This window comes from Pseudoalteromonas luteoviolacea (assembly GCF_018100925.1).
Taxonomy (GTDB): domain Bacteria; phylum Pseudomonadota; class Gammaproteobacteria; order Enterobacterales; family Alteromonadaceae; genus Pseudoalteromonas; species Pseudoalteromonas obscura.
In genome coordinates this window covers 1-115343 of sequence record NZ_JAGJEH010000012.1, presented here as the reverse complement: position 1 = coordinate 115343, position 115343 = coordinate 1, and the positions used below count along the sequence as shown (strand labels likewise).

At 42.5% G+C, this 115343-nt stretch carries 118 protein-coding genes and 1 tRNA gene (1 of these 119 running past the window's edge); 42 read left to right on the top strand and 77 right to left on the bottom strand.

Annotated features, from left to right (window positions below; all coding sequences use genetic code 11):
* The 4 genes from mrcB to J8M00_RS22695 form a co-directional block, all read right to left on the bottom strand.
* On the bottom strand, positions 1-474 hold the beginning of the coding sequence (mrcB, locus tag J8M00_RS22710; RefSeq protein WP_432652289.1) for a penicillin-binding protein 1B. Its footprint begins 1773 nt before the window's first position; only the first 474 of its 2247 coding nucleotides appear in the window; the start codon lies at positions 472-474; the stop codon falls past the left edge of the window.
* 187 nt (positions 475-661) lie between these two features.
* A complete protein-coding gene (locus J8M00_RS22705; protein ID WP_211012744.1) occupies positions 662-1891 on the bottom strand; it encodes an ammonium transporter in 1230 nt (409 codons plus the stop codon).
* A gap of 10 nt (positions 1892-1901) precedes the next feature.
* On the bottom strand, positions 1902-2240 hold the full coding sequence (locus J8M00_RS22700) for a P-II family nitrogen regulator (protein ID WP_023399545.1): 339 nt from the start codon (positions 2238-2240) through the stop codon (positions 1902-1904).
* Between the two features lie 132 nt (positions 2241-2372).
* On the bottom strand, positions 2373-3641 hold the full coding sequence (locus J8M00_RS22695) for a response regulator (protein ID WP_211012743.1): 1269 nt from the start codon (positions 3639-3641) through the stop codon (positions 2373-2375).
* 247 nt (positions 3642-3888) lie between these two features.
* On the opposite strand from J8M00_RS22695, the gene J8M00_RS22690 reads away from it, so the two are divergent.
* The 5 genes from J8M00_RS22690 to serA all read left to right on the top strand — a co-directional run bounded on the left by J8M00_RS22690 (position 3889) and on the right by serA (position 8831).
* On the top strand, positions 3889-5412 hold the full coding sequence (locus J8M00_RS22690; RefSeq protein WP_211012742.1) for a S10 family peptidase: 1524 nt from the start codon (positions 3889-3891) through the stop codon (positions 5410-5412).
* Positions 5413-5663: 251 nt separating this feature from the next.
* A complete protein-coding gene (locus J8M00_RS22685) occupies positions 5664-6206 on the top strand; it encodes a hypothetical protein (protein ID WP_211012741.1) in 543 nt (180 codons plus the stop codon).
* Positions 6206-6826: a 5-formyltetrahydrofolate cyclo-ligase gene (locus tag J8M00_RS22680; protein WP_211012740.1), complete on the top strand. Its 621-nt coding sequence runs from the start codon at positions 6206-6208 to the stop codon at positions 6824-6826. Before J8M00_RS22685 ends, J8M00_RS22680 begins: the two co-directional genes overlap by 1 nt.
* Positions 6827-6935: 109 nt before the next feature.
* Positions 6936-7589 carry a ribose-5-phosphate isomerase RpiA gene (gene rpiA / locus J8M00_RS22675; protein ID WP_211012739.1) on the top strand — a complete coding sequence of 218 codons (654 nt, stop codon included), beginning with the start codon at positions 6936-6938 and terminating at the stop codon, positions 7587-7589.
* 12 nt (positions 7590-7601) lie between these two features.
* On the top strand, positions 7602-8831 hold the full coding sequence (gene serA / locus J8M00_RS22670; RefSeq protein WP_211012738.1) for a phosphoglycerate dehydrogenase: 1230 nt from the start codon (positions 7602-7604) through the stop codon (positions 8829-8831).
* A gap of 146 nt (positions 8832-8977) precedes the next feature.
* On the opposite strand, the gene mdh is transcribed toward serA, so the two are convergent.
* Positions 8978-9913, bottom strand: coding sequence for a malate dehydrogenase (gene mdh / locus J8M00_RS22665; RefSeq protein WP_211012737.1), 936 nt, complete (start codon positions 9911-9913; stop codon positions 8978-8980).
* Positions 9914-10154: 241 nt separating this feature from the next.
* On the opposite strand from mdh, the gene argR reads away from it, so the two are divergent.
* Positions 10155-10622, top strand: a complete 468-nt coding sequence (gene argR / locus J8M00_RS22660) for a transcriptional regulator ArgR (RefSeq protein ID WP_023399537.1) — start codon at positions 10155-10157, stop codon at positions 10620-10622.
* A 3-nt stretch (positions 10623-10625) separates the two neighbouring features.
* On the opposite strand, the gene J8M00_RS22655 is transcribed toward argR, so the two are convergent.
* The 5 genes from J8M00_RS22655 to J8M00_RS22635 form a co-directional block, all read right to left on the bottom strand.
* Positions 10626-11555: a Dyp-type peroxidase gene (locus tag J8M00_RS22655; protein WP_211012736.1), complete on the bottom strand. Its 930-nt coding sequence runs from the start codon at positions 11553-11555 to the stop codon at positions 10626-10628.
* Between the two features lie 24 nt (positions 11556-11579).
* Entirely contained in the window at positions 11580-12611 is a 1032-nt protein-coding gene (locus J8M00_RS22650; protein WP_211012735.1) for an ABC transporter ATP-binding protein, read from the bottom strand.
* Positions 12611-14242 (bottom strand): ABC transporter permease, encoded by a 1632-nt coding sequence (locus tag J8M00_RS22645; RefSeq protein ID WP_211012734.1) that lies wholly within the window; start codon positions 14240-14242, stop codon positions 12611-12613. The genes J8M00_RS22650 and J8M00_RS22645 overlap by 1 nt, the downstream gene beginning before the upstream one ends.
* On the bottom strand, positions 14242-15246 hold the full coding sequence (locus tag J8M00_RS22640) for a Fe(3+) ABC transporter substrate-binding protein (RefSeq protein ID WP_211012733.1): 1005 nt from the start codon (positions 15244-15246) through the stop codon (positions 14242-14244). Before J8M00_RS22640 ends, J8M00_RS22645 begins: the two co-directional genes overlap by 1 nt.
* Positions 15247-15957: 711 nt before the next feature.
* Positions 15958-16632 (bottom strand): tRNA-uridine aminocarboxypropyltransferase, encoded by a 675-nt coding sequence (locus tag J8M00_RS22635; RefSeq protein ID WP_282099839.1) that lies wholly within the window; start codon positions 16630-16632, stop codon positions 15958-15960.
* Between the two features lie 68 nt (positions 16633-16700).
* Between J8M00_RS22635 and J8M00_RS22630 the strand changes: the two genes are divergently transcribed.
* The gene (locus tag J8M00_RS22630) at positions 16701-17243 is read left to right on the top strand and encodes a GNAT family N-acetyltransferase (RefSeq protein WP_211012731.1); all 543 of its coding nucleotides are present in this window, start codon (positions 16701-16703) and stop codon (positions 17241-17243) included.
* A 33-nt stretch (positions 17244-17276) separates the two neighbouring features.
* On the opposite strand, the gene J8M00_RS22625 is transcribed toward J8M00_RS22630, so the two are convergent.
* Genes J8M00_RS22625 through folB form a run of 3 tightly spaced genes read right to left on the bottom strand, consistent with a single transcriptional unit; the run spans position 17277 to position 18917 of the window.
* The gene (locus tag J8M00_RS22625) at positions 17277-18080 is read right to left on the bottom strand and encodes an undecaprenyl-diphosphate phosphatase (protein WP_211012730.1); all 804 of its coding nucleotides are present in this window, start codon (positions 18078-18080) and stop codon (positions 17277-17279) included.
* Between the two features lie 5 nt (positions 18081-18085).
* The gene (gene folK / locus J8M00_RS22620) at positions 18086-18565 is read right to left on the bottom strand and encodes a 2-amino-4-hydroxy-6-hydroxymethyldihydropteridine diphosphokinase (protein ID WP_211012729.1); all 480 of its coding nucleotides are present in this window, start codon (positions 18563-18565) and stop codon (positions 18086-18088) included.
* Between the two features lies 1 nt (position 18566).
* Positions 18567-18917: a dihydroneopterin aldolase gene (gene folB / locus J8M00_RS22615; protein ID WP_211012728.1), complete on the bottom strand. Its 351-nt coding sequence runs from the start codon at positions 18915-18917 to the stop codon at positions 18567-18569.
* Between the two features lie 104 nt (positions 18918-19021).
* On the opposite strand from folB, the gene plsY reads away from it, so the two are divergent.
* Entirely contained in the window at positions 19022-19618 is a 597-nt protein-coding gene (gene plsY, locus J8M00_RS22610) for a glycerol-3-phosphate 1-O-acyltransferase PlsY (protein WP_211012727.1), read from the top strand.
* On the opposite strand, the gene tsaD is transcribed toward plsY, so the two are convergent.
* From tsaD to J8M00_RS22595, 3 genes are read right to left on the bottom strand one after another with little or no spacing between them, the layout of a single operon-like run.
* A complete protein-coding gene (tsaD, locus tag J8M00_RS22605; RefSeq protein ID WP_211012726.1) occupies positions 19615-20631 on the bottom strand; it encodes a tRNA (adenosine(37)-N6)-threonylcarbamoyltransferase complex transferase subunit TsaD in 1017 nt (338 codons plus the stop codon). The genes plsY and tsaD overlap by 4 nt on opposite strands.
* 24 nt (positions 20632-20655) lie before the next feature.
* The gene (locus J8M00_RS22600) at positions 20656-21255 is read right to left on the bottom strand and encodes a YjaG family protein (RefSeq protein ID WP_211012725.1); all 600 of its coding nucleotides are present in this window, start codon (positions 21253-21255) and stop codon (positions 20656-20658) included.
* On the bottom strand, positions 21239-21598 hold the full coding sequence (locus tag J8M00_RS22595) for a putative signal transducing protein (RefSeq protein WP_023399524.1): 360 nt from the start codon (positions 21596-21598) through the stop codon (positions 21239-21241). Before J8M00_RS22595 ends, J8M00_RS22600 begins: the two co-directional genes overlap by 17 nt.
* Positions 21599-21633: 35 nt before the next feature.
* On the opposite strand from J8M00_RS22595, the gene J8M00_RS22590 reads away from it, so the two are divergent.
* From J8M00_RS22590 to J8M00_RS22580, 3 genes are all read left to right on the top strand, one after another.
* Positions 21634-22032, top strand: a complete 399-nt coding sequence (locus J8M00_RS22590; RefSeq protein WP_211012724.1) for a DUF2721 domain-containing protein — start codon at positions 21634-21636, stop codon at positions 22030-22032.
* 57 nt (positions 22033-22089) lie between these two features.
* Complete coding sequence (locus tag J8M00_RS22585) at positions 22090-23616, top strand: DUF3369 domain-containing protein (protein WP_211012723.1); 1527 nt, start codon at positions 22090-22092, stop codon at positions 23614-23616.
* Between the two features lie 110 nt (positions 23617-23726).
* Positions 23727-24635: a LysR family transcriptional regulator gene (locus tag J8M00_RS22580; RefSeq protein ID WP_211012722.1), complete on the top strand. Its 909-nt coding sequence runs from the start codon at positions 23727-23729 to the stop codon at positions 24633-24635.
* 55 nt (positions 24636-24690) lie between these two features.
* Here the strand turns inward: J8M00_RS22580 and ubiA are convergent, their stop codons facing one another.
* Together ubiA and J8M00_RS22570 are read right to left on the bottom strand one after the other, a co-directional pair.
* Positions 24691-25554: a 4-hydroxybenzoate octaprenyltransferase gene (gene ubiA / locus J8M00_RS22575; protein WP_211012721.1), complete on the bottom strand. Its 864-nt coding sequence runs from the start codon at positions 25552-25554 to the stop codon at positions 24691-24693.
* The gene (locus J8M00_RS22570; protein ID WP_211012720.1) at positions 25555-26088 is read right to left on the bottom strand and encodes a chorismate--pyruvate lyase family protein; all 534 of its coding nucleotides are present in this window, start codon (positions 26086-26088) and stop codon (positions 25555-25557) included.
* A gap of 154 nt (positions 26089-26242) precedes the next feature.
* Here J8M00_RS22570 and J8M00_RS22565 point away from each other — a divergent pair, with 154 nt between their 5' ends.
* Entirely contained in the window at positions 26243-26638 is a 396-nt protein-coding gene (locus J8M00_RS22565) for a flagellar basal body-associated protein FliL (protein ID WP_211012719.1), read from the top strand.
* Here J8M00_RS22565 and glpG read toward each other — a convergent pair.
* The 6 genes from glpG to J8M00_RS22535 form a co-directional block, all read right to left on the bottom strand.
* Complete coding sequence (gene glpG, locus J8M00_RS22560) at positions 26619-27440, bottom strand: rhomboid family intramembrane serine protease GlpG (RefSeq protein WP_211012718.1); 822 nt, start codon at positions 27438-27440, stop codon at positions 26619-26621. The two genes, J8M00_RS22565 and glpG, sit on opposite strands and share 20 nt — an antisense overlap.
* A complete protein-coding gene (gene glpE, locus J8M00_RS22555) occupies positions 27437-27754 on the bottom strand; it encodes a thiosulfate sulfurtransferase GlpE (protein ID WP_211012717.1) in 318 nt (105 codons plus the stop codon). Before glpE ends, glpG begins: the two co-directional genes overlap by 4 nt.
* 91 nt (positions 27755-27845) lie before the next feature.
* The gene (gene tdh, locus J8M00_RS22550) at positions 27846-28874 is read right to left on the bottom strand and encodes an L-threonine 3-dehydrogenase (RefSeq protein ID WP_211012716.1); all 1029 of its coding nucleotides are present in this window, start codon (positions 28872-28874) and stop codon (positions 27846-27848) included.
* 42 nt (positions 28875-28916) lie between these two features.
* Positions 28917-30113 carry a glycine C-acetyltransferase gene (locus J8M00_RS22545; protein WP_023399514.1) on the bottom strand — a complete coding sequence of 399 codons (1197 nt, stop codon included), beginning with the start codon at positions 30111-30113 and terminating at the stop codon, positions 28917-28919.
* Between the two features lie 309 nt (positions 30114-30422).
* Positions 30423-30971, bottom strand: coding sequence for a D-glycero-beta-D-manno-heptose 1,7-bisphosphate 7-phosphatase (gmhB, locus tag J8M00_RS22540; RefSeq protein WP_211012715.1), 549 nt, complete (start codon positions 30969-30971; stop codon positions 30423-30425).
* Positions 30968-32011 carry a glycosyltransferase family 9 protein gene (locus tag J8M00_RS22535; RefSeq protein WP_211012714.1) on the bottom strand — a complete coding sequence of 348 codons (1044 nt, stop codon included), beginning with the start codon at positions 32009-32011 and terminating at the stop codon, positions 30968-30970. Before J8M00_RS22535 ends, gmhB begins: the two co-directional genes overlap by 4 nt.
* Positions 32012-32140: 129 nt before the next feature.
* On the opposite strand from J8M00_RS22535, the gene J8M00_RS22530 reads away from it, so the two are divergent.
* Complete coding sequence (locus tag J8M00_RS22530) at positions 32141-32866, top strand: 3-deoxy-D-manno-octulosonic acid kinase (RefSeq protein WP_211012713.1); 726 nt, start codon at positions 32141-32143, stop codon at positions 32864-32866.
* Here the strand turns inward: J8M00_RS22530 and hldE are convergent.
* The 3 genes from hldE to J8M00_RS22515 form a co-directional block, all read right to left on the bottom strand.
* Entirely contained in the window at positions 32863-34311 is a 1449-nt protein-coding gene (hldE, locus tag J8M00_RS22525; protein WP_211012712.1) for a bifunctional D-glycero-beta-D-manno-heptose-7-phosphate kinase/D-glycero-beta-D-manno-heptose 1-phosphate adenylyltransferase HldE, read from the bottom strand. The two genes, J8M00_RS22530 and hldE, sit on opposite strands and share 4 nt — an antisense overlap.
* On the bottom strand, positions 34308-34901 hold the full coding sequence (locus J8M00_RS22520; protein ID WP_211012711.1) for a D-sedoheptulose-7-phosphate isomerase: 594 nt from the start codon (positions 34899-34901) through the stop codon (positions 34308-34310). Before J8M00_RS22520 ends, hldE begins: the two co-directional genes overlap by 4 nt.
* A 62-nt stretch (positions 34902-34963) precedes the next feature.
* The gene (locus J8M00_RS22515) at positions 34964-36424 is read right to left on the bottom strand and encodes a capsule assembly Wzi family protein (RefSeq protein ID WP_211012710.1); all 1461 of its coding nucleotides are present in this window, start codon (positions 36422-36424) and stop codon (positions 34964-34966) included.
* 145 nt (positions 36425-36569) lie between these two features.
* Here J8M00_RS22515 and waaA point away from each other — a divergent pair, with 145 nt between their 5' ends.
* Together waaA and J8M00_RS22505 are read left to right on the top strand one after the other, a co-directional pair.
* Positions 36570-37832 (top strand): lipid IV(A) 3-deoxy-D-manno-octulosonic acid transferase, encoded by a 1263-nt coding sequence (gene waaA / locus J8M00_RS22510; protein WP_211012709.1) that lies wholly within the window; start codon positions 36570-36572, stop codon positions 37830-37832.
* Positions 37833-38378, top strand: a complete 546-nt coding sequence (locus J8M00_RS22505) for a DUF1415 domain-containing protein (RefSeq protein WP_211012708.1) — start codon at positions 37833-37835, stop codon at positions 38376-38378.
* A gap of 54 nt (positions 38379-38432) precedes the next feature.
* Here J8M00_RS22505 and J8M00_RS22500 read toward each other — a convergent pair whose 3' ends face one another.
* From J8M00_RS22500 to purL, 4 genes are all read right to left on the bottom strand, one after another.
* The gene (locus tag J8M00_RS22500) at positions 38433-38753 is read right to left on the bottom strand and encodes a YdbL family protein (RefSeq protein ID WP_211012707.1); all 321 of its coding nucleotides are present in this window, start codon (positions 38751-38753) and stop codon (positions 38433-38435) included.
* 11 nt (positions 38754-38764) lie between these two features.
* Positions 38765-38944 (bottom strand): YnbE family lipoprotein, encoded by a 180-nt coding sequence (locus tag J8M00_RS22495; protein ID WP_023399504.1) that lies wholly within the window; start codon positions 38942-38944, stop codon positions 38765-38767.
* 15 nt (positions 38945-38959) lie between these two features.
* Positions 38960-41521 (bottom strand): YdbH domain-containing protein, encoded by a 2562-nt coding sequence (locus tag J8M00_RS22490; RefSeq protein WP_211012706.1) that lies wholly within the window; start codon positions 41519-41521, stop codon positions 38960-38962.
* A gap of 314 nt (positions 41522-41835) precedes the next feature.
* Positions 41836-45720, bottom strand: coding sequence for a phosphoribosylformylglycinamidine synthase (purL, locus tag J8M00_RS22485; RefSeq protein WP_211012705.1), 3885 nt, complete (start codon positions 45718-45720; stop codon positions 41836-41838).
* A 244-nt stretch (positions 45721-45964) separates the two neighbouring features.
* Between purL and mltF the strand changes: the two genes are divergently transcribed.
* On the top strand, positions 45965-47347 hold the full coding sequence (gene mltF / locus J8M00_RS22480) for a membrane-bound lytic murein transglycosylase MltF (protein ID WP_211012704.1): 1383 nt from the start codon (positions 45965-45967) through the stop codon (positions 47345-47347).
* A gap of 91 nt (positions 47348-47438) precedes the next feature.
* The gene (locus tag J8M00_RS22475; protein WP_211012703.1) at positions 47439-47603 is read left to right on the top strand and encodes a hypothetical protein; all 165 of its coding nucleotides are present in this window, start codon (positions 47439-47441) and stop codon (positions 47601-47603) included.
* Here J8M00_RS22475 and tadA read toward each other — a convergent pair.
* Positions 47594-48112, bottom strand: a complete 519-nt coding sequence (gene tadA / locus J8M00_RS22470) for a tRNA adenosine(34) deaminase TadA (protein ID WP_211012702.1) — start codon at positions 48110-48112, stop codon at positions 47594-47596. The two genes, J8M00_RS22475 and tadA, sit on opposite strands and share 10 nt — an antisense overlap.
* Positions 48113-48284: 172 nt before the next feature.
* On the opposite strand from tadA, the gene J8M00_RS22465 reads away from it, so the two are divergent.
* On the top strand, positions 48285-49589 hold the full coding sequence (locus tag J8M00_RS22465) for an inosine/guanosine kinase (protein ID WP_211012701.1): 1305 nt from the start codon (positions 48285-48287) through the stop codon (positions 49587-49589).
* Positions 49590-49633: 44 nt separating this feature from the next.
* Here J8M00_RS22465 and glsB read toward each other — a convergent pair whose 3' ends face one another.
* The 8 genes from glsB to J8M00_RS22425 all read right to left on the bottom strand — a co-directional run bounded on the left by glsB (position 49634) and on the right by J8M00_RS22425 (position 58094).
* Positions 49634-50551 (bottom strand): glutaminase B, encoded by a 918-nt coding sequence (gene glsB, locus J8M00_RS22460; RefSeq protein WP_211012700.1) that lies wholly within the window; start codon positions 50549-50551, stop codon positions 49634-49636.
* Positions 50552-50663: 112 nt separating this feature from the next.
* Complete coding sequence (locus J8M00_RS22455; RefSeq protein WP_211012699.1) at positions 50664-51227, bottom strand: phosphoribosyltransferase; 564 nt, start codon at positions 51225-51227, stop codon at positions 50664-50666.
* A 224-nt stretch (positions 51228-51451) separates the two neighbouring features.
* Positions 51452-53740, bottom strand: a complete 2289-nt coding sequence (gene parC / locus J8M00_RS22450; RefSeq protein ID WP_211012698.1) for a DNA topoisomerase IV subunit A — start codon at positions 53738-53740, stop codon at positions 51452-51454.
* Between the two features lie 18 nt (positions 53741-53758).
* Positions 53759-55648: a DNA topoisomerase IV subunit B gene (gene parE, locus J8M00_RS22445; protein WP_211012697.1), complete on the bottom strand. Its 1890-nt coding sequence runs from the start codon at positions 55646-55648 to the stop codon at positions 53759-53761.
* Positions 55649-55682: 34 nt separating this feature from the next.
* The gene (locus J8M00_RS22440; RefSeq protein WP_211012696.1) at positions 55683-56240 is read right to left on the bottom strand and encodes a YqiA/YcfP family alpha/beta fold hydrolase; all 558 of its coding nucleotides are present in this window, start codon (positions 56238-56240) and stop codon (positions 55683-55685) included.
* Positions 56225-56989, bottom strand: a complete 765-nt coding sequence (locus J8M00_RS22435; RefSeq protein ID WP_211012695.1) for a metallophosphoesterase family protein — start codon at positions 56987-56989, stop codon at positions 56225-56227. The genes J8M00_RS22440 and J8M00_RS22435 overlap by 16 nt, the downstream gene beginning before the upstream one ends.
* Positions 56976-57446 carry a DUF1249 domain-containing protein gene (locus tag J8M00_RS22430; protein WP_211012793.1) on the bottom strand — a complete coding sequence of 157 codons (471 nt, stop codon included), beginning with the start codon at positions 57444-57446 and terminating at the stop codon, positions 56976-56978. Before J8M00_RS22430 ends, J8M00_RS22435 begins: the two co-directional genes overlap by 14 nt.
* Before the next feature lie 24 nt (positions 57447-57470).
* On the bottom strand, positions 57471-58094 hold the full coding sequence (locus tag J8M00_RS22425; protein WP_211012694.1) for an NUDIX domain-containing protein: 624 nt from the start codon (positions 58092-58094) through the stop codon (positions 57471-57473).
* Between the two features lie 210 nt (positions 58095-58304).
* Between J8M00_RS22425 and tolC the strand changes: the two genes are divergently transcribed.
* From tolC to J8M00_RS22410, 3 genes are all read left to right on the top strand, one after another.
* Positions 58305-59654 carry an outer membrane channel protein TolC gene (tolC, locus tag J8M00_RS22420; protein ID WP_211012693.1) on the top strand — a complete coding sequence of 450 codons (1350 nt, stop codon included), beginning with the start codon at positions 58305-58307 and terminating at the stop codon, positions 59652-59654.
* Between the two features lie 127 nt (positions 59655-59781).
* On the top strand, positions 59782-60708 hold the full coding sequence (gene lpxL, locus J8M00_RS22415; protein WP_211012692.1) for an LpxL/LpxP family Kdo(2)-lipid IV(A) lauroyl/palmitoleoyl acyltransferase: 927 nt from the start codon (positions 59782-59784) through the stop codon (positions 60706-60708).
* Positions 60709-60734: 26 nt separating this feature from the next.
* On the top strand, positions 60735-61343 hold the full coding sequence (locus J8M00_RS22410; protein ID WP_211012691.1) for a TcpQ domain-containing protein: 609 nt from the start codon (positions 60735-60737) through the stop codon (positions 61341-61343).
* A gap of 15 nt (positions 61344-61358) precedes the next feature.
* Here J8M00_RS22410 and glnE read toward each other — a convergent pair whose 3' ends face one another.
* Complete coding sequence (glnE, locus tag J8M00_RS22405; RefSeq protein WP_211012690.1) at positions 61359-64154, bottom strand: bifunctional [glutamate--ammonia ligase]-adenylyl-L-tyrosine phosphorylase/[glutamate--ammonia-ligase] adenylyltransferase; 2796 nt, start codon at positions 64152-64154, stop codon at positions 61359-61361.
* Between the two features lie 79 nt (positions 64155-64233).
* Here glnE and J8M00_RS22400 point away from each other — a divergent pair, with 79 nt between their 5' ends.
* The 6 genes from J8M00_RS22400 (at position 64234) to ruvX (ending at position 68573) form a co-directional block, all read left to right on the top strand.
* Complete coding sequence (locus J8M00_RS22400; RefSeq protein ID WP_211012792.1) at positions 64234-65127, top strand: hypothetical protein; 894 nt, start codon at positions 64234-64236, stop codon at positions 65125-65127.
* A 40-nt stretch (positions 65128-65167) separates the two neighbouring features.
* The gene (locus tag J8M00_RS22395; protein WP_211012791.1) at positions 65168-65650 is read left to right on the top strand and encodes a hypothetical protein; all 483 of its coding nucleotides are present in this window, start codon (positions 65168-65170) and stop codon (positions 65648-65650) included.
* Between the two features lie 94 nt (positions 65651-65744).
* The gene (gene rsmE, locus J8M00_RS22390; protein ID WP_211012689.1) at positions 65745-66479 is read left to right on the top strand and encodes a 16S rRNA (uracil(1498)-N(3))-methyltransferase; all 735 of its coding nucleotides are present in this window, start codon (positions 65745-65747) and stop codon (positions 66477-66479) included.
* 97 nt (positions 66480-66576) lie between these two features.
* A complete protein-coding gene (gshB, locus tag J8M00_RS22385; protein ID WP_211012688.1) occupies positions 66577-67536 on the top strand; it encodes a glutathione synthase in 960 nt (319 codons plus the stop codon).
* Between the two features lie 19 nt (positions 67537-67555).
* Positions 67556-68113 (top strand): YqgE/AlgH family protein, encoded by a 558-nt coding sequence (locus J8M00_RS22380; RefSeq protein WP_211012687.1) that lies wholly within the window; start codon positions 67556-67558, stop codon positions 68111-68113.
* A 4-nt stretch (positions 68114-68117) separates the two neighbouring features.
* Positions 68118-68573 (top strand): Holliday junction resolvase RuvX, encoded by a 456-nt coding sequence (gene ruvX, locus J8M00_RS22375; protein ID WP_211012686.1) that lies wholly within the window; start codon positions 68118-68120, stop codon positions 68571-68573.
* Between the two features lie 3 nt (positions 68574-68576).
* Here the strand turns inward: ruvX and J8M00_RS22370 are convergent, their stop codons facing one another.
* Genes J8M00_RS22370 through J8M00_RS22360 form a run of 3 tightly spaced genes read right to left on the bottom strand, consistent with a single transcriptional unit; the run spans position 68577 to position 71638 of the window.
* Positions 68577-69473, bottom strand: a complete 897-nt coding sequence (locus J8M00_RS22370; protein WP_247687519.1) for a hypothetical protein — start codon at positions 69471-69473, stop codon at positions 68577-68579.
* On the bottom strand, positions 69448-70572 hold the full coding sequence (locus J8M00_RS22365) for a PilT/PilU family type 4a pilus ATPase (RefSeq protein ID WP_211012685.1): 1125 nt from the start codon (positions 70570-70572) through the stop codon (positions 69448-69450). The genes J8M00_RS22370 and J8M00_RS22365 overlap by 26 nt, the downstream gene beginning before the upstream one ends.
* Positions 70573-70588: 16 nt before the next feature.
* Positions 70589-71638 carry a type IV pilus twitching motility protein PilT gene (locus J8M00_RS22360; RefSeq protein ID WP_023399475.1) on the bottom strand — a complete coding sequence of 350 codons (1050 nt, stop codon included), beginning with the start codon at positions 71636-71638 and terminating at the stop codon, positions 70589-70591.
* A 2-nt stretch (positions 71639-71640) separates the two neighbouring features.
* On the opposite strand from J8M00_RS22360, the gene J8M00_RS22355 reads away from it, so the two are divergent.
* The 7 genes from J8M00_RS22355 to J8M00_RS22325 all read left to right on the top strand — a co-directional run bounded on the left by J8M00_RS22355 (position 71641) and on the right by J8M00_RS22325 (position 77896).
* Positions 71641-72351, top strand: coding sequence for a YggS family pyridoxal phosphate-dependent enzyme (locus J8M00_RS22355; protein ID WP_211012684.1), 711 nt, complete (start codon positions 71641-71643; stop codon positions 72349-72351).
* A gap of 16 nt (positions 72352-72367) precedes the next feature.
* Positions 72368-73189 (top strand): pyrroline-5-carboxylate reductase, encoded by an 822-nt coding sequence (gene proC / locus J8M00_RS22350; protein WP_211012683.1) that lies wholly within the window; start codon positions 72368-72370, stop codon positions 73187-73189.
* A 9-nt stretch (positions 73190-73198) separates the two neighbouring features.
* Entirely contained in the window at positions 73199-73732 is a 534-nt protein-coding gene (locus tag J8M00_RS22345; RefSeq protein WP_211012682.1) for a YggT family protein, read from the top strand.
* 20 nt (positions 73733-73752) lie between these two features.
* Entirely contained in the window at positions 73753-74193 is a 441-nt protein-coding gene (locus J8M00_RS22340; protein ID WP_211012681.1) for a DUF4426 domain-containing protein, read from the top strand.
* Between the two features lie 4 nt (positions 74194-74197).
* On the top strand, positions 74198-74791 hold the full coding sequence (locus tag J8M00_RS22335) for an XTP/dITP diphosphatase (RefSeq protein WP_211012680.1): 594 nt from the start codon (positions 74198-74200) through the stop codon (positions 74789-74791).
* Positions 74788-75924, top strand: a complete 1137-nt coding sequence (gene hemW, locus J8M00_RS22330) for a radical SAM family heme chaperone HemW (protein ID WP_211012679.1) — start codon at positions 74788-74790, stop codon at positions 75922-75924. Before J8M00_RS22335 ends, hemW begins: the two co-directional genes overlap by 4 nt.
* Before the next feature lie 142 nt (positions 75925-76066).
* The gene (locus J8M00_RS22325) at positions 76067-77896 is read left to right on the top strand and encodes a DUF885 domain-containing protein (RefSeq protein WP_211012678.1); all 1830 of its coding nucleotides are present in this window, start codon (positions 76067-76069) and stop codon (positions 77894-77896) included.
* Here the strand turns inward: J8M00_RS22325 and J8M00_RS28645 are convergent.
* Positions 77893-79701 (bottom strand): sensor histidine kinase, encoded by a 1809-nt coding sequence (locus J8M00_RS28645; RefSeq protein ID WP_211012677.1) that lies wholly within the window; start codon positions 79699-79701, stop codon positions 77893-77895. The two genes, J8M00_RS22325 and J8M00_RS28645, sit on opposite strands and share 4 nt — an antisense overlap.
* 187 nt (positions 79702-79888) lie before the next feature.
* Here J8M00_RS28645 and J8M00_RS22315 point away from each other — a divergent pair, with 187 nt between their 5' ends.
* Positions 79889-80131, top strand: coding sequence for a hypothetical protein (locus J8M00_RS22315; RefSeq protein ID WP_211012676.1), 243 nt, complete (start codon positions 79889-79891; stop codon positions 80129-80131).
* A gap of 139 nt (positions 80132-80270) precedes the next feature.
* On the opposite strand, the gene J8M00_RS22310 is transcribed toward J8M00_RS22315, so the two are convergent.
* Positions 80271-80355, bottom strand: a tRNA-Leu gene (locus J8M00_RS22310).
* 248 nt (positions 80356-80603) lie between these two features.
* On the opposite strand from J8M00_RS22310, the gene J8M00_RS22305 reads away from it, so the two are divergent.
* Entirely contained in the window at positions 80604-81101 is a 498-nt protein-coding gene (locus J8M00_RS22305) for an RDD family protein (protein ID WP_211012675.1), read from the top strand.
* A gap of 33 nt (positions 81102-81134) precedes the next feature.
* Here J8M00_RS22305 and lptG read toward each other — a convergent pair whose 3' ends face one another.
* Both lptG and lptF read right to left on the bottom strand, forming a co-directional pair.
* Positions 81135-82202 carry an LPS export ABC transporter permease LptG gene (gene lptG / locus J8M00_RS22300; RefSeq protein WP_023399463.1) on the bottom strand — a complete coding sequence of 356 codons (1068 nt, stop codon included), beginning with the start codon at positions 82200-82202 and terminating at the stop codon, positions 81135-81137.
* Positions 82199-83311 carry an LPS export ABC transporter permease LptF gene (gene lptF, locus J8M00_RS22295; protein ID WP_211012674.1) on the bottom strand — a complete coding sequence of 371 codons (1113 nt, stop codon included), beginning with the start codon at positions 83309-83311 and terminating at the stop codon, positions 82199-82201. The genes lptG and lptF overlap by 4 nt, the downstream gene beginning before the upstream one ends.
* 195 nt (positions 83312-83506) lie before the next feature.
* On the opposite strand from lptF, the gene pepA reads away from it, so the two are divergent.
* The 3 genes from pepA to J8M00_RS22280 all read left to right on the top strand — a co-directional run bounded on the left by pepA (position 83507) and on the right by J8M00_RS22280 (position 88516).
* Complete coding sequence (pepA, locus tag J8M00_RS22290; protein WP_211012673.1) at positions 83507-85018, top strand: leucyl aminopeptidase; 1512 nt, start codon at positions 83507-83509, stop codon at positions 85016-85018.
* A 181-nt stretch (positions 85019-85199) separates the two neighbouring features.
* Entirely contained in the window at positions 85200-85646 is a 447-nt protein-coding gene (locus tag J8M00_RS22285) for a DNA polymerase III subunit chi (RefSeq protein ID WP_036976329.1), read from the top strand.
* 23 nt (positions 85647-85669) lie between these two features.
* On the top strand, positions 85670-88516 hold the full coding sequence (locus tag J8M00_RS22280; protein WP_211012672.1) for a valine--tRNA ligase: 2847 nt from the start codon (positions 85670-85672) through the stop codon (positions 88514-88516).
* A gap of 173 nt (positions 88517-88689) precedes the next feature.
* Here J8M00_RS22280 and rpoS read toward each other — a convergent pair whose 3' ends face one another.
* From rpoS to J8M00_RS22230, 10 genes are all read right to left on the bottom strand, one after another.
* Entirely contained in the window at positions 88690-89673 is a 984-nt protein-coding gene (gene rpoS / locus J8M00_RS22275) for an RNA polymerase sigma factor RpoS (protein ID WP_023399458.1), read from the bottom strand.
* Positions 89674-89725: 52 nt separating this feature from the next.
* On the bottom strand, positions 89726-90553 hold the full coding sequence (locus tag J8M00_RS22270; protein WP_417714871.1) for a peptidoglycan DD-metalloendopeptidase family protein: 828 nt from the start codon (positions 90551-90553) through the stop codon (positions 89726-89728).
* 97 nt (positions 90554-90650) lie between these two features.
* Positions 90651-91289 carry a protein-L-isoaspartate(D-aspartate) O-methyltransferase gene (locus tag J8M00_RS22265; RefSeq protein ID WP_211012671.1) on the bottom strand — a complete coding sequence of 213 codons (639 nt, stop codon included), beginning with the start codon at positions 91287-91289 and terminating at the stop codon, positions 90651-90653.
* Positions 91290-91294: 5 nt separating this feature from the next.
* Positions 91295-92044, bottom strand: coding sequence for a 5'/3'-nucleotidase SurE (gene surE, locus J8M00_RS22260; protein WP_211012670.1), 750 nt, complete (start codon positions 92042-92044; stop codon positions 91295-91297).
* Positions 92041-93078, bottom strand: a complete 1038-nt coding sequence (gene truD / locus J8M00_RS22255) for a tRNA pseudouridine(13) synthase TruD (protein WP_211012788.1) — start codon at positions 93076-93078, stop codon at positions 92041-92043. Before truD ends, surE begins: the two co-directional genes overlap by 4 nt.
* Positions 93079-93094: 16 nt before the next feature.
* A complete protein-coding gene (ispF, locus tag J8M00_RS22250) occupies positions 93095-93571 on the bottom strand; it encodes a 2-C-methyl-D-erythritol 2,4-cyclodiphosphate synthase (protein ID WP_211012669.1) in 477 nt (158 codons plus the stop codon).
* A gap of 1 nt (position 93572) precedes the next feature.
* Positions 93573-94268 (bottom strand): 2-C-methyl-D-erythritol 4-phosphate cytidylyltransferase, encoded by a 696-nt coding sequence (gene ispD, locus J8M00_RS22245; protein ID WP_211012668.1) that lies wholly within the window; start codon positions 94266-94268, stop codon positions 93573-93575.
* Positions 94261-94545: a cell division protein FtsB gene (gene ftsB / locus J8M00_RS22240; RefSeq protein WP_023399451.1), complete on the bottom strand. Its 285-nt coding sequence runs from the start codon at positions 94543-94545 to the stop codon at positions 94261-94263. Before ftsB ends, ispD begins: the two co-directional genes overlap by 8 nt.
* A gap of 53 nt (positions 94546-94598) precedes the next feature.
* Positions 94599-95228 carry a hypothetical protein gene (locus tag J8M00_RS22235; protein WP_211012667.1) on the bottom strand — a complete coding sequence of 210 codons (630 nt, stop codon included), beginning with the start codon at positions 95226-95228 and terminating at the stop codon, positions 94599-94601.
* Between the two features lie 79 nt (positions 95229-95307).
* Entirely contained in the window at positions 95308-95790 is a 483-nt protein-coding gene (locus J8M00_RS22230) for a DUF2947 family protein (protein ID WP_211012666.1), read from the bottom strand.
* Between the two features lie 87 nt (positions 95791-95877).
* On the opposite strand from J8M00_RS22230, the gene J8M00_RS22225 reads away from it, so the two are divergent.
* The 3 genes from J8M00_RS22225 to J8M00_RS22215 all read left to right on the top strand — a co-directional run bounded on the left by J8M00_RS22225 (position 95878) and on the right by J8M00_RS22215 (position 98182).
* Positions 95878-96099 (top strand): DUF1653 domain-containing protein, encoded by a 222-nt coding sequence (locus J8M00_RS22225; protein WP_211012665.1) that lies wholly within the window; start codon positions 95878-95880, stop codon positions 96097-96099.
* 65 nt (positions 96100-96164) lie between these two features.
* The gene (locus J8M00_RS22220; RefSeq protein WP_211012664.1) at positions 96165-96998 is read left to right on the top strand and encodes an AAA family ATPase; all 834 of its coding nucleotides are present in this window, start codon (positions 96165-96167) and stop codon (positions 96996-96998) included.
* Positions 96998-98182, top strand: coding sequence for a vWA domain-containing protein (locus tag J8M00_RS22215; protein WP_211012663.1), 1185 nt, complete (start codon positions 96998-97000; stop codon positions 98180-98182). Before J8M00_RS22220 ends, J8M00_RS22215 begins: the two co-directional genes overlap by 1 nt.
* 74 nt (positions 98183-98256) lie before the next feature.
* Here the strand turns inward: J8M00_RS22215 and J8M00_RS22210 are convergent, their stop codons facing one another.
* The 19 genes from J8M00_RS22210 to J8M00_RS22120 are packed head-to-tail and all read right to left on the bottom strand — an operon-like array spanning position 98257 to position 114405.
* Positions 98257-99480 (bottom strand): beta-ketoacyl-ACP synthase, encoded by a 1224-nt coding sequence (locus J8M00_RS22210; RefSeq protein ID WP_211012662.1) that lies wholly within the window; start codon positions 99478-99480, stop codon positions 98257-98259.
* Positions 99480-100205, bottom strand: a complete 726-nt coding sequence (fabG, locus tag J8M00_RS22205) for a 3-oxoacyl-ACP reductase FabG (protein ID WP_211012661.1) — start codon at positions 100203-100205, stop codon at positions 99480-99482. The genes J8M00_RS22210 and fabG overlap by 1 nt, the downstream gene beginning before the upstream one ends.
* Positions 100205-100657: a hotdog family protein gene (locus J8M00_RS22200; protein ID WP_211012660.1), complete on the bottom strand. Its 453-nt coding sequence runs from the start codon at positions 100655-100657 to the stop codon at positions 100205-100207. The genes fabG and J8M00_RS22200 overlap by 1 nt, the downstream gene beginning before the upstream one ends.
* On the bottom strand, positions 100644-101828 hold the full coding sequence (locus J8M00_RS22195) for a beta-ketoacyl-ACP synthase (RefSeq protein ID WP_211012659.1): 1185 nt from the start codon (positions 101826-101828) through the stop codon (positions 100644-100646). The genes J8M00_RS22200 and J8M00_RS22195 overlap by 14 nt, the downstream gene beginning before the upstream one ends.
* Positions 101829-101840: 12 nt before the next feature.
* The gene (locus J8M00_RS22190; protein WP_211012658.1) at positions 101841-102416 is read right to left on the bottom strand and encodes a DUF3261 domain-containing protein; all 576 of its coding nucleotides are present in this window, start codon (positions 102414-102416) and stop codon (positions 101841-101843) included.
* A complete protein-coding gene (locus tag J8M00_RS22185) occupies positions 102404-103642 on the bottom strand; it encodes an NAD(P)/FAD-dependent oxidoreductase (RefSeq protein ID WP_211012657.1) in 1239 nt (412 codons plus the stop codon). Before J8M00_RS22185 ends, J8M00_RS22190 begins: the two co-directional genes overlap by 13 nt.
* Positions 103639-105885, bottom strand: a complete 2247-nt coding sequence (locus tag J8M00_RS22180; protein WP_211012656.1) for an efflux RND transporter permease subunit — start codon at positions 105883-105885, stop codon at positions 103639-103641. Before J8M00_RS22180 ends, J8M00_RS22185 begins: the two co-directional genes overlap by 4 nt.
* 22 nt (positions 105886-105907) lie before the next feature.
* A complete protein-coding gene (locus J8M00_RS22175) occupies positions 105908-106462 on the bottom strand; it encodes a LolA family protein (protein ID WP_211012655.1) in 555 nt (184 codons plus the stop codon).
* The gene (locus tag J8M00_RS22170; RefSeq protein WP_211012654.1) at positions 106459-106890 is read right to left on the bottom strand and encodes an acyl-CoA thioesterase; all 432 of its coding nucleotides are present in this window, start codon (positions 106888-106890) and stop codon (positions 106459-106461) included. The genes J8M00_RS22175 and J8M00_RS22170 overlap by 4 nt, the downstream gene beginning before the upstream one ends.
* Positions 106880-108424, bottom strand: coding sequence for an HAL/PAL/TAL family ammonia-lyase (locus J8M00_RS22165; RefSeq protein ID WP_211012653.1), 1545 nt, complete (start codon positions 108422-108424; stop codon positions 106880-106882). The genes J8M00_RS22170 and J8M00_RS22165 overlap by 11 nt, the downstream gene beginning before the upstream one ends.
* Positions 108425-109384 (bottom strand): acyltransferase, encoded by a 960-nt coding sequence (locus J8M00_RS22160; protein WP_211012652.1) that lies wholly within the window; start codon positions 109382-109384, stop codon positions 108425-108427.
* 2 nt (positions 109385-109386) lie between these two features.
* On the bottom strand, positions 109387-110130 hold the full coding sequence (locus J8M00_RS22155; RefSeq protein ID WP_211012651.1) for a glycosyltransferase family 2 protein: 744 nt from the start codon (positions 110128-110130) through the stop codon (positions 109387-109389).
* Positions 110131-110487 (bottom strand): thioester dehydrase, encoded by a 357-nt coding sequence (locus tag J8M00_RS22150; protein ID WP_211012650.1) that lies wholly within the window; start codon positions 110485-110487, stop codon positions 110131-110133.
* On the bottom strand, positions 110480-111844 hold the full coding sequence (locus tag J8M00_RS22145) for an AMP-binding protein (RefSeq protein ID WP_211012649.1): 1365 nt from the start codon (positions 111842-111844) through the stop codon (positions 110480-110482). Before J8M00_RS22145 ends, J8M00_RS22150 begins: the two co-directional genes overlap by 8 nt.
* Positions 111837-112391 (bottom strand): hypothetical protein, encoded by a 555-nt coding sequence (locus J8M00_RS22140; RefSeq protein ID WP_211012648.1) that lies wholly within the window; start codon positions 112389-112391, stop codon positions 111837-111839. The genes J8M00_RS22145 and J8M00_RS22140 overlap by 8 nt, the downstream gene beginning before the upstream one ends.
* Before the next feature lie 5 nt (positions 112392-112396).
* Positions 112397-112645, bottom strand: coding sequence for an acyl carrier protein (locus tag J8M00_RS22135; RefSeq protein ID WP_211012647.1), 249 nt, complete (start codon positions 112643-112645; stop codon positions 112397-112399).
* A gap of 2 nt (positions 112646-112647) precedes the next feature.
* Positions 112648-112914 carry a phosphopantetheine-binding protein gene (locus J8M00_RS22130; protein ID WP_211012646.1) on the bottom strand — a complete coding sequence of 89 codons (267 nt, stop codon included), beginning with the start codon at positions 112912-112914 and terminating at the stop codon, positions 112648-112650.
* Complete coding sequence (locus J8M00_RS22125) at positions 112907-113671, bottom strand: lysophospholipid acyltransferase family protein (protein WP_247687517.1); 765 nt, start codon at positions 113669-113671, stop codon at positions 112907-112909. The genes J8M00_RS22130 and J8M00_RS22125 overlap by 8 nt, the downstream gene beginning before the upstream one ends.
* A gap of 8 nt (positions 113672-113679) precedes the next feature.
* Entirely contained in the window at positions 113680-114405 is a 726-nt protein-coding gene (locus J8M00_RS22120; RefSeq protein ID WP_211012644.1) for a beta-ketoacyl synthase chain length factor, read from the bottom strand.
* Positions 114406-115343: the final 938 nt, after the last annotated feature.

Genomic DNA, 115343 nt, shown 5'->3' with positions numbered 1-115343 from the left:
CCCGATCCGTGCAATTTGCACAGGCTCTAGACGCTCAGATGAAGTCCGTCTCCCACTCTTATCAACGACACTTGCCAGTTTTTTTCCGGCAAAGTTAAGCGTAAAGACTTTTGCCGACTCTTCGCCTTCATAAAATTCAAAAGCGCGACGGTATATGGTGATTGTGCGACCTTGGACCAGATATTGTCCGGTTCTTTTAATGCGATTTACACGAGAATAATTTAGTCGATCCAACTCCCAAAACACTTCATCTTCTGACAAATACTGGTCGGGATAAAAGGTCATCGCTCGTGCGTATACTTGCACTGGAAGTTGCCATTTATTGCCTTCAAATTGCTTGCTTACTTTCGCATCTAGGTATACAACGTACATAGCAACCGCACAGCAAACTGCCAGACCACCTTTCCAAAATAGCGACCACAGCGTTTGTAAAACCCGGGATTTAAATACCCCTAAACGCTCCTTAATAGGCATTTTTTTAGAATTCGATGACTTCTTAGTTGCGCGCTTCGGCTTTGATTTACTTGCAGGGGTACGTTTTTTCTCTGACATTTACCGGAGTAATTTTTACGATATCTAGAATGATGCTAGAGTAACTTAGATTAACGGTCACTGAAACCAAAAAAGCAGGCTAAAGCCTGCTTTTTTAATCTTTTAACTGTTAGTGGTTACGTATCGTGACAAACTCTGGATACGCGTCAACCCCACAGTCATGTTGGTCCATACCACTGAGTTCTTCCTCTTCGCTTACTCGGATCCCCATGGTCTTTTTCAAAAGAGCCCAGACCAAATAAGAGGTAACAAACACAAAACCGAGAATGGATATAAGCCCAATTAACTGAGATACAAAATTAGCTTCGCTATTTGAAAATGGCACCATCATTATCCCTAAGCAACCACATACACCATGAACAGAAATAGCACCGACCGGATCATCAATTTTGAATTTATCCAATGTAACGATACTGAACACCACCAAACTGCCACCTAATGCACCTATGATACAGGCTAAAAGCGGTGTTGGAGAGGCGGGTTCCGCTGTAATGCTCACTAATCCAGCCAGCGCCCCATTTAAGATCATCGTTAAATCCGCTTTTTTCCACATGACTTTACAGACCAACAGTGCAGATATCGCACCAGCGGCTGCGGCAGCATTGGTATTAAGCATAATTTGACTCACTGCAATGGCATTTTCTTTGTCGGCTAAAAACAATTGAGATCCCCCATTAAAGCCAAACCATCCCATCCACAAAATAAAGGTGCCGAGTGTTGCTAGTGGCAAATTAGAACCCGGGATTGGGTATATTTCGCCGTGCTTACCATACTTTCCTTTTCTCGCCCCTAACAGCAATACTCCCGCAAGTGCAGCCGCAGCCCCCGCGCCATGAACAATTGCGGAGCCAGCAAAGTCAACAAAACCCAGTTCAGATAAAAATCCAGCCCCCCAGCTCCAATACCCTTGAATTGGATAAATAACGCCGGTCAATACCACGGTGAACAATAAAAACGCCCACAACTTCATGCGCTCGGCGACCGCTCCTGAGACAATAGACATAGCCGTGGCTACGAAAACTACTTGGAAGAAAAAATCAGACTCTAGTGCATGATCCGCATCCGCTGAGGCTTCTCCAATCAGTGCGCCAAAGCTTGGTACAAATCCACCTTCTGAATTTCCTACATACATGATGTTGTAACCAATCAACAAGTACATAGTGCATGCGATTGCATACAACGCGATATTCTTGGTTAAAATTTCGGTGGTGTTTTTTGATCTGACCAACCCCGCTTCTAACATGGCAAACCCAGCGGCCATCCACATTACTAAAACGCCAGATATCAGGAAGTAAAACGTGTTGAGCGAGAATTGTAATTCTATAATTGTGTTGTCCATCAGTTGCCTCTCAAATTGCTTCTTCGTCTAATTCACCAGTGCGGATCCGCACTATTTGCTCTAGGTCATACACAAAAATTTTTCCATCACCGATTTTTCCAGTATTGGCTGCTTGTGTTAGTGTATCTACGACCCGCTGACAATTTTCACTGTGTGTTGCAATTTCGAGTTTTATTTTGGGAATAAAGTCGACTTGATACTCAGCACCTCGATATAGCTCAGTGTGACCACGCTGTCTGCCAAACCCTTTGACATCGACAACCGTCATACCTTCAATGCCTAATTCGGCGAGCGCCTCGCGAACTTCATCCAATTTAAATGGCTTAATAATCGCACTTATCATTTTCATCGTTGACCTCCGGAGGAGTGTGATTCCTATTGTTGATGGAATACACAATCCAACCTTTATGCCAACAAAATTAGATGTTACTAATCAATAAGATAAGATATTTTTTGAGATGGGAAATTGCAAAAAGTGCACTTAGGTGGTGCACTCTTCCAATATTTGATTTGATTTGGTGCAGGCACCAACTGCACTATTACGGCCTTGTGCTTTTGCTTGATACAAAGCTTTATCTGCGTGACGCATTACCTCACTCAATGTGGGAAATTCACATCGTGCGATACCTATACTTACAGTGCAATGTAACTTGTGCTCATCTATGGAGAACATGTTCTCGGCAAACTTTCTTCGGAAATCATCAAACGTAGCTTTTGCTTTCTTTATATCTTGCTCCGCTAACAAAACAGCAAATTCCTCTCCACCGACGCGAGAAACGAGGCTATCTGAGAATGAATCTGTCAGCAGCTGGGCAACTTGGGTAAGGATACTATCCCCACCTAAATGACCATATTTATCGTTAATCTCTTTAAATAGGTCCAAGTCCAGCAGAGCCAAGCAGCTATGTTGTATGCCTGCTTTAAGTAACTTGTCCATTTGCTGGCAGAAATAACGGCGGTTATACAAACCAGTTAGATAATCACGATGAGCATAATCTTTAATATCAGCAATTAAATTTAGCTGCTCCATCGTTTGCATTACTCGACAATGAAACTCTTCGTTCATAAAAGGTTTCATTAAAAAATCATTGGCACCATATTTAATAAACTTGGCAGAAAGACCGTGTGTTCCAGCACCGGACAAGCCAACAATAGCAAGGTCATCACGCCCTCGGAAGTTACGCACAGCTTTAACCAACTCAAAACCATCCATCGTTGGCATAGCATAATCGGTAAGCAGTAGTTTAATCTCTTGCTCAGCCTTCAACATAGTAAGCGCTTGCTCACCATCTTGAGCTTCAAAAACAGTAAACAGCTGCTTTTCTAACATTTGTCTCATTACCGCTCGACTGATCATGGAATCATCGGCAATGAGTGCTTTGCAGCCCTGGTTTCTTAACAATCGACTGACGAGTTTAATCGCATACAAGTAGGAATCACGATTATCCTTAATCACATAATCAACCACACCCATTTCGAGCATTTGTTGGCGACTATATTCGTCAATTTTAGAGGTCAGTACGACTGTGGGGACATTCTGGCTCAAAGTTAACTGCACCACCTCTGCGTCCATCGCATCAGGTAAAGTTAAATCGACCAAGGCCAAGGTGTAGCGGTTGCTTTTTAGTAATGCTTTACTTTCCTTGAGTGACCAAGCAAAGTCTATATCGACATTTAAATGTTGTGATGCCAAATGGCGTAAGATTTGTTGAACAACCTTACTATCTTCAACAATTAATACTTTTTGCATGGAAGCTTTCTCTAGTGACTGCAATGAGAGATGTAGTTAAACAAGAATTTAACAGGGCTAAATACTTTAATACTACAGACATAAGGGTGAAATATACGCGATTTTTGTGACAAAAAAAACCTACATCACCCCTAATTGGTAAACAAATTGTAATAGGCTGCGAATATTGCTATTTAGTCTCATTCACTTTGAATTCAGCGCAAAAAAAGCATTAAATGGACACTATTAGTGAATTCTGAGGATTACCATGACCGCTGTACCTAAAATAATATCAGGTCTATTGTTGCTTTGCATTAGCGCCATCAGTGCCGCCAATGTTAAACAAACTGAAAAACTAAGTTTTGATATCGATCATCAAATCACAACAAAACATAAAGCAACAATAAATGGCACTCGCCTAAATTATACGGTCTCCACTGGTACGCAGCCACTGTGGGACAATGAAGGCAACCCCATTGCATCACTACACTATACCTATTACACAAAAGATAAGGTTAAAGATCTGTCGAAGCGCCCGCTCCTTATCTCCTTTAATGGTGGACCAGGCTCCGCATCTGTATGGATGCATATCGCATATACCGGGCCTAGAGTATTAAAAATTGATGATGAGGGTTTCCCTGTTCAACCCTACGGGCTTAGAGATAACCCATACTCGGTGTTAGACACAACCGATATCGTATTTGTAAACCCTGTCAACACTGGATATTCAAGAGTGCTACCTGACAGTAACGGAAAAATGCCAAGTAAAGAATTGCAAAAAAAGCAGTTTTTTGGAGTCAATGCCGATGTCAAATATCTCGCAACTTGGCTAAATACCTTTATCAACCGCCATGACAGAGCGCTATCGCCTAAGTTTTTAATAGGAGAAAGTTACGGCACGACACGAGTCGCAGGGCTGGCACATGAGCTGCAAAACAAGCAATGGATGTACTTAAATGGAGTTATTTTAGTCTCTCCTACCGATATTGGTATTAAACGAGAGGGACCTGTAAAAGCAGCAAATCGATTGCCGTATTTTGCCGCCACCGCATGGTACCACCAAGCGCTCAACGAGGAGCTACAAAATAAAGACCTGCTTGAACTTCTAGAGGAAGTCGAAGCTTACACACTAAACCACTATTTACCAGCTTTGGCTAAAGGCGCCATGATCAGCGCACAAGAGAAACAATCTGTGATCACTCAAGTTGCAAAGTACGCTGGTTTATCTGAGCTATTTGTCGCACAGAATAACTTGGATATTCCAAATTCAGCGTTTTGGAAAGAACTTCTACGCGAGAGAGAGTTCACAGTTGGTCGGCTAGATTCTCGTTACCTTGGCATAGACAAACGCGCCGCTGGTGACATACCTGATTACTGGCCAGAACTAACATCTTGGTTGCATTCATTCACGCCAGCAATCAATCATTATTTCCGCCAAGAACTAAATTATAAAACTGACATTAAATACAATATGTTTGGTCCGGTGCGTCCTTGGGACCGAACAAAAAATAACGTGGGTGAGCGATTGCGCTTAGCGATGGCACAAAACCCTTATCTACATGTCATGGTGCAATCCGGGTATTACGACGGCGCAACTAACTATTTTGATGGTAAATACAATTTATGGCATTTAGATCCAAGCGGAAAAATGAAAGAACGTTTAAGCTTTAAAGGTTACCGCTCAGGTCATATGATGTATTTGCGTTATGACGACCTCAAATTATCAAATCAAGACTTAAGAAATTTCATTTTAAAGGCAACACCTAAAGCCGGACAGTCTGCGAAGTACTAATATCATCAATGGTGTGAAAGTATTGCTTTCACACCATCTCAGCCCTCAAAGCACGCTTTTCCTCTACATTGTTGATTTACTTAGATGGCTCTTTGACCGAAACCCAAACCGCATTTTCTACTGAATAGCTTGCTCTTAGACAAATTCCGTTGCTGACATTGATAACCGCCTCCCACTTCAACGGATTAATTAAATGCTTACGATAACTTTTTGGGTATACTCTTCATATTAGAACGAAAATAGGATCATATATGAGTGACCAATTTAGAGTTGTCTTTGTAGGGTTTAATGCCGATACCGATAGCCAAAACGCTATGGAGAGTCTCGCTGTAAAATTAGGCGTGTCGAAGGAAAAAATTGTCGCGTTTACACAGGGCAGACCACTCTTTGGCGCCGCTGATAAGAATAAATGCTTGAAACAAGCGAAACTGTTGGCTATTTACGGGTTTCAAAGTAAGGTACAACCGCTACAAAATAGTGCGCCTAGTACTGCACAAGTAGATACTGCTGCCAACGAACGCGTCTTTGAAGCACTTGATTACATCACCAGTAGCCTGATCCGCATTGAAGAAAAATTAGAAGAACTAGAGCAACGGATAGACGTACAAACGAAAAGCATTGACGAGAAAGATGACGAGCAATGGCAAAACGATGAGCTGTTTGATGAGCTGGACTTAGACTCAGAACCTAAGCCCAAATCTAAAAAGCTACTTTTTACACTGTTAGTTATTTTATTTATATTGCTTATCGTACTTGGGTTCAGCCTTGCTTTTCCAGAGATGGTGAAGTTCTAATGCAAAAAAATTCAAGTTCAAATATAAAAAGTTCGGAGTTGAGAAAAAATATTCGAATTGAAGTACGTAAACGAAGAAAATCTTTAGATGAAAATTTTCAAACTCAAGCTGAATCCTCTCTAAATATTAATTTTTTTCAACACATAAACCCTGCAAAAAACACCGCTATTGGGGTCTACCTTTCAAATGACGGAGAGCTTGAAACAAACCTTTTAATTCAATCACTTTGGGATAAAAATATCGCAGTATTTTTACCCGTTATACACCCTTTTAGCGGCAAAACTTTGCTGTTCCAAAGGTATGAAAAAAACTCAACCATGACTCAAAACCGCTATGCTATCTTAGAACCTAAATTGAATTGCAGTGAAATTTGCCCAATTGATCAACTTGATTTCTTACTTATGCCATTAGTTGCATTTGACGAACAAGGAAACAGGTTAGGTATGGGTGGCGGTTATTACGATAGAACCTTGGCAACATATTATAACCAAGGTTGGACAAAACCTCGTTTAATTGGACTTGCTCATGATTGCCAAAAGGTCAGTCAATTACCAATTGAAGCTTGGGACGTTCCTCTTCCTGAGATATTGACGCCAACTCAATATTACCAATGGGGCTGATTTACTGCCGTTGCTAAAAATAGTGCTCTGTATGCAATTTATAATCATACAACTCGAGTGTTTAAGCGTATAATCTCAGCTTAATTAAAGACAACAAAGTGATTACGTTATGACACAAGATGAAATGAAAAAAGCAGCCGCGTGGGCAGCCCTTGAACATGTACAAGAAAATACAATTGTTGGTGTAGGCACAGGCTCCACGGTTAATCATTTTATAGACGCACTGGGAAGCATCAAAGATGAAATAAAAGGTGCTGTCTCTAGTTCAGAAGCTTCTACTGAAAAGCTCAAAGCACTCGGTATTGAAGTATTTGAATTAAATGATGTAGCCCAACTTGACGTCTATGTTGATGGTGCCGATGAGATTAACGAGCAAGGTCATATGATTAAAGGTGGCGGCGCGGCATTAACTCGTGAAAAAATCGTTGCAGCTGTTGCTGACAAGTTTGTTTGTATCGTCGACGAAAGCAAACATGTCGACACATTAGGCAGTTTTCCACTGCCTGTTGAAGTTATTCCAATGGCGCGTAGCTATGTAGCCAGAGAACTTCTTAAACTTGGTGGAGATCCTGTCTACCGCCAAGGTGTGATCACAGATAACGGCAACGTCATTTTAGATGTTCACGGATTGAATATTACAGATCCAAAAGCACTTGAAGAACAAATTAACCAAATCGTCGGTGTTGTCACAAATGGACTATTTGCCCATAGGGGAGCAAACATCGTAATTACAGGGACACCACAAGGTCCACAAACTAGGTAATAGGAATGAGTCATGAGTAAGGTATCTTTGTCCAAAGATAAGATTAAAATTTTATTGTTAGAAGGCGTGCATCAAAGTGCGGTTGAAACTTTGAAGCGCAATGGGTATAGCAATATCGAATACCTTAAGACATCGTTACCTGAAAGTGAATTAATTGAGCGTATTAAGCATGTTCATTTTGTCGGTATACGCTCGCGAACGCACTTAAGTGAAGCAGTCCTAAATGCCGCTGAGAAGCTTGTTGCCGTGGGGTGTTTTTGCATTGGCACCAATCAAGTGAACTTGGAAGCCGCTAAACGGCTTGGTATTGCGGTCTTTAATGCCCCGTTCTCAAATACTCGTTCAGTTGCAGAGTTAGTGTTAGGTGAAATTCTGTTACTACTTCGCGGTATTCCAAAACGAAATGCCATGGCGCACCGAGGCCAGTGGTTTAAATCAGCCATTGGCTCATTTGAAGCACGAGGTAAAACCTTAGGCATCATTGGTTACGGCCATATCGGCACTCAGTTGGGGATCATGGCTGAAAATATTGGCATGAAAGTAGAGTTTTATGACATCGAGGATAAGCTCACACTAGGTAACGCACAACAAGTGCAAAACTTAACTCAGCTATTACAACGTGCTGACGTGATCAGTTTACATGTCCCAGAAACTCCACAGACTAAAAATCTCATTGGCATGGCTGAAATTGAAGTCATGAAGCAAGGGGCTATTTTAATCAATGCGTCGCGCGGAACCGTCGTAGATATTGACGCGCTGGCAGAGGCGCTGCAACATGAAAAACTAGCGGGCGCTGCCATCGATGTTTTTCCTGTAGAGCCTAAATCAAACGATGAAGAGTTCACCTCTCCTCTCAGGGAGTTTGATAATGTAATCCTTACGCCGCATGTTGGTGGTTCAACACAAGAAGCCCAAGAGAATATCGGTATTGAAGTTGCTGGAAAGCTGACTAAATATTCTGACAACGGCTCGACAGTTACCGCGGTGAACTTTCCTGAAGTATCCCTGCCTGAGCTGTCAAATCGCAGCCGCTTGTTACATGTTCATGAAAACAGACCTGGCGTACTGACTCAAATCAACCAAGCGTTTGCGCAACACGGTATAAATATCGCTGCGCAATACCTGCAAACAGATGACTGTATAGGTTACGTTGTTATTGATGTTGATAGTGACCATTCTGAAGTTGCTTTGAAAGAACTCAGTGCTGTTGAAGGCACCATAAGAGCACGTATCCTGCACTAAATATCCATATTTAATCAAAGAAAAACCGGCAACTTGCCGGTTTTTTTGGTTGCTTAAGGAACCTCTTGATAAGATCACTCCTGCTCACCAAAAACAAAAAAGCTGCTTATTAAGCAGCTTTTTATAATCAGTATGACAACTTGGCATTAAGCCATGAAATCAACACCTTCTTTGATGTCTTTTTCAAGAGTAGCAAGCATGTCGTCTTTTGCTTTTTGCTCAAATGCGCTTAGCTCACCGTAAGGTAGTAGCTCTTCAACACCGTTTTTACCTAAACGAATTGGCTGTGCGAAGAACTCAGCGTCGCCAGTGTTACCTTCAACATAAGCGTACTCAAATACGTTTTCTTCGCCTTGTAAACCTTTAACAAGTGAGAAACAAAAACGTGCTGCGGCAGCACCCATTGAAAGCGTTGCAGAACCACCGCCCGCTTTAGCTTCAACCACTTCTGTACCAGCGTTTTGAATACGTTTAGTAAGAGAAGCAACTTCTTCATCAGTGAATTCCACACCTTCAACTTGAGAAAGTAGAGGTAGGATAGTCGTGCCTGAGTGACCACCGATAACTGGTACTTTAACTTCTGATACGTCTAGGCCTTTTAGCTCAGCGATGAAAGTTTCAGCACGGATAACGTCAAGTGTTGTTACACCGAAGACGCGCGCAGCATCATATGTACCCGCTTTCTTGAACACTTCACGTACGATTGGTACAGTGCCGTTTACAGGGTTTGTGATGATGCCAACGAACGCTTTAGGACAGTTCTTTACGATACCTTCAGCTAGAGTTCTAACGATACTCGCGTTTACATTGAATAGATCCGCACGGTCCATGCCTGGCTTACGTGGCATACCAGCAGGGATCAATACAATATCAGCACCAGCTAGTGCTGGGTCTAAATCGTCTTTTCCGTAGCCAGCTACATTAACAGCTGTTGGGATGTGAGAAAGATCAACGGCAACACCAGGAACAACTGGTGCAACATCATATAGTGCTAGCTCAGAGCCCGCAGGTAAACCGTTTTTAAGCAGAAGTGACAACGCTTGACCGATACCACCAGCGGCACCTAATACAGCAACTTTCATTATAATTCTCCATATATTGAAGGTAAGAATTTAGTGTGCAGTAAAGATAATGAAAAGCGCGAGTAAAGACAAATTAATCCGCATTATTTTCGAGATTTTTTCGACTATAGTTGTAAACAAGAGACAACTTTTTGCAATTTGTCTTTACGATACTCCATGAAAATAACTCCAGCGTTAAAATTTGGGTAACTGAGATGATTTGTGTAAAATCGGGCAACCAAAATTGAAAGAAGAGATGTATATGCAAGCGCAAGACAAACAAGAAGCCTTAGTGAAAGCCTTTAAAGCACTTTTAAGAGAGGAAAATTTCGGTTCTCAAGGCGAAATCGTTGATGCGCTAAAAGACCAAGGCTTTGACAATATCAGTCAAAGTAAAGTGTCTAGAATGCTGAGTAAATTTGGTGCTGTCCGAACAAGAAATGCTAAACAAGAAATGGTTTATTGCCTACCAGCTGAAATGGGTGTACCCACAGCGAAGAGTCCCCTGCGACAGCTCGTCATTGACATCATGCACAATGAAATGATGATCATTATCAGAACTAGTCCTGGTGCTGCTCAGCTAATCGCTCGCTTGCTAGACTCTTTAGGCAGTGCAGACGGTGTCCTAGGCACTATTGCTGGCGACGACACAATTTTTATTGCGCCTGCGAAAGTCTCTGAGATAGATGCAACATTAGAAAAAGTAAAAACCTTATTCGATAATGTATAAAACCTAGTCTCCACTCATGATTTGCGCCATCTCAGTTAAAAACTGCAAAGATGGTGCAAAGAAAGACGCCCCCATATCCGCTTCCGAGTAATCCAACAGTGGATCGTAACAATCATGCCCCGACAATAAGCCAAATCGACTCATCAATACTGTTTCAAATGCGTTGCCGTGAGCTGCACAACTTAGATTGATACTTCCCTGCTCAAACACATCACCAAATGGCATACTTTGATCAAGCAACAGTACGAGACCTTGTGCATCTTTAAGCTCAGCGCGACTTGCGTGACTAAATGCAACTCGAGGTTCAATTAAATTATTGTCTAGACGCGTACGCCCCATCAATGCTTCTTGCTCAGTAATCGCTAGTTGCTGCCATCGAGCCAAATCGAACTTAACTCTTTGAATATGGATATAACTACCTTGATGATCTAAGCCATTAGGGTTATCAACTAAAGCCACTTTGCGTTTGAAGCGGCCATGAGGCGACTCACTGGCGTAAATAAAACCATTGAAGTTACGGCCATCTAAAAAGCGGAAGCCTCGGACATGCGCAACAAGCTCTACACTACCTGAAAGCATGTGTAATACACTTTGAGCAAATAAATGATTTACATCTTCTCTATCAGAACGGATCACATAAAGCAGATCAAATGGCTGACTATGAATTAGGTGATCTGCGGACTTAATATGTGGAAAACTCTTTAACTCAGGCGGAATAAACTCAGGATATATATGCGGCCAATACTGAGCGCCAATCGCAACAAAACTGCTAAGCATAGACTCTGAAAACCTGTCGCTCAACTCATCTTGGAGTCGCCCTGCCTGAGCAAGCGCCTCTCGCACAGCTTCATCTTGCCCTTCAAGTACATTGAAGAATAAGTGTAAGCCATGCAAGTTTGCTTCTGCACAGATCCCCGATTGCGGCTGGGCCATACCTTTTCCCTATCGTTATTCGTTCTAAGAAAAGAAATTTACCGCATGAGGCTTAATTTTTAAAGAGATAGGTTTAGACAAATCTAAAGGATTGTCAGCTGGTTTAGCAATTTCCAACTGCTGACCTTGAAGCTCGATGGCGTATAAATACTCTGTACCTACAAACCTCTCTTGATTTACTTTTATCTCGCCACTGTCGGTATTGTACAATTCAATATGACTCGGTCTAACAAAGATTTTCCCTTTATTTTGGTCATTTTGTTGTTGTGTTAAAGAGTCGACCAGTCCGAATTGCGTTTGGAAAGAACCATTTCCAGAATGTGTCGCGTCCAAGTATATTCCTCGCCCTAAAAACTCTGCCACAGTCTGATTTTTCGGTTGTTGAAATAGCTCGGTTGGACAACCTAACTGCGCGATTTTACCTTGGTGCATAATCGCAAGGCGGTCAGAAAAAGCAAAAGCTTCATCTTTGGAGTGACTGACAAAAATCGCTGATACTTTTTGATCTTTGATAATGCTCCGTATATCGCTTATCAACTGAAACCGGACTTGCGCATCTATGTTAGAAAAAGGCTCATCTAACAGTAAAAGGCTAGGCCTATAAGCCAACGCTCTTGCTATCGCTACACGCTGCTGTTGACCACCAGAGAGTTCGTGAGGAAATCGCTTTGCGTACTCTCCCAAGTGAACAAGCTCAAGCATCTCATCTACACGAGATTGTTTTTCGGCTCGGCTTAACTTACTCAAACCAAACGCAACGTTTTGAGCAACCGTTAAGTGTGGGAACAGCGCATAATCCTGAAACATCATACCTACATTGCGATGCTGCGGTGCGACAAACTCTCTTTCCCCATTAACCTGCTTTTGACCGATACGGATCACGCCTTTTTGCGGCCTGATCAAACCCGCGATTGCCTTCAAAGTGGTGGTTTTACCGCAACCACTGGCACCGAGTAAACAGACAATTTCATTCTCTTTGACTTGCAGGTCAAGGTTATCAATAACGGCGTGTCCGTCATAGCTATATTGCAATGATTCAATTGAAAGACTGTGCATTATGTTTGTTGCTCCATTGAGCGGTTCACTAAATAAAGGGGGATTAATCCAACCAGCACAATAAACAACGCTGAAATAGAAGCGAGTTCTAATTGCTCATCGCTGACAAATTGAAACACATGTGTCGCTAAGGTTTCAAAATTAAATGGCCTGAGTAGCAGGGCCGCTGGTAGTTCTTTCATACACTCAATGAAGACCAATAACCCAGCCGTTAAAATGCCTCGCTTAAGCAATGGTATGTGAACACGACCAAGTGTTTGTAAATTGTTTTTACCTAGCGACGCACTGGCCATATCGATGCTTGGACTAATCCGAACAAAACTTGCCTCTACAGCACCATGTGCAATCGCATAAAAACGCACCACATAGGCAAATACCATCGCAAAAATAGTACCGCTCAGTAATAAACCAGGTTCAAAGCTCGTACCACTAAACCATTGGTTTAGGTAGTCATCAAACAAAGTTAATGGTAGTAATACGGCAATAGCCAACACAGTGCCAGGTAAGGCATAGCCCATACTTGCAACTTTCCCAGGTACACCTTTTGATTTTTGGTCACCCACTCTTTGATAAAAAACCACAAGAATACTGAGTAGAATAGCAATACAACTGACATAAAAACTAATTTTTAGGCTTTGCCATGCATAATTAAAAAACGCGTCATTCCAAGCTTGATCGAAATAGTCTATGGCATAAGAGAACAGTACGCCTACAGGAATAAAAAACGCCAATATTAAAACTAAACTACAAAACGTGGTAGCCAGCCACCCACTTTTGCCGCTGAGTTCGTATAAACTCGTATCGTTCACACTGCTTTGACGTTCATGCACCACATTACTTTTGCGGCTCATTTTTTCTAAGGTCAACGCTACAAACAAAAACAGCAACATAATGCCCGATATTTTCGCAGCAGCCGTCAGTGAATAATAACCAAGCCAAGTATCATATACAGCGGTTGTTAACGTGCTCACAGCAAAGTAGTGTACCGTAGCGAAGTCTGCCATGGTCTCCATACTTATCAACGCGAGCGCGGCAACTATGGCTCCTCGAGACAAAGGTAAGCTGACTTTTAAAAAGCTTTGAAATGGGGATAACCCCATTAATTGACTCGCTTGCACTAGTTTAAAAGATTGCTCTCTCAAAGCTGTTTTAAAAATCAAATACAAATAAGGGTAAAGAACTAAAGCTATCATGACAATCGCACCGGGTAAGGTACGTATATCAAAAAACCAATAGTCGTCGGGGCTTGACCATCCAAACAAGTCTCTTAGAAAGATTTGTACAGGGCCTGCATAATCGAGCATATCAGTATAGACATAAGCGATAATATAGGTCGGCATTGCAAGCGGCAGCATTAATGCCCACTCGAAGATACGTTTGCCGGGAAAATGGCAATAAGCGGTCAACCAACCAAGAGGCAGCGCGATCAGCGCACTGAGCAGCAGCACACCGGCAATAAGCCAAACAGTGTTGCTGATATAGTCCCACAGAACTGTATTCCACAGGTGTGAGAATACTTCCGACTCTCCTTGCAATGATTCAAAAATGAGAAACGCCAGCGGGGTGGACAGGCAAATACCTATCACCCACGCTGTTATCTGCCAATTCGACAGTTTATTTTTTAGCTGCATTAAAGGTCAAATTTTACCTCATCGATTAGCTTAAGCGCTAATGGACGGTATTTACTAATTTCAGCAAGTGGCAAGCTGTCTTCCTTAAACGCTCCCCAAGAAGCTACCATTTTAGATAATTCGACGCCCGGCTTAACCGGATATTCCATATTCGTCGATGCATACATGTTTTGAGCCTTATTGTCCGTCATAAACTCTATGAGTTTCAAGGCATTTTCTTTATTTTTTGCATACTTGGTTAAGACCACACCCGACACATTTAAGTGAGAACCGCGATTTTTTTGGTTAGGAAAGTTGATGTAAACAGAGTCAGCCCAAGATTTTTGTTTGTCATCTGTCATCATTTTGCCAAAGTAGTAGCTGTTACCTAGGGCAACATCACACAGTCCTTCCTTCACTGCTTTGACTTGTGCACGGTCATTACCTTGGGGCTTGCGTGCCAAGTTATTTTTAACACCCACCAACCACTCTTTTGTTTCAGTTTCACCGTGATGAGCTATCATCGAGGCTACAAGACCTAAGTTATAAGGGTGCTTACCAGAGCGAGTACAAATTTTTCCTTTAAATTTAGGATCTGCCAACTCTTCGTAGCTAAGAGATTCCAATTTGCCTAAACGTGACTTAGAAGAGTAAACATTACGCACTCGCTTAGTTAATGCGACCCACTGACCTTCAGGATCTCTAAATGAAGCTGGAATATTGCCTTCTACTTTTTTACTGGCAATTTTTTGAGTTAGACCTAAGTCTTCTAATTGGATCATTGCGCTAAAGTTAGAAGTCAAAACCAAATCCGCGCGAGAGTGTTTCCCTTCACGCTTCACACGCTCAATTAAACCTTTTTTTGCAAAAACAACATTCGTTTTAATCCCTGTTTGCTTAGTGAAATCATCAAGGATAGGCTGAATTAAAAATGGTTGGCGAAATGAGTAGATATTTACTTCATCCGCAGCGAAGGCTGGCATACAAGTCACAGCGGTCAATATTGTGGCGATAGCTCGTTTCATGAAGGCTCCAAATCCAAACAATTATTATTATCAACTGATTCTAACGCGATTATACATAAATTACATCCCACTGAGGTGAGTGACTCAAATTATTATTGCCGTATAAAGACAATTTATATGTAAGACATGTCTCACTCTGTATGTAGAAATCGAGTAATCTACACTAGATTTAGCTGCCCTCAAATTAGGAACCTATTGTTATTTAATAATTTTTAATTATTAAATAGAACATAGACCTTTTTTCATAATCTTCAAGGCAATGTTTTAAAGCACAAAGCTGCATATACTGTAACTGTCTTTAAGGGAGAGACGTCGCAAGGAAAAAGGATGTGGTAAGCACCACATGGATTGGATCCCTTTCTGGAGCATGGAACTAGGATTATGATGTATTTGCAGGACGCAAATATTTAAGTAGGGATGTTCACAAAATCAGGATGTCAGGACTTAATGGAGTTGGATAGGGTAATGGAGTGGCCCATAAGGAATGATTGCAGGGTAATATCAAACATTGGATGTATTGATGCAACTTAGGATGGGGTTAGGAAAGCCCAAGTGGATATGTGCAGGATGCGCAATAATTCGCAGAACCAAAACACCAAGCGAATTGTATGGAAATGAATTAGGGAGTTGAGTTACTCAACATAGCAGGATGCTGTTTAGAAGATTCCGTCAAGCGCGGCTCGAAAGAGTCGCGCTATCTTCGTGTTTGCTTTATGCTTCAATGAACTTACTACGCTTTCCTCTTAAATACGCATCTCTAAAATCTATAAAGTGCTCAGTGAGATTCTCAGCAGCTTCAGATTCACCATTTTCGGCCAAAACAATACATGCCACCTCTGCTGTGCCCAGCTGATGTTCGTGGGGAGCAACTCGTAACTTATAATTTGACATGCTCTGTGGTGATATTGACAACACCGGAAACTTATCGAGATAAGGGCTTTTTCTGAACATTTTTTTTGCTTCGCGCCAAGTACCATCTAGAAAAATATACAGTGGCTTTTTTGTCGCTTCGCGGTGCACTTTTTTAATCACGCGTTGAGGCTCGACATTGTCTTTGGGAAAAACAATGATAGGTTGATATTGTGGGTTTTCTAATAGAGCAATTAAAGCGCTGTCTGGCTCGGTTCTGTCCCACCTAAAAGCATGATTATCAGGCACAATATCTGCGATCAAACGCCCTGTATTTGATGGCTTAAAGCTCTCGTTGTGATACATTAATAAACATACAGCACTGGCGCACTGAGCTTGCTTCACCCCAGCACAAATACATAGAGGTTCAGCTAACAAACATGTCTCACAGCGAGCTAGTTTAGAGCCGCGAGCTTTAAACTCTCTTTTCGACTCAGAAATTTGCTGCGTGCGCAGTGCCAATACAGAATTGCCCAAAATAATCTCCCAAATAAAACGACAGGCCATTGTACCAAGTCTGACAATAAAAGGATAAAGCTATTATTATGAAGGTTAATCAATCAAACAGACTCAAATATCGGCTCCTCACCCCTGCCGATAGTCACCTACTCTTTAAATTAGACCAAGACCCAAAAGTGATGCAGTTCATCAACGGTGGCAAAGTCACTTCACAAGAAGATATAGACACGATCTTCATACCCCGACTCAATCAGTTCACCAATGCAGAAAAAGGCTGGGGGTTATGGGGCTGCTTCTTAACAGATAACAATGAATTTATCGGTTGGATTTTGGTACGACCAATGGACTTTTTTACTGAGCAAAGAGATGACTCTAACTTAGAAATAGGTTGGCGGTTTATGCAATCGAGTTGGGGACGGGGCTACGCTACAGAAGCCGCAATGCAGATCGCTGGCGCGCTAACTGAGCACCACTGCGCAAACAAGTTGACGGCGATTGCACTTGAAGACAATAGCGGTTCGATAAACATTATGAAAAAAATAGGCTTAGAATACGTGACAACTACCGTTCATAGCGACCCACTAGGGAACGCGGAAGTTGTCGTCTATGAAAAATCTCTCATTACTTGAGTAAAAAAGAGCGGGGATCTCCCGCTCTATCTTTTACATTGATAAATAAATCACTAAGAAAGCACCAAGCGCCAATCGATAGATAACGAACGGCAACATACCCATTTTCTCGATGACCTTTAAGAAAAAGTGAATACATGCATAGGCAGCGAAAAATGACAGAACCGCTCCAGTAACAATGTCTGAAACATTAAACTCATCTCCCTCTGAGATTAGCTTATAGGTCAAATAACTGCCTGCAGCGGCAATAACCGGGATTGACATTAAGAAAGAAAAACGTGCCGCACTTTGTTTGTTAAGGCCCATCATTAATCCAATCGTCATTGTTATTCCAGAGCGCGACGTTCCAGGAAGCAACATTGCAATGACCTGAGAGAGACCAATACATAACGCCATAAACCAGTTTATTTGATAAATCGTTTTTATTTGCTTAGCCGTTTTATCTGCGTACCAAAGTAACAAACCAAAACCGATAGTCGTGCCCGCAATGATCCAAGCATTTCTCGAGTACTCTTCCACAAAATCTTTCGCAAAATAGCCAATGATCAGTGAAGGTAACGTCGCGAGCAAAATAAACCACCCTAGCTTACTGTCATCTGTTGTCCCCTGACTGCCAAATGATTTAAACCAAGCGGCCAGGATCTCTGCAACTTCTTTTCGGAAGTAAATAATGACCGCGAATAACGTGCCGACATGAACGGCCACATCAAAAGCAAGACCTTGATCCTGCCACCCAAATACTTGCGATGGTAATATCAAGTGCGCAGAACTTGATATTGGCAAAAACTCAGTTAGACCCTGAATTAACGCTAAAACAATAATTTCAATAATGCTCATATCAGTTACAGCTCCACTTTCCATAGTTTTTGGTTCGGATTATGATAGTTTTCCCATAGAGAAGATATGCTTTCACCAGTTGTTGGCAGTGTGACGTGACCACCAACTTCGGATAATGGCAACAATACAAATGCATTTTTAGAGATCTCATCCCGTGGCAGCTGGGCGGGTTGCTCACAAATTAGGTCATCATACAGCAGCAGATCCAAATCCAAAGTTCGTGGGCTGAATTTCTTATCTCCAGGCGTTCGACCATTATCACGCTCAATTTTCTTTAGTAATTTGCAAACTTGTTCTACACCCATTTTGGTGTTTGCTGCAAATACCGAATTATAGAAATTCCGGCCATTAAAACCTACTGGCTCACTCTCATAAACATTGGAGTGTTTGTAGTTGGGAAAATGATCTATCAGAGCTGCAAGCCCATTTTTAAAATGTCGTTCTCTATCAACATTGGAGCCAATGCTAATGTATATTTCTGCCATGCTACTTTTTCCGATAAATTTCAATGCCGACAGTCTTTGCCTGTGCGACTGCAGCAGGTTTGCTGACTTTAATTCGAACGTCACTCACTGCAAACTCAGTTAATATCATTGCAGCTAACTTTTCCAATAACGTTTCTAAAAGCTCTACTTGTGTTGTTTCTGATAAAGTGATTACACGTTCGCTTACCTTTGCGTAATCAACTGTAAGGTTGATGTCATCTGTCTGCGCTGCTGGGGTAATATCTGTAGACATTTCAATATCAAAATAAAGGCTCTGTTTACTTTCTTTCTCAAAGTCGTAAACTCCTATTATGGTCTCGACGTGCAATTGCGAGATATAGACCTTGTCCATGTATACTCCTAGCATGACTAATATGGGTCGGCGCAATAATTTAGGCCGGGTAAAAAGAATCGCGATCATAGCCCAAAACAAAGCAATAAAAAATAAGGAAGCTTGTGTTAGTCATATTAATGTGTATTTGTGCTTATTTATTTGGATCGATTTCCTCTGCGATTTTGATTTCGAGGATGTTTAGACTACCCGATCCTCGCTTTTCTGGCTCCAATAACCCTGGAGCCACTAACGTTTTGCGCATAGGCGGTAAACTCCCCGCAGCACTTGTACTTATTTTTGACGTATTAAAAGGGACTATCCCTGTTTGGGGCGCTTACTTTTTAAACATCGAGCCAGTTTGGCTTGGTGCGGTTGCAGTCAGTGCTTGCCTTGGCCACATTTACCCGATTTTTTTTCACTTCAATGGTGGCAAGGCCGTCGCCACCGCATTTGGCGCACTACTGCCAATCGGTGTGTCATTAGCTGGGCTGCTTATTTTAACCTGGCTGCTTGTACTTTGGGCATTTCGCTACTCTTCTCTTGCTGCCATAGTCACTGTTATCACTGCACCATTCTATACATGGTTCATTAAACCCCAGTATACATTGCCAGTAGCTTTTTTAACGGTTTTGATTATCTTCAGACATCGAGCAAATATAAGTAGGCTCCTGCAAGGAAAGGAGCCTAAAGTCGGTAAGAAAACACCTAAAAAAGATTAAGAGATTGCCGGTAAACTATCCAGTGGCCAGCGAGGCTGTGTTTTCATATCTAATGGTGCTGTATGACCAGCTTTCAGACGTTGCATACCAGCAAAAGCTATCATCGCGCCATTATCAGTACAAAACTCAGTGCGAGGATAATAGACCCGCCCTTTCATCCCTTGCATCATACGTTCAAGCTTGGTTCTCAACTCCACATTTGCGCTCACACCTCCAGCAATAACAAGGCGTTTTATACCCGTTTGTTTTAGGGCGCGTTTGCACTTAATTGCTAGCGTATCAATCACGGCACTTTGAAAAGCGTGAGCAATATCAGCCTTAGTCTGTATATCGTCGCCTTCATTTTTAATGGTGTTTGCCGCTGCTGTTTTAAGACCGCTGAAGCTAAAGTCTAAACCAGGCCTATCAGTCATTGGCCTTGGAAATACAAACCTGTCAGCTGTGCCTTGTGTTGCTAATTTAGCTAAAAGAGGGCCTCCAGGGTAATCCAACCCCAGTAGCTTGGCCGTTTTATCAAATGCTTCCCCAGCTGCATCATCAACCGACTCACCTAAAATTTCATACTCTCCAATTCCGGCAACTTTAACCATCATGGTGTGACCGCCTGAGACAAGCAATGCCACAAATGGAAATTCTGGCTTTTCATCTTCTAACATAGGCGCTAGTAAATGGCCTTCCATGTGGTGTACTGCCACCGCGGGAATATTCCAACCAAATGCCAAAGAGCGTCCAATAGATGTACCAACGAGGAGCGCGCCGACCAACCCGGGACCCGCTGTATACGCGATGCCGTCTAGAGAATCCGGGCCACATCCAGCCTGTTTAAACGCCGCTTCAATCAGCGGAATCGTTTTGCGGACATGATCCCGAGAAGCAAGCTCAGGCACTACACCACCATAATCCGCATGTACCTTTACCTGACTATATAATTGATGCGCAAGTAATCCCTGCTCATCATCATAAATTGCAATACCAGTTTCATCACAAGAAGATTCAATACCTAAAATACGCAACCTTGTTCTCCACTACATTCTTTACTATTCACGCTCAATCGCTAAACCAATATTGGTTTGGCCATCGATGATCGCTTGCGCTTTTAACTGCTTGATTGTTTCAGAGGAAATTCGCCCCATCCCTTCAACAAAATCGATTAATTCACCTAAAACCTCGATTTCATATTGCATCAATGGGTGCTCTCTGACGAGTTTATTGTCCGGAGTGATATCTTCCTGTGCCAACAAAAACTCAATATACCTTGCGACCGTTGCTTGAGATATTTTTGCAACATTGACAAACTCTATCTCATCTTTTGTCATAAGACCTTGAATAAATCCAAGCAGCGCTGTTGCCATATCAATCGCAGGGTAAGTACCAAACATGTCAAAATCTGATAGTTCAGGTACATTAGGTTCTATTTTTTCGATTTGCTTTTCTAAGCTAATTTTGCTTTTTGGCAGTAGTAATTTTTCCCAGCACAGATTTAGTGCATTTCTAAACACCTGCTCATCACCAAACCCAGTAGCTTCACTAAATAAACCATAGTTTGGCGTCATTCTTTCCAAAATAGCAGCCGCTAGTGCTGCTTTTTGTAAATAGTTCAACTCACGAATGCGCTGAAAGTTATTTGCTTTGCTCATACTCATTTCCACAATGCCAGCAATACTCAAAAGCTGAGCCATTCAGCTCATTGCAATATCGACACTGCCAATCTAATTTTGATTTTTTCTGATGATAGTTTACCAAGATTTCTTCTCCAAGGGGCAACTTTATCGCTGGTACAAAGATCTTAATGGTATTATCTGCAAAAGGCAGTTCGCCTAAAGTGGAAGACAGTGCCTCTCCTTGCATTGTCGTTTTTATACGGGCTTGGTGTAAAAGGCCATTTACAAGATGTGCTTCAATCATATTATCGGTGCTAAAAACACAGCACCATTTATCTAGTTCATTAACCATCGCACTCAATGCTAATTTTGCTATCATAAACAATATTGTAGTGTGTAAATTGGAAGAGCTCTATGACGCTTACCACACCTGGGTTGTTATTTCCCGCTATTTCATTGCTGTTACTCGCTTATACTAATCGCTTTTTAGTGCTCGCACAGCTAATTCGCGAGCTAAACGCTAGAGAAGGTGACACTTTGCGCCCGCTCGTTGTGCAGCAAATTAATAATTTAAAAAAACGCATCAAACTAATTCGTTTAATGCAAGTATGGGGCGTGTTCTCATTTATTCTTTGCACGCTTTCGATGTTTGCTTTGTTCATCGATGTTAATTTGCTGGGGATCATCTTATTTGGAGTCAGTTTATGCTGCTTGATTGGATCTCTCATGTTGTCCTTGTACGAAATTCATATTTCGTGTGATGCAATAGAGATTGAGCTAAATAATATTGAAAAAAAGCCACTCCAAGATTAAGCAACTCGTATTGACCTTACTATACTGACATTATCAATAGCTGAAGGTAGGTCATGTGTGAGCGGTTTTCTTTTTTCAAATGAGCAACTAAAAGAGGAAACTTCACAACCCGAAGAGCGCGCTTTTTGGGATGTGTTGGTCGTCGACGACGAAGAGGACATTCACCAAGTAACCAAGTTGGTTTTATCCGACTTTAAGTTTGAAGACAAATCTCTGCGTTTTCATCATGCATACTCGGCCAAGCAAGCAATGGAGATACTGGAAGACCAAGAATGCATTTCAGTCGGGCTCATTGATGTTGTGATGGAAAGCAACCATGCAGGCCTAGATTTAATCAAGTTTATTCGCAATGATATGGCGAATCATGATATCCGCTTAATTCTCAGGACAGGTCAACCAGGTGAAGCTCCTGAAGAGTCCGTTATTCGCGACTACGATATCAATGACTACAAAAATAAAACAGAATTGACCGCTGTTAAGCTAAAAACCCTGTTGTACTCCGCTCTGCGTTCACATCGTGATATACAGACGATTGAGCTACACAAAAAAGGGCTGGAAAGGATCATTGCGGCTTCATCCAGTTTTTTGGAATGTGATAATGTGCAAGATTTTGCATCAACGATTCTTGAACATGTTGCGCAAGTATTGGGACTTTCCGACTCCGAAATTTATTGTGCCGCCGCAACAAATAAGCAAACCGATGCAGGTTCTCAGTTTAAGCTTTTAGCGGCTTCTGGAGAGGGTATAGAGCCCAGTTCAGATAAAATTCCAAATAACGTCAAAAACCTATTTATTGAAACCCATAACAGAAAAACTTCTTGCAAGTCTTGCAATGAGTATGTCGGCTACTTTACCTCTAAAGGTGGCCTAGAAACCATGCTATACGTTAGTAAAGAGAGTTCATTGCGAAGTACAGACTGTCAGTTGTTAGAGTTTTTCGCCAATAACATCGCACTGGCTCACGACAATATAAAGTTACGAGAAACAGTCAAAGAATCACAAAGAGAGCTGTCATATATCCTTGGTGAAGCCGTCGAGAAACGCTCTAAGGAAACAGGCTCTCACGTGAAGCGTGTCGCTATGTACAGTAAGTTACTTGCGGAATTGTCTGGCATTAATAGCTATCGCTCAGAAATAATAAAAATGGCATCTCCCCTACATGACATTGGCAAAATTGGGATCCCCGATGTCATATTAAACAAACCTGGTAAGCTGACCAATGATGAATGGGAAATAATGAAAACGCATGCGCAATTAGGATTCGATATATTGAAAAAATCAACGAATGAAATATTGCAATGTGGCGCAACAATTGCTCATCAGCATCACGAAAAGTGGGATGGTACTGGTTATCCACGAGGCCTAAGTGGGGAAGATATTGATATTGTTGGAAGAATTACGGCAATTGCTGATGTTTTCGATGCTTTGGGTAGTAAACGCTGTTATAAAGAAGCTTGGTCGCTTGAAAAAGTGCTTGAAGAGATAAAATCGCAGAAATCTAAGCAATTTGATCCCAAATTAGTTGATTTGTTTATAAATAATCTGGAACAATTCATTTTAATCAGAGATACCTATCCCGACTAAAACTTTGTAAGCGAAATGTAAAAAATTCACTTGGATGTTTCCTTAATCTGTATTAGTATTAGGAAATCAACGTCATGATTGCATTTTTGTTGAAATAAAAGGAATTTCAAATGAGATTTGAACAACTTGAGCAATTTGTTGCTCTAGGCAACCTACGTCACTTTAGACAAGCTGCCGAACAAACCCAGATTAGTACATCAGCTTTAACAAGAAGCATACAAACTCTGGAAGATGAAATTGGGTGTGAGCTTGTTAAACGCTCTACACGTTCAGTGAAACTAACAGAACAAGGTGAACTGTTTCTAAATTACTGTAAAGCGACACTAAGCGAGCTAGATGTAACGAAAAATACCATCAAGCAAAGTTTATTCGGTAGAGATCAACAAAAGTTAGTTGTTGGTTATACCGCTAAAGCCAGTGAAATTGTGCCAATGTCATGTGGTCGATTCTTAGCAGATTCACCAAATGTAAAAATTGAGATGCAACTGCTTGATGAGCATGAACTTACGAGAAAGCTTCAGCTAGGTGAGGTCGACATCAGTGTTTACTTATCATCAGCAACGAGTTTAATCAGTGATATTCACTTGCCTGATCAACTTATTCTTTTTGTGTCTAAACAACACCCTCTTGCAAAACAAGAGTGTATTCGTAGAGGTGAATTATCACAGTACCCTATGTATAGCTGCTTCTCTCAATCTAAACAGGTTCAAAGCATGCTAAACGAAGCCGTTGAAGGTTTAAACAAGTCAACTAGTGTTAAAATTGGCAATATAACACAAGTGATTGATGGCTTAAAAAGCAGCCAAAGCTTCGCAATTGCAAGTATTGAGCATTCAAAAACGATTGCACAAGATCCTGAGTTAGCGCTTCTTAAGACTAACAAAGACAATAGTCATGAGCAGCTAGTTATCAATACCAACCACCAGCTTAGTGGCAATAGTCATGTAAATAGCTTATTGCAGTTGATTGAAAAAACAGCCTCTCAATTGCAAGTAAATGGTGCGCCAGTGCATTCTTAATCCTTCTCGATACTCGCGCGCTAATGCCCACACTTTTTACAGTGTGGGCCAAACCTTAACCAAGAAATACACCAACAAACAGCATTAAACCAATATAATTATTGTTTAAAAATGCTTTAAAACACGCTTCTCTCCCTCGGTCAGCTATTTCTCTTTGCAAATAAACCAATCCGAAAGTCGCAATTGTAAACGTCACCCAGTACCATATACCCAGCGAAAAATATAAGCCTGCAACCAACATACATGACATAAAACTAATATTGAGCAGCGCAATAATATGCCTATCCCATTGCCCAAACAAAATTGCGGTTGATTTAATACCAACTTTCAAATCATCATCTCTATCAACCATGGCGTACATGGTGTCATAAGCAACCGTCCATAAAACATTTGCAATAAATAGCAGCCATGCAATCAATGGGACTTCTCCCGTAGCAGCCATAAAAGACATTGGGATCCCCCAACCAAACGCTGCCCCTAGTACAACCTGAGGGAGGTGAGTATATCGTTTCATAAAGGGATATAAAGAGGCCAGTATTACACCGCCAATAGAGAGCACGATGGTTTGCCAATTTAAGGTAAGCACCAATAAAAATGATGCAATTATCAGTACAAAGAAAAGCATTAGCGCTTCTTTTTCTGACACAGCCCCACGTGCTAAAGGCCGTGTTGCTGTCCTTTTTACCGCTCCATCTACTTTTCGATCCGCGTAATCGTTTATAACGCAGCCAGCACTGCGCATTAAAAAAGTGCCTAGGGTAAATACAAAGATATGCAGTAGACTTGGATTGCCATCTGATGCCAGCCACAAACTCCACATCGTAGGCCATAGTAATAAGAACGTACCAATGGGTTTATCAAGTCGCATTAATTGCTTGTATTCGGGGTAGTTTTCAAACCGCAATGTCGCACTTTTCATTTATTCGATCTCGCTGTTAAACATCTCACATACCAGAACTTTAGCAGAGTGATTGGTAAATACACTTCGTCTGGCAAAAACAGGAATGTCCGTTACACCAAAAAGTTGCCACAACTTCAACTGCGCATCCGCGTCTTCAACACAGCCGACTTCCAAATCACCTCTTTGCCATGAAGATTGCTGAAACAGCTTGTCACCTAATGGGTTTTCACCAAGGTTTTTTAGCCCGTACTGGTTCGCTTCAAGCGAAATCCAACTCTGAGCATAAACATGAGGTTTATCATCGCAATATAGCAATACTTCCCTGCATATGGCGGTTTCCATTGCATCGCCAAGTAGTCGACAAATATAAGCAGGAGGCGTTAGATGCTGCTCATTAATCACTTTCACTCTAAAGCTGCTGCTTTGACTCTTGAGTAAAGCGGTCAAAGAGCCTTGTTCCAATAGCCGATCATGTATATTTTCTGGCGCTTTGTCGGCAACTTGCTCAAAGCTGCCCCAATTAAAATCTAAAGAAATAGGATATTTTAACAATTCAATTATTCAATTAAGACTAAACGCAGACATAATAGCAAAGCTTGGCAATGCAAAAAAGTTCACTATTATCTTAATGCTCGCTGTTCATGCTCTACAATTAAGTATAAACTAACGATATTGTTGATATTTAGTTACATATTTTCAGGCGATTATGGTTCGTACTCTTTTACTATTAGTGGCACTTACAATCAGCACAGCAAGCTTTAAACTCAAGGCCGAGTCTAACGTTGGCTACTATGGTTTCGAGCCAGATATCATCACGAACTATATTGGCCAATCCAACAAAAAATTGGGTTATGTTCGAGTAACCATAGATCTTATGCTAGATGATATCGCCAATATTGCGGTAGTCGAGCACCACACTCCATTATTGAGGGATGCCATCGTGCAGATCCTTAGTAAAGAGCCAGAAGAAACCATTAAATCTTTAACCGGCAGAGAGGAGATCAGACAACGCTGTGCAGCAAAGCTGAAATCCTTACTAAAAGATGAAACTGGACAGGAGATCGTGAGAGAGGTCTTATTTACTAAGTACCTTTACCACTAAGACGTTGGGCTAAAACTGCGAGGCTCATCCCCGATAATAGACCAAATAGGTGGGCCCAGTTTGCCATACTGATAAATAATACATCTGCAAACCCCAAAATCATCCATAACAACATGAAACCTATAATTGGAGTTGATAATATGGGTTGTTGGTCTTTGTTCAATTGGGACAATACCCAACAAAATCCCATTTGTGCATAAACCACTCCACTCAAACCACCAAAGTTTTCATCAACCAATAAGAACTGCGCCCAATTACTCAATAATGCACTGACCGTAAAAACAGTGATTAAAATAACAAAGTCAGTTCTTTGTACAATTTGATTACCCAAATATAGCCACCAACTAAGATTGAATAGCAAGTGTATTGCACCAAAATGCATAAAGGTTGGCGTGATCCAGCTCAAAGGAAGATTAGTATCGAATTTGAGCGCATTAAATACCTCTGCGGGCGTAAAATAATAGTAACTGCCATAAACAAGCAGTGAAATTATAACAATGCTCTGAATAAACCAGTTTAAGTGAAAAAAACGCTGCAATAAATTTAGCTTAGCACTGTGATACTGCAAGCCACTATCTGTCGCACCAACTTGCCAAGACGCCTTGCTATATTTCTCATGGTACGGATTTGCCAGAAACTCCTGCCACACTGTATCCGCTCTTTGCCAATCGCGGTCATTGACCCATACAGATACATTTCGTCCATCTTCACTATGTAGCTGACTGTCTATCCCTAGTGTTTTCAGATAATCAACGGCTCCTTGAACCGCTCTAGGGTCTGAGAAGGAGCCTAGCAGTTTCATTTTTCGATGTGGTTAGGAAGCGCTTGCTCCCATTGAGTGAAACCACCATCCATGCTGTACACCTCTTCAAAACCTTGCTCAACTAAGTAGTTTGCAGCATTTTGAGAGCTGATACCGTGATAACAAACGATAATAATTGGTTGTTCAAATTCTTTTTCCTGCATGAAGCGCACTAAATTTTCATTGGACAAGTGCTCTGAACCAGGTATATGACCCGCAGAAAATGAATTTGGGTCGCGTATATCCGCAACAACAACCTCTTCTCGTGACATCAATTCTTGTGTTTGTTCAACACTAATATGTTTAAAAGACATTTCTCTCTCATTAAAAAAACGGCTTCTCAAGCATCTATACCTAGCAATGGGCACACACTCAAAAAGCCGCTGATTATACTTCAGACGTAAGTTACTTAGTCCAGTCTAGGATAACCTTGCCTGACTGGCCCGAAATCATTGTATCAAAGCCTTGCTGGAAATCATCCACATTAAATTCATGGGTAATAATTGGCTCTAGGTTCAATCCAGATTGAATTAGGCTTGCCATTTTATACCAAGTCTCAAACATCTCTCGTCCATAGATCCCTTTGATTACAAGACCTTTAAAGATGACTTGATTCCAATCAACAGCCATATCACTAGGAGGAATGCCTAGCATTGCAATTTTACCACCATGATTCATGTTGTTCAGCATGCTGTTAAAGGCCACTGGCACACCAGACATCTCTAAACCAACATCAAACCCTTCCGTCATACCAAGTTCTTGCATAACATCTTCTAGGCTTTCATTTGCTACATTAACCGCTTTTGTAGCACCCATCTTACGTGCCAGATCTAGGCGATATTCATTAACATCGGTGATAACAACATGACGAGCCCCAACATGTTTAGCAACTGCTGCCGCCATAATGCCAATTGGGCCAGCACCTGTTATCAGCACATCTTCGCCGACTAAGTCAAAAGACAAAGCCGTATGAACTGCATTGCCAAATGGGTCAAAAATAGATGCCAGTTCGTCTGAAATATTGTCCGGGATCTTAAATGCATTATAAGCTGGGATCACAAGGTACTCTGCAAAGGAGCCTTCTCTGTTCACACCTACGCCAATTGTGTTGCGGCACAGATGAACGCGACCAGCGCGACAGTTGCGACAATGCCCACATGTGATATGACCTTCGCCTGAGACGCGATCACCGACTTCAAAACCACGGACTTCCTGACCCATATCCACAATTTCCCCAACATATTCATGGCCCACCACCATAGGAGTTGGAATTGTGTTTTGTGACCATTCGTCCCATTTATAAATATGAACATCGGTACCACAAATCGCGGTTTTACGGATCTTGATCAATAAGTCATTGTGCCCCATTTCAGGTTTAGGCACATCTGTCATCCAGATCCCTTCCTCGGCTTTCAACTTGGATAATGCTTTCATAATATTCACTCGTTAGAAAGTAGGTGCAAACGCACCTAGCAATTAAATCACACCTAAATCTTTACCAATGCGGATAAACGCAGCAATGGCCTTGTCTAACTGCTCTTTAGTGTGCGCTGCTGAGATTTGCGTACGAATACGAGCTTGGCCTTTAGGTACCACAGGGAATGAGAACCCAATCACATAAATGCCTTCTGCCAACAAGCGATCGGACATTTCAGCTGCCATTTTTGCATCACCTAACATCACAGGAATGATTGCGTGGTCTTTACCTGCACACGTAAAACCAGCGGCTTCCATCTCAGTACGGAAGTGCGCCGCATTTTCCCAAAGTTGGTCGCGCAGTGCTTTACCATCTTTAAGCATGTCGAGTACTTTAATAGACGCTGTCACGATTGAAGGCGCCAAGGAGTTTGAGAATAGATATGGACGAGAACGTTGGCGTAACCATTCAACAATCTCTTTTTTACCTGAAGTATAACCACCTGAAGCACCACCAAGCGCTTTACCAAGCGTACCAGTAATAATATCTACTCGATCCATTACTCCGCAGTACTCAGGCGTACCTGCACCATTTTCACCGACAAAGCCAACGGCGTGAGAATCATCGACCATTACTAACGCATCATATTTGTCTGCCAGATCACAAACCGCTGCTAAATTACAGATCACACCGTCCATTGAGAAAACGCCATCTGTTGCGATAAGTTTCGTTTTTGCGCCCGCTTCAGTCGCTGCGATCAGCTGCTTCTCTAAGTCAGCCATATCATTGTTTGCATAGCGGAAACGTTTTGCTTTACATAGACGAACGCCATCAATGATTGACGCGTGATTCAATGAATCCGAGATAATCGCATCTTCTGGACCTAAAATAGTTTCAAATAGACCAGCGTTCGCATCGAAACATGATGAGTAAAGAATCGTATCTTCTGTTTTCAAAAACTCGCTAATTTTTTCTTCTAGCGTCTTATGAATATCCTGTGTACCACAAATAAAGCGTACAGATGCAACACCAAAGCCATGATCTGACAACCCTTGTTGTGCAGCAGCGATCAAATCTGGGTGATTGGCTAAACCTAGGTAGTTATTTGCACAAAAGTTAATTACGCTTTCACCCGTTGAAACAGCAATTTCAGCTTGCTGTTGTGATGTGATAATACGTTCTTTTTTATATAAGCCTTCAGCTTTAACTTCTTCTATTTGTTGTTGAAGTTGGCTGTAGAATGCCGCTGATCTCATGTAGAGTCTCCATTGGTTGCACGGAGTGTGTATACCTAACTTGATTACTGAGGTGAACACACGACTTTAATGATTCAAAGAATGCGTTGTGATTGCACAATATAAATCACTTTCTTCGACTCGTTAGACGCTAAAGCTCAGATTAAATCAATAAAAAGGATACACACCAAATGAAAAGTCATACTCAAGCCAATTACCCACTTGTTGTATGAATGAGTTAAATTACTTGAGTATATTTTAAAAGGTTCGCAAGCGAATTGCACGAATTGTGATTATCTTGTTTTACCTTCGCGTAAAGCTGACTGGTCGTTACACCAATTTTTCTGGTACTTCAGCTAAAGAACCACATACCAAATCGGCATGGGACTTGTCCTCATCGCTCAGAACTTGCCCTGAACATACTAATATTTTCGTTGTCACTCCGGCAGCTTCTGCAGCCTGCATATCAGACACTTTATCTCCGACCATGATGCTCTGCTCAGGGTCAATATTATGCTCTTCAATGGCTTGCAATATCATACCCGGCTTTGGCTTTCTGCAATCACAGTCCAATAAATATTGAGGCAGCGCCTTTTTGGGATGATGTGGGCAGAAGTAAACGCCCGAAATATTGATACCATGTGATGAAAATTGTTGGCACATCCAGTCACTTAACTTTTGAAATTGCGTTTCATCATAGTAGCCACGACCGATACCAGATTGATTTGTGACCACAACAATTTTAAAGCCTTCGTCTGAAAAATATTTACAAGCTTCAAATACGCCGTCGATAAATTCAAACTCTTCGATGGCATGCACATAGGCATGATCGTGATTAATAACGCCATCCCTATCTAGAAATACTGCTTTAGACTTCATAGTTTCTCTTGCTCAACAACTTTATCAAACATCGCTTTAACTTCATCAACGCCAATTTGCGCCATCAGCTCTGCACCCTTAATTCGAGTTCCCCAAGGTAATTCATTGGCTGGTTTACCCTTTTGAGCGAGGATATTTTTATGATAGACCTCAACGACATAATCTTGAAATAAATACGGACCGGTACGCTTCGGATTTGAATGTGCGTATAAGCCTATAACAGGCGTACCAACCGTTACAGCCATGTGCGCAGGCCCGGTATCTGGTGCAAGTACAAGCTTCGCTTGCTTAAGCACGCACAGTAATGTTTTTAGCTGCGTTTGCCCAACTAAGTTCAAAATTTTACAGTTAGCATGCTCTACAATTGAACTACTCAAATTACGTTCAAGCTCAGTAGGGCCGCCGGTGAGCACAATATCAAAGCCTTGCTCTGCCGCGTAGTCTGCCAATGCGGCATAGCGCTCAGGCAACCAATTACGTTCTTTTTTACTTGCCGCAGGGGAAATAACCAAAATGCGCTTCAAACCGCTTAAAAGAACTTCGGCTTGCTGCTCATCTTCTTCTGTATAAGGCATTTCCCAACATGGACTTTCCTGTTTGGCACCAATGGCTTGTGCAAATTGCTGGAAACCTTCGAGAACATGAGGCTCCGTTTGTTTCGCTATTCGCTGATTAACAAACAGCGAATGTAGCTCTTTAGCACGCGCATTATCAAAGCCGATTTTGACTTTGGCAGGAATAAACAAGGCCGCTAAATTGGCACGAAAAGCCACTTGCATATGTAGCAACACGTCAAACTTAGTACCTTTAAATTGCGCTTTGAGATCTTTAAATGCGGCTTTGCCGCGTTTTTTATCAAACACCACAAACTCAACACCGGGTAAGTCAGCCAGTAACATAGCCTCTACTTTACCAATCACCCAAGTGATCTTGGCTTGTGGATGTGCACGTTGAATAGCTTGAACAGCCGCCACGGCATGACATACATCGCCAATGGCCGATAACCTTAGTATACAAATAGAAGCAATTGATTTAGACACTCAGTCCCACCTAATCTGTTTATGAACGCACGATCTTAAATTAATCACTTCGATTTGCAACACTTGTGCATTTCACTCAAGAGAAAAAGTCGTTAAACTTGCCTCACTTTATTTCAGTGCAAGCCGATTATGCTTAAAATAGAACACACCAATAACAGCTACATTTTACAGCCTCAAGACTGTGCAATGAAGATTACACATAATTGGTTTAGGGTGGAATATTGGCGTCAAAAAGAAGCCATTATTACAAGCAAACAAGGCCGTGCACCGGCATGGTTTATCGAATACCAAGAAAACCAAATTGGCGTTCTCAAGCACTACTGGCGAGGCGGATTAATTGGCAGGGTGCTGAGCGATCAATATCTGTTTGTAGGACTGACACACACTCGCGTATATAAAGAGTTTAAATTACTCACTGAACTCAAAACGTTAAATCTACCTGTACCAGCCCCCATAGCTGCATATGTGGAAACACACTTTGGTATTTATCGAGCTGACATTTTAACGGAGGCCATTTCAGGTGCCAAAAGTCTATGCGAAGTCCTTCGACAACGCGTGGCAGATAATGTCGAATTACAAGCTGTTGGACGCACCATAGCTGAATTCCACAACAACGGTGTTTATCACGATGATCTCAACATCAACAACGTCCTTTTTGACAAACAAGGGGTCGTGCATCTAATTGATTTTGATAAAGGTGATATTCGTGAGCAAGAAACAACTTGGCAACAGGCGAACATAGACAGGCTTGAGCGATCTTTTAAAAAAGAAGCCAGCAAATGGCCAGCTTTCTTTTTTGAAAAAAGACATTGGCAAACATTACACAACGCCTATAAAGCACATCTAAACAGTTAACTTTTACTTAGTTGTGCTTTTTTAATTACATTCGAGGTTGAGCAACCATCCAAAAAAGACAGGACCTCAACCTGGCCCCCTTGTGCTAAAACATGCTCAGCACCGGCAATTTCCTCGACTTTATAATCGCCACCTTTTACTAAGATGTCTGGGCTAATTGTTGCGATTAAATTAGCTGGCGTATCGCCTTCTTTTTCTTTGCCAAATGGGATCACCCAATCAACAGAAGCCAGAGCAGAAATAACCATAGCGCGTTCGTTCAGTGGGTTGATCGGCCTCTCAGGACCTTTTAGACGTGATATTGATTCATCATTATTCAGCCCAACGACAAGCTTGTCTCCCATCGCTTTTGCTTGTGCCAAATAGCGAACATGCCCTGCATGTAAAATATCAAAACACCCATTGGTAAACACGATTTTTTCACCATTTTGCTTAGCAAAAGAAATGTGCTGCAATACGTCTTCGAAAGGCGCTTGATAATGCTCACCTGTTTCTCTGAGGTACTGACTTAGTTTTGCACTCAACTCTTCAGGTGAAACAGTTGCAGCGCCAAGTTTGCCGACGACGATACCCGCAGCTAAATTTGCCATCTCCACTGCGTCTTTGGCATTCAATCCTGCGCCTAACATTGTCGTCAAGGTCGCAATCACTGTATCGCCAGCGCCAGTGACATCACTCACCTCTAAAACTTGCGCAGCAAAATCATGTTTTTCATTTTCAGAAATGAGCGACATCCCCTGCTCAGAACGTGTTAGCAGCATAGCGCCTATGCCAGCTTCAGCAATCAGCTTTCTGGCACTCTCCGTTAATGTCGTTTCAGAGCTAACATCACCACCAGCTAACTTAAATTCATTCAAGTTAGGGGTGATAAAATCGGCACCTCGGTAAACTGACAGATCACTGAGTTTAGGATCAACTAACACTGTTTTACCTGCTCGTTTAGCAATCTCAATCATCTCTTGGATATTTGCAAGTGCGCCTTTATTGTAATCAGAAAAGAGTACAAAGTCATAGCTATCAATGACTTGCTTTAACTGTGCTACCAGTAAAGCACTATGCTCTGGCTGAAACTGCTCTTCCATATCTAGTCTGACGACCTGCTGATGACGACTGATCACTCGCATTTTAGCGATAGTTGGCAAAGTCTCTACAGCTACGAGCTGAGATTCAATGTTGTCATTTTCTAAAATAGTGCGCAGTTTGTGTCCGTTATCATCTTGACCAATTAGGCCCAACAATCCCACTTTGCCATCTAGATGCGCAATATTCTTCGCTACATTGGCTGCCCCACCAGCTTTATCTTCTAGGCTACTTACCTTTACAACTGGAACTGGTGCTTCAGGAGAGATCCTGCCAGTATCACCATGCCAGTAGCGATCGAGCATCACATCACCCACAACGAGAATGCTGGCGTTGTGCAGGTTTTGTAAAGCAGCTAGTTTCATAGGCTTTGCTCCGCAATTAGAAAGTCGACCGCTTCACATAGCCAGTGGCCAATAAACATGTGGGCTTCTTGAATACGCGCGGTTTCATCAAAATCGATGATGATTGGTAATGTAGCGATGTCTTTTACATCACCACCTTTTCTACCTGTCAACGCCACGGTATAGGCACCTATTTCATTTGCAGCAGTTAGTGCTAAATTAATATTTTCACTGGTGCCTGAAGTCGTCAGTCCTATCACCAAATCTTCCGGTTTGCACAAAGCCTGAACTTGCCTTTCAAAAACGGTGTTGAAGTGATAGTCATTGCTATGTGCGGTTAAAATTGACGTATCTGTTGTTAACGCGATTGAGGCCAAAGGTCCACGCTCTAATTTATAGCGAACTACAAATTCAGCAGCTAAATGCTGCGCATCTGCCGCGCTTCCACCGTTACCAAACCAAATAACCTTGCCACCAGCGGCGAGCGTTTTTTGACACGCTTTTAAAAGCTCAATTGATTCTTTATGGTAATTTGCCATATTAGCAAATAACGCCATATGGCGCTCCAAGCTATCTAAATAGCTATTCGCAATCTGTTCATTGACTGACATAGTGAACCTTAAATTTTTTACAAGCCCAAATATTGTGCTAATTCTTAATACTTACCCGTGTCTTACCAGTATACATTGACTGAAAGCCAAGTGTAGTTTTCTCCGTATACATCTTTTCCAACAGTCAGGCTTGTTTCCAATTGATAACCATCTATTTTTCTCGAGTTTGACAGTTTGATTTCGTGCATATCCTCATAGGTATCACTCACACCACCTAACTCATTCGCGTAACCGCTTTTGTTTTTCACACTCGTCAGCTTCACGTTCCACATAGAGTCTAAGCTCTCTGTATAAGTTACCTCAAGTACGTTATTGGTAGTGGGTACGCCATCATTAAATGTTCTATTGTTTGCCGCAAAGTGCCCGATAACAAAGTTATCGATACTATTACCTGTTTTTGCGTAGATTTTATTTACATACCACAAGCTATGCAGGTTAGTATGTTCAAACCTGACGGCTATATCTTTGGTTACATTCGGAAGATGAACACCAAAGCTCGTGACATTGTTACCAAACAAGTAATTCTTATGTTCTCGAGTATCCTCACCACCATGCTCTAGATACCACTCAGCGGTTGTCCACCAGTTAGTTTTGAATACGGTCGTCACACTTGCCCATTGATCTCCAAGCTCTGCGTCTTGGCTACCTGTTTTACCGCTGTTATCATTTCCAGCAGGATCAAAATAGGCTTTAACTACATCTTTGAAATCAACCTTTCTCGGGCCACCACCAAATTGCATGATACGGTTAATACCAATTTTCCAATTCTGCAATGGTTCAAAGTTGAGTTGTGTACCCGCGAGACGCGGAGTGCCATCATGTAATGTATTCTGGTACATAATGCCATCTTCAACATGCTCTAGCTCCGAATAAAAAACTTCAAAATCGAAATTCCACCAGTTTTTTAGAGGTGAATTTAGTCCCAAAGAAGCGGATAAAGGTGCTTTCGCATTGGTAGAATAAATAGTTGCGGAGTGCTTAAATGGAGAAAACCAGTGCTCTTTATAACCTAAATTTAATTGCAAATTTTCTCCGCCTAGTGCGTAGAAGGTATTATATGGCACCAATTTACCAGACTCTACTCGATATTCTGCGCCCAATTGCACCAATGAGTTTTTGCTGCCTCGATAGATCCCCCCCAAAGACAGCTCTGCATATTCACCCGAGTAATTTCCACGATCATTCGCAAGCTTTTGCTCTTCTCCGGAATCTACACGTAATTTAATACCTCGACGCGTGATGGCATCTTGTTGCAAATACGGTGCAATACGCGCTCGAATACTGGCTTGTAAAGCTGGGTCTATGTTGCCAAGTTTGACTATGTGCTTATTAATCTCAGTAATGCGATAAGGTTTGCTCATCGGTGTTACTGCCGTTAATGCAAACATTTTATCTACTTGATACTCTAAGATTTTATCTTTGCCGATAGGAAGAAAAGCGGTCGGCATCGCGTACACCAAAGAAGAGCTTAAAAACAGTATCAAAGTAACAGCAGACAACAACTTTTTATAAATTGACAACATTTTATTTCTTTCAAATACAAACAGGGGCGAGCATACTAGCAAATTAAGGGCTTTTGAGCACGCCCAGATATGTGTAAAATTGTTATAGTAATTTTCATCCAATCACAAACGCGTTAAACTGCCCTTTTATTTGTACCCTGATGCCATGACTCGATTTATATACTCCACCATGCTGCTGCTGCTTGCGCCACTCATTTCGATTTACTTGTATCAGATCAGAGGGAAGAAAAACCCCGGCTATAGACGCCATTTTAGCGAAAGGTTTGGACAGGTAGATACCAACATTCCCGAGGGGGCTATTGTTGTCCATTGTGCATCTGTGGGTGAGGTACTCGCAGCCGCCCCTTTAATAAAAAAAATGCAAACTCGCTACCCATCACATCCGCTAGTGATCACATGCAACACACCAACTGGCCGAGCGGAAGTACTAAAGCAATTTAAGGGTTCAGTATATACTTGTTACCTGCCAATAGATTTTGCGTTTTCAACTCGTCGATTTATCAAACGTTTAAAACCTAAGCTAGTCGTCGTATTAGAAACTGAGCTATGGCCAAACCTCTTTCATTACGCCAATCAGCATTGCTGTCCCGTTGCCGTGGTCAATGCCCGTTTGTCTGAGAAATCGTTTCGCGGCTATCAAAAATTCTCGGCAATAAGCCGTAATATCATGAAGAATATTAAAATACTCGCTAGTCACAATGAAGAGGATGCAAGCCGGTTCATTGCATTGGGGCTGGAAGAAAGTAGAGTGATTACAACTGGGTCAATTAAGTTTGATGTCACCCTTAGCGAAAATGATATATCCAAATTGAGTGACATCAAATCTCAGCTTGGCGATCGGCCGATATGGATAGCGGGGTCGACTCACCCAGGTGAGCATGAGCAAATTATCGCAGTACATCAAAGTTTATTGACCACAATACCTTCATTGCTGTTGATCATAGCTCCGCGTCATCCCGAACAATTTGACTCGGTTGCAAACTTATTGCGTGACGCTAACCTAAAGTTCAGCCGTCGCAGTTTATCATTTGAAAATAACAGCGAAGTACTATTAGCAGATACCTTAGGCGAGCTTAAATTTTTATATGGCTGCGCGGACATTGCCTTTGTGGGCGGTAGCTTGATCGAAAGAGGGGGGCACAACCCACTGGAAGCCGCTGCAAGTTCTGTGGGTGTATTAAGTGGACCAAGTACTTACAACTTTTCTCATATATACCCGCAACTGAGAGCAATGCACGGAGCTATAATATGCTTGGATAAAGCCGAACTAACTGCGCAATTGAATACGCTCTTAAGCAGTTCAAATACCGCTCACAAGCTGGGACAAAATGCGCATGCCTGCTTGGCAAAAAATCAAGGCGCGATTAATCGCACGCTCAATATTATCGATTCACTGTTGGAGCAGTAAATGAGTGAACATATCATCAATACGATGAAGAGCTGGGTCAGTAAGGTCATTGTAAAATATAACTTTTGCCCATTTGCCAGAAAAGAAGTAGAGCAAAACGCTATCTACTACCACATCAGTAGTGCTATCAGTCACGATGACGCAGTCATGGACATGCTAGAACAGTGCTTTGAGTTGAATCAGAATCCAAAACGAGAAACCACTTTAATGAGCTTTTCAGAAGGCTTCGTTGATTTCGGGGATTTTCTAGATTTAGTCGATTTAGCAAATGTTATGCTTAGCGCACAAGGTTTTGAAGGAACATATCAAATTGCGACCTTCCACCCCGACTACGTTTTTGCAGACAGTGATGAGGCGGATCCAGCCAATTACACCAATCGCGCCCCCTTCCCTACCCTCCATCTGATCAGAGAAAGTAGCATGGCAGCAGCTCTGGAAGAATATGATGACCCAGAATCTATCCCAGACAATAACATTCGCCTAGCAAGGCGAAAAGGTGAAGCTTTTTGGCAACAGCTACTCGCCAGCTGCACGCATCATAAATAGCCATTTCATTGCGGGCTTGCAGCGCAACTTAACGCAGCAAGCCAACAGATATGTTTACTTTTTAACCCACTTTCCATTCACTTGAATAAAGTGACCTGCAGACGTTTTTTTATAGGTTTTTTCCGCAGCAAGCTTTTCTACTTGCGATAAACTGATGCCATTTTTCTTGGCCAATTGCTGGTATTTGGCTTTGCGCTTTTTGTTGATATCCGCAACGAGTTTTTTCACATCTCCTGAGCCTTTAATGACACCTAAATACCCAGCTGCGTTTTCACCAACCATACCTTGTGATTTGGCTTCATTGATTGATAAAGCCATCACAGAAAAGCTCATACATGCCGCTGCGATTGTGGTCAAAATAATTTTTGCTTTCATGTTCTCGCTCCTTAGAATAATTCACTGTCATCACTAAACAAGTCGTCTAGCTCTTTGTCTACTTTCACACGGATTTCGTGGTCAACTTTTACATTTAAATTGATGGTGATAGGTTCTTTGGTCTCAACTTGTACTTTATGAGTACAAGCTGAAGTGACTAAAACCAGCATCAAAGTTAGCATCCATTTCATGCCTTCTTGCTCCTGTTAGTTTAATGCTTTTTCAACTTCATTGGTGATCTCATCGCTTAGGCGCAATGCTCTAAACAACTGAAAAATATTTTCTTTATGCGTGTAATTAAAGTTAATTGGCTGAGGTTCAGCCTGCTGTTCATTGACACCCGTAATTTGCACAGCTAGGTCTAACCACCCATCTGATGACATATTCACGTCACTTGATAACTTTTCAATATTGAGCCTTTCCAACATACCAAATGCCGTTTCCAGACTCGGTTGTTGTGCTTTCAGCGCTTCGACAGACTCATTATTTTCAATACTCAATAACCCGATATCAATATTATTGAGCTTGCCACCGTTAATTTCGAATAGCCCGCCTACTACCGCAACTGGAAGCTGGCCGTGCACTCGACCACTAAGCTCTACACCAGCGTTTTTAGCTGCATTTGCTATCACAGCAAGGTCCCAATTATTGGCCTCTACTAAAAAGCTCTGATCTTGGTTGGTAAGCTTAATCTGCTTTGTAAAAAGTTGGCCATCAAAGATATTCGCGCTGATATTACTCAGCATCGGATCCCCTTCAGAGGAAGACAAAATCGCTTTGAAATTTTCTAACACAGCACCTGAGCGGACTTCTCTAATATCTATTTGGGAATCTTCGAAAGCGATCTTACCTGCATTAATTTTCCCCGCAACAGGTATGTTTAAACCGCTTAAGTAGTGTGAGTCATATAAGATCCCCCCTTCTTCAAGGGCAGCATTAAACGTAAACGATTGTTCGTTTACATCACCTTGCAACGTCGCGGAGATCGTGCCTTCGCTAAGCTGCAGCTTTGGCTCAAACTGCGTCAGTATCGGCTTCAGTGTCAGAAAGCTCTGTTCGGGAACCATCACGGTCAAATGATGTAACTGTTGATCAACTTGTTGCTTAACCAGCATTTCAAAATCATCTAGGTGTAACACATGCTCAAGAGAGGTCTGCTCTGCTAATAAACCGGCCGATGTTAAAACAACCTGCCTAAAAGAAAGCTGAGGCGTCGCAACTAAGCCAAGGTGCGTCTCTCCATCCACCTCTGCGTTCACTTTATTATCTTTAAATTCACCATTCAATGTTAGGGTATGAGTGACATCTTTGCCTCTTACCTCTGCTTTTTTAAAAGAACCAACCTGAAACTCAAGCTGACCTGTGAATTGCTTATCTTCATCAAAACTCACTGCACTGTTTAGCAAAACATGCTTACCTGATACATCCTGAACCTGATATCGCTCGGCACTAAATTGTGTTTTAAATACATCTACTTGCAGTGCTTGTAGAATGCCATCTGCCAACTGTTTCATGTCAACATTGACATGAGTTGTTAAGTTCAGCTCTGTATTGTCCAGTTGAGCCTGTGAGTTAGCTATCTTACCCATCGACGATTGCGTTGCTAAATCAAAACTGACAGTTTGCCCAACCTCGCCTTTTAGCACGTAATCACCTTGGCTAACAAAATCTTGAACCTTCAAGTCTTGGGGTAACCGTACCTCTTCGCTGCTGAGTAACCAATCCCCCTCAAGAGATAAAGTTTTATTTCGTATTCCCAATTTTGACTGAAGTTCAAGCCAGCCAAGCTGTGGATTGTGATGGCTTAGCTGAATATCTGTTTGCACAACTTGCTCACCCACATCAAGTGATAAATTTTTCAAATTTATGGCTGTTGCGCCATTGTTATCTTCAAGAGTTAGCGCTGGTATTTCAGCACTATTGGAAGATATATTGAGCGGCTTGGGCAGCACAACACGCCAACTTGTGCTTAGCAAGCCTATAGGAGCACTCTGCTGGTAGCGTTGTAGTTTGTCACAGGCGAGAGCATCAAGCTTAATATCGAGTGATGATAAGTCTGCGCCCCCACTTCGCGCGTTTAAATCCCAACTACCAGATAACCCCCCTACAACCCTAGCTGTAATATCACACTCGTCTAGGGTTCGATCTAAGATACTTGCATCTAAGCTCACCGATGTATCGGCTTGTATACCATCAAATGTGGCCGATAGTTGCCCTGCTAACGCCTTTAATTGCGACGGCAAGTAAGGTTTAATCCCTTGGCTTTGAAGATCAGCATTCAAATTTACTTTATCGTTATAAACTAAGACCTGCGCCAATATATCCCCATTCAGTGTGAAGCTATTAAGTTCCGCTTCATGAACTGACACAGACAAGGGTTGGCGTAATACAGGGGACTCTAAATGCAGCTTTTTTATCGAGACAAGTGGTCTATCTGCTATTAATGGCAATGAAAGCGGCGTCATTACTGCCGGGGTAGAGCCCGATACAATCGGCTTATGCTTAACCTTCAAATGCGCTATTTCAACCGATTTAGTCGTAACCGTTATATTTTCACCATATACATCCGCTTGTTCATTAGAAAAGCAAACCTTGCTAATGTGAATTTCAGTGAAACCAACAGGAGACCACGCCAAACAACTCATTCGGCCTTGCTCTTGAGTGAGAAAATGATTTGCAACCGCAATGCTAAGTGGCGTTCGGAATATAAAAAGCGTGGCTAGCAACAGGCAAAAGCTTATCACGGCATATAACAAATAACGGCGCATTAGTTCCTAACTATTTTGCAATCTGAACAACTAGTTTAAGTCATCATACACACAATGTAATGTAGAAGAGCGTAAGAAGTTGTAAAATGGGCTAAAACGCATATAAAACAAACAGGTACTAACTAAATTATAGCCTAGAAAATGCTGATAGGTACATCGACTCCCATTAAAGCTTCGTCACTGCATACACATTCCAGGCCTAGTAAATTAACCCCGTACACACTTAACAATTTTACTGCCAATAAATAAGAATTTGGTTTGCTCCAAAAACAAAAAAGGCCACCGAAGTGACCTTTTTCAATCAAGCTAAATAATTAGCCGATGTTCTTACGTGCGTTACGGAACATACGCATCCACGGGCTATCCTCTTTCCACTCATCCGGGTGCCAAGAGTTAGCAACTGCGCGGAATACACGCTCTGGGTGTGGCATCATAACTGTTGCGCGGCCATCTAGCGATGTAATACCTGTAATACCTTCTGGTGAACCATTCGGGTTATTTGGGTATTGCGTTGTAGGCTTGCCAAAGTTATCAACATACTGAACAGCAACTGTGCCAGACTCAAGGGCTGCTTTCACTGCTGCATCGTTTGCAAACTCAGCGTGACCTTCACCGTGAGATACCGCGATTGGCATACGAGAGCCAGCCATACCTTGGAAGAATACTGACGGGCTTTCTTGCACTTCAACAAGGCTGAAACGTGCTTCAAAACGCTCTGACTTATTAGTTACAAAGCGTGGCCAGTGTTCAGTGCCAGGGATAAGCTCTTTCAGCGTCGATAACATCTGACAGCCGTTACACACACCTAAGCTGAACGTATCTTGACGCTCAAAGAATGTTTGGAACTGATCACGCGCCATGTCATTGAATAAAATTGACTTAGCCCAACCTTCACCAGCACCTAGTACGTCACCGTAAGAGAAACCACCACATGCTACAAGACCTTTGAACTCTTCTAGTGTCAGGCGGCCTTCAAGGATATCACTCATGTGTACGTCTACTGCAGCAAAGCCTGCACGGTTAAATGCAGCTGCCATTTCAACGTGTGAGTTAACACCTTGCTCACGAAGGATTGCCATCTTAGGCTTAGCACCTGTCGCGATGTAAGGTGCTGCTACGTCTTCATTTAAGTCAAAACTTAGTTTTACGTTAAGGCCAGGATCTTTTTCGTCAAACTTGGCATCAAACTCTTGCTTAGCACATTCAGGGTTATCACGAAGTGCTTGCATTTTATAAGTCGTTTCAGCCCAGATAGTACGTAGTTCAGTACGTGTATTTGCAAGTACTGCTTCGCCACCACGGTTGAAGATAACTTTATCTTCGCTGTTTAGTGTACCGATAGTATGACTGATTGCCGCAATACCGTTATCAGCCAAAACAGCTTCAACGGCTGCAAGATCAGAGTTTCGAACCTGAATAACTGCACCTAGCTCTTCATTGTAAAGCGCTTCGATATCAGAACCTGTTAGGCTATCAAGGTTTACAGTCACACCTGTACGGCCAGCGAATGCCATTTCAGCTACAGTTGTGAATAAACCACCGTCTGAACGGTCGTGATAAGCTAATAGCTTCTCGTCAGCTACTAACGCTTGCATTGCATTGTAGAAGCCTTTTAATAGCTCTGGGTTATCAACATCAGGCGTCTTGTCACCAAGCTGCTTGTAAACCTGTGCAAGGCTTGACGCACCTAGTCGGTTTTGACCGGCACCTAAATCAACTAGGATCAGGCTTGAGTCACCTTTATCAGTGCGAAGCTGAGGAGTTACCGTTTTACGAATGTCTTCTACACGGCCAAATGCTGTGATAACGAGAGAAAGTGGTGCTGTAACCGCTTTATCTTCACCATCGTCTTGCCATGTTGTCTTCATTGACATTGAGTCTTTACCAACTGGGATAGTTAGACCAAGTGCTGGACATAACTCTTCACCGACAGCTTTAACCGCTTCGTAAAGACCTGCATCTTCACCTGGGTGACCTGCTGCTGCCATCCAGTTTGCAGATAGCTTGATGTTCTCAAGGCCACCAATGTTTGCTCCAGCAATGTTAGTTAACGCTTCAGCTACTGCTAAACGTGCAGATGCACCATAGTTTAGAAGTGCCGCAGGTGTACGCTCACCCATTGACATTGCTTCACCGTGGTAAGTGTCAAACGCAGCAGCTGTTACCGCACAGTTTGCCACTGGTACCTGCCAAGGGCCAACCATTTGGTCACGTGCTACTAGACCTGTAACCGTACGGTCACCGATTGTAATAAGGAATGTTTTCTCTGCAATTGTTGGTAGACGAAGTAAACGCTTAGCGGCTTCTTCTACTTTGATACTGTCGATGTTTAGTGCTTCACCTTCAACTTGCTTTGACTCAACGTCACGGTGCATCTTAGGTGCTTTACCAAGTAGTACTTCCAGTGGAAGATCGACTGGGTTGTTATCAAAGTGGCTATCAGCAACGGTTAAGTGACGCTCTTCAGTTGCTTCACCAATTACTGCGTATTGTGCGCGCTCACGCTTACAGATTTCTTCAAAACGTGCAAAGTCTTCTGCCGCTACTGCAAGTACGTAACGTTCTTGTGATTCGTTACACCAAATCTCGTGCGGTGCCATACCCGGCTCATCGTTCGGGATGTTACGTAGTTGGAATTTACCACCACGGCCACCGTCGTCTACAAGCTCAGGGAATGCGTTTGAAAGACCACCCGCGCCCACATCGTGGATAAACGCGATTGGGTTTTCGTCACCTAGCTGCCAACACTTGTCGATTACTTCCTGACAACGACGTTCCATCTCTGGGTTTTCACGTTGTACAGAAGCAAAATCTAGGTCTTCGTTTGACTGACCAGATGCCATTGATGATGCAGCACCACCACCCAGACCAATGTTCATCGCAGGGCCGCCTAGTGCAACTAGCTTAGCGCCTACTGGGATTTCACCTTTTTGAACATGCTCAGTACGGATGTTTCCTAGACCACCTGCAAGCATAATAGGCTTGTGGTAACCACGTACCTCTTCGCCATTGTGGCTGTTAACTTTTTCTTCGTAAGTACGGAAGTAACCAAGTAGGTTAGGACGACCAAATTCGTTGTTGAACGCAGCGCCACCTAGCGGGCCATCAATCATGATGTCTAGTGCATCAACGATACGGCCTGGTTTGCCGAAGTTAGTTTCCCACGGCTGCTCAAAACCAGGAATACGAAGGTTAGATACAGTAAAACCAACTAGGCCTGCTTTTGGCTTAGAACCACGACCCGTTGCGCCTTCGTCACGAATTTCACCACCAGAACCAGTAGATGCGCCAGAGAATGGTGCAATCGCAGTTGGGTGGTTGTGTGTTTCAACCTTCATCAAGATTTCAATGTTCTCTTGATTGTAGCTGTACTCACCTTCTTTATTTGGGAAGAAACGACCCGCTTTAGAACCCTTCATTACTGCCGCGTTATCTTTATAAGCAGACAATACGTTTTCTGGGTGCGTCTCGTAAGTATTCTTGATCATTTTGAACAGCGACTTAGGCTGCTCTTCACCGTCGATTGTCCAATCAGCGTTGAAAATTTTGTGACGACAGTGCTCAGAGTTCGCTTGTGCGAACATGAATAGCTCGATGTCGTTCGGGTTCCGACCTAGTTTAGTGAAGTTTTCAACTAAGTAATCAATTTCGTCGTCTGCTAACGCAAAACCTTGCTCTACGTTTGCAGTAACAAGTGCTTCACGACCACCACCTAGAATGTCTACAGATGACATTGGACGAGGCTCTTCAACGCGGAATAACTGCCCTGCATCTTCTAGATTGCTGTGTACTGATTCTGTCATACGATCATGAAGTAACTTAGCTACATCAGCTAGCTGATCAGCGCTTAATTCGCCCTCAACGTAGTACGCAACACCACGTTCAACACGGTGAACTTTATCTAGACCACAGTTGTTCGCGATGTCAGTTGCTTTTGAAGCCCATGGAGAAATAGTACCAATGCGAGGCGTCACTAGAATAAGTGCACCCTCAGGCTTGTGCTCGACGGCGGTAGGCCCATACTTAAGGAGTTTGCTCAGTTTGTCTAACTCAGTATCTGAGAGCTCAGCAGTTACATCGGCAAAATGCATAAATTCAGCATATACGCCAGTGACAGGTAACTCTGCATCCGCGCAGCTTTTAAGGATCTTTTGGACTTTAAAATCAGAAAGTGCTGGTGCACCACGTAGGATTAACATAGATATTTCATCCGGGGTTAGGGATTGAACGATATTTTGGGCCGCTATTATAGTCGAATTGACGCACAGATTTAACTCAAAATTGTCAATTATCGAAAAAAACCCACTTCACAAATACATATATACCTGAGAGCATAGGGTTTAAAGCGCAAATTTGAATTAACCGTCTTCGAACCTCGTTTTCAAACGCCCTGTTTTTTAAGAAAAAACTCGCACTTTAATCTGGTTCACTAGTGGAAAAGGCATGATAGAGAACACGCTACATAGAGTACTAAGTTTATTGATAGCCTTGCTGTTGCTCAGTGGTTGTGACACCGCTCCGCCAAGTCAGCTACAGCAAATAAAAAACAGCAATGTACTGCGAGTAGGTATCTTGGTTGGGCCTGCAACATACTACCAAGGTCATACTGATGAAGAGGGATTCGAATATGAGCTTGCAGGTTTGTTTGCTGAGGAACTTGGTGTCGAATTAAAGATTATTCCTTTTTTCAATCTAGACAATTTATTTGAACACCTTGAACGAGGCGATTTAGACATTGTAGCCTCTGGGATCAGCTATCACACAAAGCGAACTAAAGCATTTCGATTTGGGCCGTTTTATCGAGAAATTAGTCAAAAGCTAGTGTATAAACAAGGCAAAAAACGTCCACGGCACTATGGTCAGCTATCAGGCCCGGTAACAGTGCTGGCTAATAGCCATCACTTAATTTCACTACAAGCAGCCAAAAAAGACTACCCCGAATTGCAATGGCAGACCACGCAAGCCCTAGATCAAGAAGAGCTACTCCAAGGAATTTTAGCTGGTGATATCGACTACACCATTGTCGACTCCCATTCTTTAGCGTTATTTCGTCGTTACCACCCCAATCTGAGTATTGCGTTTTCAGTGACAAAATCTGACCCAATTGCCTGGGTGATGAAAAGACAAAACGATGACTCGCTGTATGCGTTGCTCTTGCCATTTTTTGCAAAATTACAAACCAATAATCAACTCGCGACTTTAGAAGAGAAATACTTCGGTCATGTAGAGCAATTTAATTATGTTAATACCGTCGCCTTTGTAGAGGCCAGTAAAGAGGTACTACCAAAATACGCGCCTTGGTTTATCGAATATGCAAAGGCACAGAACTTGGATTGGCGGTTACTTGCCGCGCTCAGTTACCAAGAGTCCATGTGGAACCCACGAGCCAAGTCCCCTACGGGTGTGCGCGGGATCATGATGCTAACGCAGAGTACAGCCAAACGCGTTGGTGTGAAACACCGCCTCAAACCAGAACAAAATATACGTGGCGGCGCGAAATATCTTGCCAATTTAATTTCGCGAGTGCCAGAAGGGGTTGCTGAGCCAGATAGAACTTGGTTGGCCTTAGCTGCGTATAACGTAGGTATGGGGCATGTTAGAGATGCATTAAAACTGACAAAACAACAAGGTGGCAATCCCAATAGTTGGGCCGATGTTAAAAAACGACTACCACTACTGACTAAAAAGCGCTACTATCGAAGCACAAGATATGGATATGCGCGTGGCGATGTTGCTGTACATTATGTCGATAATATACGCCGCTACTTCGACGCTCTAGTCTGGTTGGACGAAAACAGAGCGCTCCCTTTCAGTTCCGGCAATTAACGGCATCCCAATCTCGTTGTCATAAGCCTGTCACACAAAACAGGTATTTCTTTCACGCGTAAGTTTTTTCTCTCACACTAAGGAGGTTCAGATGTTAAGAAGACGTCGAACTCATCAATTCAAACGCAACACGCGTAATACGAATCCAAATCGTCGACGTATTATGCTCAAAAACATTCATAAAAAAATATTGCTGCGCCGCCGCATTTACTCTTTATTGCAGCTAGCCGCAGATGCAAAAACGGCTCAATCTTGAGCCGCGCTATCCCCTTGCAATTTCAGCGCTTTTTTAGCTGCTTTATGCTCTTTTCTTCTTCGTCTAAAAAAGTTAGATAGCTTTTCGCTGCACTCCTCAGCCAATACACCAGGTGTCACTTCAGGCTGATGGTTTAATTGTGGTTCTTGCAATAAATTCATAATCGATCCCGCAGCGCCTGTTTTTGCATCACTGGCACCGTACACAACGCGTTTTACTCGGCTATGTACTAACAATCCTGCACACATAGGACAAGGCTCTAGGGTTACATACAAGGTGCAATCTACTAAGCGATAATTTTGCACTTGTTTACCAGCTTCACGTATCGCGATCATTTCAGCATGTGCTGACGGGTCATGACAACCTATTGAGCGATTCCAACCTGCCGCGATTAGTTGCCCGTCTCGGACAATCACCGCACCAACAGGGATTTCGTTTTCCGCTTCGGCTTTATCAGCATATGCGAGAGCTTGGCGCATCCAATATTCATCGTGTTCTTGGTTATTCATACTAAATTTAGCAAAGTAATTATGTGGTTTAGTATACCAGCTTGCGAAACAGAAACCCCTTGGTTACAGAATTATTGCTAAAATTACCAAATTACCATGGCTCACCCACGTAAAATTAGGCTATAATTCGCCGCTTTTTTTATTTAATGAGCTCAAAACACACGGGTAAAACATGAAATTTCCGGGACACCGTAGGCATAAGCATTATTTTCCGGTGGAAGATAAGGACCCACTTATCAACCACTTAAATGCTGAAGATCGCTTGAAACGCAATTATATTTGCGGCATCGACCAAATTGTTGTCGACATCGAAGCTAAAGTTGACCAAGCTTTTTTGGATGAATTCCACCTCCAGCGTGGTATGTCACAAGTCATAGACAATGATGTCACCAATGCGCTCTATGAGCGTTTGAAACGTGATGACATGATTGACTACGAATTTGCTGGCGGCACCATTGGCAATACCATGCACAACTATTCAGTGTTAGCTGATGATCGTTCAGTCTTACTGGGCGTGATGAGTGAAAGCATTGAAATCGGTAGCTATGCATACAAGTTTTTATGTAATACATCAAGCCGCGTCGATCTTGATCATCTGCAACCCGTCGCTGGCCCAATCGGCCGCTGTTTCACGCTGATAGATGACAGTGGTGAAAGAACCTTTGCGATCAGTGCTGGTTTAATGAACTACTTGCGCCCAGAGTCGATCAGCCAGTCACTGATTGAAAATGCATCGGCTCTCGTTATTAGCGCTTACCTTATGCGTACTAAAGGTGACGAAACAATGACACAGGCCACCATGCAAGCGGTGGAGTATGCCAATAATGCAGGTGTACCAGTAGTCCTAACTTTGGGCACCAAGTTCTTGATAGAACAAGATCCGCAGTGGTGGGCCGAATTCGTTGAGAAACACGTCGACATTCTTGCAATGAATGAAGAAGAAGGCGAAGCCATTACTGGCTTTGATGATCCTTTGTTGGCCGCAGGTAAAGCACTCGATTGGGTCGACTTAGTTATTTGCACCGCCGGGCCAACGGGCTTGTATATGGCAGGGTATGTCGACGACAGTATGAAACGCGAAACCGAATACCCACTACTTCCGGGTGCTATCCCCGAGTTTAATCGCTACGAGTTTTCTCGCGCAATGCGTAAATCACACTGTGAAAACCCTGTTCGAGTATACAGCCATACTGCACCGTATATGGGTGGCCCAGACACCATTAAAAATACCAATGGTGCTGGTGATTGCGCACTTGCCGCGGTACTACATGACCTTTCAGCGAACGAATATCATCGTTTAAATGTGCCAAACTCAGCTAAGCACGAACAAGCTGCAATTACCTATTCTTCACTTGCGCAGATCAGCAAATATGCAAACCGCGCAAGCTTTGAAGTGTTGGTCCAGCACTCACCTAGACTTTCTAGGGGTTTGCCTGAGCGAGAAGACTCACTAGAGCAATCTTACTGGGACAAGTAAACAAATCGTCTTGCGCACAACATTTGTGCGCTCAAAATGCCGCGCTAGAAAATCGCTGTTCCGAGCTCTTCAGCAAGAAACTCTAGCGCAGCAATACCTGCCACAGAATTACCCACTTTATCAAGCCCTGGTGACCAGACTGCGATAGTAAACCGACCTGGCACAACTGCAATAATTGCACCTGACACACCCGATTTACCTGGCATACCTACGCGGTATCCAAAGTCACCAGCAGCATCATACAAACCACTGGTAAACAACAATGAGTTAAGTTGCTTGATTTGCTTTGCAGGTAATACCTGTAGCTGGCTTTGCGTACACACACCACCATTCGACAGGTAGGAGAAACACTTTGCCAATTCCGACACAGTCAACTCAATTGCGCAAAAATTAAAATATGACCACAATACTTCTTCAACTTCGTTATTAAAATTGCCAAACGATTTCATTAAATACGCCATCGCTGCATTTCGATAACGGTGCTCATACTCAGACTGTGCAACCACTTTATTCACACCCAGTTTAGGGTTTCCAGTTTGCAATCGATAGCTCTCTAGCATGGTATGGATTGGTGCACTCAGACGCGAGTATAGTGCGTCACAAGTGACAATTGCACCAGCGTTGATAAAAGGGTTTCTCGGTATGCCGTTTTCAAACTCTAATTGGGTCAATGAATTGAAAGCAGTGCCTGAGGGCTCTTTACCCACTCGCTGCCACAAGTCATCGCCATAGCGTTGCAACGCTAAGGTCAAGGTCATTACTTTTGACACTGACTGCACGGTAAATTTGGCATCACAAGCGCCCGCACTGTAGGTTTCACCCGTTTGCGTTTGAATTGCTATCGCGAACTGGCCTAATTGCTGTTCAGCTAACGCTGGAATGTAATCCGCAACTTTGCCATGCTGTAATATAGGCTGAACATGTTGCACTGTGCGTTCTAGAATTGATTGATAATCTGTCATACAAAAAATGCATAAATCACAATGTGCGGAGTGTAACAAAAGCGCTGAATCGCGGCCATAAAAAAGCCGCCCAAAACCAAGCTTTCGGCGGCTTATAAATTACCAGCAACAGTTACTTTGCAAATAGCTCTTTGATATTTGCTAGATCTGATTTACCTGCAATCAATTCATCTGGCGTAAGCCCGGACAATTCATGCGGGAATACCAACCACTCATCAGATTCATGGATGTAGTAATCTGGTGTCATTGGCACTTTTTTGTTGGTTGGTTTGTAATAAGGGCAGGCAACACGAATGTCTTTTGGTAGATTAAGACGCATTAACTCTTCTAGCTTTTCCTTTAATGCGTAAATACTACGGCCTGAATCAAACACGTCGTCGACAATCAACAATGAATCGCCTGCGTTCGCATTTTCAATAATATAATGAAGGCCGTGCACCTTAATTTCTTTCGATTGTTGACCGATGCCATAATAAGACGACGTACGCACTGCGATATGATCAGTCTCTATGCCCTTGTAGTCATAATACTCTTGCACAGCAATGCCGATTGGCGCACCACCTCGCCAAATACCGATGATAAAATCTGGACGAAACCCATCTTCATAAACTTGAGCAGCCAGACGGAATGAATCCTCTAAAAGCTGTTGCGCTGTGATATAGCACTTATCAGACATAAAAACCCCGTATTGTCAGTGCGAGTGCCACCTCGCTAGGTGTCACTCTGAACAAGAATAACTTATAACCGTGTATTCTAGCTGAGTCGGATAGAAATTGCTTGCGGTACATCAGGGTTTTTTACTGCAAAATGACAGAAAGAAGACCACTTAATGAAGAATACTGGAAAGAATTACACAGAGGGCTAGCATGTGAGCGGGACTTGCCCGCTCACCGCTTGGGGCTATTCTTGAATATCGACTTCAGTATCGTCTTGTTCGATTAATTCAATTTCAAAGTTATCAACACGTTGCAGACCTCTTGGTAATTTATTACCACGTCTGCCTCGCTCACCAGAGTAATGCTCCAGATCTGCGCTCTTTAGTGTTAACTTGCGCTTGCCTGCATACAGCGTCACCGCTCTCCCTTCAGGCACCACAGCCAGTACTTTGACAAACTCTTCTCTAGATTGCACTTTCGCACTTGGAATAGAAATAATCTTATTCCCTTTACCCTTGGCAAGTTTTGGTAAATCCCTGAGCGGGAATAACAGCATACGCCCTTCATTAGAAATAGCCATACAGCGATCTGTCGCTACATCGTTGACTGATATAGGCGCGATTAACTCCGCCCCTTTAGGGATACTTACTAGCGCTTTACCATTTTTGTTCTTGCTGACCAAGTCGTTAAATTCAGCAATAAATCCGTAACCCGCATCCGTTGCCATCAGGTATAACTCTTGCTCCTCTCCCATCACCACATGTTCAAAGTTCACACCTGCTGCGAGGTTAAAGCGACCTGTCATTGGCTCACCCTGACTTCTTGCAGACGGTAAGCTATGCGCATCTGTGGCAAATGCTCGGCCAGAACTATCAAGGAAAACCGCTGGTTGGTTGCTTTTCCCTTTGGCTGATGCCTTATACTCATCTCCCGAGCGGTAATTCAGCCCCTCGGCATCAATTTCATGGCCTTTGGCAAAACGTGCCCACCCTTTTTCGGATAGCACCACTGTTACAGCCTCAGATGGGATCAAATCTTTTTCACTGAGCGCTTTAGCCTCTTGACGCTCAACCACTGGAGAACGTCTTTCATCACCATAAAGTTCCGCCGCTTCCTGAATCTCTTTTTTCATCAAGGTAGACATACGACGTTCTGAGCCAAGCGTTAGCTCAAGTTTGTCACGCTCTTTGCTCAATTCGTCCTGCTCACCACGGATCTTCATCTCTTCCAACTTAGCAAGGTGGCGAAGTTTCAGATCTAAAATGGCTTCAGCTTGGGTTTCGGATAAACCAAATCGCTTCATTAACTCAGCTTTTGGTTCATCTTCATTTCTGATAATTTCTATCACTTCATCAATATTCAAAAAGGCTATCATCAAACCTTCTAGAATATGCAAACGCGCCAACACCTTATCTAAACGATGTTGCAATCTTCTCCGTACCGTTTCACGGCGAAAAATTAACCACTCAGACAAAATTTGTTGTAAATCTTTTACCTGAGGGCGGCCATCCAGCCCGATCATATTGAGATTAACCCGGTAATTTTTCTCAAGATCAGTGGTAGCAAACAAGTGTGCCATTAACGGTTCCGATTTAACACGGTTGGAACGAGGCACCACGACGATACGAGTGGGGTTTTCATGGTCAGACTCATCGCGAAGATCAGCAACCATTGGCAGTTTTTTCGCTGTCATTTGCGCGGCGATTTGCTCTAACACTTTGGCACCCGATGTTTGATGCGGCAACGCTGTGATAACAATTTCACCTTGCTCTTCATGAAACACCGCTCGCATCTTAATCGAGCCACGACCCGTTGTGTAAATCTTGCGGATATCATCTTTAGGCGTGATGATCTCAGCTTCTGTCGGATAATCTGGTGCTTGAACGATTTCGAGTATCTCTTCTAACGTCGTTTTCGGCTTATCAAGCAGCATACAACAAGCAGAGGCCAATTCATTTACATTGTGTGGTGGAATATCGGTCGCCATACCGACTGCGATACCTGTTACACCATTGAGTAAAATGTGTGGCAGTCGCGCAGGCAGAACCTGAGGCTCTTTCATAGTACCGTCAAAGTTTGGTACCCAATCAACCGTGCCTTGGCCAAGTTCTTTTAACAGTACTTCTGAAAATTTAGATAAACGCGCTTCGGTATAACGCATTGCAGCAAATGATTTAGGGTCATCCGCAGCACCCCAGTTACCCTGTCCATCAACCAATGGGTAACGATAAGAAAATGGCTGCGCCATCAGTACCATGGCTTCATAACAAGCGCTGTCACCATGCGGGTGATACTTACCCAATACATCACCGACCGTACGGGCTGATTTTTTATATTTTGCTGCTGCAGATAAACCTAGTTCGCTCATTGCATAGACAATGCGTCGCTGTACAGGCTTTAAGCCATCGCCAATATGTGGCAATGCCCTATCCATGATCACATACATGGAATAATTTAAGTAGGCATCTTCGGTAAAACGCCCCATTGGTAATTGTTCTATGCCCTGTAAAGAGAGGGCCTGTGGATCAGTCATGACACACCTTACTTCTTGTTATACCTCGGCTTTATCGCCATGTTGCTCTAACCAAGCCTTTCTATCGCCAGAACGTTTTTTCGCTAGCAGCATATCCATCATTTCTAATGTCTGCTCTTGTTCATCCAGTGTCAGCTGTACCAAACGTCGTGTATTAGGGTCCATTGTCGTTTCTCGTAGCTGCATTGGGTTCATTTCGCCTAACCCTTTGAAACGCTGTACGTTGACTTTACCGCGCTTTTTCTCAGCTTCAATTCGATCCAAAATGCCACGTTTTTCATCTTCATCAAGGGCATAAAAAACTTCTTTACCTACATCAATCCTAAATAGTGGCGGCATAGCAACATAGACATGACCAGCTTGAACTAACGTGGGGAAGTGTTTAACAAACAAGGCACACAATAACGTCGCGATGTGAAGACCATCAGAGTCAGCATCAGCAAGAATACATACTTTACCGTATCTCAGTGTCGATAAGTCGCTTGAATCAGGGTCAATACCGAGTGCCACCGAGATATCGTGCACTTCTTGTGACGCTAGGATCTGCCCTGAGTCCACTTCCCACGTATTCAAAATTTTACCACGTAGCGGCATGATCGCTTGAAACTCGCGATCTCGAGCCTGCTTAGCAGAGCCACCTGCTGAGTCACCCTCTACTAAGAATATTTCAGAACGTTCTGTTTCACTGCCAGAACAATCAGTTAATTTGCCTGGTAAAGCGGGGCCACTGGTGACTTTCTTGCGCACCACTTTTTTTGCAGCCCTGAGCCGTTTTTGTGCATTGCTGATGCAAAGTTCAGCCAACAACTCGGCAGTCTCAGTATGCTCATTTAACCATAAACTAAACGCATCTTTCACAATACCAGAGACAAACGTTGCACAAGAGCGTGATGATAGCTTCTCTTTGGTTTGACCGGCAAATTGTGGATCTTGCATTTTTACTGATAAAACATAACTACATTTATCCCAGACATCATCAGGCGTTAGCTTCACACCTCTTGGCAATAAGTTGCGGAATTCGCAAAACTCTCGCATCGCCTCAAGTAGGCCTTGCCTTAAGCCGTTTACATGGGTGCCGCCCTGAGCTGTTGGGATCAAGTTTACATAACTTTCAGCGATCGATTCGCCACCCTCTGGTAACCAGTGCAGAGCCCAATCGACCCCTTCTGTTGAACCACTAAAGCTGCCCGTAAAAGGTGATTTAGGGAGTACTTCCAAATCCTTAGCACTGTCACTTAGATAATCTTCTAGACCAGACTCGTAGTGCCACTCTTGGGTTTCTTTGGTTTGCTTATTAATAAAGCGAATGCGCAAGCCAGGGCAGAGTACCGCTTTGGCTTTAAGTAAATGATTGAGCTTAGTCAGTGAAAAGTTAGCAGAGTCGAAATAACTTGCATCGGGCCAAAACTGAACAGACGTTCCGGTATTGCGTTTACCAACACTGCCCGTCACTTCCAAATCTTGTACTTTGTCACCGTTTTCAAAAGCAATTTCATATTGCTGAGCATCGCGCTTAACCGTTACTTCTACTCGTGTAGATAACGCGTTAACCACTGAAATACCGACACCATGCAAACCGCCCGAAAACTGGTAATTCTTGTTGGAAAATTTTCCACCAGCGTGCAGCTTAGTCAGGATCAATTCAACACCTGGGATCCCCTCTTCAGGGTGAACATCCACAGGCATGCCTCGACCATCATCGATCACTTGCAATGAGTTGTCTTCATGCAAAATAACGTCGATCCTACTCGCATGCCCAGCAAGCGCTTCATCCACACTGTTATCAATAACCTCTTGACCTAAGTGGTTGGGCCGGGTGGTGTCTGTGTACATCCCAGGACGGCGTTTCACCGGCTCTAAGCCATTCAACACCTCAATGGCTTCTGCGTTATAATTTTGCTGACTCATAAATGCTACTGACTAATTTTTAGTTCTAACTGTTTTATTTAATTTTAAGAAAGTTGGCAAGGCGATTAAAGTGCCTTTCAAAGCCAATGAAACTGTGATCACCGCCAAACTCGATGATTGACGGGCAGTCTCGATAATAATTCACAGCATCTTGATAAGGCAGTACCTCATCTGCTGTTTGTTGTAATAACAAAAGGTTGCTTGGCTTAGATAGCTTTTCAATGTGCATACACCGCAACGCCGTCATATGTTCTATTGTAAGTTCATAATTCAGATCTTGATAGGGATTATACTGGGGACCCAAGTAATCCCATAGCAATTTGTCTGGTCGTACAGCTGGATTAATCACAACCGCACGCAAATTAAACTGTTGAGACAAGCATGTCGCGTAAAACCCGCCTAAGGAGCTACCAACTAAAACACAGCGCTCATCTACAGCTTGCTCAAGCTGGAGTAAGGCAATACGCGGATCATAATGTAACCGAGGAACAACGTATTCACAACGGTCTTTGAAATAGGCGCCTAGTTGCTGTGCTTTAAATGATTGCTCTGAACTATTAAACCCATGGACATAAATTACTTTGTCAGCCATTTCACCTCTGTATCCAACGCAGCTTCGGTCCAATTAATTAAACGATACCCTGCACCCAAATTTTCTTGTTGCCAATCTCGAGTCTGTTTTTTGAATTGGACGGATGTGGCTGGTGTCGCATAGACGCTTAAATCTCTAAAGCGAAATTCATAATCATGGTGAACATGGCCGTGAAAAAGAGCCTCTACACATTGCAAGTCAACTAAACAATTAAGCAGTTGAGGACCGTTCTCAAGCATATGTTTGTCCAGATACCCTTCTATCGGCAACGGATTATGGTGGCAAAATACGATACTGGGTTTACAGCAGTGCTCCTCAATTTCTTGCAGGTGCTCCTTTGCCACCCAACCGGCTGGCGTTGGACCTTTACTATTAAGCAACAGAACTTGCCCATGTTCGAAATGAATTTTTTTTGCAGCTACGATTTGACCTTGGCTTATTTCATGTAAGTAATCCAAGTCATCGTGGTTTCCCGGCAGCCAAAATATCGGGCAATTCAATGCTGATTCAGCCACCAAGGTAGCAAACAACTCGTAAGAAGCAAATGTATGATCCTGAGTCAGATCCCCTCCAAAGACAACTGCATCCAAATTTGCCTGCGCTAAGTTTGCCAAAACACGTTTAAAATGAGTTGCCGTGTTAACGGCAAAATATTCTCCGTTTGTGTTTTCGAACAAATGGGTATCGGTAATGTGGGCTAACTTTAATTGTGCTTGATTAAATAAGTATGTGTCTTTAAACCAAGCCATTATTTACATCCCAATTTAACGGTACTCTGCCACTTTCTACACAAGCAGATAGCCAATCACCTAAAAATGCATTGAGCTGATACTTTTCGTCTTTGTGGTGCATACTTGGGTTCGGGTAACCGTAAGATGGCTTAACACGTTGATGGTAATTGTGCTGGATGACCTCGGCCACTTTGGCGTCGTGATATAGTCTCACTGCTAGCTCAAACTGACCTAAGTGATTACTCAAGCTATGTTGCTGAGTTATTTTTATGTCGGTTGTGTATTTCTCAACACTTTCAATCAGGATGAAGAAATCCATTGTGCCTATTTTTATCTGACGACGGGCACCCACTTCCTCTTCAGGCAACACTTTAAGTGCGCGCAAATAATTGCGCTCACATAATGTGATGTATTTGGGTAAAGACTGTACATACCCTCGTATGCCGTCTTTGCCACCGTGCTTAGTATGATGCATCAAGTCAGACAAAATGATTCCTGTTCACAGCTTAAAAGAAAGTTTCGATTTATTTAGCGCTAACCATTGTAGACTAATCACTGTCGCAGCGTTATCTATTTCCTCAGATTCTAATCTTTGCATGGCTTCTGTAAGCGGCATGACATGCGCTTTAATATCTTCACCTTCCTCTGGCAAACCAAAAGTGCCCCCCTGATAATCACTCAAATCAACTTCCGCAAGGTACAAATAAAGTCGTTCGGTGGTGCCTCCAGGGCTCGAAAGGTAGGAACGCATATAATGTAGATTAGTTAACTCTAACCCCGCTTCCTCTTGAGCTTCTTTTCTTGCAACTGCTTCTAAATCCTCACAGCCATCCGCCATACCGGCAATACACTCCAGCAACCACGGGGATTCTTTGGTTGCAAGCGCACCAATGCGGATCTGTTCAATAAGTAAAACTTGATCTGTGACAGGATCAAACGGAAGCACCGCCACAGCATGACCACGCTCTAAAATTTCTCTACAGATCGGTTCACTGTTCCCGCCAGCAAACAATGCGTGCTCAAAAATATACTCCTCAATTTTGAAGAAACCATTGTACAGCACCTTGTTTGGAGACTTTTTGAACTTCACATGGCGGCGCTCGAACTGGTTAATTTCTTTCATATTTCATCCTACATTCATTATACGGGGTTTAATCTAGGTTATTTTATCCCCATATTGCTTTTAACTAACGTGAACCCTCTTAGTGTGTGAACTCACTAAGTTTTATATTCTGTTACACTTGTTTTGTTTTATCTCTAGCTAGTCATTGGGATTTTGTTTTAAAACAAGGTAACATGCTGACATCAAAATTGTCTAAGGACTGCACAAATAATGAAAAAAACCATTCTATCTATGCTGGTTGGCTTGACGTGTGCTTTGTCAAGTAATAGCTCTCACGCAGAAGACTTACTGCAAGTATATGATATTGCAACAGCTAATGATCCCACTGTTTTGCGTGCTAAGGCAAGTGCCGATGCTCAAAAATATGCGCAAGACAGCGCGCTCGGTGAATTATTACCGTCTCTGGGCTTAACATTTAGCTACGCTGACTCAGACTCTACGGGTGCACCAGCTTTTCAGACTGATGCAACAGGTTATCAATTAGCTGATAGCTATAGAGACTCTTTCACACGTACACTGACACTAAACCAGACAATCTTCAACATGAGTGTTTGGGAAAGCTTGTCCATTGCAGAAAAGCGTGCAATGCAGTCTTTGACACAGTATGAACAAGAAAAACAAAACTTAATCGTTCGTATTGCACAAGGCTACTTTGATGTTTTGAGTCAATTGGATAACCTTGAGTTTGTACAAGCAGAAAAACGTGCAATCGAGCGCCAACTTGAACAAACAAAACAGCGATATGAAGTAGGTTTAACGGCAATTACAGACGTACACGAAGCGCAAGCACAATTTGACCGCTCAGTAGCGAACGAAATTGTTGCTCAAAACGACGTTGAAACAGCCCGTGAAACACTGCGTACTATCACAGGTAAATACCACTCAAAACTCAATAAGCTAAATACTGAGACGTTTTCAACGGTTAAGCCTAGTAAAAAAGCTGATGATTTTATTGATATCGCCAAAGAGAAAAACCTAGCTCTACAAGTTGCACAGTCTGCGCTTGAAATTGCTCAAGATCAAATTGACCAAGCAAAAGCTGGACACTACCCTACGCTATCGCTTCGAGCGACTCATGAAGATTCACTCGTCAATAGCGACGGCAGAGAACTTGCACCACGCGGTGATACAACGACAATTGGTTTAAACTTAAACGTGCCAATTTATTCTGGTGGCCGCACTGTAGCTGCAACTGACCAAGCTAGAGCACTTTACGTTGCTGCAAGCGAAGACCTTGAAGCATCAATGCGTAACGTCACACGCTCAGTCATTACGTCATACAATCAAGTCATGTCAAATGTGGCAACTTTCCGTGCCCTTGAGCAGGCAGTTGTCTCTGCGGAAAGTGCTCTTCAGGCGACTGAAGCAGGCTTTGAAGTAGGTACTCGTACCATTGTGGACGTGCTAGTTAGTACACGTAACTTGTATAGCGCGAAAAGAAACTTAGCCGATTTACGCTATCAGTACATCATTTCTACGCTACAACTAAAACAGGCGTCTGGTGATTTGAGCCGAGCTGATTTAGAAGCAATCAATAAAGGCCTTCAAGCCGCACGCTAAATCGCACTTTTCAGACCAGCAACACTTCGCTGGTCTGATGTTATTGCATCAAAACGCACCGCCACTTGAGCATCTAAGTCGTTCTAGATAAACTACGCTCTTTTATAGCTGTACGAGAGCATCTCACTTGGTTCACAATCCCAAATTTCAACTGCAATTTTTGGCGCCTAAGTTTTGGTTAACTTGGTTAGGTGTTATCGTTTTATATTCTTTATCTTGGTTACCACAAAGTATGCAGTTAATGCTAGGTAGGTTGCTGGGCAGAATCGTTCACCGCTTTTTAAAGAAACGCCGCAAGATTGCCGAAGTTAATTTAAAGCTATGCTTTCCTGATATGGATGAATCACAGCGCGATGCAATGGTGCTGCAGAATATGGAAAACACTGGCATTGCAACTTTTGAAACCGGGATGGCTTGGTGGTGGCCTGAATGGCGAGTTAAGCGCGCCATTGGTTCCATAAAAGGTGTAGAGCACTTTGAGACTGCACGTCAAAATGGCAGAGGTGTATTGCTGCTGGTTCCACACATGTTGCACCTAGAAATGTTAGGTCGAGTACTTGGCACTCATACTCAAGGGATCGGGTTTTACCGCCCTCACAATAACCCACTAATGGAATATTTCATGACCAAAGGTCGTTTGCGTTCCAATGAATTCCTAATCGGCAAACGTGATGTTAAAGGGCTACTAAAAGCCTTACACAATAAAAAAGTGTGTTACTACTTACCAGACCAAGACTATGGTAGAAAACGCTGCGAATTTGCGCCGTTTTTTGCCGTACCAGACGCAGCAACCACTACTGGCACTTTATTATTTGCATCGAGTGAAAAGTGTGAGACATTAAGTTTAGTAGGTGTGCGTGATAAGCAAGGTAAATATCATATTACCATTGAACCAGCTATGACAGAGTTCCCCAGTGACAACGAAAATCATGATGTCACCCGCGTAAACAAACGCATGGAAGACTCAATTATGCATGCGCCTGAGCAGTATATGTGGCTTCATAGACGTTTTAAAACAAGGCCGGATGAAAACGCACCTTCACATTATTCGTAGTTTAATTAACTGACATCGTAAAAAAAATGGCTAGAAAAAATAAAAAACGATTATCGGCAATGTGGTTTTGGACCAGACACCTGTCTTTAGGTGCGATTCTGGTGTGGGCAGCCTATTATTTCTTATATGGTAATATTCCTAAAATGGAGTTCAGAGAAACAACAAATGCGGCAGCTCAAGGTCTTTCTCAGTTTTACGCAAACTTTAGAAATCGTGTCAATGAGCGTGATACCGAACGAGAAAAGTTTGTTATGGAAATCGGCAAGCCAACCTTCCCGCTGGATGATGCCTTGGCACAACGCGAGCTCGTGGTTAAACCGACACACCAAAGGTGGACGGGTGAAAGTCAACCAAGACGCTTTGAAATGGGGAATACCCTAAAAAGTGTGCTAACCAATTATGCGAAACAAGAAGACATTGAGTTGTTCTGGTATTTGAGCAAAGACTATGTCGTTAAACAAAACTTTCGCGTCGACTCCGATTTTGTCAGTGCCCTTTATCAGGTTGGCCGTGCGATTAACGATGACTTTGAATTTGAAGTATATACCTTCTTTTGTCACCGCCAACGCGCCGCCGTGATAACTGAAAACCCTTCTACCTTCGTACGTGAAAACTGTCGACGACTCACTAATTAAACACGTCTGCAAGGCCTACTCAAAGTAGGCCTGCCAGATTTTCCTAACGCTATTGCTTTGCTCTGCCAATAACTTGGCATCCACAGTTTTCCCCTTTCCATTTAAGCTATTTAGATGGTAATGCTCTCTCAGTTGGCAATAAGCTTGAGTCAGAGTACTTTGTGACTGTGCGCTGATAACAGACTCTTTACTCGCGAGTTCAAAAATGCGGATATTGTCCGAATAACGCGTTAATGCTGGATAATCAGACGCGCAAGCCAGCACCAAGTACTGGGCTAAAAACTCGATGTCAGTCATGCCACCAGCTCCCTGCTTCAAATCAAACTCTGAGTTCGAGTCCTTAGATAAATGCTGACGCATTTTTTCTCGCATCTTGACAATATCATCTTGTAACTCATTGGTTGATCGCTGTTGGCATAAAATGTCATGGCGTATTGCATGAAAGCGCTTGACCAGCACCTCTTCGCCAACAATCAGCCTGGCTCTTACCAGTGCTTGGTGCTCCCATGTCCACGCTTGCTGTTGCAAATATTGATAATAACTTTCGATGTTGATTGCCAACAACCCTGAATTCCCCTCAGGCCTGAGCCGTGTATCCAATTCATACAAGATACCTGACAACGTGCGCGTATTGAACAAGTGCATTAACCGTTGGGCGAGTTTTAGATAAAACTGCCTTGACGCAATGGTTCTTTCTCCCGTTGTTTTACTCTGTCCATCACTGTTATGTACAAAAACAAGGTCTAAATCCGAGTCATAACCCAATTCGAATCCACCCGCTTTTCCATACGCAATAACGGCAAACCCTTTTGCTTCATTAGACGTGCCTTGTGGCGCACCATACCTAGATATCATTTGCCCCCAAGCAATATCAACGGCTTTAGCCACTATGGACTCTGCGAGTGCAGTCAGGTGATCGCTCACTTTCATTATATCCAATACACCAGTAGCATCAGCAGCTGCAATTCGCAGCTGCTGAGTTTGTTTGAACTGACGAAGCGCCTCCATTTGCAGCTCTAAGTCTTCAGGATCTATGCGTAAAAAGTACTGCTGTATTTCATTGTAATAGGCATTGAGTGGCAGAGGTCGATACAGAACAGCCGGATCAATTAACTCATCCAATAAAATCGGATACCTTGCAATTTGTTGTGCGATCCACACACTGTGAGAGCACAGTTTGATCAGCTGTTTTAAGGCACCTAAATTTTCGTATAGCAGTTCAAGGTATGCTGTACGTGACGCCACTTTTGCAATGATATCAAAAACACGCTGCAAAACTTCAGGTGCCTTGAGTGGAGTTACTTCACTTAATACCAGTGGCATCAATTTATCGAGTACATCTCGACCACGCACCCCAATTTGTTTTTTAGTAATATCAGCATAAAATATTGTCAGTGTTTCTTGCCATCTAATTTGCAACTCCTCGCTGAGAGTCATATCAAGATAACTAATGTCTTGATATTCCCAAGCTGAAATAAAACATGCCTTTAAACTTTGCGTGTCGTGTGCTTCTTCACCGATCACTTGAGAAAACTCATGACGAATTTCTCTTTGCACTTGCTCTATGTGACTAATTAACCCATCGTATTCTGAAAATCCTAAGAGTGTCTGCAATCTCAATTGATTTAGTTTATCTTCAGGTAGAGTTTGCGTTTGTTCATCATTAAATGCTTGCAGATACTGCTCTACACGACGTAAATATAAATATTGCGCCTGTAGCGCAGATGCAGCACTTGCTGGGATCACCTCTTGGCTTGCTAATACACGTAAAGCGTTTAACAACGACGGGGTTTGTAAATCAGGTTCTCGGCCACCACGGATCATTTGTAATGCTTGCACAATAAACTCGACTTCACGTATTCCACCAGCGCCCAGCTTTATGTTGTTTTTAAGCCCTTTTCTTCTCACTTCTTGGGCGATCATGTGCTTCATTTTGCGCAGGGATTCAATCACAGAAAAGTCGATATATCGACGGAACACAAAAGGACGTATCAATGCTTTAAACTCGTCCCAGTACTGATTTTTTTGGCCGAGTAATCGAGCTTTAAGCATTGCGTAACGCTCCCACTCCCTGCCTTGATCTTGATAATAATCTTCCATTGCGGAAAAGCTCATAACCAACGGGCCACTTTCCCCAAATGGTCTCAACCTCATGTCAACACGAAAAACTTGACCATCGGCTGTGCGCTGATCAAGTGCCGCAATAAGCTTTTGCGCCACCTTAGTATAAAAAACTTGTGCATCAATACTACGCCTGCCTCCTGACGTTTTGACACTGAGCGGGTAAGTAAATATAAGGTCGATGTCGGAAGAAAAATTGAGCTCATGACCGCCAAGCTTTCCCATCCCCAATACTAACATTGGCAGCGGTTCTAATGATTCGTTGACGGGGACACCATTGCTCTTTGCAACCTGTACAAATGCCCATTCATTTGCGCTTTCTATTAACTGCTCACTGAGGTTTGATTGATACGCCACACTGTCAGCAATGTCATTACCCAACACAAGATCTAGCCACATGAGCTTGAGCCAGTATCGCTTGCGATATAGACGCAATTTGGCAAAGCACTCAACGTCACTTAATGCGTCAATATTTCCGGTTAGTGCAGGCTCTATATCCCGAAGCGCCATGGCTTGTTCATCTAACAACCAGTGGATCCACTGCGGATGCTGAGCAAGTATGCGGTACGCAAAGTCACTGAGTGCCAACAACCGTAATGCTTGTGCATTTATAGCTTGCCCAGGAAAAAGTTCAGCAAAGCGCTGCTCGGCTAACGCTGATAATTCGGGACTTAATTGGCTTTGTTCCATGAAAAACCTCCAGTGCTTTGTGGCTCATTTGTTGTGCAGTGTTATAGTAACGCTAAATAACAACAACCTTACACCGAGCATGAGTTATTTGTCTTTAGAAAACAGTAATTTTTTCGTCCTACTAAGTGGTTTAACAATTGCCTTTATAGCTTTGATGTCACTGCGTTTAATTGTGCAGATCAGAGCAAAAAAACTATTGCAAAAAGAATTGGCTCAACATGACAACTTTGCATTGGGCATTAACTATGCCGCAAAAGTCGCCGTCTTATGCGGCAGCATCGGATATTTTTTTGGCCAATTAAATACCTTTGATCCCACCACCATACACACCCAAGTTTTATTGCCCATCGCTTTGATATGGCTTTACATTTGCCTAGGTCAGGCAATACATAGAAAATGGATTTTATATCGCTTTAACGAAACTCAGGCAATACTCAAACAGAATGTCTGCGCTGCGCTGGTCGATTCAGGTATGTTAGTTGGCAATAGCATCTTAGTACTTGGCCTTTATCACTGGCTTGAACCAAAGACATGGCAAGCTTTACTGATCGTCAGTATCTGTTTTATTTTTTTACAAGGTGTATTTGCTTTAGATAGCAAGCTCCGAGAATCGCGCTTTGCGAAAAAGAACCAAGGTGCCTCCTTGCAATATAACTTCAGCTTGGCAAACACCTCGATTGGGATCCGTTATGCTGGGAAAACAATTGGGCTCGCACTCGCTATCTATGCAGGCTTACATAGTGCGCCAAGCTATCCGAGTAAAATGGTTGATAACTTGCTAACTGTGGTCGTGCACTCGGTGTTCATGTGGTTTCTTTTATACGTATTTAGCCGTCTAATGATCCATATCGTGTTACCTAAAGTAGACATAGGTCTGGAGGTTGATCACCAAGATAATATTGGTATTGCCTGCTTAGAATTTGCTGTTTTTTGTAGCATGGGCTATTTACTAATAAACATGTTTTCAATTTAAACGCCGAGCTAACACATGGACACCTTAGCTCTGGAGAATTATATCTTTGAAATTAGATAACTTTTTACTTGTTGACAGCAACTGGGAGTTCAGTCAGGAATTTGTCGAGTTTGTAAAATCTCTCTCTCCTGACACCCCCAGTCAACTAATAATTGCTGGAGACAATACAAAGCAAATGCTCAAAATGATGTTTAAAGACCAAATCAAAGATTACAGTTACTGTGACTTTGACAATGAAATAAGCGTCTCTGAGCTGGCAACCTACCTGCATGAACACCATAAAATTCAAGGTGTTCTTATCTACGCGCTTGACTACAACCTCGCTGACGAAAAACAAAAGTTTATCTTCAATTCCCTACATGCAGAAAGATTTACCATCGAACAGTTGGCAAATGGGTATGACTATCATCGTATTAGTGATCCATTTAACAACAACCACCTAACCTGCAATTCAAGCTTGGCGGCAACAAAACATGACACCTTCAGCGAATTTGTGGTGTTAAAAACAGATACCGCAGATTAGACAGTACACATTGGTCATGATATGTCGCATTTTATAGACTCACCGCCTTGAAAACTTTAACATGACCGCATATCCAATTTAGACTTTCAACACTATGCGAATTCCACATATTTACCAACCTTCAGAATTGGTCGTAAATCAACCAACCACTTTAAATGATGACGCTGCCGGGCATATCGCTCGCGTACTGAGAATGAAAGAAGGTGAGCAAGTTAGTTTGTTCAACGGACAAGGTGGCGAATATCTCGCAAAAATTACTGCCATTTCCAAAAAAGCGGTAGAAGTGACCCCTTTTGAATTTGTTGATAGATGTGTTGAATCTCCATTAAATGTGCACCTAGGACAAGGTATTTCTCGGGGTGACAAAATGGATTTCACTATTCAAAAATCAGTTGAACTGGGCGTCAGTGAAATCACTCCTTTATTTACCACTCGATGTGGCGTAAAACTCAGCGGAGATCGATTGGCGAAAAAGCACCACCAATGGCAGAAAATCGCAATATCCGCAGCTGAACAATCAGGTAGAAACTTCGTTACCAAGGTACACCCTCCAATTTCATTAGAAGAGTGGCTTAGCCAACAGAGCAACGAATTAAAATTAACATTACACCCCAGAGCAGATCACTCTATAAAGACGCTACCTAAACCAGATCAGGGAGTGCGCTTTTTAGTGGGCCCGGAAGGCGGCTTTACTGACGAAGAAATGGCCAATACCACAGAACAGGGTTTTATTGATATCAAAATTGGGCCAAGGGTACTTCGTACCGAAACAGCTGCATTGACAGTTTTAAGTGCACTACAATTGCAGTTTGGCGATTTAGCTCTTTAAAATCGAACCACTAGGCCACATATAAACTGTGGTTAGCGACACATTGTGCTGACCACATTAGGCATACTCATCCAAAATAACACATAAGGTAAAGGCGATGGCAGTCAAACTTGGGATTATCTCAGATCCAATTAGTGGTTTTAACATTAAAAAAGATACCGGCTTTGCCATGATGATGGCAGCGCAACAGCGTGGCTTTGAATTGTATTACATGGAAATGGACGATTTATATCTATACCAAGGTGAAGGCAGAGCAACAGCGGCCAAAGCACGTGTATTTGATGATGAAAATCACTGGTATGAATTGGCTGACAAACAAGATATTGCGCTCAGTGATCTGGATGTCATTCTGATGCGAAAAGATCCGCCTTTTGACACTGAGTATATTTACGCAACCTATATACTGGAACGTGCCGAACTGGCCGGTACCTTAGTCGTAAATAAGCCTCAAAGCCTCAGAGATGCCAACGAGAAGTTATTTACAGCATGGTTTAGTGAACATACGCCTGATACCCTAGTGACAAGAAATGCAGGTCAAATTAGAGCTTTTTTAGACAAACACCAAGATATCATATTGAAGCCTCTCGATGGTATGGGCGGGGCGTCAATCTTTAGAGTACAACATGACGATCCTAACATAGGTGTTATCTGCGAAACGCTCACCGAGCATGGTAGCCGCTTTGCCATGGCACAAAATTATATTCCTGAAATAAAGCAAGGTGACAAACGCGTTTTAGTTGTGGACGGTGAAGTGATCCCTTATTGTCTAGCGCGCATTCCTCAAGGCGGTGAAACACGCGGCAATCTCGCAGCTGGTGGCCGCGGTGAAGCGAGACCAATTAGTGACAGTGACAGGAAGATTGCAGAAGCGGTCGCACCAACTTTAAAAGAGAAAGGGTTGCTGTTTGTTGGCTTAGATATCATTGGCGACAAACTGACAGAAATAAACGTGACTGCACCAACTTGCGTTAAGGAAATTGAAGCAGCGTACGATATATCTATTATGGACAAGTTTTTTGATGCGATTGAAGCAAAACTCAACCATACTGAAAGTTAAATTATAGAAGGGGTCTCGCATGCAATCATTAGCTAATCACTTTCTTATCGCAATGCCGAACTTGCAGGACCCGATGTTCAAACGCTCCGTCACCTACATCTGCGAGCACAATGAAGAAGGCGCAATGGGGTTGATAGTCAATCACCCCATTGATGTCACTGTAGGCGAGTTACTCGATCAGATCGAAATCGACAACGACAAAGACAGCAGTGCTGCGGATCAAACTGTTTTTGCTGGCGGGCCGGTGCATACGGACAGAGGGTTTGTGTTACATACACCCAAGATTGGTTATGCCTCGAGCAAAGAGCTCAGTTCTGACATCATGATAACGACTTCAAAAGATGTACTTGCCTCTCTTACTTATCACGATAGTCCTGATGCATTTATCATTACGCTTGGCTATTCAGGGTGGGAAAAAGGCCAGCTCGAACAAGAAATCTTGGAAAACTCTTGGCTGATAATTCAGGCGGATCCAGAGATTATATTTAGTACACCACCAGAAAAACGCTGGGAAAAGGCCGTAAGTATGTTAGGTATCGACATCTCGCAACTCAGTAATCAAGCAGGACACGCATAGAAGTATGAGCAATAAAAAACCAAAGACCCCTAAAGGTCAACGTACCGTAATGGGGTTTGATTTTGGTACACGTAGTATTGGCATGGCCATTGGCCAGGAAGTAACAGGGACAGCCACCAGCTTAGGGGCTGTTAAAGCGCGAGATGGCATTCCCAACTGGTCAGATATAGAACAGCATGTGAGTGAATGGAAACCAGATTTACTTGTGGTCGGCCTGCCTCTGAATATGGATGGGACTAATCAACAGGTTACATTCGCAGCCAAAAAATTTGCCAATCGCCTACACAATAATTACCGCCTGCCCGTCGAAACTCAAGATGAACGTTTGACCACAACTGATGCCAAAGCCAGATTGTTTGATCAAGGTGGGTATCGCTCTTTGGCAAAAGACAATGTTGATGGAATGTCTGCTGTGATTATTCTGGAGAGCTTCTTTGAGCAACTGTGGGAAACTGAGTAATTACTATTTGTCTCCACCTGTGGCAGCATTGAGCTGCTTGTAAACCCTCATATCAGGGAACAGTCCTGCTTGGCGGTAAGCCTGTTCGATTTTTCCCTGACGCCTCAGCTTTTCCAGACCTTTTTGCAATGCTGCAAAAGCGCGCTCACCCTCAGGGTGTAGTTTAGACACCACAAAATGGCGGCTACTGTCCAATAAAACCACCCATTTGGGATGAGAAACCAGATTTATGTTTGCCAGTTTAAAGTCATTCCCCATCACAGGCATTAAATGGATCAACATAAAATCAACCCATTGCTTGTTCACAATCTGCGCTTGCGCTGACCAAGTTTGTTCATCTACCAAGCGTTTGAGAGGCAAACGACTTAAAGTCTGCCAATCCACTAACCAGCGACTTGAAGACACCGCACTCAGCGTGCTCAAATCTTCAAGGGACTGAATATTCGCAACCCGTTTATTCTCTTTGGCAAAATATAAACCTGCAAAAAACTCTCCCTTTCGGATCACAGGTTCACTAATATACAACTTATCTGCTTTTTGCTGTGCTTCTTCAAACCAAAATGTATCGAAGCTTAGCAACTGCTTACCTTGATCTAGTAAATTAGAGTCTCTGAAGTTTACGTTTCCAGGTCGGTATTTAAACGGCTTGTCAAAGCCGCCTAAAATTAAAGCTTGATGTAGCAGCACCATGTCGACAACATCACGCCGCACAAACTGTCCACCAAAGTTATCTACTTCCAGCGGGGAGCGGCCTGATAATAAAGCTTTGTAGTTTGAATAGACGTCATCTCTGATATAAATATCGACATAACTAGGCTGAGCCCAACAAAGTGTTGTCAGGCTCAGATGACAACATATAAGCAAGCAAAACAGGTTAGTTTTTCTTGCTGTCCAAGCCATCAATGGTGACCCCTTGCAAAAACCCTGCACCTTTTTGTTCGTTGTTTTGCAATTTAATCATCAGACGTAAATCATTAGGCGAGTCAGCATGATGCAAAGCATCTGCGTAATTCACCCGCTGGGCTTTGTAGAGTTCAAATAAAGCTTGATCGAAAGTTTGCATGCCCATCTCTTTCGATTTGGCCATTGTCTCTTTTATAGAGCCTATGTCTCCTTTCTTGATCAATTCAGAAACCATCGGGGAATTAAGCAGTATCTCAATCGCGGCAACACGCCCCTCACCTTTTGACGTAGGCACCAGTTGTTGTGCCACTATTGCTCTGAGATTTAGTGCCAAATCGTATTTCAGTTTGTCATGCTTTTCTTTGGGTACCAAATGCATGATACGGTCAATCGCTTGGTTAGCATTGTTTGCGTGCAATGTCGCGACACATAAGTGCCCCGTCTCTGCAAAGCTCAGGGCATACTCCATGGTTTCTTGGGAGCGAATTTCACCAATTAAAATAACATCAGGGGCTTGTCGCAATGAGCTTTTCAGCGCTGCTTCAAAGCTCTCGGTATCTAGACCAACTTCTCTTTGTGTTATGATGCTCTTGCGATGTTCGTGCACAAACTCAATTGGATCTTCAATCGTCAGGATATGACCGCGCTGATTGCGATTACGGTAGCCCAATAATGCAGCCAACGACGTCGACTTACCGGTACCTGTACCACCAACAAATAATACTAGACCACGCTTTGACATGATCACATCGGTCAGTACCGAAGGTAAACCAAGTTGAGTAACATCAGGAATATCCGTCACAATTCTCCTGATCACCATGCCTGCGCAATCTCGCTGCCAAAATGCAGAAACCCGGAATCGACCAACATCATTAGCGACAGCAAAGTTACACTCCTTTTCAGCGTGAAACTGTTGCTTTTGCCTATCCGTCATTGCCGACTCAACCATATTCAACGCACTGTCACTATCCAATACTTCTTCGTCTAGTGCTCGCAACTCACCATCAATTTTGGCGCTGACCGCCAAGCCTGATGAGACAAATAAGTCAGATGCTTCTTTGTCTACCATCAATTGTAAATAATCTATCAATGCCATTGTTTAAAACCTTGTATTAAAATCCTGCGGCACCAAATTGGTTTTTATCATGTGCTTTTGTATGCGCATCTTGGGTTGTGATCAAACCGTGGTTCACCAAGTTCATTAAACACTGGTCCATGGTCTGCATTCCATGCAGGGCGCCTGTTTGAATAGCTGAGTACATTTGAGCTATCTTATCTTCACGGATCAAATTACGTATTGCAGGCACACCTAACATGATTTCATGTGCCGCAACGCGTCCTCCACCGACTTTTTTAATCAGTGTTTGTGAAATCACCGCCTGTAGCGACTCTGATAACATAGAGCGAACCATATCTTTTTCTTCACCAGGGAATACATCAATAATACGGTCGATGGTTTTAGGTGCCGATGTGGTGTGCAATGTGCCGAATACAAGGTGACCCGTTTCTGCCGCTGTCATGGCTAAACGAATCGTTTCCAAGTCACGTAACTCACCCACTAAAATAACATCGGGGTCTTCACGCAGCGCACTGCGTAGTGCAGCATTGAAGCTATGAGTATCGCGGTGCACCTCACGTTGATTAATCAAACTCAGTTGATTTTGATGAACAAATTCAATGGGGTCTTCTATCGTCAAAATATGGTGATGCTTGCTGCTATTGATATAGTCGACCATGGCCGCAAGCGTCGTTGACTTACCCGAGCCTGTGGGCCCAGTTACAAGCACCAGTCCGCGCTGGTTTTCTGCTATTTTTTTAAAAATATCTGGCGCACCTAATTCATCTAGGGTCAATACGGTACTTGGAATAGTACGAAATACCGCGGCAGGCCCGCGACTCGTGTTAAACGCATTAACACGAAAGCGTGCTAAATTAGGTACTTCAAACGAAAAATCCACCTCAAGGTTTTGCTCATAGTCCTTGCGCTGGTTATCATTCATAATATCGTAAATTAAACTATTTACATCCTTCGCTTCTAAAGCGGGAATATTTATGCGGCGTACGTCACCGTCAACACGGATCATTGGAGAAACTTCCGAAGAAAGGTGTAGATCCGACGCTTTATGCTGCACACTAAAGGCTAATAATTCAGTAATATCCATCTATGACTCCACAACGAGCAAACAATAATATGGTTACAATAGCAGAACGGCTAAATAACGCCTACGATCGCATTACAAAAGCAGAGCAAAATTGTCATATTTCTGACCCTGTGCAACTTTTGGCTGTATCTAAAACCAAACCAATCGAACTTATCCAGCAAGCATATGACGCAGGCCAGCGTCTATTTGGCGAATCTTATGTACAAGAAGCCGTCGATAAAGTCATGCACTTCAAACAGTACAAAGACATTGAGTGGCACTTTATTGGTCCTATTCAATCGAATAAGTCGCGACATATCGCTGAACACTTCAACTGGGTGCAAAGCGTCGATCGAATCAAAATAGCGAGACGTTTAAGTGAACAGCGGCCAACAAATCTAAAACCGCTCAATGTTCTTATTCAAGTTAACATTAGCCAAGACGAAAAAAAATCAGGATGCCCCCTAGAGGAGCTGTCAGACCTTGCTCAATTTATCAGTGAAACAAAGCAGCTCACTTTGAGAGGTTTAATGACGATAACCGCACAAACAGATGATGTTAACCAGCAACTGCAATATTTTCAGCAAATGAAACATTGCTTTGATAAACTAAAGACCCAATATCCACATATCGATACCCTTTCAATGGGCATGAGTGGCGATTTAGAACCCGCCGTTTCAGCTGGTGCCACTATGGTAAGAATTGGTACCGATATTTTTGGTAAAAGACAATAAAGGCCACACAGATAATATGTCTAATAAAACAATCGCATTTATTGGCACTGGAAACATGAGCTATGCCATCATTGGCGGCATGCTTAAAAACGGTTTCAGCGCCCGCAATATTATTGCTACCAATCGCAATCAAGAAAAGCTAGATAAAGTTGCACAAGATTTTGCTGTTCAAACAACTAGTGACAACATAGACGCCATTAAACGTGCTGATGTCATTGTACTATCTGTCAAACCACAAATGATGGAAGCCTTGTGTGAAACCTTTCGCTCGGCAAATATCGACTTGACTGACAAAGTGGTGATTTCCGTTGCAGCGGGTATTACCCTTGCCCGTTTGAAAGAAATGCTGCAAAGTGCCGCCAAACTTGTGCGCTGTATGCCAAACACACCATCGTTAGTTGGGCTTGGTGTATCCGGTTTATTTAGCCAAGATATTGATGAACAAGAACAAAGGTTTATTGACCAAATTTTCAGCGCCACTGGCATGACCGTTTGGCTGCATTCAGAAAGCCAGATCAATGATATTATCGCAGTGACAGGCTCTTCCCCGGCCTACTTTTTTCTCTTTATGCAAGCCATAGAAGAAAAAGCAAAAGCACTTGGATTCAATGAGCAACAAGCACGGCAACTGGTTCAACAAACAGCCCTTGGTGCAGCACAAATGGCCATATCTCAACCAGATATCAGCCTTGAGCAGCTCCGCGCTAATGTTACTTCAAAGGGTGGAACCACCCATGCCGCTATTGAGTCAATGAAAGATAATCAACTTCCCCTGACCGTCGCAAATGCAATGGATGCATGTATTGCACGCGCTGAGGAAATGGAAAAACAAATTTAAGGACCTAAAATGAATGCAATGTATTTTTTAATTGAAACCATTTTTAATCTATTCTTAATGGTAGTGCTGCTGCGCTTTTGGATGCAGTGGGCACGTGTTGATTTTTATAACCCGGTGAGTCAGGCTGTTGTAAAAGCGACCTCTTTTGCTGTTAACCCTTTACGAAAAGTTATTCCTGGTTTTGCAGGTATTGACGTAGCATCACTGGTGCTTGCTTTTATCGTCGCAGGCGCCAAGGTATCTGTGTTGATGTTAGTGTTTAGCGGTCATTGGGATGCCGCTACAGCAGCTATTGGTGGGCTGTTAACTGTACTACGAGAAGCATTTAGCTTGGTTTTTTGGATTTTAGTGATCCGCGCTCTATTGAGCTGGGTGGTACAGGGTTACAACCCAGCAGCAGCTGTTTTTGAACAGTTAACTGAACCACTACTGCGCCCAATTAGAAAAATTATCCCACCGCTTGGTGGACTCGATTTGTCCATTATGGTGGTGTTGATTGGCATGATGTTCTTACAACATTTGGTGATGGACTTCATGCACTAAGCATATGAAAGTGAGGTACTATGCGATTCTATCTTTCCGTAATTTTACTGGTATTGGCCGCTTTTCATACTCAGGCGAATAATTCAGAGTCAGGTGGGCAGTATAAAAATTTAGGTAATTGGGAAGTGCACTACATCGCCTTTCCATCAACTTTTATTCAACCCAGCGTCGCCAAAGTGTATGGTGTAGTTCGCAGCGAAAATAAAGCCTTGATCAATATTTCGGTGCTGGCAAAAGACCAATCAAAAACCGCGCAAGAAGTGCAAATATCTGGTTTCGCAAAAAACTTACTGGGCAATAAAAAGTCCCTTACATTTAAACAAGTGATTGAAGGCGATGCCATTTATTACCTCGCACAACTCGATTATTACAATGAAGATGTTTACCGTTTCGAGTTAAACATCCAGCAAGGTAATAATCATCAATTATTAAAATTTCAACAAAAGTTCTACGTAGATTAAAGATATGACAAAACAAATCGTGCTTGCCACAGGAAACCAAGGCAAAGTCAGAGAGCTGGGCGGTATGCTTGAAAGCATGCAAATTGAAGTGCTGCCACAGAGCCAATTTGAAGTCTCTGATGTGGAAGAAACAGGCACTACTTTTGTAGAAAATGCCATTATTAAGGCTCGACACGCAGCAAAAGAGACTGGCCTACCTGCCATTGCTGATGATTCGGGTTTAGAAGTTGATGCACTCGATGGGGCACCAGGTGTGTACTCAGCGCGCTTTGCTGGTAGTGATGCAAGTGACCAGCAAAACATCGATAAATTACTGGTTGATTTAGATGGTGTAACAAACCGTACGGCCCGCTTTTGGTGTGTGTTAGTTTATATGCGACATGCCAATGACCCCACACCCATTATTTGCCAAGCAAGCTGGGAGGGCGCCATCGCTACAACGCAGCACGGTGACGGCGGGTTTGGTTACGACCCAGTTTTTTGGGTTGATAGTCTGCAGCGCATGGCCGCTGAATTGAGTAAGGAAGAGAAAAACACCGTTAGTCACAGAGGACAGGCACTCCAACAACTCATGACACATTTTAAGAGCATCCAGTGAACCTTCCTCCTTTAAGTTTATATGTGCACGTACCTTGGTGCGTGCAAAAATGCCCTTACTGTGATTTCAACAGCCATAGTCAAAAAGGCACCATCCCTGAGCAAGAATACATTGGTCATTTAATTGATGACCTCAAAGCAGATCTACACCTTGTACAAGGTAGAAAACTGCATAGCATATTCGTCGGCGGCGGCACACCGAGCTTGCTTTCTGGCGATGCTTACGTTGACCTTTTACAGCAAATAGAAGCTCTAATTGGCTTTGAAGACGATATTGAAATTACCTTAGAGGCCAACCCTGGCACTGTTGAGAGTGATCGCTTTAAACATTATGTACAGGCTGGCATAAATCGAATCTCAATTGGTGTGCAAAGTTTACAAAGCGATAAACTTAAGGCACTGGGTCGCATTCACGGTGAACATGAAGCCCTCAATGCTGCCGCTGAAGCACATGATGCAGGGTTAAATAGCTTTAATATGGATTTGATGCACGGTCTACCCAATCAGTCTTTAGATGATGCTCTGAGCGATTTAAGACGCGTAATTGAACTCAATCCTCCGCATATCTCTTGGTATCAATTAACCATTGAACCAAACACCCAATTTGCATCAAAGCCTCCTAAATTGCCCGAAGACGAAACTTTGTGGGCAATACAAGAAGCAGGACAAGCGCTGCTGGCGCAGCACGGATATCAGCAATATGAGATATCCGGTTATTCAAAATCAGGTTTTAAATGCAAACATAATCTCAATTATTGGCGCTTTGGTGACTACCTTGGCATAGGCTGTGGTGCTCATGGCAAGATCACACAACCCGAACAGCAACAAATTTTGCGTACCGTCAAAGTGAAGCACCCTAGAGGGTATATGGACTTGACCAAACCATACATATACGACAGCTGGCAAGTCAACTTAGAAGACCAAGCGTTTGAGTTTTTCATGAATACGTTTCGCCTGCTAGAAGCAACTCCAAAGGCTCATTTTGAAGCCTACACAGGTTTACAGGAAACAGATATACAAACACAGCTAAACCAAGCAATTAAACTAGGTTTGTTGGAAGATCTCGGTGATTCATGGTTTGTAACAAATAAAGGTCACAGATACCTTAATGACCTGTTAGAATTGTTTGTCTAAATTGGGGTACATCTATTGCGACTTTGCTTTCAACCAAAGAATTTGGTTGCTAGTCGTTGCGTGCCATATAATATCCTACACTAAGAGAGGCAATCTCTTGTGGGCTCATATATCTGAATATATAAAATAAGAAGGGTAAAACATGCGTAAACTTACCATTATCGCTGCTGCAATCTCAGCGACGTTATTGGCAGGCTGCCAGCAAACGGCTGAACAACCAAAGCCTGTAGCTCCTGTGCAACAAGTTGTTCAAAGTGAAGTAGAAAAAGCAAATGCTCTATTCGAAGAGTCATTTAATCGCAGTGTCATGCGTAGTCCTATTTACCAAACTTATTTGGGTATTAAAAAAGACTATGACAAGTGGGACGACGGCTCAGAAGCACGTCAATTAGAAGACCTTGAATTAACTAAACAAGATCTTGCTGCTATCAATGCCATTGACCGCAGTAAATTAGACCCTCAAACTCAGGTAAGCTACGACTTGTTTAAACAGGGCCTTGTTGAAGAGATCGAAGATTTCAAATGGCGTCGTTATTCTTACCCAGTTAATCAAATGTTTGGCACGCACTCAATGATCCCTGCATTTTTGATTAACCAACACCAAATCGCCGACGTTAAAGATGCAAAAGCGTATATCTCTCGCCTTAATGGCGTAACAACCGTGTTCGACCAATTAGTCGAAGATCTAGAGAAACGTGCGGAAGCAGGCATTATTGCACCTAAATTTGTATTCCCTCATGTTATTGAGTCGAGCAAAAATATTATTCAAGGCGCACCTTTCTCCAAAGGTGAAGACTCTACACTTTTGGCTGACTTCAAGAGAAAAGTTGCCAAGTTAGAGATCGCACAAAATGAAAAAGACGCACTTATCACAGAGGCTAACAACGCCCTGACATCTGCTGTAAAACCATCTTATAGCAAGTTAATCAACTATCTAAATAAGTTGGAAAAGCGTGCGGACAACCGCGACGGTGTTTGGAAATTCCCTGAGGGTGAAAAGTTCTTCAACGTTGCACTTGAGCGTACAACAACAACCAAGCTTTCTGCAGCAGAGATTCATAAGATTGGCTTGCAAGAAGTTGCTCGTATTCATGACGAAATGCGTGAAATCAAGGACAAAGTTGGTTTCAAAGGTGACTTAAAAGCATTTATGGAGTTCATGAGAACCGATAAGCAGTTCTATCTACCAAATACAGAAGAAGGCAAAGCAAAATATCTAGCTGATGCGACAGCGATGATTGACAACATGAAGTCTCGCTTAGACGAGCTATTCATCGTTAAGCCAAAGGCTGACATGATAGTTAAGCGTGTTGAGGCTTTCCGTGAAAAAGCAGCTGGTAAGGCATTCTATCAGCAGCCAACGCCTGACGGTTCTCGCCCGGGCATTTACTATGCAAACCTTTATGATATGGAAGCGATGCCAACCTACCAAATGGAAGCTTTAGCCTATCACGAAGGTGTACCAGGTCACCATATGCAAATTGCCATTGCCCAAGAGCTTGAAAATATGCCTAAGTTCCGTAAGTTTGGTCGCTACACAGCTTACACCGAAGGTTGGGGCTTATACTCTGAGCTAGTACCTAAAGAAATGGGTTTGTATGAAGACCCATATTCAGACTTTGGCCGTCTAGCAATGGAGCTCTGGCGTGCATGTCGTTTAGTGGTTGATACTGGTATCCACGCAATGAAATGGACACGCCAAGAAGGTATCGATTACTACGTAAATAACACGCCTAACGCGAAATCGGATGCTGTCAAAATGGTAGAGCGCCATATTGTGATGCCAAGCCAAGCGACTGCATACAAAATTGGTATGATCAAAATTGTTGAACTTCGCGAAGCGGCTAAGAAAGAGCTTGGCGATAAGTTCGATATTCGTGAATTCCACGACGTAGTACTTAAAAACGGCCCTGTTCCTTTAAATGTATTAGAGCAGTTCGTTGATCAGTGGGTTGCAAGCAAACAAAGCTAATCCGCGTCTAAGCGAAACACCGTATTCGCTAAAATGATATGTAAACAAGCCCCGCCATGTGCGGGGCTTTGTATTTTTACTTCCCCAGCTAACTTCTGAGTCACTAAGTTATAGATAATACTCAAACCGAGCCCGATGCCGCCTTTATTTCTCTGCGTGGTAATAAAAGGCTCAAAAATAACAGGTAATAGCTCCTTATCTATGCCTCTACCATCATCTTTGATATACAAATGAATATAATTATTCACGATCAATGCCGAAACGACGATATTCAGTAACTTACCTTCTTGTTTTGCATGCTGAATACAATTGTTGAAGCTATAAGTTAAAATTTGTACAAAGACGTTCGGATAGCTGTTTAGCATTAATTGCTCAGGTATTTCTACTTCGATATGGTAGTCAGGTTGTTTTAATTCATGTTGATAACAATCTAAAACCCCATTCACCAATGCATTGAGACTAAACTCTTGAACTTCATCATACTCTTGCTGAACTGACACCTTTTTAAAATCATCAATCAAAGAGGCAGTTCTTAGTAAGTTATTCTCCAACAAAGAGAGTGCAGACTCGGCTTCAGCAATCAGATTAGTTAAAGTTTGCTTTTGCAACTGCCCAGATTCTAAGTCTTTTTTAAGTACTTCAACTTGTTCTTTTAAGTGCGATTGACTGGTAATTGCAACACCAAGAGGTGTATTTAATTCATGTGCAAACCCACTCACCATATTGCCTAAGCTGGCCATTTTGGCCTCTTCGATCAACCTTTGTTGTGCTGCTGTAAGCCTTTCAAGCAAGGTCTCAATAAACGCCAGTAAACTATCCAAATGGTGTGCTATCTGTGCAATTTCATCTTCACCTTCAATGTTTACCCGCATTGAGAAGTCTTCGTGTTGCGCAACATTTTTTAGTACTCGGCTAATTGATATAATATGCTCAGAGATACGAGTGTTCAGCACAAACAGTAACAATAAACTGAAACAACTGATCGAAACGATGATCACTAAGCAGGTCAAAATTAAGCTTTGTTTTTCATTCAATGCTTCATTAAAAAGCTGCTTTGACACCACTTCAAAGTGATTTCTAATGGAAATCTTCAACTGATGTAACTCTGATCTCACACCTTGGCTGTGATCTAACCCTTGTTTTTGCAATACGCTGATATAAGTTTTAAAGCCGTGTTGGTACTGGTTGAGGATGGAAAGTAACTCGTGCGATTTTTCAGGGAACTGTACTGTGATCAACTGCTCTGTTCTGCTCAATAAATCTTGATGAATAAGCAAATAGTTTGGTTCGAGCCGTAGTAAAAAATCTTTCTCCCTGCGTCGCAGCTCCAGCAGCAAAATCTCTAAGCGGGGGTGTTGGGTTTGTTTGGCAATATCCTGTAGGGCATGAGCCTGACGCCGAAAGTTACCATAGACCCCCTCTTCTTTATTATAGCCCAACAACGCCTGCATAGATGCTAGCTGCTCGTACTTGAGAGTAAACCGCTTAACTTCCTCGTCTAGTTTAAAGAGTAAAGTAAGATCCCTTTGTTGAACCACCAGCATATTTAACAATTGACTATAACTCTTGCGATAGGAAGCTCTATCATCTTCAATCGATGCTAGACTCTCGCGTTGGCGCTCTATTAAAAAGCGCTCTTCCTGATCCAGCAAACGCTGAATCTGAGTCTGAAGTTGAAAAAGGTGATCATTCAGAGTTCGGGTTTGCTGTAGCTGAACGTACAAGAACCAACTTGCAACCATAATCACAATCGCAGAACCCACTGCGGCTGTTTTAAAAAGTAAAAGTGACTGCTTTAACTGCACAAAGTTACCCAATAATGTATTTCGCCCCAACTAAAGTCTAGTCGAAGATAAGTATTATGGTATCCCCTCTGCGGATAGTTACTTTAGATTCATAACCCCAGCAATAAAGGTATAAAGCACTTTTTATGAACTATTTTATGCCAACTATTGTCATCATCCCTATTGAATTCAATCTGTGAGAGTCAAAATGGAAATTTTCATTACAATATTCGTATTATTAATACCAATTGTGCTAGCTGCGATTTACATTATCTATATTCAAATGTCGACTCGCAATAAAGTGCGCCTAGCTGATTCAATTATTTATATGATAAAACATGACGAACCGGTCAATATAGATATGGAAATATTGGAAGGATTAAAGCTCTCACCAAAAGAGAAAAGCTACCTGCTTAACGTGTATAAAGCCCCTGTAAAGCTTCACAAGTAAAGCCAAAACCTCTAAATATACTGCAGATTAGAATTCGTTTGTCTGGAAATAAACACTGGGTGCGGTTCACACAGAAGTCGCAAGAAGGGTAAAGGCAGAAATAAAAAAGCCCCAGAAAGCATTCTGGGGCTATAAAAAGTGGTACCAGTGGGCGGACTTGAACCGCCACGCCCGAAGGCAACGGATTTTGAATCCGTCATGTCTACCAATTCCATCACACTGGCATCATTTTTCTTTAATCTTCTAACTTCGAGAAGATAAAGAAAAACCACTTTGAGCTTAGGCTTTTTTTATTTGCCCTCGTCTCTATGCCCTGCATTATACAAATATGTGACAGCCCCGCAAGCAGTTTTTTTAATTAATGTGTTCAAGTGCTGAGTATTTGACCAAAATCATAAAATATCGAGGTTTGATAAATAAGCGCCTATATTGTGTGTAGAATATTGTCATATCGTTTTATATGGGTTTTTACATGTCATCATTTCCTCGCGCAGGTTTTATTAGAAGGGTTGCATCATTAATATACGACGCGTTAGTCGTCATAGCCTTTGCGATGCTCACGACAATTGTTTTTTTGGGCTTAGTACAAGGCATGCTTTCAATGGGTTGGTACACACTCCAAAACCATGAAGATGTCTCCGCTCTCATTCAAGCAACACCGGCACTCTATTACAGCCGTACTGTGTTGTTGGTTTTGGTCTCTGTTGCCTTTTTTGCTTACTTTTGGACTAAAAGTGGGCAGACCATTGGCATGCGAGCATGGCGGTTAAAAGTTCAGAGCACAAAAGGTGAATTACTCACTTGGCCACAAGCCATTGCTCGCAGTTTCGCTGCGTTATTGGGGTTAGGAAACTTACTCGTATTAGTAGATCGGAAGCAAAAACGTGCTTTACAAGATATGTTGAGTGGCAGTGAAGTATTATTGCTAAGTAAAGAAGAGAATAAAAAAGTGTACGACAGCTTAGATTAGTTGTCGCTAAAAAAGGCGCCAAAGGCGCCTTTTTTATTGTCTTCTTTGTAAAAAGTACATCGCTAGCAAAGTAAAAATAATACTCGGCATTACTGCACCAACTAAAGGTGGGATCTGATATACCATCACAATGGGACCAAACACTTCGTTGCTAAGGTGGAAAGTTAAGCCCGTGACAACACCCATAATAATCCTCGCGCCCATACTTACCGAACGTAGAGGACCAAAAATAAATGACAGCGCCACTAACAACATGACAGCTATCGTCACCGGCTGCATCACTTTGCGCCATAAAGCCAGCTCATAGTTACTGGTATCTTGCTCGTTTTGTTCCAGATAATTTAGATAAGATACAAGCCCACTGAATGATAAAGACTCAGGTTCAAACGAAGATACCCCTAATCGGTCTATGGTGAGCTGCGAGTCATAAACCTTTGATTGTGCATAATAGGTGCTCACTTGCTGCTCAGTGATATGAATTTCTTCTACAGCTTTGAGCTCCCAACCTTGCTCGGTAGTCATCGCTGATTGCGCTCTTGTAATTTGGCCTAAGGTTAGATCATCCTCAAAATGATATATATTGATGTCTGTCAGTTCGCCTGACTTCTCAACATTGGCAATATTGATAAAGTTATTGCCATCTTTGGCCCACAACCCTTTTTGTGCATCGTAGACATCCCCGCCGTATATCGCTTGATTTCGTAGCTGTTTGGCTGTGCGCTCAGCCTCAGGAGCCCCCCACTCGCCAAGTGCCATCATGCATATCGCCAAAATAATAGCGGTTTTCATTACTGAGCCTATGATTTGCAATCTCGACATGCCTGCGGCTTGCATAACCACTAGCTCACTACTGGAGGCCAAAGCCCCCAACCCCGTTAACCCGCCGATCAAGGCTGCCATCGGAAAAAACACCACTATATCGCTTGGCACGCTGTATAACGTGAACAGCAATGCATCCGATACTTCATAAGTACCTCGTCCCACAGAGCGCAGCTGTTCAATAAATTTGATTAAGGTATTGATACCCACAAACACCAACAAAGCAAAGCTGGTAGTTTGTAAAATACTACGGCCCAAATACCAATCAAGCATTTTCATCATGCCGCTGCCTCCTTACTTTTAAGGATAGATCTCAGCCACACGCCAAAAGGTCTCCCTTTCACTATCAGATAAGCCCCAATAAATAACACAGATAAGTGGATCCACCACAATCCAATAGAGGGCGGTATTTTACCTTCTGCCACGAGGTATTTACCGGCATTGAGTAAAATAAAATACCCCAAATATATACCTATTGCTGGAACCAACTTTGCAAACTTCCCCTGTCTTGGGTTAACCACACTCAAAGGTACTGCAAGTAACGTTAATAAAATGATTGAAATAGGTGTTGCGATCCGCAATTGAAACTGTGCAGCAGCCTCGGGGGTATTTAGTTCCAACAATCTACTTGAAGGTAAATCCTCTAGTTCTCGCCTTCTACGTTCAATTTCTTGTTCTTGGATCTGAACTTGATAACTGCCGAATTCAGTTTTGTTCAACGCTTGACTAAACCCGTCGGTTTCATAGCGCTTACCATCTTTCAAAATCAGCTGCTGCTCTCCGGACTCACCTTCTGCAACTTCACCCTGTTGTGCATAAACGATCCTTGCTGCATTATTCGATTCTTTTTCTGGCAATTGCGCAACAAACACCTTATTTAATACAGAGCCTTGTTCGCTGGTATTATGAATAAACACAACCGCTTTTTCATTGCCGGTTTGTTGGAATCGCCCTGCCCGCAATTGAGTTAACCCTGACTCAGCATTAGCTTGCTCTCTGAGTTGATTCTGCTTTTCTCCAGCCCAAGGCGCTATATGCAAGCTTACCGCCCCTGCAATTAATGCGACAAAGAAACTGGAAATGAGTGTTACACGAACAACATACCACTCACTAACACCACAGGCTTTTAGCACGGTCATTTCACTGTCAGCATAAATACGGCTGTACGCCAAAATAATGCCCAAAAATACACTGAGTGGCAGTATATACACAGCTAATTTAGGTAAATTAAGCGCTAAAAATGACAACACGAGTTTTCCTGGTATTCCTCCGCCTGAAGCTTCGGCTAAAATTTTGACAAATTTTTGCGAGAGAAAAATCGTCATTAGAGTAAGGAAAACGGCGACCTGCGATTTTAAAACTTCAGCAGTCAAATATCGAAAAATTAGCAATGTTCGCCCCTATAAAACGTCTCATTTCACTGGAATAGTAGGAAATTTTGAGTAAACTGGTTATTTTAGTCACTTTATTATATGCCATCAAAATCAAATATCCTACTAGTGCAGCAGCACTAAAGTAACTTAGTTAACTTGATGTAATGTGGCATTTAAAGTTTGAAATGGCATAACTTAGACTTAGGAGTCGCAATGGAATTCAGCGTTAAAAGTGGTAGTCCAGAAAAGCAACGCAGTGCTTGTATTGTTGTTGGGGTGTATGAGCCACGACGTTTATCGCCGGTTGGTGAGCAGCTGGATAAAATCAGCGAAGGCTATATTTCCAATTTATTGCGCCGTGGTGACCTAGAAGGTAAACCAGGGCAAGTACTGTTGTTACACCATGTACCAAATGTATTGAGTGAACGCGTTTTATTAGTTGGTTGTGGTAAAGAGCGAGAGCTTGACGACAAACAGTACAAACAAATTATTTCAAAAACCATCAATACCTTAAATGAGACAGGCTCGATGGAAGCTGTGTGCTTTTTAACTGAGCAACATGTCAAAGGTCGAGATACATATTGGAAGGTAAGACAAGCAGTTGAAACCACACAAGACTGCTTATACACCTTTAATCAGCTAAAAAGTAAAAAGAGCGAAGCTAGACGACCACTGCGTAAAATCGTCTTCAATGTCCCTACTCGCAGAGAGTTAACAATTGGCGAAAACGCCATTGAACACGGCCTAGCAATTGCCGCTGGTGCTAAACTGTGTAAAGACGTTGCCAACATGCCGCCCAATATTTGTAATCCTCGCTATTTAGGTGAGCAAGCGGAGTTACTAGCCAAAGAGTTTGACAATGTTAAGGTCAATTTAGTTGGCGAAAAAGAAATGGAAGAGCTCGGTATGCATTCATACTTAGCTGTAGGACGAGGCAGTGACAACGAGTCTGTTATGTCAGTTATTCACTATAACGGCGCTTCAGATAAACAAGCACCAATTGTCTTTGTTGGTAAGGGTCTGACTTTCGACTCAGGTGGTATTTCAATCAAGCCAGGCGAAGGCATGGATGAGATGAAGTACGATATGGGCGGCGCAGCGGGCGTGTTAGGTTTAATGCGCGCAGTTGTTGAAATGCAGCTACCTCTTAACGTGATCGGTGTATTAGCTGGCTGCGAAAATATGCCTAGTAGCCGAGCATACCGACCTGGTGATATTCTCACCACTATGTCTGGACAAACGGTAGAAGTACTAAATACCGATGCTGAGGGCCGCTTGGTATTATGTGACGCATTAACATACGTTGAGGCATTCGAACCAGATACAGTCGTTGATGTTGCCACACTGACTGGAGCTTGCATTATCGCATTGGGTCATCATGCATCAGGGTTGCTATCAAATCATAACCCGCTTGCACATGATTTATTAAAAGCATCCGAGCAAAGCGGTGATAGAGCATGGCAACTACCTCTTTGGGATGATTATCAAGAGCAACTGAAAAGCCCATTTGCAGACTTCACCAATTTAGGTGGACGTCCAGCTGGTACTATCACGGCAGCTTGCTTCTTATCGAAGTTCACCAAAAAGTACAATTGGGCACATATTGATGTAGCCGGCACGGCTTGGCGAAGTGGTGCCAATAAAGGTGCAACAGGACGACCAGTACCAATGCTCATGCAGTATTTACTTAATCGTGCAAATATAACCGAAGGCCTGCAAGATTAAACACCCTATGCAAATATGTACAGATTTTTGAAGCGGTGTTAAATAACTCACTTCAAAGTCTACTGTAGATTGATGAGAGCCGTATTCTGTGTCAGAATGCGGCTTTATTTTGAACGCTGATCAGACACCAAGTATTTTTACTCTGTGTATCTCAATCAGTACTGAAGATAAGTCACATGCCATGTCAATCAACGCACACTTTTTGGTGTTAAAGCATGATCAAGAGCCTAGTACGCAAATCCCGGCTCATTTTGATCTTGCAGCGCGAAGTGCTGCAAAACTGTACCGTGCAGGGCAACGTGTTTTCATTTACGTAGATACGGTAGAAGACGCCCATGCAATTGACGAACATTTGTGGCAGTTCGACGCTGATAGTTTCGTACCACACAACCTACAAGGAGAAGGCCCTAAAGGTGGCGCTCCTGTAGAAATTGGCCAGATGCCCCCTGTAGGGCGACGTGCGATACTCATTAACCTTGCCACACATATCCCGGATTTTATCCGACGATTTGAGCAAGTATACGACTTTGTCCCTGTCGAGCCGATGGCCAAACAGGCTGCCCGGGAAAGGTTCAAACAGCTGCGCACCATTGGCGCAAATATTTCAACAAAAGAAATTGATAACTAAAGTATTTTTAAAGGTTCTGTGTAATGGATAAAACCTATAACCCACAAGATATTGAACAGTCTTTATACCAAGACTGGGAAGAAAACGGCTACTTTAAGCCTTCAGGGGAAGGCGACGCATACTCAATCATGATCCCGCCGCCAAACGTCACGGGTAGCCTACACATGGGCCATGCGTTCCAAGATACCATAATGGACACCTTAACGCGTTATCAGCGTATGAAGGGGAAAAATACTTTATGGCAAGTGGGTACCGATCACGCAGGTATTGCAACGCAAATGGTTGTTGAGCGTAAACTGGCAGCTGAAGAAGGTAAAACGAGGCATGACCTTGGCCGTGAAGAATTTATAGATCGCATCTGGAAATGGAAAAATGAGTCTGGCGGCACCATCACTAAACAGTTGCGTCGTTTAGGTGCTTCTGTGGATTGGGAACGTGAGCGTTTCACCATGGATGAAGGCTTGTCTGAAGCAGTTAAAGAAGTCTTTGTTCGATTATACAAAGAAGACCTAATTTACCGCGGAAAGCGCCTTGTTAACTGGGATCCAAAACTACATACTGCGATTTCTGACCTTGAAGTTGAAAATAAAGACAAACAAGGTCACATGTGGAATCTTCGCTACCCGCTAGCTGATGGTATAAAAACGAAAGATGGCAAAGACTACATTATCGTAGCAACCACACGACCAGAAACCATGCTAGGCGACACAGGTGTTGCAGTTAACCCTGAAGATGAACGCTATCAAGACTTAATTGGCAAAGAGATTTTGTTGCCTATCGTTAATCGCCGCATTCCAATTGTTGCCGATGAGCATGCAGATATGGAAAAAGGCACTGGTTGTGTAAAGATCACGCCAGCACACGACTTTAACGACAACGAAGTTGGCAAGCGCCACCAGCTTCCAATGATCAACGTCTTCAATAAAGACGCAGCAGTCCTTGCAGAGGGCGAAAGCTATACTTTTGATGGCAAAGAGCTTTCTCTAGATGCGCCAATTCCGGATCGTTTCCACGGCCTTGACCGTTTCGATGCACGAAAGCTGATCATCGAAGAATTTGAGCATGCAGGTCTATTAGAAAAAATTGACGATCACAGTTTAACAGTGCCTTATGGCGACCGCTCAGGTGTCGTTATTGAGCCGCTATTAACTGACCAGTGGTATGTTCGTGTTGCGCCACTTGCAGAGCCTGCAATTAAAGCCGTTGAAGACGGTGATATTCAGTTTGTACCTAAACAGTATGAAAACATGTACTTCTCTTGGATGCGTGACATTCAAGATTGGTGTATCTCTCGCCAACTTTGGTGGGGTCATAGGATCCCAGCTTGGTATGATGCAGAGGGTAATGTATACGTAGGCCGTGATGAAGCCGAAGTGCGCAAAGAAAACAACCTCGCTGATGACGTTGTTTTATCTCAGGACGACGATGTATTGGATACTTGGTTCTCTTCTGCTCTTTGGACATTCTCAACGCAGGGCTGGCCAGAAAATACCGAAGACCTTAAAGTCTTCCATCCATCTGACGTACTAGTAACTGGTTTTGACATCATTTTCTTCTGGGTTGCCCGTATGATAATGATGACTATGCACTTCGTGAAGAATGACGACGGTACGCCACAAGTGCCATTCAAAACAGTGTACGTTACCGGTCTTATCCGTGATGAGAACGGCGATAAAATGTCAAAGTCAAAAGGTAACGTACTTGACCCTCTTGATATGATTGACGGTATTGATCTAGAAAGCTTAGTTACCAAACGTACAGGTAACATGATGCAACCTCAATTAGCGAAAAAGATTGAGAAAAATACACGTAAAACCTTTGCTGATGGTATAGAAGCACATGGTACAGATGCGCTGCGCTTTACGCTTGCTGCGATGGCGTCTACTGGTCGAGATATCAACTGGGATATGAACCGATTAGAAGGCTACCGTAACTTCTGTAATAAACTATGGAATGCAAGCCGCTATGTCCTGATGAATACCGAAGAGCAAGATTGCGGTTTTAATGATGCACCAAAGCAATACTCACTAGCAGATCGTTGGATCCTCGGCCAATTCCAAAATACTGTTCAAACATTTACTGAACACCTGGACAACTACCGTTTTGATTTGGCATCTACTACTATCTATGAGTTCACTTGGAACCAGTTCTGTGACTGGTATCTAGAACTAACGAAGCCTGTACTATTCAAAGGCAATGAAGAACAACAGCGCGGCACTCGTCACACTTTGATCACCGTATTGGAAGGCTTACTGCGTTTAATGCACCCATTAATGCCATACATTACAGAAACGATTTGGAAACGTGTTGCTCCACTGGCTGGTATTGAAGCCAATACAATTATGCTTCAAGCATTCCCAGAGTTTAATGCCGATATCGTTGATGAGCAGGCTATGGCCGACCTTGAATGGGTTAAACAGTTTATCCTTGCTATCCGTAATATCCGTGGTGAAATGGACATCAGTCCAAATAAACCTCTGAGTGTACTATTGGCAAATGTAAGCGAACAAGATCAGCGTCGCCTAGATGAAAACCAAGCCTTCTTGAGTTCACTGGCCAAGTTAGAAGCGTTTACGGTACTAGCAAGCAAAGATGATGCACCAGCATCAGCAACAGCGTTTATTGGTGATCTAGAAATTATGATCCCAATGGCTGGCCTGATTGACGTGGAAGCTGAATTGGCTCGTATTGCTAAACAGCTTGAAAAAGCGGAGAAAGGCTTATCACAAGTAGAGAAAAAGCTAGCGAACGAGAAGTTTGTTAATAATGCTCCTGCCGCAGTGCTTGAAAAAGAGAAAGCAAAACTCGCTGAGTTTAGTGATGCGAAAGCAAAACTACTAGAGCAAAAGACAAAGATAGAAACTCTTTAATCTTTACTTATGGCTCAATAAAAAACCACGCTATCTAGCGTGGTTTTTTATTATTCTACTTCAAAAGTAAGTTTTGATAATTGCAATTAATACCTTGTATTAAGCACACAGAGACGTGATCTTTACGTTGTTGTGTATTTTTAAAATCAAATTATTAATAATGGTATCTAATATTACAATTGCTCAAATAGGCTATCCGTACTCAGCCCTTCATGTTGCAAAATATCTTTCAACCGACGCAGTGCCTCCACTTGGATCTGTCTGACCCGCTCACGAGTTAAGCCAATTTCCCGGCCAACATCTTCAAGTGTCGACGGTTCGTAGCCCAATAAACCAAAACGACGAGCAAGCACTTCGCGCTGCTTTGGATTAAGCTCCCCAAGCCAATCAACAATATGTCGATTAATGTCTTTATTCTGCACTTCACTTTCAGGTTCATAACCCCTTTCATCCGCAATGATATCTAACAGTGCCTTATCGTTATCACCGCCAATTGGCGTGTCTACGGATGTGATCTTTTCATTCAAGCGCAGCATTTTACTGACATCCTCAACAGGTCTGTCAAGGCACTCAGCTATCTCTTCAGCTGTTGGTTCATGATCAAGCTTTTGAGTAAGCTCTCTTGCTGTTCTCAAATATACATTCAATTCTTTGACAACATGAATTGGTAGGCGAATAGTGCGGGTTTGGTTCATGATAGCGCGTTCAATGGTTTGTCTAATCCACCAAGTCGCGTATGTAGAAAATCTAAAACCCCTTTCAGGATCAAATTTTTCTACGGCTCTTATCAGGCCTAAATTGCCTTCTTCAATTAAATCAAGCAATGCAAGACCACGGTTGTTGTAACGGCGAGCAATCTTCACAACCAACCTTAAATTACTTTCAATCATTCTCTTACGAGAAGCTTCACAGCCCTTAAGAGCCTTTCTCGCAAAATATACTTCTTCTTCAGCACTAAGCAGCGGTGAAAAACCAATCTCTCCGAGATATAGCTGAGTTGCATCTAAGTTCTTAACTGAATCATCTTTGGCAAATATCTCTTCTTCACTATCGATATCTTCCAAAAGCTCTTCATTTGGACCATCTTCATTATCCCCGTCAAACTTATCGTCTAATTCCGGGTTCACTTTACTTTTCTGTTTTGCTGTTTGAGCCATAAGCATCCTCCCAAGCGAATAAGTGATAGTGTTCCATCAATACGTCGATACGCTATTTTTTAGGCAGATACCTTATTGGGTCTACGGATTTTCCTCTGTACCTTACTTCAAACCTCAAAGCTACCGAGCTTGCATCCGAACTCCCCATTTCGGCAATCTTCTGCCCCACTTTAACCTGCTGCTGCTCTCTTACTAGCAATTTGGAATTGTGGGCATAGGCACTAAGATAATCATCTGTGTGTTTTAAGATAATTAAATTGCCATAGCCTCGTAATGCACTCCCTGCATAAACAACAATGCCACTTGCCGCAGCTTTTATCGATGTCCCTGTTTTGTTTGTGATCTGTATTCCCTTGTAGCCATTTTCTTTAATAGAAAAGCGTCTTGTCACTTTACCTACTGCGGGCCAATTCCACCGTACCTTTTTATTCAACAAAGTACTGGTGTCATTGGTTTTTTTACTGGCTTGACTTTGAACATACTCTCGTTGCTTAGGGGGATCAAGCTCTTTTTTTGAGGGTTTGTTATTTAAAGGTTTATTAGTTGTGTATTTTTTGGTTTTAAGCGGCGTTTTTTTAGCCGTTTTGTTAGATTTTTTAGGATAGGTTAGTAAAATAGTTTGACCGGGATAAATGGTGTAGGGAGGCTTAATTTTGTTGATTTTGGCAACTGTTCTTATATCTTTATTTGCACTAAATGCAATGGAAAATAATGTATCACCTTTTTTCACCTTGTAGCGGTTATTTTTAATGTGAATTTTTTTTGACGATGTGGTCTTACCTTTACTCAGGTTGACCACAGGCGCTGGCGTATGAACAGATGAACAAGCTACGAGTGAACTACAAAGTAGACCTACTATTAAAAAGTTCGAACGTCTCACCCACATTCCATTAAATTCCATTACTTACATGCATGTGTACTTAAAAGCACTAATAAAAATCAATTTATCAGGGTTACCAATAATTTTCCTCATTTATTTACGTAATCGGTCCAGCCACAAGCGGTACAAACCTAACAGGGGCGATTGCCTGATGCTTTATTTGACCTTTTTGCTTTGTAAATAAGGTTAACACTTGCTCTTCAACTCCCAACGGAATTACCATTGCACCTCCCTCTGCAAGTTGGGCTAACAAGGACTCAGGAACAACTGCAGCAGCCGCAGTGACAATAATACCGCTGAAAGGCGCCTTAGATTCCCACCCCTGCCAGCCGTCCCCATGTTTCATAGAAACATTGTACAAATCGAGTTGATGTAGGCGTCTTTTCGCCTGCCACTGTAACGCTTTAATTCTCTCTATACTGCACACGGTGTCGAACAACTGTGCAAGAATCGCCGTTTGATATCCAGATCCCGTGCCCACTTCGAGAATTTTATCGTGGATTCCGAGTTGACGTAATACTTCCGTCATTTTGGCCACTATATAGGGTTGAGAAATAGTCTGCCCTTGCCCTATCGGTAGTGCGGTATTTTCGTACGATTTATGCTTTAGCACATCGTCGATAAATATATGCCTAGGAGTATTAGCCATGATGTTTAAAACCGCATCATCTTGTATACCTTGCGATCTCAAGCTTTCAATGAGCTTACTGGCACTGCGTTGGTAGTTGTTCAGCAAAACCGTTACTCCTGAGAAGACAGCCAAGTTGCTAGGCGTTCAAGACTCTCATGTGCCGTCATATCAACCGTCAAAGGCGTTATCGCCGCATAACCTTGTTTAACAGCATAAAAATCAGTCCCCTCCCCTGCATCACTTTCAGTTCCAAGTGTTCCATACCAATAAATATCTCGGTTCCATGGATCTCTTTGTTTGGTCATGGTATCCGCTTTGTGTCGCGAGCCTAAACGCGTCACCTTAAAGCCTTTCAGTTCAGACAATGGAATATCTGGTACATTGATATTAATAATTTGATCCTTGGGTAAGGGATGGCTGCCCAAAGCTTTAATGATTTTCAAGGTCACAGCAGCTGCTGTTTCGTAGTGAGCCTCCTGTTTTGAGCAAAGGGATACAGCAATCGCTGGTAAACCTAAATGTCGCCCTTCGGCGGCTGCGGCAACAGTTCCAGAGTACAAGGTGTCATCTCCCAAGTTTGCACCATTGTTAATGCCAGCTACGACAAGATCAGGGGGATCTGTAAGTAACTGATTGACACCCAAATGAACACAATCTGTTGGTGTTCCATTCACAGAAATAAAACCATTGTCTAATGTCGTTGTACGTAACGGATTCAAAAGAGTCAGCGAGTTACTTGCACCACTACAATTTCGATCTGGTGCTACTACAGTTACGTCCGCAAGTTCACTTAATGCTCTGAAAAGCACTTCAATACCTTTAGCACTTACGCCGTCATCATTGCTCAGCAGTATTTTCACGTTTCTAGTTCTCCATTCTGTGGCTTTTCAATCAAACTTACATCTTTGTGTTCGATAAGCTCCCTGAGTACTGATGTAGCGTAACACCCTTTTGGCAGCTCAAAGTTCAATTGCAGTGTTTTAGGGTCGATTGTTTTGACTTGCAAATCTTTAGGTACGACTCTCAAGCTTCGGCGTTCATTTTTCAAACCTAGTGACGCAAGACCTTGGTGCCAATCTGCAAATTCTTCAAGCCAAATTCGCTCAACCTCTGTAAGCCCTTTTTCACCTTTACCAACTAGGGGAGCAGACAATAAAATATCGCCTTGGCTCAATCGTTCTACAATTTCGTCATTTAGATCGTCCTCAAAAAAAGCATTACTCCCAGAGAGTAAGAAAACTTCTCTTTGCCAAGTTTTAGCGAGGCCATGCTCTTTAACTCTATTAGAGACAATCTGATTAAAAATGTATGATCTAGCAGCTGAAATCACAATACCACGCAGTTTTTTATCTCTAATCTGCTCGCCTGAAAAAAGACGCTCAGCCATAGTCAAATTATGACCATCATGCCCAAAACGTTGCTCGGCAAAATAATTTGGCACGCCTTGTCTAACGGCATTAATGCGAGATAATACGTCTAAATGATTGGTGACGTTTCGCAAGGTGATCACGAATCGGTTGCCTTTGTGGCAGCCTGTTTTCAATTTCCGATTGTGTCGTATTTGATTGATGACCACCATGGAGTCAGAGTTTAGCTGCGAAAAGTCTATATGCTTTTTAATTGGTACAGGCACACTAAACCACTGTGTGCATACTCCGTGACGATCTTTTAACCCTGCATAACTGACGTCCCGAGGTGCAACGCCTGCAAACTTAGCAATTTGCTTAGCTAGATAAGCTGTATTTTCACCACGTTTGATGATTTGCAAGCATACGTGCTCGCCCTCACCTGTAAATTCAATATCAAGTTCTTCTTCTACGACAAAATCCTCTGGATTTTGTTTGAAGTCGCCTTGAGATTGCGGCTTACCGTAGAGGTAGTTTAAAGAAGCAATAACATCAACCACTTATCTACACCTTAAAAAGTAACACAACGGCGTGGCTTGAAATACCTTCTTTGCGCCCCTCAAAACCGAGCTTTTCAGTTGTGGTTGCCTTAACATTGACTTGTTCTAATTCAATTTGACAGTCTGAAGCCAAATTGGCTCTCATGGCGTCAATATGGGGTCGCATTTTAGGGGCTTGAGCAACAATGGTTACATCCAAATTTCCCACTTTATAACCTTTAGTCGCCACTTGCTCAATCACTCTTCGTAAAAGAATACGGCTATCAATATTTTCAAACTCATCGTCAGTATCAGGAAAATGCTTGCCGATATCACCAAGGGCAAGTGCCCCCAACAATGCATCACACAGGGCGTGTACTGCTACATCACCATCAGAGTGTGCAATAAAGCCTTGTTCAAACTCTATTTTTTCTCCACAAATTACCAGAGGCCCCTGACCGCCAAATTTGTGTACATCAAAGCCATGACCAATTCTAAACATACTAAATACTCTTTTGCTGTTGTTCCATTAAGAAACATGCCAGCGCATGATCTTCTGGAGTGGTAATTTTTATATTGTCGGAGCGCCCGCAGACTAACTGAACAGGCTGATTTGCTCTTTCCATTGCAGACGCTTCATCAGTTATCAACGCACCGTCTTCTAGGGCACTTTCCAATGACTGCAACAGTGCCCGATAAGGAAATAACTGGGGTGTCAAGGCCTGCCACAGCAGATCTCTTGGTACTGTGTGTTCACTGTGTGTGTTACCTTTTTTAATTGTGTCCTTAACCCGACAGGCTAATATGCCACCTTCTCCCGCATTAATGCAGCTAGAAATCAAGTTGTCGATATCGGCAATATCAACTAGTGGTCTGGCTGCATCATGCACCAACACCCACTCTGGTGGGTTACTTCGCAACGATTTGAGAGCATTGAGCACAGAATCAGCGCGCTCTTTTCCCCCAGATACTCGAGTAACATTCAAATTATCCAAGTTTAAATTCTCGAAATAACCATCTTCATCACTAACAGCAACAATTATTTGATTAATAGTGTCGACTTGCGACAACTTGCTCAATGTATGCTCTAAGATGGTCTTGTCACCGATTTTCAAATACTGTTTTGGATGGTTTAGCCCCATTCTGGAGCCTATACCGGCCGCAGGGACAACTGCCGCTAATGATATTGCTTTATTCATAGTGCTTCTTTGGTAATACACGGATAAAAGTTTCATCAGGTTTGATCATACCCAACTCATGGCGCGCGCGCTCTTCCACACCCTCCAAACCCAACTTGAGATCCTCAATATCCGCTTTCAGTAATTTATTTCTTTTGAGTAGTTCAGCGTTCATCTGTTGGTGAGTACTTACTGTCTCAGTTATTCTTCTATAGTCTTGCAAGCCATGATGACCAAACCATAGCTTATATTGAATGTAAGCACATAGGCAAAACAGCGCTAATTGAAATAAACGCATAAAACATACCCTAATATATAAACGCTGTAGTCATGTCGCCAATTGCGAGAGTGTTAACTAGATACTATTTTCTTTTTCGTTACATTGCGCCAATTAATGCTGCTAGCCAGTAGCATCTCTCTTAGGCCAAGTAATCTCGGAGTTGCTATTTTATGATATTGCCAACGGTGACCACAACAGGCTGCCGTCATTAAAGCTTTACTTGGCTTCAATAAAGAGGCGTTTTTATCCTCTTCACCACTCCCTGAAAGCTCAAACCATCCATACTGATTGCAGTGAATTTGCGAAGGCTTTATTTGATCAATCATGTCAATGCAGAGTCGCGTCTCATGTTCTACCGTCAACATCACAGGTACAACCAGCCCAACTTCTGCATGCTGCTCATAGTACCGTTGCACCACTGTTTGCTCTTGTGATGGTATTTTTTTCTGGGACGCAACCCAGCAACCATTGTGGCTGTCTAATTGCAATGGAACTTCACCCAATACAATGTGCGTTGCAGCCCGCTCTACATAGTAGGGTAAGCTTGCAAGCAATCTTTTTAGCCTTCCCGGATCAGACTCATTGGACAGAGTGTTGATTTCTCTTGTATAAAACACATTAACAAGCTCTGCAAAGACAAGCCGTGAAGCCTCATCTTGCCAGATCGTTGTTTGCTGCTTGCTAGTGTTACACTCTTCCAAAGCCCCTCCTATATGAGGATTTTATATCATGGCATCACTTCTAAATACAGCCAATCCAGCAAAATAACAAGGCGATGATTTAATTTCCTTTAGGTCGCTGCCCAAGCTTTGCTTCACCTGACTCTAAAAACTGTACAGCCGCATCACGTTTTTTACCGAGTAACAAACTGCCATCGACTAAAAACATAAAGTTTTGCCAGCAGCGTTTGAACACTCCAAACTGTGTCTCAATAACATGATCTCTCGACAAGCAAAAATAAACGGTTGTATTGTCTTCCCACTGCAAATATTCTGTGATCTCAGAAGGTAATAGTGGCTCACCTTCCTCCCACTTGCCCTCCCAATCGACAACCTCCTCCCAATTATCTTCTTTACCAGCCCAATCAGTGGGGGTAAAAAAGTCAGGATGATCTTGCTCCCGGCTAACCATTGTGCTCCAAAGAACAGCAGCGCGCTGTGCCGTCATAGGTTTTATTTGGGCCAAATCCAACTCGTCAATCGGGAGGTCCTTATGTCTAAAAACCCATGCTTTCTTGAAATCGCCAAGCGCAATATAATTCATGTATTAAAACCTTATTTCATAGATAAACGAGCATACTCTCTCGCTATTGAATAAGCCAATTATACCCAGTCATATGAGGACTCAACAATGCCTAACCAAGTTAAAAAAGGGATATACCGACATTACAAGGGTAAAGAATACCAAGTGTTGTTTGTTGCAACCCACAGTGAAAGCGAAGAACCCCTTGTGATCTATCAAACTCTATATGGAAACTATGACCACTGGGCAAGGCCACTTAGCATGTTTATTGAAAATGTCATTGTCGATGGCGAAACACAGCCTAGATTTCAATTTGTACGTGAAGAATGAAATTTGATAGTGAAAACAGAAGTGTGGCAAACTGATACCATGATCTCCTCAGACCACAATAAATAATGTTCAAAGGCACAAGTACATATATCGCGACAGCGGCACTACAGCAGGCGGTTAATGCTGCCATTCTTTTGGAGAAACCACTGCTTATCAAAGGTGAACCTGGTACAGGTAAAACTCTGTTAGCAGAAGAGCTAGCACAAAGTTTAGACACCGAATTGATTCAATGGCACATCAAGTCTACAACCAAAGCTCAGCAGGGCCTCTATGAATACGACGCAGTCTCGCGTCTGCGCGATAGCCAATTGGGCGATGAACGTGTTCATGATGTCAATAACTACATCATAAAGGGGAAATTGTGGCAGGCATTTTCGGCAAAAAAACGCCCAGTTCTGCTCATCGATGAAATAGACAAAGCCGACATCGAGTTTCCAAATGACCTCCTGCTCGAACTCGATAAAATGGAGTTTCATGTCTATGAAACACAGCAGCAGGTAAAAGCAGATATTCGACCTATCGTCATCATTACGTCAAATAACGAAAAAGAGCTGCCCGACGCGTTTTTGCGCAGATGCTTCTTCCATTACATCGATTTTCCATCACTTGAAGAAATGAAAGCCATTGTGGATGTCCATTTTCCAAATTTAAAAACAACGTTGTTAAATCAAGCATTGGAAGTATTCTTCAATTTACGAGACATTAGAGGCCTAAAGAAAAAGCCCAGCACCAGTGAGCTATTAGACTGGCTAAAGTTACTCCTTGCTGAAGATATTGACGCAGCAACACTGCATGATAAGACACATCAAGGTGGCCTGATGCCTTTATTTGGCGCTTTGTTGAAAAATGAGCAAGATGTCACCTTAATTGAAAAACTCGCATTTATGAGTAAAAGATAATGCTCATCGAGTTCCTGTTTACTCTGAGACGGCACGGTATTAAAGCAAGCCTAAGAGAGTTGTTAGATTGCTTAGCCGCGCTTGAGAAAGGGCTATGTTTTGGCAGCCTCGATGACTTTTATACACTTAGTAAGGTCATCTTCGTAAAGGACGAAACCTTATTTGATAAGTTCGATCGCGCGTTTGCTGACTACTTCCAAGGTGTAGAGCAAGTAAATATTGCCAATGCACTTCAACAACAAGCCTTGCCCGCAGACTGGTTGAGAAAAGAGTTCGAGAAACACCTTAGCGATGAAGAAAAAGCCAAGCTCAAAGCCTTAGGTGGTTTAGATAAGCTTATGGAAGCACTTAAGAACCGCCTTGAAGAGCAGCAAAAAAGACACGCTGGTGGCAACAAATGGGTCGGTACTGGTGGCACATCTCCATTTGGGGCATACGGATATAACCCCGAAGGAGTTCGTATTGGTCAACATGAGAGCCGCCACCGAAAAGCGGTGAAAGTGTGGGACAAACGACAATACAAAAACCTCGATAAAGACGCAGATCTCAGTACCCGAAATATGAAGCTAGCAATTAAACAACTGAGAAAGTTTGCTCACAGTCATGAGGGGGAGGAGCTTGATTTAAACAATACGATTGAAGCGACAGCAAAACAAGGCGGACTCTTAGATGTTAAGATGGCACCGCAAAGACACAATGCCATCAGCGTTCTCATGTTGTTTGATATTGGCGGTTCGATGGACGATCATATCCAAATTTGCGAACAGCTTTTTAGTGCTGCTCACAGCGAGTTTAAACACTTAGAGTTTTTCTATTTTCACAACTGTGTATATGAGCATGTTTGGAAAGATAATGAACGATTAAACGACTCACTGCTTGACACCTACCAGCTCATTAATAAATTCGGCAAAGATTACCGCTTAATATTTGTAGGTGATGCAACGATGGGCCCGTATGAAATCACCTACCCAGGTGGAAGTGTCGAGCATTGGAATCAAGAGCCTGGCCGTGTTTGGTTGCAACGCCTTACCGACCACTTTGACAAAGTCGCTTGGCTAAACCCGCAGCCAAAAAACTATTGGAATTATTATCAGTCTATTGAGCAAATTGATGGGCTCATGGAGAGAAGGATGTACCCACTGACATTGGAAGGTATTACTCAAGCTGTAAAAACGCTGACATAACAATTGTAGTTTTACATTGGAGAGCCCGTGTATAAATGCGATTGCACGGGCTATACCTGAGAGGTGCTGACTAACTAGGCGTTGTATTTTTTAAAGATCAAAGAAGTATTAATTCCACCAAAAGCAAAATTATTCGACATTACATAATCCATATTTCTTTGCTCACCTTGACCGGTTACATAGTGCAGTGGCGCACACTCTGGATCTACTTCGGTGAGGTTAAGTGTGGGTGCACACCAATTTGAATTAAGCATATTAATACATGCCCACGCTTCTATCGCTCCACACGCTCCTAGAGTATGCCCTAGGTAGCTCTTTAACGAGCTAATTGGCTTTTCACCAAATACTGAAAATGTCGCATGTGACTCTGCAATATCTCCGCGATCTGTTGCTGTACCATGGGCATTCACATAGCTGATCTGTTCTGGTTGTAATTGTGCATCCCGCAAAGCTAAACGCATCGCCTCTTCCATTGTCACCGACGTCGGTTGAGTAATATGCTGACCATCTGAATTAGTACCAAAACCAACTACTTCAGCGAGTATAGTGGCCCCCCTTGCTTTGGCAAACTCTAGCTCTTCAAGAATAAGTGTACCTGCCCCTTCACCTATCACTAAACCGTCTCTGGCTTTGTCAAATGGTCGAGGTGTATTTTCTGGCGCAAGTTTTGTTGAAGTTGCATATAAAGTGTCAAATACAGCGGCACCAGAGACACATAACTCCTCTGCACCACCAGCAATCATAACCTTTTGACGTCCAGACTGTATTGCTTCGTAAGCATAACCAATTCCCTGTGAACCGGATGTACATGCCGAACTTGTTGTCACAACTCGGCCTTTAGCACCAAAGAATACTCCGATATTAACCGCTGTTGTATGTGCCATCATTTGGATATAGCTTGTCGCGGTGATACCTGACATGTCTTTGTTACTCAATAACTTGCCAAATTCAACGGTCGGAGCAGTCGAGCCAGAAGATGAACCATAAGAAACACCTGTGTCGCCATTGGTCAAGCTTTCGTGTTGCAACAACCCAGCTTGTGCCAGCGCCTTTTCTGTGGCAACCGTTGACATCAATGCAACACGGCCCATAGAACGGATCATTTTACGTTTATAGTGTTTTGGCTTTTCAAAGTCTTCAACAGGAGCTGCAACTTGAGTGTTTAATTCAGCAACTTCTGCCCATTCAGGCATCTGCTTAATCGCACTTTGGCCATTTTGCAGATTGGCTTTAAAACTTTCCCAATCTTGACCTAGAGCAGTGATCGCAGACATGCCTGTAACAACAACACGCTTCATTATACCAACCCACCATTTACAGAAATAACTTGACGAGTAATGTAACCAGCTCCATCAGACATCAAAAAGGCCACTGTCGCTGCGACTTCTTTGGGTTGCCCCGCTCTACGCATAGGGATCAGCTTTTTAATTTCATCGATCTCCGCCCCTTCCGTCATATCTGTTTCAATCAACCCTGGAGCAACGCTATTGACGGTTATCTTTCTTTTTGCAAGCTCTAAAGACAGCGCCTTTGTTGCACTAATAACACCGCCTTTTGCAGCACTATAGTTAACCTGTCCTCTATTGCCAGCAATACCCGAAACAGAGGTTACGGTGATAATTCGACCACCTTTTCGCATTTGGATCATTGGCATCAAGACGGGATGAACGACATTATAGAAACCGTCTAGCCCCGTACGGATCACGCTGTCCCAATCATCATCAGTCAATGCAGGAAAAGCACCATCGCGAGTTATGCCTGCATTACAAACAACACCATAGTAAGCACCAAACTCTTCGATATCGTTTAACAACGCTTCTTTGGCGGCTTGACGATCGCACACATCAAATTGCAATACAGTTACATGGCGCCCCAACGCTTCTAGCTCACTTTTGAACGCCTCAGCCATGGCCACGTTGCTACGACAATGTAGTGCAATATCATACCCTTGCTGTGCTAATTCAAATGCGATAGCCTTGCCAATACCTCGGCTAGAGCCCGTAACTAAAATTCTTTTTTGCATTATTGCCCCTTGATAAAACCTTGTGGATCGTCAGGCTGAAAGACATTTACTTTAGCTTCAGCCAACAATTCGTCATTGTACTTAATTTTACAATCAAATACACCAAGACCACTTTCTTCTTTGTGCAATTCCTCTACGCTTATAACGAGGTTTTGAGCGGCTTTGAAGTAAGGGGTGTGCGTCTTATATTTTCTCGAGCCTAATAAAAAGCCAATATCAATGGTGCCACCATTATCCAATGCCTTAGCACCAGCATAAGCCGCGACCATCTGTGCCATGTACTCAATCCCGACGTAACTCGGTACACCTTTTTCAGACATAAACGGGGATTCCGCCGTAACACACACTGTTCCTTGGGCGTGGTTGTCATCGTATGCAGTCAACTCAGTGATAAGTATCATCGGATCGCGATGTGCGATTAGCTGCTCAATGCCATAGCTATTCTTCTTCATTTCTAGTTCCTAGAATAAGGCTGATATTGTTTCCACCAAATGCAAAAGAATTACTCAAACATAGCTTAGGCTTAGTATAATTTGTGGCATTTACCAATGAAATTTGGGGTAAACTCATATCTCTTGGTTTTGTCATTTTATGCATTGGCAAAGGTGTTTGGTGATCATCGAGAAGTAGCCAGCAAAGCCCAGCTTCCAAAGCGCCCGCAGCTCCGAGTGTATGACCGGTAAAACGCTTAGTTGAACTCGCATTAACGTTATCAGCAAACACATCAAACACCGCTTTTGATTCCATCTCATCATTTTTCACAGTACCCGTACCATGCAAGTTTACATAATCTATGTCAGATACATCGCACCCAGCCATCTCTAAAGCTTGCTGCATCGCAGATATAGCTCCAGCCCCGCTGGGATCGGGCGCTGATATATGATAGGCATCGGAGCTTTCACCAACACCAAACAATGCAATTTTGCTCACTTGGTTGGACATGATAAATAACGCTGCCGCTTCTCCAATATTAATCCCGTCACGCTCCTGTGCAAACGGTTCACATAAAGAAGCTGATACCGATTCTAAAGCGTCAAATCCATTCACGGTGAGTCGACACAAAGAATCTACACCACCACATATCACAATATCGGCTAAGTCGCTGTCTAGTAACATATGAGCGGTCATCATTGCTTTTGCACTAGAGCTACATGCTGTTGATATCGCATATACAGGGCCTAAAGCACCTGCAAGGTCTGCAATAAACTGTGCTGGCGCTACAAGCTCTTGGCACTGGTAATCATATTCTTTAGGGAAGCCACCTTGCACTTTAAAATGCAAAGCGGCTTCTTCACCAGTCGCAACGCCTGATGTACTGGTACCTATCACAACAGCGATGCGCTTTTTTTCTACCCCCTGACTTAACGTCAGAAAAGCACTTTCAATTTGAGAATAAGCCAGCTTGGCCAAGGCGTTGTTTCTGGTCTGATAGTGGCTAGGAAATGGCGCCAATGACGGCAACTTGCCTCGCACTTTACCAACATAAACCGGCCTTCCTGAGGTGTGTAATTCAGAGTCTAAGCTCAAATATTCTTGCTCAGGATTTTTCAACGATTGTTTAATTTCACTCTGGCCACAACCCAATGAGCAAACAATACCCAAATCATTTATAAATGAAGTCATAATCTCAACTCATTAGTCTAAGCCGCTAAGCTCTATTTTATAATTGCGTTCTAAATTGACATAGATGGTTTTTTCAGGAGACTTGCTGATTTCAATGATTGGTCGCTCATCTACCAAGACAACTCGCTTTAGTTCGCTGCCTACATATTCTTCGGTAATTCTAGCACCGTGTAGATTTTGTTGAAGCAGCTCAATAGGCCAATGCACCAATTGAATGTCAGCAATGACATATTCTGGTTTCACCTCTGGAAGCTCAATATAACTATGTAGGTGATGTGTGCCATCATCGCGAAAAGTCTGTTCAAAAATAGGCAAACCTGTTGTTGTCATTGCAACCATCGACATTTCCCGCTGTTTAAACTCTAGTTGCACAATCAATTCATTAACCTGATCGTTGACTTTAAACTGCAGTAACTGGGCAAAATGCTTTCCTTGAAGCTCTTTAGCTACAGATCCTAAAGACATGGTTACATGCCCCGTTAAGTGAACTGTACCTTGCTCATGAACCTTAATTAAAGCACATGCACTCACAATTGAGATCATGAGCACTAAGCTAAAACTCTTAACCAATGAGCTTACATGCGACATAAATCCACCAGCACTTTCAAACGGCGCTCACTCTGTGCTACATAAGGATTCTTTTCATCCCAAGCATAGCCCGCCAAAATCGAACAAATCATACTTTTCACAGATGGGTCTTGTTCATCATAAAAAATGATATCTTGAAACTCAGCACTGTACCACGCGGTAACAAATGTCTTAAAGCAATCTACGCCTTTTCGCAGCGGCACTTCGAATTCGTTTTCAAAATCCACATGCTCACCCTCTAAGTGCTTTACAACAAGAGGTGAAATAAGGCTCGCCGACTTTAATGCGATTGTAACGCCAGAAGAAAATACCGGATCCAAAAACTCCCCAGCGTTACCAAGCAACGCATAATTTTTACCGGATAAATGGGTTACATCAGCGCTGTAGCCCTTAATGCTATTCACATCATTAAGCCATTCAGCATTTTTCAGCAAATACGCTAAATTGGGTGCTGAGTATACAAACTTTTTAAGCGTCTCTCGTTCGGACAAGTTTTCACAAAATTGCGCTTCTTTGCCCACTACACCTATACTTGCCGTGCCATCTGAAAAGGGAATTAACCACAACCAAATATCTGGTGAATCTGGATGAACGGTGATTAGAATTTTGTTGCGATCAAATTGTTCACATTGAATGTTGTCTTTGATGTGTGTGAAAAACGACTTTCTTGAGGGAAAACAAGAAGGCCTTTCTAAATCGAGCAAACGCGGCAACACTCTAGCAAAGCCACTTGCATCTAACAAAAACTTGCCTTGTAATTGATACAATTCACCTTGCTCATTGCGTACGTCCAATATTGGCATTTCAGATTCCACATCAACCTTTTCTACTGTGTGGCCGAAACGAATATCAGCGCCAAATTGTGCAGCTCCTTTTGCCAGTAAATGGTCAAAGTCAGCGCGTTTTACTTGATATGTTTCGAACGGCCCTGCACTGAATTTTTTTTCAAAATCAAAGCTGGTATAACTATCTAACTTTTGGAAGGTTGCGCCATCTTTATACTGAAAGCCAAGTTGCTCAGCTGCATCATGGATCAGAGGCTCAAGGCCAGCTTCTTTAAGAAACGACATACATTGAGGCAAAAGGCTTTCGCCGATTGAAAATCGCGGGAAATGTTGTTTTTCTATGATTGTGACTTGATAGCCATTACGCGCCAACATCGCTCCGGCCGCAGCGCCAGCAGGTCCTGCGCCAATAATTATTACGTCTGATACTTCTCGATTCATGCTTTCCTCTTTACAACTAAAGGCGCTACAAAATAAATACTTACAATACCTATCATGATGGTATAGCCAAAACTATAAATGGCTGGTGTTTGACTAAATGACAGCATTCCAAATACGAATACTGATGAAAGGGCTGACAGAGATATTGCCAGCGCTGTACTGCGTTCCTGACCACATTTAAGGTAAAAAATAAAATAATCTATGGCCAACGCAACTAATAAAACCAAGGCTAAGAAATTAAATAAATTCAAGCTCCCCTGAAGCAATAGCGCGCCAGCTAATCCAATTAGACATGATAAGAGTAGCCAAATACCACTCTTGACAGCAGATACGAGATCAAAGCGCACGCATAACACCAATAAGAACACACTTAACGCAATAGCAAACCAAATCAATAAACTATGCCGCATTTCAAATAGCACTCGAGAAAGTTGTTCAGCTTTATCCACTCGAGCAACCTTTGCAAAGTTTTTTAACACAGTATCGATATACTGTGTTTCAGCACCATTGACATAAATCAAACTGGCGTGTTGACCGTTTAATTCGAGGTATTGGCTGGAATATAATTCACTTAGTTCAGACTTTAATAAAACGTCTAGTGTTAAATTTGAAGTTGCGCCGACTTCAATCGGTTGGCCTAACAGCCCAGCTAGAATGTCAAAATCACCACGGCTTAATGCTTCAGTCAACAGTACAAGGTTTTCCTGCTGTCTAGATTTAGAAGGAAGCCAATTGCTCAATGCTTGAACTGAGATGTGTGGCGATTGCGACTTAAGTGCAGCAATCAATTTTTCCTCTTTTTCTAATAACAACTCTAAATTTGAATCCCATAATATTAATCGCTGGCTTTGGGTGCCAAAAAACCACTGCTGATGCATTGCTTCATTTTTTCTCAGTGCTTCACTACTTGCGTTAAGCAGCGCAATATCATCATTAAATACTTGTTTATTGGTCAAGATAAACAAGGTGGACAGTAAACCAAGCAAAGAAATTATTACTGTTGTAGGACGTCTTGCCGAATCTAAAAAAACGCTAACTCGCTCTCCAAGCTGGTTCAAACGAGATTGGCTAGTACACTGAGAAAACAAATAGGGGATGATAAATAACGCACTACATAGTGCACCAACCAATCCAAACGCAATAAATATACCGACTTGTTCTAGTGCTTCCATAGGCAATAGCATAAATGCACAATAACCACTTACAGTAGAAATACACCCTAACTTAACAGCACTACGCACCTTGCTGTAAGCCACGGCGTCTTTTTGATCTGTCGACATCACATGAAAGCTATAGTCTATTGCAATGCCAATTAACGTAATTGAAAAAACCAAGGTGATGACATGCGTACTGTCATACAAAAGTGACAACGCCAATAAACCAAAACACACAGCATTCAATTGAGTTACCAACACAGCTAGCAAAGCGCGAATACTCTTAAAAGACCACAACACGATTAATACAATTAAAAAGGCACTCAACCCGCCCAACCAACGCATTTCTTTGTTTGCCTGATGCATATTTTCTGCGCTGTGAAATGGGATCCCAGAATAGCTAATGGTAAGATTTGGATATACAGACTGAGTATTCGTAAGTGTGTCTTTAACCGCATGCACTAGCTGTGTGACTGCATCCATGCTGTTTAATTCATCTAACGGCAGAGACAGCATTAACACATAATGCTTAGCGTCGTCATTAACGACTAAACGGCCATCTTCAATGGCCAAGCTGTTCGCTTGTTGCATCAAAGCCGCTTGTACAAACGCAGCGGTTGTCAGCGTCGGATCTAAGGGGAAAAATAATGGTGTCAAGGGATCAAATGCATTGTTTAATTTAGCCAGTGCAGCTTCACCCAGCGAACTTCCCCCTTTGAGGGCTTGACGAGCTTCCTGATCTAATAAATAACCATGATAGGAGCCGTACAGTCCTGCGACTGCATCTAGCTCTGGAAAACCGACACTTCTATGCAACCACCCCTTATCCGCATAGTATTTTTGCACCTTATCGTGAGCTGTAAGGGCATCTTCCCCACTAAAGGCGATTATTGCACTATTTTTGTAACGTTGAAAAAATGCATTTTCTGCTTCACTTACAAACTCAATATCCTCATTTGGCAATAGCGAGAGAATATCTGCTTCAAGGTTTACTTTCCCTTGAAGCAATAAATAAATCAGTAGTGACAATGCAACAATTAACTGCGTAAGGCCGAGTGGCAAATACTGTTTTTTTGGCAGATATAACATAGATTACGACAAACTCATTTCGTCATTTTTGAGAAGCAAACTGTAAGTGAATAATTGTCTTGTTATTCTTGCTATCAAAGAGTTCGATTTTATCTATTCCACCCTGACCACATAAAACAACATTATTCAAAGCCATACTCAACGGCTCACTGGTGGGCGTCATTGAAATACAATTACGACGTTTATCAGTGGATAAATTAAAGACCTTTTCCAATTCTTTAAACTTTCCCTGTAAAAGCGCAAATATCAATGTAGACATGTCGCTTCCTTGAGGTGTTGGCTTTTTATCTCCGCGGCTATTTATGGTGTAAAGCATATCATTTTCGTAGAGCACTGCACTTTTTACTGGTGCCAGTGTCTGCCATAACAAACGCTGTTTATTTACATCAAACGTTCCGTGAGACTTTAGAGGGTGCTTCAACACCTTGAAGTACTTCAGCTGCTCAAAAGTGCCCGAAAAAGGCAAACTTGGGGCAACCAGGTTCAACTTATCTGTGGCTTGTTGCGCTGTCAAAACCTGACCAAAAGCGTTCAAGCTAAGTAGCATCGTTAAAATTGTGAGTATTGCTTTAATCACGTATCTATCGCAGCCTTTAATTTATCTACTAATTTCTGTGGCGTACCAAACTGCATTTCCTTTGTCGCCTTATCCACAGCCACTTGTGTTGTTGACCCTTTGGTCAATTTGCTACCAGTCTCAACATCCGTAATTAAATAATTGATTTTGAGCCGAGTCTCATATTCAATCAGCTGAGCAACCACACTGATTTTTTGACCAAAAACACATGCGCCAACAAACTTAGTTTGCATGTCTATAATGGGCCACACATAACCTAGCTTTTCCATGTTGTTATATCCAAAATTGAATTTGTCTAACAACTTGCAACGCGCTATTTCAAAATAACGCGCATAGTTGCCATGCCAAACGACATTCATCGGATCACAGTCGTGAAAAGGAATTTCAATTTCGACACGTGCTTCTAGCAATACCTTTTTATTTCTCATAGAGCTCCCATTTTTGTCCTTGGATCGATGCAATTGTTTCTCTAAGCGTTTGCTCTAATGGCCTGTCTTCGACCAATAAAGGGAATGACGCATCAATGTCATCGAACATCTTTCCTACATTGTCCTCTAAATCTTCACGACTCAACTGCCCCTGAGCAATCCTTAGCCTTACCCCTTGAACTGATGCAAGTAAAGTACTGGCGATTACTTGTTCTGTAAGTTGCAAGACTCTCAGAGCATCTCGTGCTGAGATAGTCCCCATACTCACTTTATCTTGGTTGTGGCACTCTGTTGAACGGGAAAATACACTCGCAGGCATAGTTAGCTTCAGTGCTTCAGCTGTATATGCTGATGCACCAATTTGTACAGCCTTAAACCCATGATTGATATACTTTCGCTCCTCACTACTGGCTGATAAATTGGAAGGCAACCCATTGTTATATCGAGTATCAACCAAAGAAGCTAGCTGTCTATCTGCTAGATCAGCTAAATTAGCCACGGCAGTTTTTAATGAGTCCATCACCATCGCGATGTGGCCACCATAGAAATGACCGCCATGCAAGACGTGTTGGCCTCTGCCATCAATGATTGGATTGTCGTTTGCCGAATTAAGTTCATTTTCTATGGTAGTTTCAAAAAATGGCAGGCTATCTTCTAACACGCCAATTACATGAGGGGCACAGCGAATAGAGTACCTGTCCTGAAGTCGTGGTGAATTTCTAGGATGCTCAACATGACGCAGGTCTGAGCGAATCCGCGCAGCAACCTTTTGTTGCCCTTGATGAGGCTTCACACTAAACAGAATTTCGTCGAAATGATGTGAATTCCCCTGCAAAGCAATGCTTGCCAACGATGTTACTCTTGTCGCAAGCTCGCTCAAATACCTAGCTCGGTCATGAGCAAGGCAAGCAAGGGCCGTCATTACTGCAGTACCATTCATTATGGCCAAACCTTCTTTAGGCCTAAGCGAGATAGGCTTCAAGCCAAGCTCTTGCATCACAACTTTACTATTTTTTACTTCACCTTTATAAAGGACATCCCGCTCTCCAACCAAAGCCCCAGCGATGTATGAAAGCGGAGTCAAATCACCACTTGCACCAACAGAACCTTCCTGAGGAATGCGAGGAGTCACATCTTGATTAATAAATTCGCAAAGCAACTTCAACATAGGCCAATCGACACCAGAAAAGCCTTGAGAAAGAGAAGCCAAACGTGCTGCTAGAATCGCTTTACCTTGCTGTTCATCAAAATAATCTCCCAGCCCACAACCATGAAATCGAGTTAAGTGTAATGGTAGCTCATTCACTAAATCTAACGGAATATCAACCGTAACCGAATCACCATACCCAGTTGTAACGCCATAGATTACACCTTCCTCATCTAGCAAGCTCTCTAAAAAGGCAACTGCAGAGTCAATCTTCTCAGCAAATTGCTCATTGCCGCTCAATGCGACTGCCGATTTGCCTTTGGCAATATCAACTATGTTTTGTATGGTAAGTTTGTTGTTACCAAAAGTGATGGTACTTGTACTCACTTATTTATCCTCTTTAGAGCTGACACGTTGAGCATTATTATCCCGCTGCCAGAAATCGTAAAAATTAAACCATTGGTATGGGTACTTTATAGCGTAGTGCTCAAGCCTTTTTGCATAACAAGCAATTAGCTCAGAAAGCACTTCTTGGCGTTGCTTGCGGGGTAATTTCAATTTGTCAGTAACATGCTCGATACAAACTTTGAAATTACGCCCCTCTTTGAAACAAAACAGCCAATATATTGGACATTCTAGCAACGCAGCCAAAATAAATGGCCCTTGAGAAAAAGGAGCATCCTGCCCTAGAAATGGCGAATAAATCACTCTTCCCGCAACCGACTGACTGGTCCTATCCCCAACAATGACTACTATTTCTCCCTGTTCAACTTTATCTTTTAGGAGCATAGCAGTATCAGGACCGACATCTGATACTTGGATCATATTAAGGTCCACATCATCGGCAACATCTTTGAGCAACTGATTAAACTTAATTGCATGCTGAGTGAATACCAGTACATTTATTTTTGTTCCGTAGCGATCTTGGTTCATCGCTCTACACACTTCTAAATTGCCTAAGTGTGAACCGATAAAAATGGCACCTTTACCGCTTCTTGCAATATTCTCCATCGCCTCTGGGCAGCTATAAATAATTTGCTTGTTGCTAATATTGCCAAGCCAAGCATCTAACTTATCAAAAGCGGCATCTGCAAATGTGCAATAGTGTTTTAATACAGAGAGCTGGCTGTCAGAAATCTTACCCTGCTCTTGGTCCGCAGCTACTTTCGACAAAAACTGTTTGGACGCATTCCTGCCATTTTTATCTGTCAAATAGAAATAAAAAACCACGGGAAATAGGAATAACCAAAGGGGATACTTACCTAGGATTTGATAAACACCTAGTAAAAAGCGCAACCCTAAAAGGGAACCTCTCTCGCCAATTTGAGACCAGTGCTTTTCACTCATAATTAGTTAAAACTTCTTCTAAAAAAACGAGCCACTAGTTCTGGGCTTCTCCATAACATGCCAAAACACAAACGAGTGTGCATCCAAGATATTCTAATATTGTCATCTAACGCTTTGAAATGAGAAATGCCGTTTTCTGGATAGTGAACTTTCGTAGGCACAAATTTAAATGGTGTTTTTTGCCAGTAGAGCTTGACCATAACTTCAATATCAAAATCCATTCTCTTACCTAGTGATGAGCCACTCGCCAATTGGTCGTACGCCGTCAGGGGGTATACTCGATAACCACACATGGTATCTTTCAATTCCTTAGAAAGGGTTTCGACACACACCCAAAAATGAGTGATATAACGAGCATAATAGCGGTGCTTAGGCACTGATTCATCATATACAGGATACCCTGAAATAAGTGCTTCAGGGTTTGCTTTGGATAGAGATAAAAATGTATCTATATCCTGCAAATTGTGCTGACCATCGGCATCAACTTGAAGTGCATGCGAAAACCCTAACTCAATTGCCTTATTTAACCCTGTTTGCACCGCACCACCTTTTCCTTGATTAAAGCGATGATGACATAAGACCACCTTCGGATATTGCTGTGAGATTGTTACGAGTTGAGATTTAATTGATTCTGTACTGGCGTCATTCACAATGATAATAGGCAGAGAGTATTCACTTAACTGACTGATAAGGTCGACAAAACCATGAATATGATTGTAGTTAGGTATAATGAAACAATAACTCACCTAAGCCCCCTCAAAAACAATGCGCCCTGAAGCGTGACTGCCCTTATCAGATTCATACTCAAAAACAACTTTTGTTGGTGATTTTTGTATCAACCGCAGAGTAATAAGGCTATTAGGTACAATGACATTTTGAAACTTTAAGACCTGAACCTCTTCCACTTCAGCAGAAGTCAGTACAAAATGCTCTCGAGCATAATTTACGGCCCAATCGAGTTGTACCACGCCAGCCAAAATTGGCGCGTCGGGAAAATGCCCCTGAAAATAGCTGATATTTTCGGTTACATTCAGTAATAAAGTTACCGTGTCCTCGTCTTTTGTGACGTTAAGCATCTCAGGATGGGTAGTTAGATTATTCAAAAAGCTTCTCCAATGCTGCTGCCGTAGTTTTTCCTTGGTTGTTTATAGGAAACTCTTCCACATACCGCCATTTTTTGGGTATACATATCAATTCAAACTTGTTAGCAAGATGTTGGCGTAAAATCTGGTTTAGCTGGTGCTTCGATTCAAAGGTTGCATTTCCAATGTTCAAAACCACGACGGCTGCTAATGTACTTCGCTTACCTTCAAGTAAAATCACTTTGCTAGACTGTATCCACGCATGTTCCTCTAGAGTGCGTTCCAAAGCACTTAAATTCACGCGCTTTTCTTCTATCTTTACCGTTCGATCGATACGCCCTAGCAACTTAAATTGACCGTTTGAACAAACCTTTACTTTGTCGCCCATTAGTAGAGGCTCAAAGTTTAAATATGGAGAAGAGAGTACTAACTGTTGACTATCAGGATTTACGGATATCGACATCCCTTCAAACAGCGTCCAAACAGAATCGGACACCTGAGTTTGTTGTCGATGCGCAATTCCGCCAGATTCAGTACTTCCATATATCTCTCTTATGGGAAGCTGCATCTGCGAATACAGCTTAGTTGCAATTTCGCTTTTTAACTCACCACCAGAAGAAAATATACAATTGAAGGCATGAGCGTTAGATGCAAGTACATTGTCATTGCATAAGCGTTTTAAAAATGCCGGACTCGAAATCATCGCAAATTGATTTTTTTCAGCCGTTTTTAGCAGGGGTAGTACATGCTCAGGGTATTCCTTTGTGGGGTGAATTTTCACGCCCAATTTCATAGGTAATAGCAACCTAAACAGCAAGCCGTAAATATGATAATGAGGTACAGTGGAAACAAACTCCCTCACTGGTGACAACTCAAATGTCGATGCTAGTATATCTAATTCCAGTTGCAAAGACTGCCAGGCTTTTCTAATTTGCTTACTTTTGCCAGTAGAACCTGACGTAAAAAAGACGATCGTGCCGGTTGTTGGCCAATAAACTTCGTCCTGTTGCTCACCCAGCTCAACTTCGGACATGCCGTCTATCCAAGTCGAGGTTTCCTTAACACCTAAAAATGCACTTCCACATACAACATCCGAAGCTGAAACAGCATCTTCCAGTGTACTGGGTTGTTGATTATTCGGCAGTGCAATTTCACATCCGCGTGCAAGCAATGCAAATAACTTATAGCCAAAGGTATATGGATCACTATCGAATAAAACGGCCTTAGGTGTTGCTCTTATACCTAATTTATTTATTGCTGCGCCCAGCTTTTTACTATAAAGATAACTGTCATGCCAAAAAGACTCAGCTGTTTTAACTTCCCCAGTGTCCAGCACAAAGGAAAACTTAGCGAGTTTAAGATGGGAAAGATCATTCATGGTGTTTTCTGACTTTAATTCTAACCAACCACTCGCCTAAAAACAGCAAGCCCATAGCAATGTACGCAATTAAGCCATTGTATAAAGTCCATACTTCTATGGGGGCTAATAGGGCGGTATACAAAGAAACTAGCATATTAATCACAAAAAAAGCACACCATACCTTGGTTACTTTTTCTGTGTATTGAACACCCTTAGGGGGTAAATCAGGTTCGCGGATCCTCGCCAAGCGTTCAATGATGCAAGGTTTCCATTTCAATGACGCACCAAATACAAACAACATGCAAGCATTAATCACGACTGGGTAAAGCAGCATTCCAACCTGTAAATTCAATACAGATGACAGAACTAAGAAGCTAATCCCGACCCCCAAAATATAATTGAATACTTTCGAGGTCGCTCTACGTTGCAGAACTAACTTTACTGTAAGAACACTTGCCAGAAACAGCGCCAACGCTTGAAAATCAAAGTGCTTCAACCCCTGATAAACAATTATCGGATAACCAAGGGTTACAATCGCGAGAATGATTCCAACAAAAACTTTCAAGTGACTTACTTACTTAATAGCTTTTCCATTTCGTCAATTACGTCATTCACTGTTCTAACTTGCTTGAATGCTTCAGGGTCAATTTTCTTACCCGTCATTTCACGTAATTTCACGACTAAATCGACAGCATCGATGCTGTCTAAATCCAATTCATCGTAAAGATTAGCATCGGGCTTGATTGAGTCCTCTTCAATTTCAAATTCTTCAACCAAAATTTCGCTTAGCTTCTTAAATAAATCTTCTCTAGAACTCATTTTTAACCTTCGGTATTACTCGAAATAAAATCACATAAACTATTAACAGACGCAAAGTGCTGCTTTGTATCTTCACTGTTTGCATCTATCTTAACGCCGAACTGCTTTTTAACGGCTAGTCCAAGTTCAAGCGCATCTATACTATCTAGCCCTAAACCGTCTATGAATAGAGGTTCATCATCAACAATTTCTTCAGGTGTGATATCTTCTAAATCGAGACTATCGATTATTAGCTTCTTTACCACAGCCTTTAAGTTTTCATCAGCCATTTATATTTAACTCCTGTTCATACATATTCCACAGATCTTTAGTCATTGCTCTAGAAGCTACGCTCAGGGAAGTATGATTGTACTTTTTGATACATAACTCTCTATTTAGCTCCGTTAGAGAGAATTTAACTTTCTGTTCTGGGATCTGGTACCACTTTTCTTTTTTAGTTAATGTCGTGGGCGTTACCTGAATTTTTAATAAGGTCAGTGAAGCATTACAACGTAGGGCGATATTTGCAGCACCTCGCTGGAAACTATCGAGTTTGCTATCTTTATTTGTTCTCGTACCTTCAGGGAAGATGATTAGATTGTTGCCCTGTTTAAGAGAGCTCTGACAGTCTGTGATCAACAGCTCTGGCTCACTGTTACTGATATAGCCAGTACCCAATATAACTCTGCGCATAAATGGGTTTTTTAGTAAATGTGCTTTCACTACACAATCTGCATTTGGAACCATAGAGATAAGTACAACAACGTCAATCAATGAAGGATGATTGGCCAAGATGATACTTCCCTCTAAATTTTGTAGTTTCTTTCCGATGTCGGCTTCAACTTTACACAACCCGAATGCCATCATCACTTTTAGGAAAAATTTAAAACCGAGGTGTACGCTATATCTGGCAACTTGCTTGCGTTTTTCTGCATTGCGATAAAGTAATGCCTGAATAGGGAAAACCACAAACGACAGAAAAATACCACCAACCCCAAAAAGAGTAAATGATGCACCAGTCAAAATTAATCGACGTAGGTAACTCATACGTTTAATCATAACTTTTTAACAACCCAGTTTGCTCTTTGGTTTGACAGCACAAGATGTGATTCAGCAGATGTAAACCACTCACAAAACATAAGGCAATGATTAGTATTTTGTTCAGCACTTGTTTCTGCATCTGTTGTATTGTCGAATGACAACCTTACCTTGCCTTCAGCCCTATTTGAATTTGCAGATAGCACCAGTGCAGCTGCATGTCCTTGCTGATTTTCATCAGCAAAACACTGATAGTGATCCGGAAGCGGTTGGTCCACGTAAATAAGAATAACCTTATCCAAACGTTTAGTATGGATCCGTATATATGCTTCTATTAGTGCAGATAAAAAAGTGTCTCTGCCAGCAGAAATAGCCGTTATTGGAATTTTTTTATTTTTAAAAATTGAGTAAAGACCAGATACCGCATTGTGTACTGACAGACTAAAAGCTGTTGGAGATATCTCTTGTTTAGAAGCTAATGTATCGAGCAATTCACTGGTTTTATGAAAATCACCATGCCTACTCGCAAATACCAACTCACACACAGGAGTACCTTGACCTTCATTGCAGTCAAAGGAAGTTTCTTCTAATTGTAACAAACTTCCCATGGCTAATTTGGCATAATGACTTAAACGCCTTTTTTGCATAGGCTTAAGATCACCAAGCAATTGCTTGAGCTCGACAGTCCCTATCGTCGCAGGAGTAAGAAAAAAATAATCGTCGATTGCTAATTCAAACTGCATCTGACGCTCCACTTAAATACTTCATATCTGAACAGCCCCACTGTTCACAAGGCGGGGATAATACATCAAAACCAACAAACATTCTATCAAAAAAAGAACAATCTGCCGCTCAATGTTACATCCATTTACAATCATACAGATTGTGCTTTTTACCCTCTATAAATATGATTTTATTCATATAAATCATCATCAAAACAAGTGGACCGCGCTTTTCAACAGCTGTTGAATTTTCCTTAATATCAAAGCATTTTAAAGTTTCCGCCCTATATATTGCATAAAACACAATAAGAAGATGAACCGGTGTGGACTGGGTAAGTAATTTGCGCAAGGTGAAATGAACTAATTTTACAGTTGCTAAGGCCACCACCCTTTTCGTCACCCTGAACTTGATTCAAGGTCTATGGTGCAGAAGGCTAGCACCAGTGAACGCCGTGAGTAAGACTCTTTCGCCCAAGGTGAAATGAACTGTTTTGACAATTGCTAAGTCTGCCACTCTTAAAGCCTAGCTAACATCAAAACCCATGGGTCCTGAAACGAGTTCAGGATGACATCGTGCAAATTGTAACGACAGTGAGCGAAGCGAGTACGTTCAATTTGCGCAAGGTGAAGTGAGCCGTTTTACCCAATGTGACACGGCACTCAACCTAGTCGTCACCCTGAACTTGATTCAGGGCCTAGAGTGCAAAAGGCTAGCGACAGCGAACGCAGTGAGTACAGTTCTTTTGTATAAGGTGAATAACGTGCAAAAGGCTACCGACTGCGAACGCAGTGAGTACGGTTCTTTTGCGCAAGGTGAAATAAGCTAGTTTAGCTGTTGCTACGGGAGTGCATTTAAAAGGAGTAAAGAATTAACACTGTGAAGGTTGCTTCCTTCACCTTGCGCTAATTCGTCTCTTTATCAATGTGCATGACCTCTACAACTTTCGAGACGATTTAGC

Excerpts from the sequence above, each read along its gene's own strand:
- parC (WP_211012698.1), bottom strand. The coding sequence starts at position 53,740 with ATGACTGATCCACAGGCCCTCTCTTTACAGGGCATAGAACAATTACCA.
- gshB (WP_211012688.1), top strand. The coding sequence starts at position 66,577 with ATGGCAGTCAAACTTGGGATTATCTCAGATCCAATTAGTGGTTTTAAC.
- J8M00_RS22370 (WP_247687519.1), bottom strand. The coding sequence starts at position 69,473 with ATGGCTTGGACAGCAAGAAAAACTAACCTGTTTTGCTTGCTTATATGT.
- ispD (WP_211012668.1), bottom strand. The coding sequence starts at position 94,268 with ATGAATAAAGCAATATCATTAGCGGCAGTTGTCCCTGCGGCCGGTATA.
- J8M00_RS22690 (WP_211012742.1), top strand. The coding sequence starts at position 3,889 with ATGACCGCTGTACCTAAAATAATATCAGGTCTATTGTTGCTTTGCATT.
- J8M00_RS22325 (WP_211012678.1), top strand. The coding sequence starts at position 76,067 with ATGCGTAAACTTACCATTATCGCTGCTGCAATCTCAGCGACGTTATTG.
- J8M00_RS22440 (WP_211012696.1), bottom strand. The coding sequence starts at position 56,240 with ATGGCTGACAAAGTAATTTATGTCCATGGGTTTAATAGTTCAGAGCAA.
- J8M00_RS22680 (WP_211012740.1), top strand. The coding sequence starts at position 6,206 with ATGCAAAAAAATTCAAGTTCAAATATAAAAAGTTCGGAGTTGAGAAAA.
- J8M00_RS22430 (WP_211012793.1), bottom strand. The coding sequence starts at position 57,446 with ATGCATCATACTAAGCACGGTGGCAAAGACGGCATACGAGGGTATGTA.
- proC (WP_211012683.1), top strand. The coding sequence starts at position 72,368 with ATGTCTAATAAAACAATCGCATTTATTGGCACTGGAAACATGAGCTAT.
- J8M00_RS22580 (WP_211012722.1), top strand. The coding sequence starts at position 23,727 with ATGAGATTTGAACAACTTGAGCAATTTGTTGCTCTAGGCAACCTACGT.
- J8M00_RS22410 (WP_211012691.1), top strand. The coding sequence starts at position 60,735 with ATGGCTAGAAAAAATAAAAAACGATTATCGGCAATGTGGTTTTGGACC.
- J8M00_RS22220 (WP_211012664.1), top strand. The coding sequence starts at position 96,165 with ATGTTCAAAGGCACAAGTACATATATCGCGACAGCGGCACTACAGCAG.
- J8M00_RS22695 (WP_211012743.1), bottom strand. The coding sequence starts at position 3,641 with ATGCAAAAAGTATTAATTGTTGAAGATAGTAAGGTTGTTCAACAAATC.
- J8M00_RS22645 (WP_211012734.1), bottom strand. The coding sequence starts at position 14,242 with ATGCAGCTAAAAAATAAACTGTCGAATTGGCAGATAACAGCGTGGGTG.
- ispF (WP_211012669.1), bottom strand. The coding sequence starts at position 93,571 with ATGTTTAGAATTGGTCATGGCTTTGATGTACACAAATTTGGCGGTCAG.
- J8M00_RS22160 (WP_211012652.1), bottom strand. The coding sequence starts at position 109,384 with ATGAGTGAAAAGCACTGGTCTCAAATTGGCGAGAGAGGTTCCCTTTTA.
- folK (WP_211012729.1), bottom strand. The coding sequence starts at position 18,565 with ATGGCAGAAATATACATTAGCATTGGCTCCAATGTTGATAGAGAACGA.
- J8M00_RS22185 (WP_211012657.1), bottom strand. The coding sequence starts at position 103,642 with ATGAATCGAGAAGTATCAGACGTAATAATTATTGGCGCAGGACCTGCT.
- J8M00_RS22650 (WP_211012735.1), bottom strand. The coding sequence starts at position 12,611 with ATGCACAGTCTTTCAATTGAATCATTGCAATATAGCTATGACGGACAC.
- J8M00_RS22685 (WP_211012741.1), top strand. The coding sequence starts at position 5,664 with ATGAGTGACCAATTTAGAGTTGTCTTTGTAGGGTTTAATGCCGATACC.
- J8M00_RS22345 (WP_211012682.1), top strand. The coding sequence starts at position 73,199 with ATGAATGCAATGTATTTTTTAATTGAAACCATTTTTAATCTATTCTTA.
- J8M00_RS22700 (WP_023399545.1), bottom strand. The coding sequence starts at position 2,240 with ATGAAAATGATAAGTGCGATTATTAAGCCATTTAAATTGGATGAAGTT.
- J8M00_RS22565 (WP_211012719.1), top strand. The coding sequence starts at position 26,243 with ATGGTTCGTACTCTTTTACTATTAGTGGCACTTACAATCAGCACAGCA.
- J8M00_RS22475 (WP_211012703.1), top strand. The coding sequence starts at position 47,439 with ATGTTAAGAAGACGTCGAACTCATCAATTCAAACGCAACACGCGTAAT.
- J8M00_RS22285 (WP_036976329.1), top strand. The coding sequence starts at position 85,200 with ATGTCAATCAACGCACACTTTTTGGTGTTAAAGCATGATCAAGAGCCT.
- ftsB (WP_023399451.1), bottom strand. The coding sequence starts at position 94,545 with ATGCGTTTATTTCAATTAGCGCTGTTTTGCCTATGTGCTTACATTCAA.
- J8M00_RS22625 (WP_211012730.1), bottom strand. The coding sequence starts at position 18,080 with ATGAGCATTATTGAAATTATTGTTTTAGCGTTAATTCAGGGTCTAACT.
- J8M00_RS22400 (WP_211012792.1), top strand. The coding sequence starts at position 64,234 with ATGAGTTATTTGTCTTTAGAAAACAGTAATTTTTTCGTCCTACTAAGT.
- J8M00_RS22280 (WP_211012672.1), top strand. The coding sequence starts at position 85,670 with ATGGATAAAACCTATAACCCACAAGATATTGAACAGTCTTTATACCAA.
- J8M00_RS22210 (WP_211012662.1), bottom strand. The coding sequence starts at position 99,480 with ATGAAGCGTGTTGTTGTTACAGGCATGTCTGCGATCACTGCTCTAGGT.
- J8M00_RS22225 (WP_211012665.1), top strand. The coding sequence starts at position 95,878 with ATGCCTAACCAAGTTAAAAAAGGGATATACCGACATTACAAGGGTAAA.
- J8M00_RS22515 (WP_211012710.1), bottom strand. The coding sequence starts at position 36,424 with ATGTTGTCAATTTATAAAAAGTTGTTGTCTGCTGTTACTTTGATACTG.
- J8M00_RS22655 (WP_211012736.1), bottom strand. The coding sequence starts at position 11,555 with ATGGCCCAGCCGCAATCGGGGATCTGTGCAGAAGCAAACTTGCATGGC.
- J8M00_RS22495 (WP_023399504.1), bottom strand. The coding sequence starts at position 38,944 with ATGAAATGGATGCTAACTTTGATGCTGGTTTTAGTCACTTCAGCTTGT.
- purL (WP_211012705.1), bottom strand. The coding sequence starts at position 45,720 with ATGTTAATCCTACGTGGTGCACCAGCACTTTCTGATTTTAAAGTCCAA.
- mltF (WP_211012704.1), top strand. The coding sequence starts at position 45,965 with ATGATAGAGAACACGCTACATAGAGTACTAAGTTTATTGATAGCCTTG.
- J8M00_RS22200 (WP_211012660.1), bottom strand. The coding sequence starts at position 100,657 with ATGAAGAAGAATAGCTATGGCATTGAGCAGCTAATCGCACATCGCGAT.
- J8M00_RS22130 (WP_211012646.1), bottom strand. The coding sequence starts at position 112,914 with ATGGCTGATGAAAACTTAAAGGCTGTGGTAAAGAAGCTAATAATCGAT.
- J8M00_RS22705 (WP_211012744.1), bottom strand. The coding sequence starts at position 1,891 with ATGGACAACACAATTATAGAATTACAATTCTCGCTCAACACGTTTTAC.
- fabG (WP_211012661.1), bottom strand. The coding sequence starts at position 100,205 with ATGCAAAAAAGAATTTTAGTTACGGGCTCTAGCCGAGGTATTGGCAAG.
- mdh (WP_211012737.1), bottom strand. The coding sequence starts at position 9,913 with ATGAAAGTTGCTGTATTAGGTGCCGCTGGTGGTATCGGTCAAGCGTTG.
- J8M00_RS22145 (WP_211012649.1), bottom strand. The coding sequence starts at position 111,844 with ATGAATGATCTTTCCCATCTTAAACTCGCTAAGTTTTCCTTTGTGCTG.
- tolC (WP_211012693.1), top strand. The coding sequence starts at position 58,305 with ATGAAAAAAACCATTCTATCTATGCTGGTTGGCTTGACGTGTGCTTTG.
- J8M00_RS22195 (WP_211012659.1), bottom strand. The coding sequence starts at position 101,828 with ATGACTTCATTTATAAATGATTTGGGTATTGTTTGCTCATTGGGTTGT.
- J8M00_RS22170 (WP_211012654.1), bottom strand. The coding sequence starts at position 106,890 with ATGAGAAATAAAAAGGTATTGCTAGAAGCACGTGTCGAAATTGAAATT.
- parE (WP_211012697.1), bottom strand. The coding sequence starts at position 55,648 with ATGAGTCAGCAAAATTATAACGCAGAAGCCATTGAGGTGTTGAATGGC.
- ubiA (WP_211012721.1), bottom strand. The coding sequence starts at position 25,554 with ATGAAAAGTGCGACATTGCGGTTTGAAAACTACCCCGAATACAAGCAA.
- pepA (WP_211012673.1), top strand. The coding sequence starts at position 83,507 with ATGGAATTCAGCGTTAAAAGTGGTAGTCCAGAAAAGCAACGCAGTGCT.
- serA (WP_211012738.1), top strand. The coding sequence starts at position 7,602 with ATGAGTAAGGTATCTTTGTCCAAAGATAAGATTAAAATTTTATTGTTA.
- J8M00_RS22190 (WP_211012658.1), bottom strand. The coding sequence starts at position 102,416 with ATGTCGCATGTAAGCTCATTGGTTAAGAGTTTTAGCTTAGTGCTCATG.
- J8M00_RS22135 (WP_211012647.1), bottom strand. The coding sequence starts at position 112,645 with ATGAGTTCTAGAGAAGATTTATTTAAGAAGCTAAGCGAAATTTTGGTT.
- rpoS (WP_023399458.1), bottom strand. The coding sequence starts at position 89,673 with ATGGCTCAAACAGCAAAACAGAAAAGTAAAGTGAACCCGGAATTAGAC.
- rsmE (WP_211012689.1), top strand. The coding sequence starts at position 65,745 with ATGCGAATTCCACATATTTACCAACCTTCAGAATTGGTCGTAAATCAA.
- J8M00_RS22335 (WP_211012680.1), top strand. The coding sequence starts at position 74,198 with ATGACAAAACAAATCGTGCTTGCCACAGGAAACCAAGGCAAAGTCAGA.
- ruvX (WP_211012686.1), top strand. The coding sequence starts at position 68,118 with ATGAGCAATAAAAAACCAAAGACCCCTAAAGGTCAACGTACCGTAATG.
- waaA (WP_211012709.1), top strand. The coding sequence starts at position 36,570 with ATGACTCGATTTATATACTCCACCATGCTGCTGCTGCTTGCGCCACTC.
- hldE (WP_211012712.1), bottom strand. The coding sequence starts at position 34,311 with ATGAAACTAGCTGCTTTACAAAACCTGCACAACGCCAGCATTCTCGTT.
- J8M00_RS22600 (WP_211012725.1), bottom strand. The coding sequence starts at position 21,255 with ATGAGCAAAGCAAATAACTTTCAGCGCATTCGTGAGTTGAACTATTTA.
- J8M00_RS22435 (WP_211012695.1), bottom strand. The coding sequence starts at position 56,989 with ATGGCTTGGTTTAAAGACACATACTTATTTAATCAAGCACAATTAAAG.
- glnE (WP_211012690.1), bottom strand. The coding sequence starts at position 64,154 with ATGGAACAAAGCCAATTAAGTCCCGAATTATCAGCGTTAGCCGAGCAG.
- lptG (WP_023399463.1), bottom strand. The coding sequence starts at position 82,202 with ATGATGAAAATGCTTGATTGGTATTTGGGCCGTAGTATTTTACAAACT.
- folB (WP_211012728.1), bottom strand. The coding sequence starts at position 18,917 with ATGGACAAGGTCTATATCTCGCAATTGCACGTCGAGACCATAATAGGA.
- tadA (WP_211012702.1), bottom strand. The coding sequence starts at position 48,112 with ATGAATAACCAAGAACACGATGAATATTGGATGCGCCAAGCTCTCGCA.
- J8M00_RS22465 (WP_211012701.1), top strand. The coding sequence starts at position 48,285 with ATGAAATTTCCGGGACACCGTAGGCATAAGCATTATTTTCCGGTGGAA.
- J8M00_RS22315 (WP_211012676.1), top strand. The coding sequence starts at position 79,889 with ATGGAAATTTTCATTACAATATTCGTATTATTAATACCAATTGTGCTA.
- glsB (WP_211012700.1), bottom strand. The coding sequence starts at position 50,551 with ATGACAGATTATCAATCAATTCTAGAACGCACAGTGCAACATGTTCAG.
- rpiA (WP_211012739.1), top strand. The coding sequence starts at position 6,936 with ATGACACAAGATGAAATGAAAAAAGCAGCCGCGTGGGCAGCCCTTGAA.
- J8M00_RS22545 (WP_023399514.1), bottom strand. The coding sequence starts at position 30,113 with ATGAGATCAGCGGCATTCTACAGCCAACTTCAACAACAAATAGAAGAA.
- J8M00_RS22120 (WP_211012644.1), bottom strand. The coding sequence starts at position 114,405 with ATGCAGTTTGAATTAGCAATCGACGATTATTTTTTTCTTACTCCTGCG.
- J8M00_RS22640 (WP_211012733.1), bottom strand. The coding sequence starts at position 15,246 with ATGAAACGAGCTATCGCCACAATATTGACCGCTGTGACTTGTATGCCA.
- J8M00_RS22180 (WP_211012656.1), bottom strand. The coding sequence starts at position 105,885 with ATGTTATATCTGCCAAAAAAACAGTATTTGCCACTCGGCCTTACGCAG.
- J8M00_RS22490 (WP_211012706.1), bottom strand. The coding sequence starts at position 41,521 with ATGCGCCGTTATTTGTTATATGCCGTGATAAGCTTTTGCCTGTTGCTA.
- tdh (WP_211012716.1), bottom strand. The coding sequence starts at position 28,874 with ATGAAAGCATTATCCAAGTTGAAAGCCGAGGAAGGGATCTGGATGACA.
- J8M00_RS22500 (WP_211012707.1), bottom strand. The coding sequence starts at position 38,753 with ATGAAAGCAAAAATTATTTTGACCACAATCGCAGCGGCATGTATGAGC.
- J8M00_RS22505 (WP_211012708.1), top strand. The coding sequence starts at position 37,833 with ATGAGTGAACATATCATCAATACGATGAAGAGCTGGGTCAGTAAGGTC.
- J8M00_RS22365 (WP_211012685.1), bottom strand. The coding sequence starts at position 70,572 with ATGGCATTGATAGATTATTTACAATTGATGGTAGACAAAGAAGCATCT.
- J8M00_RS22215 (WP_211012663.1), top strand. The coding sequence starts at position 96,998 with ATGCTCATCGAGTTCCTGTTTACTCTGAGACGGCACGGTATTAAAGCA.
- glpE (WP_211012717.1), bottom strand. The coding sequence starts at position 27,754 with ATGTCTTTTAAACATATTAGTGTTGAACAAACACAAGAATTGATGTCA.
- J8M00_RS22425 (WP_211012694.1), bottom strand. The coding sequence starts at position 58,094 with ATGAAAGAAATTAACCAGTTCGAGCGCCGCCATGTGAAGTTCAAAAAG.
- J8M00_RS22595 (WP_023399524.1), bottom strand. The coding sequence starts at position 21,598 with ATGATAGCAAAATTAGCATTGAGTGCGATGGTTAATGAACTAGATAAA.
- J8M00_RS22520 (WP_211012711.1), bottom strand. The coding sequence starts at position 34,901 with ATGTCAGTCAATGAACAGATTGCGAATAGCTATTTAGATAGCTTGGAG.
- J8M00_RS22630 (WP_211012731.1), top strand. The coding sequence starts at position 16,701 with ATGAAGGTTAATCAATCAAACAGACTCAAATATCGGCTCCTCACCCCT.
- J8M00_RS22305 (WP_211012675.1), top strand. The coding sequence starts at position 80,604 with ATGTCATCATTTCCTCGCGCAGGTTTTATTAGAAGGGTTGCATCATTA.
- J8M00_RS22230 (WP_211012666.1), bottom strand. The coding sequence starts at position 95,790 with ATGAATTATATTGCGCTTGGCGATTTCAAGAAAGCATGGGTTTTTAGA.
- J8M00_RS22360 (WP_023399475.1), bottom strand. The coding sequence starts at position 71,638 with ATGGATATTACTGAATTATTAGCCTTTAGTGTGCAGCATAAAGCGTCG.
- J8M00_RS22340 (WP_211012681.1), top strand. The coding sequence starts at position 73,753 with ATGCGATTCTATCTTTCCGTAATTTTACTGGTATTGGCCGCTTTTCAT.
- J8M00_RS22590 (WP_211012724.1), top strand. The coding sequence starts at position 21,634 with ATGACGCTTACCACACCTGGGTTGTTATTTCCCGCTATTTCATTGCTG.
- J8M00_RS22355 (WP_211012684.1), top strand. The coding sequence starts at position 71,641 with ATGACTCCACAACGAGCAAACAATAATATGGTTACAATAGCAGAACGG.
- gmhB (WP_211012715.1), bottom strand. The coding sequence starts at position 30,971 with ATGAAGTCTAAAGCAGTATTTCTAGATAGGGATGGCGTTATTAATCAC.
- argR (WP_023399537.1), top strand. The coding sequence starts at position 10,155 with ATGCAAGCGCAAGACAAACAAGAAGCCTTAGTGAAAGCCTTTAAAGCA.
- glpG (WP_211012718.1), bottom strand. The coding sequence starts at position 27,440 with ATGAAACTGCTAGGCTCCTTCTCAGACCCTAGAGCGGTTCAAGGAGCC.
- J8M00_RS22530 (WP_211012713.1), top strand. The coding sequence starts at position 32,141 with ATGCTTAAAATAGAACACACCAATAACAGCTACATTTTACAGCCTCAA.
- J8M00_RS22455 (WP_211012699.1), bottom strand. The coding sequence starts at position 51,227 with ATGTCTGATAAGTGCTATATCACAGCGCAACAGCTTTTAGAGGATTCA.
- J8M00_RS22125 (WP_247687517.1), bottom strand. The coding sequence starts at position 113,671 with ATGAGTTACCTACGTCGATTAATTTTGACTGGTGCATCATTTACTCTT.
- J8M00_RS22380 (WP_211012687.1), top strand. The coding sequence starts at position 67,556 with ATGCAATCATTAGCTAATCACTTTCTTATCGCAATGCCGAACTTGCAG.